Source organism: Micromonospora sp. NPDC005298 (assembly GCF_040607375.1).
Classification (GTDB): domain Bacteria; phylum Actinomycetota; class Actinomycetes; order Mycobacteriales; family Micromonosporaceae; genus Micromonospora.
On sequence record NZ_JBEXGP010000001.1, the window covers coordinates 678,650 to 791,061 of the forward strand.

Consider the following 112,412-nt stretch of genomic DNA (forward strand, 5'->3'; position numbering starts at 1 on the left):
GCCGCCCCGCGCGGGCTGCTCGCCACGGGCCGCCCGGGCCCGGTCGACCGACGCCTTCAGCGCGGCCATCAGGTCGACCGCCGCGGCCGGGGCCTCCTCGGCCTCCTCCGGCTGCACGACCTCCCGACCCTCCACCTTGGCGTCGATGACCTCCTGCAACGCCGCCCGGTAGTCGTCGGTGAAGACGTCCGGCTCGAACTCGCCGGTCATCGAGTCGATCAGCGAGCTGGCCATCGCCAGTTCCGGTGGACGCACCTTGAGGTCCTCGTCGAGGAAACCGAAGTCGGGGGTACGGATCTCGTCCGGCCAGAGCATCGTGTTGAGCAGCAGGACGCCCTCGCGTACCCGCAGCGTGGCGAGCTGCTCCCGCTGGCGCAGCGCCACCTTGACGATTGCCACCCGCTCCGAGTCGATGAGCGCGTCGCGCAGCAGCACGTACGGCTTGGTGGCCGTGCCCTCCGGCTCCAGGAAGTACGCCTTGTTGTAGAGGATCGGGTCGACCTGCTCGGCGGGGACGAACTCCAGCACGTCGATCGCGCGGGAACTGGTCAGCGGCAGGTCGGCGAAGTCCTCGTCGGTGAGGATCACCATCTCGCCGCCGCCGATGTCGTAGCCCTTGGCGATGTCGTCGTAGGTGACCTCCTCGCCGCAGACCGAGCAGGTGCGCTTGTAGCGGATCCGCCCGCCGTCCTCGCGGTGCACCTGATGGAACCGGATGTCCTTCTCCTCGGTCGCGGAGTACAACTTCACCCCGATCGAGACGAGCCCGAACGACACGGCTCCCTTCCAGATGGCACGCATCCTGCGCTCCCTTCCCCGGTATCGACCATGCTCGCATCCGAAAGAACCGGACGCGAGGTGTTCGGCCTGCTACTACAGTCGGGTCGTGCCCGGCGCGCCGCTCAAGCCGATGCTCGCGATGACCGGGTCGCTCCCGGCGGGTGACGGCTGGGTGTACGAGTTCAAATGGGACGGCATCCGCGCCCTCGCCGACATCGCCGACGGTGCTCAACGCATGTATGCCCGCTCCGGCGCGGAGATCACCGCCGCGTACCCGGAGCTGGCCACGTTGCACGAGCAGGTCGACGACGCGCTGTTCGACGGGGAGGTCGTGCTGCTCGGTGAGGGTGGGCAGCCGTCGTTCACGGCCCTCGCCGAGCGGATGCACGTCCGGGACCGGAACCGGGCGGCCCGGTTGGCGGCGGTCATGCCGGTGACGTACATGATCTTCGACCTGCTGCGGTGGAACGGCGAGGACCTGACCGGCCGGCCGTACGAGCGCCGTCGTGAGGCCCTGGACGCGCTCGCCCTCGGCGGGGCCCGGTGGGCGGTCTCCCCGGTCTTCTCCGACGGCCCGGCCACCTACGAGGCGGCCGGCGAGCACGGGCTGGAGGGGGTGATGGCGAAGCGGGTCGGCACCGTCTACCGCCCCGGGGTGCGTTCGCCGGACTGGGTGAAGGTCAAGTTGGAGGTGACCGGCGACTTCGTGGTGGGCGGCTGGCGGCCGGGGGCGCGCCGGATCGGCGGCCTGCTGGTCGGGGTGCCCGGGCCGGACGGCCGGTTGATCTACCGGGGGCGGGTCGGTGGCGGGATCGGCGCCGCGATCGAACGCGCTCTCCTCGCCGAACTGGAGCCGCTGCGCTCCGGTGCGTCGCCGTTCGCGGCGGGTGTGCCGCGCGAGGATGCCCGGGGTGCCATCTGGGTAGAACCGAGGGTGGTGGTGGAGGTGAAGTACGGCCAGCGCACCCCGGACGGCCGGCTGCGTTTCCCCCGGGTGCTGCGGTTGCGCCCGGACAAGCCGCCGGAGGAGGTCGACGATGCCGGCTGAGCGGCTACGGGTGGACGTCGAGGGCCGCGCCCTGGAGCTTTCCAACCTGGACAAGGTGCTCTATCCCGCGTCCGGGTTCACCAAGGGCGAGGTGATCGACTATTACACCCGTGTCTCGCCGGTGCTGCTGCCGCACCTGCGGGGCCGGCCGGTGACCCGGATCCGCTTCCCCAACGGGGTGGACGACAAGTCGTTCTTCGAGAAGAACACGCCGGCCGCCACCCCGGACTGGGTGCGCGTGGAGAATCTGCCAGCGCCCGGCTCGACGAAGGGCCGGGAGACGATCGACTACGTGGTCGCCGACGACCTGCCCACCCTGGTATGGCTGGCCAACCTGGCCGCGCTGGAGCTGCACACGCCACAGTGGAAGGTGGGCGAGCACCCGGACATGATGGTCGTCGACCTGGACCCGGGACCGCCGGCCGGGCTCGCCGAGTGCTGCCCGGTGGCGGTGCTGATGCGCGACCGCCTCGCCGACGACGGCATCGACTCGTACCCGAAGACGTCAGGCAAGAAGGGCATGCAGCTCTGCTGCCCGATCGCCGGCGCCCAGTCGTCCGATGTCGTCTCCGACTACGCCAAACGCATCGCCCAGGAGTTGGAGAAGGCGCATCCGAAGCTGATCGTGTCGAAGATGGCGAAGAACCTGCGCCCCGGCAAGGTCTTCATCGACTGGAGCCAGAACAACGCGGCGAAGACCACAGTGGCGCCGTACTCGCTGCGCGCCCAGTCGGTGCCGTCGGTGTCGACGCCGCTGACCTGGGACGAGGTGGAGGCCGGCGCCCGCGGTCGCAGGCCCGCCGTCCGCCAGTTCACCGCCGTCGAGGTCCTGGCCCGGGTCGAGGAGTACGGCGACCTGCTCGCCCCACTGCTCGACGGCGGCCCGGAGTTGCCTCTCTGAGGCGAGGACGGCGGAGCGGTCCCGACGGGGTGCTGCCCTGGCCTGCCGACTGAGAGATGACCGTGAGTGGCTGTGGCGCATTATCGGGTCGATGTCACTGATCGTGAGAGCGTCGATCCCCCCACCCGGACCGACCACCCCCTTTGCTCTGCATACCTATAGGCGCCACCGCGTTGAGCTGCGGGTTCGCGCCGGTCTCGATGGTGGGCGGCCGCAGCCGTGCTCGCACAGCGTGAGCGTCGCGTATAGGTATGCAGAGCAAAGGGGGCGGGGGTGGGTTGGGGGCAGCGCTCGGCGTCACCTTGCGTGATCGGCGTGGCCCGACTCCCGCGTCGCACGATGAACGCCGGGACGGCACGGGTCGGATCCTGGCGGCGCGCGGTGCCGGGTCAGGTGTCGTTGTCAGTGCTCGGGCGCGTCAACTCACTACCAGCGGGCGAAGGGCGTCGCAGCCGCCAGGCGCCGACGACGAGGGCCGCGGTGACGACGGTGACCGCGACGTCGCCGGCCAGGGCCGCCGCCGGGCTCGCCGGGGAGTACGGCGGCACGAGGTACGCGAACGCGGCGGCGCTGACCACGCTCGCCGAACCCGCGGCGAGCACGTGCCGCTGCCCCCAGGTCAGGCTCGATGACCAGTGGACAACCACGGTCCCGACGGTGGCGGCGAGGGCCAGCGCGATGACCACTCCCGCCCAGCCGGGTGTCAGATCGGTGCCGAGGTGGACGAGGACGACCAGCAGACCGACCCAGAGCGGATGCGGCACCCGGCGGACGCGACGCGGGTGGGGGCGACGCCAGCGGGGCAGCAGGGCCACCGCGACCAGGGCGAGGACCACCGCCGTGGCGAAGGCCAGTTGCAGCGGGCTGGCCAGGAAGTTCTTCCGGCCCTCGGGAGAGGTGAAGACCAGCAGGCTGCCGAGCAGGTAGAGCACGCCGACCACCGCCAGGCCGGGTCGTCCGAGCCACGGCCGCAGCCGCCGTTTCGCGCCCAGGAAGGACTCGACGAACACGATCGGCGCGCAGATCGTCAGCACGATGTGGTTGCCCACGTAGTCGAAGGCCTGCCGAAAACTGAAGCCCAGCCCCGGCACCAGCGTCGCCTCGGCCGCCGCCCTGGTGTCGGCGTACTGCGTGTCGTCCAGGTAGTGCGGGTTGAACAGCGACTGGTCGACCAGGCCAGCCTGGAGTACGCCGAACGCGGCGGCGAGCAGCACGATCGTCGGCCAACCCGCGCCGAGGTGCCGGGCGGTCTCCCGGATCAGGATCGCCGCCCCGCCGTACATGGGAGCCAGGCCGATCACCACCGGGAGGAAGCCGTCGATGGCGAAGCCACCCCACGAGCACTCCGCCGCCCAGGGCGCGAGCAGCAGCAACGCGATCACCGGCAGGAGCCGCCAGCGCAGCGGGAGCCGCTCGGTGGCGACCGGGCGGTTGGTGGCGACCGGGTGCTCAGCGGTGGCGGGGGCGGGGTCGGGTCCGGTCGGCATGGGCGCTCCTCGGCGGTGGCGTTTCGCCTGTCACCTCGTACCGTGCGTGGGCCAGCCGGTCAGCCGCTACGGGCACCGGTCGATGACGGGAGCGACCAAAGTCGTTGAGTAGGGTGGATCGACGTCGCACTCGGGGAGCGTGGAGATGCAGACAACCGTTCAAGCCGACCTGGCGACCCGACCCGGCGATGCTGAGAGCCCGCTGCTCAGCTACCGCGACGAGGCGACCGGCGAGCGTGTCGACCTGACCGCGCACCAGGTCGGCGTCTGGGCGGCGCGCAGCGCCAGCCTGCTACGGGACGGCTGCGGGCTCGGCCCCGGCAGCCGCGTAGCGGTGCTACTGCCGCCGCACTGGCGTACCGCGGCGGTGTTGTTGGGGGCCTGGGCGTGCGGCCTGGCGGTGTCGTTCCGGCCCCGCGCCACGGCGGGCCTGCCGGTGCTGGAGCCCGGCGGCGACCGGCCGTTCGACGCGGTCTTCGTGACCCCCGAACGGCAGGACGACTGGTTGGAGGACGTGCCCGACGCCCCGCACCGCTACCTCGTCGGCACCGGGCCGGGCCGCCTGGCCGACGTGCCGCTGGGCTGGCTGGACTGGTCCGCCGAGGTGCTCCGCCACTCGGACGTCACACCCGACCACACCGCCATCCGCCCGTCGGACCCGGCCAGCGCGGACGGCACGACCTACGGCCAGTGGGGTGCGCTCGCCCGGGAGGTCGCCGCGATGCTGGACCTGCACACCAGCGACCGACTGCTCGTCGACGCCGCCGAGCACGAACAGCCGTTGAAGTGGTTGCTCGCGCCGCTGTCGGCTGGTGCGTCCGTGGTCATCAGCGCCAACCTCGACCCGGCGCGACGGGACTCGGTTGTCGCCGCCGAGCAGGTCACCCGAATCCTCTGACCTAGATCCGCGTTCTCGCCTCTTCGACCTGCCGCGCGATGGCATGGGCGCCGTGCGCCTGCGCGATGGCGTTCGCCTCGTCGAGGGTCGCGAGCGCGTCCGCTTGGCGGGCCTGCGCGGCGGCGACGTAGGCCAGCCCGACCATGTTGGCGGCCACGCCCGGCAGCGCTCCGATCTCTCGGCGCAGCCGTGACGACTCCTCCAGCCGCTCGCGCGCCTCATCCAGCCGCCCTGCCATGTGCGCCGCGATGCCCAGGTGTCGCAGTGCCTCGGCCTCGGTCGACCTGTCGCCGACCTGCGCCGCCAGGTGGCGGGACCTCTCCAGGTGCGGAACTGCGGTCTCGTCGTCGCGCCGGATGATCTGATGCAGGCAGCCGATCCAGAACAGCGCCTCGGCCTGGCCGCGTGTGTCTGCGAGGGCCTGGTACAGCTCGCTCGCACGCTCGAACAACGGCAGTTCCGCCGGGTCCTCGACGGGCGACGTGCCGCCCCGGGCGCGTTCGTTGAGATACCGCGCGTGCAGGATCCGCCCGCGAGCCAGCGCGGCGTCGGCCTCCACCGCGTCCAGGTCCCGTTCGGCGTCGGCCAGTAGGTGGCCATCGCCGCTGTACACGGCCTGTTCGTAGAGTTTCCGGGCCCGTTCGATGCGATCTTCGGCGCTCATCGCCGCCCCCGTCCTGGCATCGCCACTGCGTGCCGGATCAGCAGCCTAGTGGTCCACAACCGCGCGGAGCGACCCCAATCAGCGCCGGCCGATCCGGTTCCGTTACATCGGCATATGCCCTGTTCAGAGGGTCTTTTGTGGATGTCGTCGGCGTGTTCTCATACCGGAGCGACGGCATCTTCGACATCGCACCGCTCCCTCACCGAAAGGTGCACCGATGCAGAGCAGATCGACCTTCCGACTGGCGGTCCTCACCGCCACCGCCGCCACGTTCCTGGCGTCCGGCGGCTCGTCCGGGGCGCTGGCCACAGCCGCCCCCGTGACCGCCTCCCCGGGTGTCGCAGCCTGCGCCGACGAGCAGAGCGCCGCCCGGGTCACCGCGAGCGCGACGGCTCAGGAGCCGGAGCTGTACTCCAAGAACGAAGCCAAGGCCTACGGCGTGATCAAGGATGTGCCGCGCCTACCCAACGGCAGCGTCACCATCCCGACGGTCTTCCACATGGTCTCCGACCATCCGCTCAGCGCCGCCGAGACGGCCAGGTGGAACAACCTGATCGCCGCGCAGATGACCGTGCTCAACGACTCGTTCGCGGGCCGCACGGCGGCGGACGCCTCCAACACCCCGTTCCGGTTCTCGCTCGTCGACACGACGTGGACGGTCAACAGCGCCTGGTACACGGTCGAGCCGGGCAAGAACGAGCGGGACATGAAGAAGGCGCTGTACACGGGGGACTCGGAAACCCTGAACGTGTACGCGGCGAACATCGGCGGCGGGCTGCTCGGCTGGGCGTACTTCCCGAAGGGCTACAACAACGGGCGCGACTACATCGACGGTGTGGTGATGCTCGACGAGTCGATGCCGGGCGGCACGGCCGGCAAGTACGCCCTGGGCGACACGCTGACGCACGAGGTCGGGCACTGGCTGATGCTGGAGCACACCTTCGCGCACGGCTGCTCCGCCTCCGGCGACTTCGTCGCGGACACCCCGCGCGAGGCGGCCCCGCAGTTCGACTGCCCGGTGGGTGCGGACTCGTGCACCGCGCCCGGCCTCGACCCGATCCACAACTTCATGGACTACACGCAGGACTCCTGCATGAACATGTTCACCGCCGGTCAGGCCGACCGGATGAGCGACGCCTGGGTGGCGTTCCGCGCCGGCGGCGCCGGATAGCTCACCCAGGTTCGGGGCCGGCGGGTCGCTTCTGCGGCGACCCGCCGGCCCCGTCCGTTTCACCCGTCCGGTGGAGCCCGGTCATTCCGTCGATCCTCACGTTTCGCCTGCTCCTACGCTTCGCCGGAGGCATTCGGCACGGTCACCGGCGGAGGGCACATGGCGTCGAGGCGTACACGTCGGACACTGGTCTCGGCGGTCGCCGGTGGACTGTTCGCCCTCGGCGTCGTCGCGCCCGGTCCGGCGGCGGCGCCAGTGCCCCGCGCGGCTCGGGCCGACGGCCCCACGGTCCCCGACCCGCGGGAGCCACGCCCGCCGCTGCTCCCCGCCGACTTCCAGGGCACCGGCCGGTACGTCGTGCGGGACCTCGGCGCAGCAAGGTGCCGGGATTCTTCAACCGACAGATCTTCAACGACAGGCTGAAGACGTCCCGGTTCGTCGGGCCGGAGATCCTGCAGGGGGAGAAGGACCGGCACGTCGACCACTGGCGGGTGGGCGTGGTCGGCGGATCGGCCGTGCCGGGTGAGTTCTTCCGGTTCCCGCTGGCGCTCGGCGACATCTACGTCGACCAGCGCGACCCGAGCAGATGGTGGCAGGTGTTGCAGTTCGGCCTGCAGAACCTCTTCGACCCGGAGCTCGACGAGTGGTTCACGATGGACACCTTCGACCACCGCCCCGGCGAGGTGACCCTCCCCGACCGCTGCCCACCCCCCACCCCCTGACCCCCTCCCTCCCTCCCTCGGGAGGGGCCGGCGGGGCGGGCCCGGTTACAGGGCGAAGAGCAGGGCGGCGTTCAGGAGGACCACGAGGGCCGTGGCGAAGTGGATGCCGAAGGCGACGGCCTTCGTTCCGCCGTTGCGCAGCACGATGAGGGTGTCGCCCAGCGGGACGAGCGCGACGACCAGCATGAACCACGCGACCGCGTCGGCAGTGGTGAAGGCGATCAGGGCGAGGCCGAGGAGCCCGAAGGTGAGGTCCTTGAGCCCTTTGACCGTCAGGTAGGCGGTGTCGCCGCCCGGCCGGGCCGGCACGCCGTACCCGGCGGCCGCGGCCTGCGGCACCAGCAGGAACCGCGCGCCGATGAAGGCGACGAAGATACTGAGTACGACTGCGAGCCCGTAGGCGAGGGGTGCCAGCATGATCCGCTCCAATTCCTAGCGTTGCTAGATTTAAAAGCGACGCTAGCAGAGCATCGGCAGGAACGCTAGCGGTGCTAGGATTTCTGTCATGTCGACTCAGTCGCGCCGGGAGCGCGCGCGGGCGGACCGCGAACGCGCGATCGTCGCCGCAGCACGCGACCTGGCCCTGACCGAAGGTTGGGAAGCGGTGACCACCCGGCGGCTCGCCGCCGAGATCGAGTACAGCCAGCCCGTCCTCTACAGCCACTTCAAGGGCAAGGACGCCATCATGGCGGCAGTCGCCGTCGAGGGCTTCGCCGAGCTGGCGACCGCACTGGTCTCGGCCCGGGCCTCCGCCGCCGACCCCCGCCAGGCGGTCGCCGACGTGGCGGCCGCGTACGTCGCGTTCGCCCAGGAACGGCCCGCCATCTACGACGCGATGTTCACCCTCGCCGTCGACCTGCCGTTCGCCAGCCAGGACGTGCCGACCGACCTGGCCCGTGGCTTCGCCGAACTGTCCGAGACGGTGCGCCCGGTCGCCGCCGGCGACGATCTGGAGACGGTCACCGAGACCTTCTGGGCCGGCCTGCACGGGCTCGTCACCCTGATGCGCAGCGGCCGGCTCCGCCGCGCCGACCACGACCGGCGGCTCGCGGTCCTGGTGCAGCGCTTCTCCCCGTGACCGTCAGCGGTCAGAGCTGACCGGGTCGCCGGGGGCCGAGGTCGTCGTCGCGCAGTCCGGTCCCGGTCGCGCTGCCCCGGGACAACCCAGGATCAATCGACGGTCGGGAGCTTCGGGCCGAGGACGTCGTCCGCGTCGACGATCGTGTACGCGTACCCCTGCTCGGCCAGGAAGCGCTGCCGGTGGGCCGCGTACTCGGTGTCGATCGTGTCCCGGGACACCACCGTGTAGAAGTGCGCCTGCCGCCCGTCGGCCTTCGGCCGGAGCACCCGGCCGAGGCGCTGCGCCTCCTCCTGGCGTGACCCGAACGTCCCCGACACCTGGATCGCCACCGCCGCCTCGGGCAGGTCGATGGAGAAGTTGCCGACCTTCGAGATCACCAGGGTGCGCAGCTCACCGGAGCGGAACGCGTCGAACAGCCGCTCCCGCTCCTTGTTCGTCGTCGAGCCCTGGATGATCGGCGCGTCGAGGTATTCGCCGAGCTGGTGCAACTGGTCGATGTACGCGCCGATGACCAGCACCTGATCCTTTGGATGCCTGTCGACGAGCGCCTTCACCACCGGCAGTTTGGTGCGGGCGGTCGCCGCCATCCGGTACCGCTCCTCGGCCTCCGCCGTCGCGTACGACATGCGCTCGGCGTCGGTCAGGGTCACCCGGACCTCGGTGCACTCGGCCGGGGCGATCCAGCCCTGCGACTCGATGTCCTTCCACGGCGCGTCGTACCGCTTCGGGCCGATCAGGCTGAACACGTCGCCCTCGCGGCCGTCCTCGCGTACCAGAGTCGCCGTCAGGCCCAGCCGGCGGCGGGCCTGGAGGTCCGCGGTGAACCGGAAGATCGGCGCGGGCAGCAGGTGCACCTCGTCGTAGACGACCAGGCCCCAGTCGCGGGCCCCGAACAGGTCCAGGTGGGTGAACGCGCCGCCGCGCCGCGAGGTGAGCACCTGGTACGTGGCGATGGTGACCGGGCGGATCTCCTTGCGCTCGCCCGAGTACTCGCCGATCTCCTCCTCGGTCAACGACGTACGGGCGATCAGCTCCCGCTTCCACTGCCGGCCGGCCACCGTGTTGGTCACCAGGATCAGCGTGGTCGCCTTCGCCTCGGCCATCGCCGCCGCGCCGACCAGGGTCTTGCCGGCGCCGCAGGGCAGCACCACCACACCCGACCCGCCGGCCCAGAACGCCTCCACGGCCTCCCGCTGGTACGACCGCAGCGTCCACGGCTTGCGCCCGTCCTTACCGGCCTCGGCCAGGTCGATCTGGTGCGCCTCACCGTCGACGTAACCGGCCAGGTCCTCCGCCGGCCAACCCAGCTTGAGCAGCGCCTGCTTGAGCCGGCCACGCTCGGACGGGTGCACCCGGATGGTGTCGTCGTCGATCTTGTCGCCGAGCATCCCGGCGAGCTTCTTGCTCTTGGCCACCTCGATCAGCACCAGCCGGTCCAGTGCGCGTAGCACCAGCCCGTACGCCGGGTCGTTGGCGAGCTGGAGCCGGCCGTACCGGTCCATCGTCTCGGCCACGTCCACCAGCAGGGCGTGCGGCACCGGGTAGCGGGAGTACTTGAGCAGCGAATCGACGACACCCTCGGCGTCGTGCCCCGCCGCGCGGGCGTTCCACAGACCCAGCGGGGTCAACCGGTACGTGTGCACGTGCTCCGGCGAGCGCTCCAACTCGGCGAACGGCGCGATGGCCATCCGGCAGGCCTGCGCGTCGGGGTGGTCGATCTCCAGCAGCAGGGTCTTGTCCGACTGCACGATCAGTGGTCCACCGCTCACGCCAGTGTCCTCTCCTCGGTTGGCCGACCATCCAGTGTTGCACGGTGCGGGATGACGAAAGAAAGATGCTCACCAGGTGCAACCGTGACGGCACCTACGAACGTCTAGCAAAGGGACAACTGTCAGGGGAGGTGCCATGAGGCGTGTCCAGAGCACTTTCCGGCTGGTTGCCCTGCTGGTGGTCGTGCTGGTCGGTGCCGGCGCGTGCGCGTTCGATCCGCAGTCCGGCGGGAGTGGTGGCGGGGGAGCCGCCCCGGCCGGTGCCGCGGAACAGGTAACGGGGGCGAGCGGCACGTCCGGGCCGGACCAGCGCGGCCGGCCCACGCCGACCGCACCCACCCCGAAACCCACCCGGAAGCCCACCCCGAAACCGACAGGCAGGGCCCCCACTCCGACAGCCGCCCCGAGTACGTCGACAGTCGCCGGCTGCCCACAGGGCCAACACCAGCGCGCCGTCGAGACCTACCTGGCCCGCCTCGGCGGCTTCGGGGCCGTGACCGTGGACGGCCGGCAGTCCGCCGCCGACTGCGCCGCCATCAAGAAGTTCCAGAAGAGGTACGGCATCCGCCCCGTCGAGGGTCGCGCGGGACCCACCACCTACGACGTGGCCCAGCGCCTCGCCACCACCAACCCCGCCAGCTGCAAGGCCGGCACCGGCACCACGTTCTGCGTCGACCTGACCCGGCAGACCGTCTGGGCGATGCGCGGCGGCAAGGTGATCATGGCGCCGACGGTGACCCGTACCGGAATGTCCGGCTACCGCACCCCCGCCGGCACGTACACCGTCAACTTCCGCAACCCGAAGGAGTGGTCCGACCCGTACGAGGTGTGGCTGCCCTACTGGCAGCACTTCACCCAGGGCATGGGCTTTCACGAGACCACCACCTACCTGCACGACAAGTCGATCGGCTCACACGGCTGCGTCAACCTGCTGCACGCCGACGCCGTCCGGATGTGGGAGCTGGGCAAGGTCGGCACCCGCGTCGTGCTGGTCGGCCGCCGCCCCGGCACCTGAGCGACACGCGCCGGTTCCGGGGTTTATCCCCTGTCACACCGGTCCCAGGAGTGTCACCCTGGGAGTCCAGGGCCGGACCGGGCGGGGAGGCTGGGCATGACGGTCGACCGTGAAGTGATCGCGCAGTACGAGCAGGCACCGCCCGACGAGGTGTCCCGAGCGACCGTCATCGCGTACGCCGTCGCGGCGACGCTGCTCTTCGGCTGGTTCCTCTTCGGGTGGCTGGTGCTCCAGCAGGGCTTCGTCGACTCGGTCGGGGAGGCGGCCGGCGCCGGCTTCGCGCTGCTGCTCGTCATCTCGGTCATCGGCACCGTACGCCGCAGCCGCCGCTGACCGACCAGGCCAGCGGCGGCACGCCCGGTCAGTCCGCGAGCACCGCCGCGGTGATCCGGTGCAGCGCGAACGTGTGCAGCATCTCGGTCCGCTCGTCCTCGGCACGCAGATACCCGGCGCCGATCGAGACCGGCTTGACCAGCCGGGACGCGGTCGCCCCGTGCGCGTCGACGTACCCCACCCAGACCAGCGCCTTGTCGCGGACCGCCTGCTGGAGCACCGCGAGGGCCTCGGTGTGCGTGTGCGCCGGCACCGGACCGCCGCCCAGCCCCGCCGCGCCGCCCCGCACCACCGCCGGTGCCCGCCGGGCCGCCCGCGCCGCCGCGTCGCCCCGCCGGATGTGCTCCACAACGCCGAGCAGGCGCGGCATGGGCAGCTTCGGGGCGGCGAGCGGGTCCAGCGTCCGGGTGGTCATCGGGACCCGGGCCGGTGCCCGCCGGATCCGGGGCCGGGACAGCACGGTGCCGCCGGTGGCGTCCTCCTGCACCGGCGCGTACCCGGCGTCCCGCAGGGCCCCCAACAGCCGACCCACCTGGTACGGGGTGCACAGCACCGTCGGCGCGAGCCGGCGCAGCGTCAGCGGCTCCAGCCGCCGGTCGGCCAGCACCTCGCTGAGCAGCGCCTCGTCGTCACTGCGCAGGTACGCCCCGGCCAGACCGACGCGCAGGCCGCCGTGCTTGCGGGCCACGTCGTCCACCAGGTAGGTCAGGCCCTGCGGCACCGGCGTACGGGACCGTCGCCGGAACACCTCGTGCAGGTCACCGGCCGAGTAGCCGGAATCCAACGCCCGCCGCACGCTCGCCGTGGTGACCCGGTGCACGCTGGCCCCGCCGGCCGACTCGAGCTCGGTCATCGCCTCCAACTCGGCGGCCAACGCTGGTTCGGGTGGGCCGGGCACCACAACCGTCAGGTCGGCCTGCACCAGGAAGTGGTCGACCGGCGCGGGCAGCAACGCGTCCAACGCTCGGGCGGCGTCCGACGGGTCGCCGCTCTCGACGTCCGCGTGCACGCCCAGCGGGTCGTCCGCGCCCCGCTCGTCGGCCGACGACAGGTCGCCCAGCAGCAGCCGCCCGTACGAGGTGAGCGCCCCTAGCCCGGTGACGCCGAGCTGCGCCGCCTCGGCCAGCACCTCCCGGTGCCCGGCCTCCCGACCCCGGCTGCGGCGCGGCGCCCGCCAGTCCAGCAGGTCCTGCACCTCCTCGGGGGTGGGCGCGGTCGCCGGCTCCAGGTCGGCGAGCACACCGAGGACCGCCCGCCGGGTGGCTGGCGCGCCGGCCCGTTCGGCCTCTGCGGAGAGCGCGGTGATCGGCCGGTCCCGGTCGTCACGGCGGCCGACCAGCCCCACCTGCCGGGTCATCGTGAGCCAGGCACGGGCCAGATGCTCCCAGCGCTGCGCCAGCGACGCGGCACGCCACACCTCGTACCCGCCGGTGGGCATCACCTGCTGGTCCACCCCGTACCGGCCGGTGGCCGTACCCGACATGTCCAGCTCACCGGCGAGCCCCGCCGCGTACGCGACCTCCAGCAGCAGCGCGGTCGTCGGCTCGTCCAGCCCAGCGGTACGTGCCAACCGCCGCAGGTCGCGTACCCCGATGCCGCCGGAGCGCAGCACCGGCGCGGGTTCGGCGGCGAGCTGCTCCAGCAGCCCCTCGGTGTGCCGGACCACCTCCATGGTCTGCCCGGCGCCGGCCGAGTCGACGGCCTTCGCCTCGCGGGGCGTGGCGGCCACCTGCGGTGGGCTGGTGCGCAGTGGACCGAGCGGACCGCTGTCGCGGCGCAACAGCAGGCCGACCTCGCGCGGCAGTTCGACGGTGCCGCCCGCCGTCGACGAGCCGGCCGAGATGGGCACGAGCAACCGGTTGTCGACCAGCCAGCGCACCGGGGAGCCGGCCGGGGCGCCGCCGTTCGTCGGGTCGGAGAGCATCGGGTCCTCCGCGCCGACGGGTGGCGCCTGCAACGCTCCCGGGGGCACGCTGCCCACCGGGGGGCCGGCCGCCAGCCGGTCCAGGATCGCCCGGGCCGAGGGCGGCGCGGCGAGCAGCGTCCGACGCAGTTTCGCCGCGTCCGCGCAGAGCGCCGCCGTGCGCGGGTCCAGGTCCGCGGCGGGTCGGCCGAGCCCGGCGGGGTACGGGGCCACCTCGTCGACGGCACCTGCCACGTGCAGGGCGTGCTCCGGGCCGTACAGCAGGAAGAGCGCCCGCAGCCTGCCCACGGCGGCCCGGACGGCCGTCGGTGCCGGCGGGTGTGGTCCGGTGGTCGCCAGGGCGAGCACCGCGTCGGTGGCCGTGGTGCCGTCGTCGGGGCTCCGGGTGAGGCGGGCGGCGTCGAGGATCTGGAGGGTGAACTGGTCCAGCCCGTCGAGCGCGCGGGCCACCGAGACCCGGGACTGGGCCCGGATGGCCAGTGCGGAGATGTCGGCCGGTACGGGCACGACGAGGTCGGGCCGCAGTTGCAGGAGTGCGGCCAGTGACTCGTCGGGCAGCGACCGCAGGTGGTCGGCGAGTGAGGTGCTCATCGTCTTTCCACGCTAGCCCGGCACCCGCCCGTCGCGCCCCTCGGACGTCCGCTCGAACGGGAGTCTGCGGGTACGTTTCTCGACATGTCTGCGCTGACCGTCGGATTCGATCTCGACATGACCCTGGTGGATTCCCGCCCCGGCATCGCCGCGGCCTTCCGGGCGTTGACCGCGAGGACGGGCGTTCCGGTGGACGCCGACCTGGTCGTGTCCCGGCTCGGTCCGCCGCTGCGCACCGAACTCGCGTACTGGTTCCCGCCGGAGCAGGTCGAGTCGGCGGTGCACGCGTACCGCGAGCTGTACCCGGCGTACGCGATCACCCCGACGGTTCCGATGCCGGGCGCGCGGGAGGCCATCGACGCGATCCGCGCGCGGGGCGGTCGTGTGCTGGTCGTCACGGCCAAGATGGGCCGGCTGGCCCGGCTGCACCTGGAGCATCTCGGTTTCACGGTGGACGAGCTGGCCGGTGACCTGTTCGCCGAGCAGAAGGCGACAGCCCTGCGGGAGCACGGCGCGACCCACTACGTCGGTGACCACGTGGCGGACATGGTGGCGGCCGGGGCCGCCGGGGTGCCCGGAATCGGCGTGGCGACCGGCCCGTGCTCCCCGGACGAGTTGCGCGCGGCGGGCGCGGAAGTGGTTCTGGACGATCTCACCGGATTCTCGCGGGCACTCGACGGCATGATCCAGCTAGCCTTGGAGCAGTAGCGGCTCAAGTGAAGCAGGGGTTTTCAGGTGCCTACGGGTCGAGTGAAGTGGTACGACACGGCCAAGGGATACGGCTTCGTCACCAGTGACGAGGGCGGTGACGTGTTCCTGCCGAAGGGCGCGTTGCCGGCGGGCGTCACCGACCTCAAGGGTGGTCAACGGGTCGACTTCAGCGTGGTGGACAGCCGCCGGGGCGCGCAGGCCATGGGCGTCAAGCTGTTGGACGCGCCGCCGTCGATGGCGGAGCTGCGGCGCCGCCCGGCCGAGGAGCTGCACGGTCTCGTCGAAGACATGATCAAGGTGCTGGAGGCGAAGGTCCAGCCGGACCTGCGCCGTGGACGGTATCCGGACCGGAAGGCCGCGCAGAAGATCGCTCAGCTGGTCCACGCGGTCGCGCGCGAGCTGGAGGTCTGAGGCACCAGCCCGGCGGTGGCGGCGCGGTCGAGGAGCGCCGTCACCGCGGCGAAGCCGGCTTCGCCCAGGTCGGCGGTGAACTCGTTGACGTAGAGGCCGATGTGCCGGTCCACCACGTCGAGTTCCATCTCCTGGGCGTGCGCGAGCACGTACTCCCGGCTGGCCGCCGGGTCCGCCCAGGCCTGCCGGACCGACTCGCGGATCCAGCCGGCGGCGGCCTCCGGGTCGACCGCGCCGCGCCGGGCCAGGATGGCGCCGAGGGGGATGGGGAGGCCGGTGTCGGCCTCCCACCATTCGCCGAGGTCGACAAGCGCGGTCAGCCCGTGCCGGTGGTAGGTGAACCGGGCCTCGTGGATGACCAGCCCCGCGTCGTAGCGGCCGGCGGCGACGCCCGGCATGATCTCGTGGAACGGAACCACCTCGATGCGCGCCGGCGGCTGCCCGGCAGACCAGAGCCGGAACAGCAGGTACGCGGTGGTCCGGTCGCCCGGCACCGCCACCGTGGCGCCGGTCAGGTCGGTGCGGTCGCCCCTGGTGAGCACCAGCGGCCCACAGCCGCGCCCGAGCGCGCCGCCGCAGGGCAGCAGGTGGTAGTCGTCGAGCAGCCACGGCAGGGCCGCGAAGCTCACCTTCACCAGGTCGAAGGCACCCCGCTCGGCGGCCGTGTTGGTGACGTCCACGTCGGCGTACGTCACGTCGACCGGCGGCGCACCCGGCACCCGGCCGTGCACGAGCGCGTGGAAGACGAACGTGTCATTGGGGCAGGGCGAGATCGCCAGAGAGAGCGCCACGCCCCTCACGTTAGCCCTGCCTCCGCTGACGCCTTCTTGGTGGTGCCGTGGCGGTGGTCACCGCTGCTGCCTGTAGAGCTGCCCCGTGAGTGGGGCGCGATGGCGGCGGTGACGATCAACGTGGATACGGCCGCCGGCGGGGTGGGTCGTGCCTCGTTCGTCAGGGTGACCGGCGGACCTGCGGATCTGCGGACCGCGGACCTGCGGGCCTGCGGACCGCGGACCTGCGGACCTGCGGGCCCGCCCGGTCGTCAACGTGCACCCGGCTTGCCCCATCCACGGGGCAGCTCTACAGGCACTCAGCAAGGGATGTGCACACCGACGGCGACATTATCCACAGGGTTGTCCACAGGTGGACGGGTGCTGTTGACGGCGCGGTCTGAGCGGAAAACCATCGTGGGGTGGCTGCCGACGAGGGTGCGATCGACGTGGGGGCGACGCTGCGGGATCTTCGTCGCCGTGCCGATCTGAGCCAGCGGGAGTTGGCCGCGCAGGCCGGGGTCCCGAAGAGCACTGTGGCGCGGATCGAGGCGGGGCAGGGTGCCCAGCCGGCGTTCCGGACGGTGGAGCGGCTGGTCCGTGCGGCTGGCGGCGAGCTCGCTGTCACGATGCCGGGCGACCCCTCCCGCAGCGCGGTCGGCGAGCCAGAGGATGCACGGGAGGACGAGCCACGGGACGAGGCCGGCCGTCGGTACCCGGCGCACCTCGACGTCCGGCCGGTCCGCACCCTCAAGGACTGGCCGGGCGCCTGGTGGGTGCACTCGTACACCCTTCCGCAGCGGCTGTGGCCGGTCCGCGTCCCGGAGCTGACCTACGACCGGGATCGAGCGCGGCGCGACGAGCGACGGTTGCGGAACCGGACGCGGGCCGAGGTGCGGTTTCGGCGTGCCACCGAAGGGCTGCCGCCCACCTCGTGGCGCTTTCTCGCGGAGGTGCCCGGTGCGGGGCCCGTTGGCGAGCTGAGGGCCCACGAGCGGAGCTTCGACCTGCTCCTCGGCGAGGACTGGGGCGACCGGCGTGAGCTGGTGTTGGAGGGCGTCCTCGTTGCTCCCGGTCTGCGGACCCTGGGTATCGGGCGGCAGCTGATCGGCCTGCTGGCCAGGGAGATGGCGGTGGCCGGCATCCGGACCACCCACGCGACGGCCGAGGCCGGCAACGTCCAGTTCCTGCTCGCCTGCGGATTCGAGCTTCAGCCAAGTCGGCCGTCGGCGCTCGCGCTCGAGGTCGGGCCCGTCAGCGCAGCGCCGGGGCCGCCAGGGACAGGGCGGTGAGGGCCTCGCGCAGCCGCCAGGCGTCGCGGTCGCGCGGGCCGATCGGGTTGGAGATGGTACGCAGCTCAGCGAAGGGCACACCGGCCTGCGCGGCGGCGACCGCCACCCCGTACCCCTCCATGGCCTCGGCGACCGCCTCCGGATGCCGCCCGCGCAGCTCCTCGGTGCCGGCCGCGGTGCCCGTGACCGTGCTGACCGTCAACACCGGGCCGAGGGCGGCGGTCGGCAGGGCGGCCCGCAGCGCCGCCAGCAAACTCGGGTCGGCCGGCACCACGCTGCCGCCGCCGAGCAGCGCCGGCGGCATGCCCAGCTCGTCGATCGGGATGAAACCGTCGGGCGACCCGGCGCCCAGATCGGCGGCGATGCTGGCGGTGCCCAGCACCGTGTCGCCGACCGCGACCCGCCCGACGAAGCCGCCGGCCACGCCGGCGCTGACCACCGCACGGTACGGCCGTCCGGCCGCCTCGGCCAGCGCCAGCAGCCGGGCGGTGGCGGCGCCGGCCACCGCCGGACCCACCCCGACCGGGGCGACGGTCACGGTGGTGTCGGTCAGACCGGCCCGGACCGCGTCCGCCTCGGCGGGCACCGCGGTCACCACGAGCAGGCCGCTCACGACAGCGGCCCGGGAGACTCCCGGCGGGACTCCTCGTCACTGCCGCCCCCCGGGCCGCCGACCGACGACGACGGCCGGTAGATGTGGTAGCCCGGCGGGGCGAGACCCGGCTCGTCGTACTGCGGCGAACCGGCCTGGTTGGGTGCCGGGGAGGTGGGCGTCGGGTCCGCCGGCTCGTCAACCGGCTCGTCGTCGACCAGTTCGTCGTCGCCCAGCGGCCGGCCGGCCAGCTTCTCGCCGCGCAGCCGGGCGGCGACAAGCACACCCCGGGTGGCGGCCAGTACGGCCACCCCGGCGGCGACCGCGATGCCCACCCGCCCGTCGAACGGCACCAGCCCGAGCCCGCCGCCGGCGACGAACGCCAACATCAGCACCGTCTCCGAGTGGGCGAACGAACTGGCCCGCAACCGCTCCGGAATGCGCTCCTGGATCGAGGCGTCCACGGCCAGCTTCGCCACGCCGCTCACCAGTGCGGTGACCAGGCAGAGCAAGGCCACCATCGGCAGCGAGAACTGGATCACGGCGAGCACCGCCACGCCGGCAACGATGACCATGCTGCTGGACTGGATGGTGGCCGGTCGGTGGATGCGCAGCCGGGTGCCGACGGCGGTGGCCAGGAAACTGCCGACCGCCAGCGCGCCGCCGACCAGCCCCAACGCCCACTCGGCGCCCAGATCCCGGCCGAAAACGTCGGTGGTCAGGTCGCCCTTCTTGATCGCGAAGGCGAGGAAGAGCAGCAGGAAGCCGTACGCCGCGCGCAGCGTCGCGGCACCGATCAGGGTCGCGATCACCAGCCGCCCGGCGGGTCGGCCACGGCCCAGCGGCCGGTCGCCCCCACGGCGGCCCAACGCCCGCAGCGGACGGGGCACGCGCTCGGGCGGCTCCGAGTCGGCCCTCGGCGGCAGCCGCAGGGAGATCACCATGCCGATCAGGAAGATCACCGACGCGACCCGAAGTGGCCACTGCGGCCCGAACCAGAACGCGGCCAACCCGATCGGCGCCACGAGCGCGCCCGCGACCGTGCCGTAGACGCTCGCCCGCGCGCCCACCTGCGACAGGCCCAGCCCTTCGGGCAGCAGCCGGGGCACCGCGGCGGAGCGGGCCACGCCGTACGCGCGGGACAGCGCGAGCACACCGAACGCCGCCGGGTAGAGCCCGAACCCGTGGATGTAGTCGGAGATCAGCCAGGCCAGGAACGCGCGGCCGAGCATGGTGGCGGCCAGGGCGTACCGCCGGCCGTGCCGGAAGTGGTCCAGCAGCGGGCCCACCACGGGGGCGAGCATCGCAAACGGCACCATGGTCACCAGCAGGTAGAGCGCGACCTTGCTGCGGGCCTCGCCCAGTGGGACGTTGAAGAAGATCGTCCCGGCCAGGCCGATGGCGATCAGCGTGTCACCGGCGCAGGACAGCGCGTGCAGATCGAACAGGCGGACCATGCCGACCTCGCCGCCGGCGCCCCGCGCCCGGGCCCGGCCGGCCCGGCGGGTCACCCAGCGTCCGCTGCCCAACGAACCACGCAGCAACAGGCGGACCGCCCGGATGCCGGAGCCGACGGTCCGCCCGAGGACGGAACGCCCGGAGCGGGAGTACGACGGCATGTGCACCATCCTCGCCCATCTGATCCAGGTGCGCCGCACCACTGCGGGGAAAGGTTCCCCGGGAGTCCCTGTCACCCCTGCGGGTGGCATGGGGAACAATGGTCGGGTGACCAGGCCCGCCTCCACCCGTGCCGCTCGTCTCGACCAGGTCTGCGCCGCCGCCGTCGAGGTGGCTCGTGCCGGCATCACCGAGGTCGACGCCGACGACGTCGGCGACCACCTGCAGGTCGTCGCCGAGGGCGATCGGCTGGTCACCCACTACTTCGAATGCCGGCTCGCCGGTTACCGGGGCTGGCGGTGGGCGGTCACCGTCACCCGGGTGCCGCGCAGCAAGACCGTGACGATCTGCGAGACGGTGCTGCTGCCCGGCTCGGACGCGCTGCTCGCGCCCGGCTGGCTGCCCTGGCAGGAGCGTCTCAAGCCGGGCGACCTCGGCCCGGGTGACCTCCTGCCGACTTCGCCGGACGACGACCGGCTGGTCCCCGGCTACCTGCTCTCCGACGACCCGGCGGTCGAGGAGACCGCGTGGGAGTTGGGTCTCGGGCGTGCGCGGGTGCTCTCCCGGGAGGGTCGGATCGACGTGGCGCAGCGCTGGTACGAGGGTGAGCACGGCCCGTCCGCCGCGATCTCCACGGCCGCACCAGCCGCCGCCCGCTGCGGCACGTGCGGCTTCTACCTGCCGCTGGCGGGTGCGATGCGGCAGGCCTTCGGCGCCTGTGGCAACTTCTACGCCCCCGACGACGGCCGGGTGGTCAGCGCCGACCACGGCTGCGGCGCCCACTCCGAGACGCTCATCGAGGCGGTCGAGACCGCCGTCGAGGAACTACCCACGGTGTACGACGACAGCGCCGTGGAGGCCATGTCGGTCAGCCGCGCGCCGGGATCGGTGGAGGCCGCCGAGCCGGCGGAGCCGTACGGGCATCCCTGACGGTTCGCGTCGGCGGGGTCAGCTCGCGCGGCGGCGGCGCCGGTTGGCGTCGTGCCGCAGCATCACGGCGAGGCCGGGGAAGCCCCACAGGAACCCGGCCAGGCAGGTCCAGAGCCAGTTCTCGTGACCGTTGTCGGTCAGCCAGCCCCGAAAGAAGATCAACAGGACGAGCCCGGCCACCGCCCAGGCGATCAGCCCGGCGACCGCGAACGGCACCATCGGCGGGTCGAGTGGCGCGGGCCGCGGCGGCTGCTCGTTCGGCATCGGGCAAGCGTACGCGATCCACTTCCCCTGCCCGCCGGTGATCTGGGACGATGCGCGCGACAACCGGAAGATCACCTGCGAGGACCCGATGGCAGTAGCGCCGCCCGAGAACGGCACACCCCCCGACCCCGCTCACCCGCGTAACGGTTTCGACCGGTTCTTCGAGATTTCCGCCCGCGGCTCGACGATGAGCCGCGAGGTACGCGGTGGCCTGGCGACCTTCTTCACGATGGCGTACATCGTGGTGCTCAATCCGCTGATCCTCGGCGGCGCCGTCGACGGGGACGGCAAGACCCTCCCGATTCCCGCGCTGGCCGCCGCGACGGCGCTGGTGGCCGGCCTGATGACGATCCTGATGGGGGTGGTCGGCCGGTTCCCGCTGGCCCTCGCCGCCGGTCTGGGCGTCAACGCGCTTGTGGCGTACGAGATCGCGCCGGAGATGACCTGGGCCGACGCGATGGGCCTGGTGGTGATCGAGGGTGTGATCATCGCGGTGCTGGTGCTGACCGGTCTGCGGACCGCGGTGTTCCGCTCGGTGCCCACCCAGATGAAGACCGCGATCGGGGTCGGAATCGGTCTCTTCCTGACCATCATCGGTCTGGTGGACGCCGGCTTCGTCCGACGGAACCCGGACGACGCCAACACCACCGTCCCGGTCGGCCTGGGCATCGGCGGCAAGCTGGTGAGCTGGCCGATGCTGGTCTTCGTGGTGGGTCTGTTGATCACCCTGGTGCTGGTGGTGCGCCGGGTGAAGGGCGCGATCCTGATCGGCATCCTCGCGTCCACCGTGCTGGCGGTGATCGTGGAGGCGGTCGGCAACATCGGTCCGTCGTTCGTCGACGGCAAGCCCAACCCGAAGGGTTGGTCGCTGAACGTGCCGGAGTTGCCGAAGACGGTGGTGGACCTGCCCGACCTGTCGCTGCTGGGCAAGTTCAACGTGCTCGACTCGTGGGGTCGTGCCGGCTGGCTGGTCGTGCTGATGTTCGTCTTCACCCTGTTGATCACGGACTTCTTCGACACCATGGGCACGATGGTGGCGGTCGGCCAGGAGGGTGGCCTGCTCGACGAGAAGGGCACCCCGCCGAAGGCCAAGGAGATCCTGCTCGTCGACTCGATCGCGGCGGCGGCCGGTGGTGCGGCGAGCACCTCCAGCAACACGTCGTACATCGAGAGTGCCGCCGGTGTCGCGGAGGGCGCCCGGACCGGGGTGGCCAACCTGGTCACCGGCGCGCTGTTCCTGCTGGCGATGTTCCTGGCGCCGCTTGTGGTGATCGTGCCGTTCGAGGCGGCGTCGACGGCCCTGGTGGTGGTCGGTTTCCTGATGATGACCGCGGTGCGGACGATCGACTGGTCCGACTACGAGATCGCGATCCCGGCGTTCCTCACCATCGTGCTGATGCCGTTCACCTACTCGATCTCGAACGGGATCGGCGCCGGTCTGATCACCTTCGTGGTGGTGAAGCTGGCCCGGGGCAAGGCCCGGGAGATCCACCCGCTGTTGTACGGGGTGGCCGCCCTGTTCGTGCTGTACTTCCTGCGCGGGCCGATCGAGTCCCTGGTGCTCTGACGTGCGTCCGGGCGGGGAATCGGATCGGATTCCCCGCCCGGAAGTGCACAAACATCCCCGTGAGCCTGGTCATAACGGATGTCGTTAGCCATGCTCATTAGTTAAGCTAACTAACGTGATGGAGCGGACGGTGACGGCGGAACGCGTGCCACCGGCGCAGCTGGCTCCCCAGTTGCGTGATGCGATCACCCGACTCAACCGGCGGGTCCGCCAGGCCCGACCGGTCGGCGACCTCACGGTCACCCAGGTCTCCGCGCTCACCAGCCTCCGGCTGGCGGGTGCCATGACGCCCCGGGAACTGGCCGACGTCGAGCGGGTGCAGCCACCGACGATGACCAAGATCGTCGGGAAGTTGGAGGACCGCGGCCTCGTGCGGCGGACACCCCACCCGACCGACGGCCGGCAGGTCATCCTCGCGGCTACCGAAGGAGGGCAGGCCGTGCTCGACCAGTTCGAGCGGGCCCGCGACGAGTGGCTGGCACACCGGCTGGCCGCGCTCGACGAAGACGAACGGGAGACCCTGCACAGGGCCGCCCAGATTCTCCAGCAGCTCGCTCGCGCCTGAGTCACGCCCGCACCACCCGGGCCGTGCCGTCACCTGTCGATGACGCGTACGTCCGAGGAGGCGCACCAAGAGTGCAGGCGAAGCTGAGCACGATGTTCCAGTCCCTACAGGTCCGCAACTACCGGCTCTTCGCATCCGGGCAACTGATCAAACTGATCGGTGTCTGGATGATGTTCATCGCCCAGGACTGGCTCGTCCTCGACCTCTCCGACAACTCGGCGACCGCGCTCGGTGTGGTCACCGCGTGTCAGTTCACCCCGGTGCTGCTGCTCACGCTGTTCTCCGGTCGGCTCGCCGACCGGTACGACAAGCGGGTGTTGCTGTTCGTCGCCAACGCCTTCTGGACCGTGCTGGCCCTCGGCATGTCCGTGCTGGTCCTCACCGACCTGGTGCAGCTCTGGCACGTCTTCGCGTTCGCCGCCCTGCTCGGCACGGCCAACGCCGTGGAGACCCCGGTCCGCCAGGCGTTCGTCTCCGAGCTCGTCGGTACGCCCCTGCTGCCCAACGCCTTGTCGCTCAACGCCGCCGTGTTCAACTCGGCCCGGATCGTCGGCCCGGCCGTCGCCGGCCTGGCCATCGCCGCGTTCGACGTCGGCCCGGTCTTCCTGTTCACCGCCCTCAGCTCGGTCGCGCCGCTGGTCAACGTCGTACGGATGCGGACGGCCGAACTGCACCGCGACGCCCTGCTGCCGCGCGACGAGCGGGCGTCCGCGAAGGTGGTCGACGGCCTGCGGTACGTGTGGCGTCGACCGGACCTGCTGCTGCCGATGGCGGTCATGTCGGTGATCGGCATGTCGCTGTTCAACTTCCAGCTCACCCTGGCCGCGCTGGCCAAGACGGTCTTCCACACCGGTGCGGCCTCCTTCGGCCTGTTCAGCACCGCCCTCGCCGTCGGCGCGCTCGGCGGTGCGCTCAGCGGCACCGGCCGGCGTAGCCGCCCGTCGGTCTGGCTCGTGCTCGGTGCCGCTATCGCCTGCGCCAGCTTCGGCACGCTTGTCGGCTTCGCGGGGACGTACTGGCTGGTCGTGGCACTGCTCGTACCCACCGGGTTCTTCATGGTCTTCTTCGCCCAGGCCGCCAACCAGCGGGTCCAGTTGGGCGTGGACGCGGCGTTCCGGGGACGGGTGATGGCGCTGTGGGTGCTGGTGTTCCTGGGTACCAACCCGGTCGGCGCGCCGCTGATCGGCTGGGTCGCGGAGCGCTTCGGCGCCGGTGCCAGCATCTGGATGGGCGGGCTGATCTCGCTGGCCGCCGCGTTGGTCGCGCTCACCTGGCAGCTGCGCCGCTCCGGTGCCCGGCTGCGCTTCCGGGTGCTGCCGATGCCCCGCTTCTACGTCACCTCCACCGACTGCTGAGGCACGCCGGCGAGGTCGACGAGGCGCCGCCGTCCCGATGAGCGGATGACGCGGATGCGGCCAAATCGCTGGCGAGGCGGCACGACGGGGCTTAGCGTCGATGCGTGGGAGTCGGACGCGCGCTGATGCTGGCCCTGGCGTTCCTCGCCGTGGCCAGCCTTCCGGCGGCGTTCGCGCTGCTCTTCTGCTACGACGAGATCCTCGACCGGGTGGTCTGCGGCTGGTCCGAGTGGCGTGAGCGCCGACTGGAGAAACGCACGATCGCCCGCCTCGACCGGGCCATCGAAGCCGACGCGTTGACCCGGGACATCGACCTCAGCGAGTTCGACCGGCCGGACCGGCGTCCGTTGGAACACCTCGCCGCCGACCTGCGCCGCCTCGGCGGCCAGCGGCTCGGCGGCACGGGCCGGTCCATGGTGTGGCACGGCACGGTGCTCCAGGCGTACGACGACCGGCTGCGACTGGCGTGCCGCGCCCTCGGCATCACCGAACACCTCGGCGAGCTGGAGGGCGTCGACCGGGAGATCGAGCGGGTACGGGTCGAGGGCGTGCTGCACGCCGCCGGTCTGACCCTGCCGGCGGCCCGCGCCGGCCATCGGCAACGGCACCACTAGACCGGTGCTGCGTGCGGCTCTTCGTCGCGGTCTGCCCGCCCGTCGAGGCGGTCGACCATCTCTGGGCGCGGGTGGCCCGGCTACGTGTCGCGGCGGCGACCGCCGCCGGCGTGAACGTCCGGCTCGCCGACCCCGCCCACCTGCACCTCACCGTGGCGTTCCTCGGTGCGGTCGAGGCCGCCCGACTGGTCGAGGTGGAGAGTGCGCTCGGGCTGGCCGCCGAGCGGTTCCGCGACGGTCGGGACGCCGTACCCCGGTTGAGCCTCGGCGGCGGGGGTCACTTCGGCCGCGGCCGGTCCACGGTGCTCTGGGTGGCCCTGCGGGGCGACGTGGAGGTGCTGCACACGCTGGCCCTGCACGTCCGTGACCGGCTGCGGCACGCCCGGCTGCCGTACGACGACAGGCCGTTCCGGCCGCACCTCACCATCGCGCGGCCCGGCGACCGGGTCGCTCCGGCGGACGTCGACGCCGACGTGGCCGCTCTGGACACCTACCGAGGGCCGGACTGGTCGGCGACGGAGCTGCTGCTGGTGCGCAGCCACCTCGGCCCGCGACCGCGCTACGACCGGCTCGCCGTCTGGCCGCTCTGACCGGCGTGCAGGACCTCGCGGGCCTGTTCGGCGGCGCGGACGATGCTCTCGCTGATGAAGTCGAGGAAGCGGGCGATGTTCTCCAGCCGGGCGGCGGCGGGGGTGTGCGCGCCGAGCAGGGCCACGCCCTGGCGTGCGGTTGCGACGAGCTGGTCGTTGGCTCGGGCGCTGGCGATCGTCGCCTGGTAGAAGAGCTCGTCGTCGATGAGGTAGCGGTCGCGGCGTCGTTCGTCGCGTTCCCGGCGTACCAGGCTCTGGCTCTCCAGGAAGGTGATCGCCTTGGAGATGGACGCCGGGCTGACCTGGAGCCGCTGGGCGAGCTCGGACGCGGTCAGGCTGCCCGCATCGGTGGTGAACAGGCAGGTCAACACGCGGGCCGCCATCTTGGTCAGACCCGACGCCATGAGGACCGTGGTGAAGGTCTCCTCGTACTCGGCGACGGCCGGAGCGTCGCGGCCGTGCGGCTGGGTGATCGAGTCGGCACTTCGGGAGGCGGCGGACCCCCGCCGGTGCGCGCGACGTTCGGTGGCGCGGTGGGCCAGGTCGGCGCGGTAGCCGGTGGGGCCGCCGTTGCGCATCACCTCACGGGTGATCGTCGAGGTGGGACGGTCGAGGCGACGCGCGATCTCGGCGTAGGGGAGGCTGTCGGCCAGCCCTGACGCGATCTGCTGGCGTTCCTGCTGGGTGAGTCTTCCTCCCGGCATCGCGATCTCCTCGGTGGTCCTACGGTGCGCTCCCTGAGCCGTCACCATAGCGTTCACCTTCATCCATTGCAACGTGTGGTGACAGCTTTGTTGCGTTCTCCGTGCGTCCATTGCAACGAAATGCTGCCATCTAGCTGGGGATATCGGAATGCGATGCAACAAGCTTGTTGCCTGAATCTTGAACGCAACGTAGCGTTTCCGGTATTGGAAACACGACGAACACGGGAGAGCACGATGCAGACGTTCGACACCCCCGCCCCGATCACCGCAGTCCTGACCATCCCCGCCGGACGCATCCAGTTCATCGCCGCGGACCGCGCCGACACCACAGTCGACGTGCGGCCCACCGACCCCGCCAGGAACCGCGACGTGAAGGCCGCCGAGCGGACCGCCGTCACCTGCACCGACGGCGTCCTGCGGATCACCACCACCAACCCCGGCAGCAAGCTTCTCGGCCCGTCCGGCTCCCTGGAGGTCACCGTCCAACTGCCCGCCGGCTCCCGCATCGAAGCCCACACCGCCTGTACCGAGCTACGGGGCGTCGGACGCCTCGGCGACGTCGCCTTCGACGGGGCGCACCGGAAGATCAAAATTGACGAGGCCGAGAGCCTCCGCCTCACCGCGGTCGACGGCGACGTCGAGATCGGCCGGCTCAACGGCCCGGCGGAGATCAGCACCGCACGCGGCGACATCACCATCGCCGAGGCCATGCGCGGCACCGTCGTGCTTCGTACCCACTCCGGCGACATCTCCATCGGCGTCACCGCCGGCGCCTCCGCCGCCCTGGACGCCGGCACCGGCCACGGCCGCGTCAGCAACGCCCTCAAGAACAACGGCACCACCGACCTCGACATCCACGCCACCACCACCCAGGGCGACATCACCGCCCGCAGCCTCTGAACCGGGAAGGGATCGAGATGAACACCTCCGCGCACAGCGCAACCTGGACCGGCCTGGTGCCGGTCGACGACACCGCCCTGGCCGTCACCGACACCGGCGGCCCCGGCACCCCCGTGCTCTACCTCAACGGCCAGTTCTCCACCCAGGGCTACTGGCGGCGGCTGATCGCCGACCTGGGCCCCGAATGGCGGCACATCACCTACGACGAACGGGCACGCGGCAGGACGTCGAAGCGTTCGGCGGACTACTCCTTCGAAGCCGCCGTCCGGGACGTCGACGCAGTCCTCGCGGCCAGAGGAGTGGACCGGGCCCTGCTCGTCGGCTGGTCGTACGGGGCGGTCGTCGGAGCGCACTGGGCCAACCGGAACCCGGACCGCGCCACGGGTGCCGTCCTGATCGACGGCGCATTCCCGTACGACTGGCTCGACGAGGCCATGGAGCAGCGCATCCGCAAACTGTTCCGGCGAATGAACCTGTTCATGCCGCTGCTACGCCCGACCGGCCTCACCCCACGAATGAACGCCGAGCAGATGGCGGACAGCAACATCGAACTCGGCAGGCTCTCCCGCGAACGCGAACTGGGCCCGGTGCTGGACGCCATCACCGTCCCGGTGCGGTACGTGGTCGCCTCCGGCACATCCCTCGGAAGCCGAGGCGACGAGCAGGAACGGATCCGCGCCGGCCTCGACGCCGCCACCGCCCGCAACCCACACATCCGGATCGCCGCGAAGGTGGACAGCAACCACGGAGCGATCCTCAAGAAGGACTTCCGGACGATCGCCGCCGCCGTACGCGAGGTCGCCGACCTCGGTCGACGAGACGCCGACGACACGACAAGCACCAGGTGAAGGTCGGGCAGCGGACCCGCCGCGTGCCTCGCGCCGACGGGTGGCGAACCGCCACCCGTCAACGCGAAGCGTCAGGAGGACTCACGCGCGGCGGGGCCACTGCCGAAGAGCACGTCGTCCCAGCTCGGCAGCCGCTTACGCGGCTTGCCGTTCGCATCGGTGGACTCGCCGCCGCCGGCGGAAGCCGCCGCGGCACCGGTCCGGCGCGGCCGCAGGACCGCCAGCGACGGCACGGCCGGCACCTCCTTGGGCGCGTCCGAGTCGTCGTCGAAGGCCGAACCCTGGCCGCCGCCGAGCAGCGCCGCCGCACCACCACCGACCGGCCGCTGCCGGGGAGCGTCCGAACCCGCAAGGGCAGCCGGAGTACGCGGCTCCAGCCCACGACCCGACGAGGCGCCGAGCGGACGGTCCAGTGAGGCGAGCAGCGCGTCCCGACCAGCGCGGATCGGATCCCGACCGGGGCGCGGGTGCTCCGACGCCGCCGGAAGCCCGTGACCACCACGGCTCGGCTCGCCACGCGACGGACCGGGCAGGGCATGCCCACCCCGCTCCGGCGCCGGCTCCTGACCCAGGATCGGCGTGGGCCGCTCCGCGCACAGATACTGCGCCATGTCGTCGTGCGGGGTGACCGCCTGCCGGGTCTTGTCCAGATCCCAGATCGCCTGCGCGGTCGCCTTGCCGGACGGCCAGGTCGCGATGATCCGCCAGGTGCCGTCGTCCCGCCGGTACGCGTCCCAGGAGATCTTCTCGGTGTCGATGCCGTGCTGGCTCAGCCGACCGTTGACCACCTCGGCGAGCGGGGTGGGCTTCTCCGCACCCTTGAGCCGGGTGCGGCGGGCGTGCTGCGCGAGCATCGCGCGCTCCTGGAGCACCGGACCGGCGTACCGCAGCACCCGGTCGACAGGCACCCCGGCGATCCGGGCGACGTCCTCGGCGGACTCACCGGAGCGGATGCGGGCCTGGATGTCCCGAGGGGACAGCGACGGAACCAGGTCGACGGTCGTCGGCGCGGCCGGGAGCGGCGGCGCACCCGGCTCGGCGTGCAACGCGCCGGCGATCCGTTCGTCGATCGGCAGGGCGAGCAGCCGCCCGACCTCGTCCGCGAGAACCAGGGCATGGCCGTCCTCGGAGAGGGCGACGAAGCGTACTGGGCGCATAGCGTTGCCTCCGTCCCGCTTCGTTGGCCGCACGCCACGAGTCGGCCACCCAGGCGTCTCGGACCACCGTACGCGCATCTGTCTCGGGGTGGGGGAAGCGACACCCCGCATGTCGCGACTGAGCTGCAACGATGATCACGGTCGGTGTCCGTGGAGGCCCCCACGAACACCGACCGTGACGAACCTCAGAGGCGCTCGACCACGTAGTCGATGGACGCGGTCAACGCCTCGACGTCGGACGGCTCGACGGCCGGGAAGAGCGCCACCCGCAGCTGGTTGCGGCCGAGCTTGCGGTACGGCTCGGTGTCCACGATGCCGTTGGCCCGCAGCGCCTTCGCGATCGCGGTGGCGTCCACCCCGTCGGCGAAGTCGATGGTGGCGACCACGTTGGACCGCAGCGCCGGATCGGTGACGAACGGGGTGGCCACCGTGGACCGCTCCGCCCAGCCGTACACCGTCGCGGCGCTCTCCGCGGTGCGCTTGGCCGCCCAGGCCAGGCCGCCCTGCGCGTTCATCCAGTCGGTCTGCTCGGCGGCCAGGAAGATGGTCGCCAACGCCGGGGTGTTGTACGTCTGCTCCAGCCGCGAGTTGTCGATCGCGGTGACCAGGTCGAGGAACGCCGGGATGTACCGCCCGGACGCCTTGATCTCGGCGGCCCGCTCCAGCGCGGCAGGCGACATCAGGGCCAGCCAGAGACCGCCGTCGGAGCCGAAGCACTTCTGCGGCGCGAAGTAGTAGACGTCGGTCTCGCCGACGTTCACCTCCAGGCCACCCGCGCCCGAGGTGGCGTCGACGAGCAGCAGCGACCCCTCGTCCGCCCCGGCAACCCGGCTGATCGGCACCGCCACACCGGTGGAGGTCTCGTTCTGCGGAGTCGCGTACACGTCGACACCGGACTCGGCGACCAGGGCCGGCGCGCTGCCCGCGTCCGCCTTGCGAACGGTCGGCTCGCCCAGGAACGGCGCGTCCTTGACCGACTTGGCGAACTTGGCGCCGAACTCGCCGAAGCTCGCGAACTGCGCCCGGTCACGGATCAGGCCGAAGGTGGCGACCTCCCAGAACGCGGTGGTGCCGCCGTTGCCGATCACAACCTCGTAGCCCTCGGGCAGCGAGAAGAACTGGGCGATGCCTGAGCGCAGCCGCGACACCTGGTCGCGGACCGTCTTCTGCCGGTGCGAGGTGCCCAGGTAGCTCGTCGCGACCTCGGCGAGGGCGGACACCGCCGCGGGACGGACCTTGGACGGGCCGCAGCCGAAACGTCCGTCAGTGGGCTTGATCTCATCGGGAATCCGGATGATCGGTGCGTCAGCCACGGTCTTGAAGATCCTTCCGCAAGGGCGAGGGCGGGCCCGGCGACACTGCCGGCCCTCATCCTCGCACCCGGACCCATCGGTTCAAGCCGGGCCCCCGAGGCCAGCTCTGAGGCCTTCGCCACAGTCCCCCCGCCGGCCGCCCCGAAGGAAGGGCCCCTTCTTAACAGGTGGCGTTAGAAGGGGGCCCCTCCTATACGCCAGGCGTTAAGAAGGGGCCCTTCCTTACACCTCAGACGCCGTGTGGGATGGCGGCCCAGCCCTCGACGTCGGACGGCTTGCGGGTCTCCGGGCCGACGTACCGGGCGGACGGGCGGACCAGCCGCTGAAGGCGCTTCTGCTCGAGGATGTGCGCGCTCCAGCCGCCCATCCGGGCGCAGGTGAACATCGAGGTGAACATGTGTGCGGGCACCTCGGCGAAGTCGAGCACGACGGCCGACCAGAACTCGACGTTCGTGGCCAGCACCCGGTCCGGGCGGCGGGCCTGCAACTCGGCCAGGGCCGCCTTCTCCAGTGCCTCGGCGATCTCGAAGCGGGGCGCGCCCAGCTCCTTGGCGGTGCGCCGCAGCACGCGGGCGCGCGGGTCCTCGGCGCGGTAGACGCGGTGGCCGAAGCCCATCAGGCGCTCGCCGCGGTCGAGGACGCCCTTGACGTAGCCCTCGGCGTCGCCGCTGCGCTCCACGGCCTCCAGCATGCTGAGCACCCGCGACGGGGCGCCGCCGTGCAGCGGGCCGGAGAGGGCACCGATGCCGGAGGAGATGCAGGCCGCCGCGTCCGCCCCGGTGGAGGCGACGATGCGGGCGGTGAAGGTGGAGGCGTTCAGGCCGTGCTCGGCGGCCGAGATGAAGTATGCGTCGACGGCCTTGACGTGCCGCGGGTCGGGCTCGCCCCGCCAACGCTTCATGAACCGCTCGACGATGGTCTGCGCCTTGTCGATCTCCTTCTGCGGCACCGCCGGCAGGCCGAGGCCGCGGGCGGACTGGGCGACGAAGGAGAGCGCGGTCACGGAGACCCGGGCGAGGTCCTCGCGGGCCTGCTCGTCGGAGATGTCCAGGAGCTGGCTGAGCCCCCAGTACGGCGCCAGCATGGCGACCGCCGACTGGACGTCGACCCGGATGTCGCCGGAGTGTACCGGCACCGGGAACGGCTCCGCCGGCGGCAGGCCCGGCCCGAAGCGGCCGTCGACCAGCAGAGCCCACACGTTGCCGAACGAGACCTGGCCGATCAGATCCTCGATGTCGACCCCGCGGTAGCGCAGCGCGCCACCCTCACGGTCGGGTTCGGCGATCTCGGTCTCGAAGGCGACGACGCCCTCCAGTCCGGGTTTGAAATCGGCCATGTCGCTCTCCTGGATCTGGTCGGTGCGCCCGGTCCGGCTCATCCGGCCCGATCGGCCGAGCGCCTCAGGCGACCCTCAGGGATGTGTTCGGAACATCTTGCCCGCTCAGTAACCGGATACGCGACCCACCGCCACTGTGCTGCACACGACATCCCCGGACGCGCATTCTCCACACGGCTCGGTGAGACTGGGGGCGGTGCGGGCTGGTCAGCGCGGGAGGGCGCCGGCGGGGCCGCGGAGAAGGAGTGGGGACGTGACGGGCGACACACCCGCCCCGGCCGCGATGCGTAACGAGTACGCCGCGGACCTGGGCCTGACCGAAGCTGACCTGGCCGTCGACTGGCACACCCAGTTCGACGGCTGGTTCGCCGACGCGGTGGCCTTCGGGCTACCCGAACCCAACGCGATGGTGGTGGGCACCGCCGACGCCGCCGGCCGGCCGAGCGGGCGGACGGTGCTGCTCAAGGGGTACGACCCGAGCGGGTTCGTGTTCTTCACCAACCACCTCTCCCGCAAGGGCGTCGAGGCGAGCGCCAACCCGTACGCGAGCCTGGTCTTCCCCTGGTTCGCCATGCAGCGGCAGGTGGTCGTCACCGGTCGGATCGCCCCGGTCGACCGGGCCGAGACCGACGCGTACTTCGCCAGCCGTCCGCGCGGCTCCCAGCTCGGCGCGTGGGCCAGCCCTCAGTCGCAGGTGGTGCCGGACCGGGCCGCGCTGGATGAGCGCTACCGGGAGGTCGCCGAGCGGTACGCCGACGACGCGGTCATCCCCACCCCGCCGCACTGGGGTGGGCTGCGGGTCCGCCCCGACGCGGTGGAGTTCTGGCAGGGCCGGGCCGGTCGGCTGCACGACCGGCTCCGCTTCCGCCACGTCGACGGGGGCGCCTGGACCGTCGAGCGGCTGGCGCCGTGACCGGTGTGCAGGAGGCCCGGCCGCGTGGAGCGCGCCGCTGGGCGATCGACGTCCGTCCGCTGCGTGTCCCGGCGTACCGGCGGCTGTGGCTCGGCAACACCGTGGCGATGTTCGGTTTCCAGTTCACCGCCGTCGCGGTTCCGGTGGAGATGTACGCCCTGACCCGGGACTCGTTCTGGGTGGGTCTGCTGGGCGTGGCGGCCTTCGTACCCCTGTTGATCTTCGGGTTGTGGGGAGGCGCGGTCGCCGACGCCCGTGACCGCCGTGCGGTGCTGCTCGGCGGCTCATTGTTGCTCTGGGCATCCACTCTCGGTCTGCTGCTCCAGGCGGTCCTGGACGTCGGCAGCCCGGTGCTGCTGCTGGCGCTGATGGCGGTGCAGTCGGTGGCGTTCGCGATCAGTTCGCCGGCCCGCAGCGCGATGCTGCCCCGCCTGGTGCCGGAGGACCTGGTGGCCTCGGCCACCACCCTGAACTACACGACGTTCACCGCGGCCTCGGTGGCCGGGCCGCTGGCCGCCGGCCTGATCCTCTCCGCGTCGCCGGACACCGCGGTGGTCCTGCCGATCGCGTACGGACTGGACGCGGTGCTGTTCACGGCGATGCTCTGGGCCGCGCTGCGTCTGCCCAGGCTGCCGCCCGAGCCGACCGAGGACGGTCAGGTCCGCCGTGCCGGCCTGGCCAGCGTCGTCGACGGATTCCGCTACCTGGCCAGCACCCCCGTACTGCTGCTGTCCTTCGGTGTGGACCTGATCGCCATGATCCTCGCCATGCCGCGGGCGCTCTTCCCGGAGATCGCGAACGAGCGGTTCGGCGGCGGTGGGTCGGTCGGCCTGCTCTACAGCGCCATCGCGATCGGCTCCATGATCGGTGGGCTGACCTCCGGCTGGATCGGCCGACTCCGCCGGCAGGGCGTCGGCCTGGTGCTCGCCGTCGTCGGTTGGGGCCTGGCGATCGCCGCAGCCGGTCTCGCCCACCAACTGTGGCTGATGGTGCTCCTGCTCGCCGTGGCCGGCGCCGCCGACCTGATCAGCGCGGTGCTGCGCCAGTCGATGCTGCTGGTGTACGCGCCGGACCGGATGCGCGGTCGGCTCCAGGGCGTCAACACGGTGGTGGTGGCCGGTGGCCCGCGCCTGGGCGACCTGCGGGCCGGCACCATGGCCGCCGGTTTCGGCGGTGGGGTCGCCTGGGTCGCCGGCGGTCTCGCCTCGGCGGTCCTCGTGGTGGTGCTCGCGGTCGCGTTCCCGGCGCTGCTGCGGTACCGGGCCGCGACCACGTCGAGCGGTGACCGCACCTGACCGGTTAGGGTCGCCGGCATGGAAAGCCCCGACCAGCGTCCGTTCTCCGGCGCACAGTGGACCATCTCCGCCGCCGGCCACGAGGCCGTCATCGTGGAGGTGGGCGGCGGGCTGCGGACGTACCGGCACGACGGCGTCGACCTGGTCGACGGGTACCGGACCGACGAGGCCTGCCCCGGCTGCGCCGGGCAGGTGCTGGCGCCGTGGCCGAACCGGATCCGTGACGGCCGCTACCCGTTCGGCGGGCGGACGCACCAGCTGTCACTGACCGAACCGGAGCGGCACGTCGCCATCCACGGGCTGGTCAACTGGGTGCCGTGGCAGTTGCTGGAGCAGTCGGCGGACGCGGTGACGGTCGGCTACGACCTGCCGCCGCAGCCCGGATACCCGTGGCCGTTGCGGCTGCGCAGCCGGTGGAGCGTGGACGCGGACGGACTGCGCGCCGAGCACGAGGTGACGAACATCGGTGGGGAGTTGGCGCCGTTCGGGTTCTCCGTGCACCCGTACCTGCAACTGCCGGGCGTCGCGGTGGACGACCTGGTCCTGCGCCTGCCCGCCCGTACCCGCGTGCTGGTGGACGGTCGGCTGCTGCCGGTGGGGGCGAGCCCGGTCGCCGGCACCCAGTACGACTGGACCAGCCCGCGCCGGATCGGCGGCGCCGAGCTGGACCTCTGCTTCGGCGGGGTGATCCGCGACGCGGACGGCGGCTCCTCGGTGAGCCTGGCGGCACCGGACGGCTCGAAGGGTGTGCGGATCTGGGCGGACGCCGAGTTCGGCTGGTGGCAGGTGTTCACCGGGGACGCCCTCACCGGGGAGCGGCACCGCCGCTCGGTGGCGATCGAGCCGATGACCTGCCCGCCGGACGCGTTCCGGTCGGGTAAGGACGTGCTCACGCTCAAGCCGGGCACGACCTGGCGGGGTGCCTGGGGCATCCGCCCGGGAGCCTGATGGAGTTCGCCGAGGTCGTCCGTCGACGGCGGATGGTGCGCAACTACGACCCGGACCGTCCCGTCCCGCCCGACGTGGTCGACCGGCTGCTCGACCATGCCATCCGCGCCCCGTCGGCCGGCTTCGCGCAGGGCTGGGGCTTCCTCGTGCTGGAGGAGGCCGCCGACCGGGACCGGTTCTGGGCCGCGACCACGCCGGACGGCGGTGGCCGGGAGCGGTGGCTGGCCGGGATGCGCCGGGCGCCACTGATCGTGGTGCCGCACGCCAACGAGTCGGCCTACCTGGGGCGGTACGCCGAACCGGACAAGGGTTGGACGGACCGGTCGACCGACCGCTGGCCGGTGCCGTACTGGCATGTCGACACCGGCTTCGCCGCGTTGCTGATGTTGCTCACGGCGGTGGACGAGGGGCTGGGGGCGTGTTTCTTCGGCATCCCGCCCCAGCGGCTGGCCACCTACCGGGACGCGTTCGGCGTGCCGGAGGAGTACCAACCCATCGGCGCGGTGACAGTCGGTTACCGAGCACCCGACCATCGGTCACCGTCGTTGCGCCGTGGGCGTCGCGGAGTGGACGAGGTGGTGCGGCGCGGCCGGTGGAGCTGAGCCTGATGTCCCGTTCGTCCGTTTGAAGATCGGACGACCGATGGCGAAACTGACATCAGGGAGCAGAACGCAATGTGCACGGTGCGGCTAGGCTGGCACGGTCAATCGGTGCCGCGCCGCGCGGTGCCCGCCGCGGCCCGGCTCGGCGCCGTCGGTCGGCCCGGCCACGGGGAGGGGAGCGTGCCGTCGTGATCTTCAGAGCGGTCCGGGACGGGCGTCCCTATCCGGAGCACAATCTGACGCTCAAGCAGTGGGCGGAGATTCCACCGCGTCCGCTGCGCCTGGACCAGTTGATCACCACCAAGCGCGAGTTGGCGCTCGACAAGCTTCTCGCCGAGGACTCCACCTTCTACGGTGACCTCTTCCCGCACGTGGTGCAGTGGAACGGCGGCCTCTACCTGGAGGACGGGCTGCACCGGGCGCTGCGCGCGGCCCTCCAGCAGCGCAACCAGATCCACGCCCGGGTGCTCGTGTTCTCCGAGCCGATCGAGTGACGAGCCCTTCTTCCCCGCGCTGAGGCTTCGTTAAGGTGGCGTCCATGACCGCTGCGCTGGACCTGCTCGACCTCGACCCGTCGCTCACCGACGAGGAGCGGCAGATCCGTGACGTCGTCCGCCACCTCGTCGACGACCGGGTCCGCCCGCACGTCGCCGACTGGTACGAGCAGGGCCGCGTGCCGGCCCGCGAGCTGGCCCGCGAATTCGGCGCACTCGGGCTGCTCGGCATGCACCTCACCGGCTACGGCTGCGCCGGCGCCTCCGCCGTCGCGTACGGGCTGGCCTGCCAGGAGTTGGAGGCCGGCGACTCCGGCCTCCGCTCGCTGGTCTCGGTGCAGGGCTCACTGGCCATGTACGCCATCTGGCGCTACGGCAGCGAGGAGCAGAAGCAGCGCTGGCTGCCGTCGATGGCCACCGGCGAGGCGATCGGGTGCTTCGGCCTGACCGAGCCCGACCACGGCTCCGACCCCGCCTCCATGGCCACCCGTGCCCGCCGCGACGGCGGCGACTGGCTGCTCACCGGCGGCAAGATGTGGATCACCAACGCACCCATCGCCGACGTCGCGGTGATCTGGGCGCGCACCGACGAGGGCGTGCGGGGCTTCGCCGTACCCATGGACACGCCCGGTGTCACGGCCCGCGAGATCCACCGCAAGATGTCGCTGCGCGCGTCGGTGACCGGCGAGATCGCGCTCGACGACGTCCGGCTCCCGGCCGACGCCCAACTGCCCGGGGCCAGCGGGCTCAAGGCCCCGCTGAGCTGCCTCACCGAAGCCCGCTACGGCATCGTCTGGGGCTCCCTCGGCGCCGCCCGGGACTGCCTGGAGACCACCCTGGCGTACGCCACCACCCGCACCCAGTTCGGTCGCCCGATCGCCGGTTTCCAGCTCACCCAGGCCAAGCTCGCCGACATGGCCGTCGAACTGGTCAAGGGGCAGCTCCTCGCGCTGCACCTGGGCCGCCTCGCCGACGCCGACCGGCTGCGACCCGACCAGGTCAGCGTGGGCAAGCTGAACAACGTGCGGGAGGCCCTGGCCATCGCCCGGCAGTGCCGCACCATCCTCGGCGCCAACGGCGTCTCCGGGGAGTACCCGGTGATGCGGCACGCCAACAACCTGGAGAGCGTGCTGACCTACGAGGGCACCTCGGAGATCCACCAGCTCGTCGTGGGGCAGCGACTCACCGGGCTCTCCGCCTTCGCCTGACCTGCCCGTTTGTGCTTTCCGGCCGCTCGCCGCGCGGCTGTCGTACGGGGGCCGTACCGTCATTGGTAGACGACGTGTCTGACGAGGACGGTGAGCGTGATGGCCCGCGACGCTGGCATCAACGAGCCCACGAAGGAGTTCCCCGGTTACCCGACCGGTGACGATCTCAAGGAGCGGTCGAGCGCGACACCCGAACCAACCACCGACACACCGGGCGGCCCCGGGGGCGGTGGGGCGGCCCGTGGCCTGCTGCTCCTGCTCGGCGCCGCCGCGCTTGCCGTGGTCGTGCTGCTCGGCGTGCAGGTGACCGGCTTCCTGCCGGACTTCCGCAACCCGTTCGCCAAGGAGCAGACCGACCGCAGCCAACCGCCGCTGCTGAAGTCGATCCAGGACCTCAGCCGCTACGTGGCCGCCGAGGGCAACTTCCAGGTCGTTGTCGACACGCAGAACGACCGCCGCAACGTTCCGGACTTCCTGCTCAACGAGCGCACCCTGTTCGTCGGCGCCGGCAGTGTCGAGGCGTACGTCGACTTCACCAAGATCGGTGAGGGTGCCGTCGTCCAGTCCGCGGACGGCAAGTCGGTCGAGATCAAGTTGCCCGCGCCGCAGCTCGGCGAGACCAACCTCGACCTGGAGAAGAGCTACGTCTTCGCCGAGCAGCGCGGTCTGCTCAACCGGCTCGGTGACCTGGTCGGCAACGACCCCAACCGGCAGCAGCAGGTCTACCAGCTCGCCGAGGAACGGATCACCGCCGCCGCCCGGGACAGCGGGCTCTCCGCCCGCGCCGAGGAGAACACCCGCAAGATGCTGGAGGGGCTGCTGCGGTCCCTGGGCTACCAGCAGATCACGGTCACCTACACGGCCCCCTGACCGGTACGCCGAAGCGCCCGCCCCGACCGGACGTCGGAGCGGGCGCTTCGCGCACCTACCCGCCGGCCCCACCACCGCCCCGCGTCAAGATCCGCGGTCCGCGTGGGTGGGGCCGGGGTGGTCAGTGTCCGGTGGAGGCGAGGTAGCGGTCCTCGTTCGGCATGAGGACCCAGAGGATCAGGTAGACGATCACCTGGGTGCCGGGCAGCAGCAGCGACAGCAGGAACAGCAGCCGGACCATCCCGGCGGACATGCCGAACCGCTGCCCGAGGCCGGCGCAGACGCCCGCGATCATGCGCCCCTGGCGGGGCCGAACCAGTTTGCGACTCATCGTCGTACTCCCACTCTGCGGCGGTACGCCGCGTCTGTGATCCACGGTAGAAGGGGTTGGCCAGCCCGCCCTCGGTCCCGAGGACGATCAGCGGCCCGTGGACCCGTAGGTGCTTTACCCGGGGGATCCCTGTCCGACTCATCCCGCCGGGCCTCATGGACCCGGTGGGCGGGTGAGGTGGGCGGGTAGGCTCGCAGGTCGGGCACCCGTCACCCCGGGTGGCCGAGCGGCCGACCGACCGGGCGGCCATGAGCGGGGCCACCTGACCGGTGGCCACGAACCGGGCCGGACCCGTACCACGGGGCGACGGCGAGGAAGCGCAGCCATGATCAGTGTTTTCGACCTCTTCAGCGTCGGCATCGGGCCGTCCAGCTCGCACACGGTGGGACCGATGCGGGCCGCCCACACGTTCGTGGCGGGGCTCAAGGCCGACGGGCTGCTCACCGGCACCGCGCGCGTGCAGGCCGAGCTGTTCGGTTCGCTCGGCGCCACCGGGCACGGCCACGGCAGCGGGCCGGCGGTGCTGCTGGGGTTGGCGGGGGAGTCGCCGGAGACGGTCGACACCGACACGGTCGGCCCCCGGGTCGAGCGGATTCGCGCCGAGCGGCGGATCAGCCTGCTGGACGCGCACGAGGTCGACTTCGACCCGGACCGGGATCTGACGCTGCACCGCCGGCGGTCGCTGCCGTACCACCCGAACGGGATGACCTTCGTGGCGTACGACGACGGGGGCGCCGAGCTGCGCAGCCGCACGTACTACTCGGTGGGCGGCGGGTTCGTGGTGGACGAGGCGGCGGCGGGCGCGGACAAGATCAAGCCGGACAGCACGCGGGTGCGGTATCCCTTCCTGACCGGGGCGCAACTCCTCGACGTCACCTCCGCCACCGGGCTGTCGATCAGCGAGGTGATGCTCGCCAACGAGCGTTCGTGGCGCAGCGAGGCGGAGATCCGGGCGGGCCTGCTGGAGATCTGGCGGGTGATGCGGGAGTGCGTGCGGCGCGGCTGCGAGCGGGACGGCGTACTCCCTGGGGGTTTGAAGGTCCGGCGGCGCGCGGCGGAGCTGCGGCGCGGCCTGGAGGCGGACGCCGGGACGCCCGACCCGCTGCACGCGATGGACTGGGTGACGTTGTTCGCGCTGGCGGTGAACGAGGAGAACGCGGCGGGCGGCCGGGTGGTGACCGCGCCGACGAACGGCGCGGCCGGGATCATCCCGGCGGTTCTGCACTACTACACCCGGTTCGTGCCGGGCGCCGACGAGGACGGCGTGGTGCGGTTCCTGCTGACGGCGGGCGCGATCGGCGTGCTGTTCAAGGAGAACGCCTCGATCTCCGGCGCCGAGGTGGGCTGCCAGGGTGAGGTCGGCTCGGCGTGTTCGATGGCGGCGGCGGGGTTGGCCGAGGCGCTCGGTGGCACCCCGCAGCAGGTGGAGAACGCGGCCGAGATCGGGATGGAGCACAACCTCGGGTTGACGTGTGACCCGGTGGGTGGCCTCGTGCAGATCCCCTGCATCGAGCGGAACGCCGTGGCTAGCATCAAGGCGATCACGGCAGCCCGGCTGGCGTTGCGCGGCGACGGTGTGCACGCGGTGTCGCTGGACAAGGTCATCAAGACCATGCGGGAGACCGGGGCCGACATGAAGGTCAAGTACAAGGAGACGGCGCGTGGCGGTCTGGCCGTCAACGTGATCGAGTGCTGAGTACGGCCGATTCGGGGCATTCGTTCACCGACTGCTAACCTGTCGTCCGTTTCGGGAGGCGGGAGGCGCGCGGTGACCTCTGGCGTCGCGGCGTTGTGGTCGCACCGCAACTCGCTGCGCATCCTGGTCAGGCGGGACCTCGCGGTCAAGTACCAGCAGTCGGTGCTGGGCTACTTCTGGTCGCTGATCGAGCCGCTCGGCATGGGGGCCATCTACTGGTTCGTGTTCGGGGTGCTCTACTCCCGGGACACCGGCCGGCACCTCGGCGAAGCGGCCGGGTCGTACCCGCTGTTCCTGATCACCGGGATCTTCGCCTGGATGTGGACGAGTTCGGCGTTGAGCGAGGCCACCAACGCGCTGACCGGCCAGTCCCGCCTGATCACCACGATGAACGTGCCGCGTCAGGTCTTCCCGATCGGCCGCGTCGCCGGCCGGTTCGCCGAGTACGCGGCAGGCCTGCCGATCCTGATCGCCATCGCGGTGATCTACGCGGTGCACGGCCGGATCCACCCCGGCTGGTCGCTGCTGGCGCTGCCGTTGGCGGTGGCCGTGCAGGGCGTGCTGCTGGTCGGGCTGGCCCTGCTGCTGTCCGCGTGGAACGTGCTGATGCGCGACGTGGAACGGCTCATGCGGCTGATCATCCGGGTGCTCTTCTACGCCACGCCGATCATCTATCCGCTCAGCCTGGTCCGCGAGTCCGGCCTGCCCGGCTGGCTGAAGGTGGTGTACGAGCTGAACCCGCTGGTCGGGATCTTCCAACTGCACCACGCGATCTGGTATCCGGACGAGTTCCCGGACGCCCGCCTGCTCACCACCACGATCGTCGGCAGCCTGCTGGTGCTGGCCGCCGGCTGGTGGTCGTTCCGCCGGTTGGAGCCAGCCGTGCTCAAGGAACTGTGATGGCCACGCCGATCATCGAGGCCGACGGGCTGGGCATCCGGTTCGTCCGCAACCGTCGCCGGCAGCTGCGGCTGCGGGAGCTGTTCATCCACCGGGGTGGGCGCGGTGCCCTGCCGGGCCAGTTCTGGCCGCTGCGCGACGTGTCGTTCACCGTCGAGCCGGGCGAGACGGTCGGGGTGATCGGCCGCAACGGCACCGGCAAGAGCACCCTGCTGCGGCTGATCGCCGGGGTGCTCATCCCCGACGAGGGCGACATCCGGGTGCACGGGGCGGTGGCGCCGCTGCTGGAGCTGTCCGCAGGCTTCTCCAACGACCTGACCGGCAGGGAGAACCTGCACCTGGTCGGTGGGCTGCACGGGCTGTCGGCGGGCTACCTGAAGCGGCACTTCGACGAGATCGTCGAGTTCGCCGGCGAGCAGGTGGAACGGGCCATCGACACGTCGGTGCGGCACTACTCGTCGGGGATGAAGGTGCGGCTCGGCTTCGCGATCATCTCGCACCTGCCGCATCCGATCCTGCTGATGGACGAGGTGACCGCGGTCGGCGACGCGGAGTTCCGCAAGAAGTGTTACGCGACGATTGATCGTCTGCTCGGGGAGGGGCGCACGCTGGTGCTGGTGTCACACAACGAAAAGGACCTGACCCGGTTCTGCCGTCGGGGGTTGTACCTCGACGCGGGCCGGCTGACGCTCGACGGCACCATCGCCGAGGCGCTCGACGCGTACCACGCCGCGGTCCCGCGGTGACGCTCGCGATCGTGCTCGCCGCCGGGACGCCCGCGGCGGGCCTGACCACCGCGACCGGTGAGCCGCTCGCCGACCGGCTCGCCGCCCAGTTGCGCCGGGCCGGGGCGGACGAGGTGCGCTTCGCGGCGACCCTCGACGAGGTGGCCGCGCTTGCCGACGCCGCCGACGGTCCGCTGCTGGTCACCGGCACCGACCTGGTGGCGCACACCGCCGTCCTGCGGCACCTCGCCACCAGCCCGGTCGGGCCGACAGTGGCGTTGGTGCTCACCGACCCGCCGGTGCCCGGACGGACCGCCGTGCGCGAGGAGCGCGGCCAGGTCGTCGACGCGGGCGGACTCGACACCCTCGACGGCGACGCCACGGGCGTGTTCGGCGGTGCGCTGCGGGTCGGCGTGGACGACCGGCCGACCCTGGCCGCCGCCGCCCGGGCCGCCGCCGTCGGCGGCCCCGGGTCCGCCGTGGACCGGCTCTTCGCGGGGCTCGCGGCGCTCGGCACCCTGATCTTCGCCCAGCGGGTACGCCTGCTCGTCGCGCACCGGGTCGACGACGAGGCCGCTCGGGTCGCCGCCGAGGCGGCGGTGACTGCGGTGGACGAGGACCGGGCCGAGTTGCGGCTGTCGGTGAAGGAGAAGGACGACTTCTTCTCCACGTACTTCGTCAGCACCTGGTCGCCGCAGGTGGTCCGGTTGGCGGCCCGGCTGCGACTCACCCCGACCGGGGTGACGGCGATCTCGGTGCTGTTCGCGCTGGCCGCCGCCGTGCTGTTCGGGGTCGGTGGGCGGCTGGCGCTGGTCAGCGGCGCGGTGCTGCTCTACCTCGGCTTCGTGCTGGACTGCGTGGACGGGCAGCTCGCGCGCTACACCCGGCACTTCAGCGCCTGGGGTGGCTGGCTGGACACGATGGCCGACCGGGCCAAGGAGTACCTGGTCTACGCCGGCCTCGGCTTCGGGGTGAGTCACGCCGGCCTGGGCAACGGCTGGGCCCTCGCCATCGCCGCGATGACGTTGCAGACGGTCCGGCACATGACCGACACCTGGTACGGCGCGCTGCACGACGAGGCGGCCCGCCGCCCCCGTACGACGGCGGGCGCAAGCGGCGGGATCGGCGACCGGTTGAACGCCGCGTCGACCCGGGTGCAGGCCGACACCGGCTCGCTGTCGTACTGGCTGAAGCGGACCGTGGTCTTTCCGATCGGTGAGCGGTGGGCGTTGATCGCGCTGACCGTGGCGCTGTTCAACCCGCTGGTCAGCCTCGTCGCGGTGCTGGTCTGGGGGGTGTTGGCGTTCGCGTACACCGGTGCGTTGCGGACGCTGCGGGCCCGCTGGATGTGGGTGCCGGTGCTGGACACCGTCGACGCCACCCTGCACCGCGACGACGGTCCGCTGGCCCGTCGGCTGCCGGTGGTCCGCCCGATGGGGCCGCTCACCCTCGCGGTGATCGCGGCGCTCGGCCCGGCTGCGTTGCTCGTCGCGGCGCTGTGGAGCGACACGCCGGACGGGCTGCGCTGGGCGGTGCCGGTGGCGCTGCTGGTGCTCCTGGCCGGTGGCGTCGGTGCCGGCGCCGCGCACAACGGCCCGCTGGACTGGCTGGTGCCGGCCGCGCTGCGGGCGGCCGAGTACCTCTTCGCGATCGCGGTCGGTGTGGTCGGCGGGGCGCCCGGTTGGCTGATCTTCGGGTACGTCTTCGTGCTCACCGTGCACCACTACGACCTGACCGCCCGGCTGGAGAAGCGGCAGGCGGCTCCGCCGCTGCACGTGGCCACCCTGGGCTGGGACGGCCGTTCGGTGCTGCTGACCCTCGCGGCGATTGCCGGCATCGTGAGTATCGGCATGGCTACACTCGGTGCGTACCTTCTCGTGGTTTTCGTGGCGAGTGTCGTCCTGGCCTGGTTCGTCCGGCCGGCCCGTGGCGCGCGGGCGTCGGCCGCGCCGGTGGGCGCGGGAGGTGCCGTGCCGCGCTGACGGAGGGACGGCCGGATGACCCTGATCAGTTTCGTCGTACCGGCCTTCCGGGTGCAGGGGTACCTGCGTGAGTGCCTGGACTCGATCCTCGGCCAGCCGGAGACGGACGTCGAGGTGATCGCCGTCGACGACTGCTCGCCGGACGCGAGCGGCGAGATCATCGACGAGTACGCGGCCCGTGACCGGCGGGTCCGCTCGGTCCGGCTGCCGGAGAACATCGGCCTCGGTCCGGCCCGCAACGTCGGGCTGGACCGGGCCGTCGGCGAGTACGTCTGGTTCCTCGACGGCGACGACTGGCTGGCGCCGGAGTGCCTGCCGGCGGTCGCCGAGCGGCTGCGGGCCACCAGCCCCGACGTGCTGCTCGTCGACCACGTCCGCGCCCACTGGAACGACACGGTCACCCGCAGCGCGATGGCCGAGGTGTTCCCGGAGTCGCCCGGCCCGGACACGTTCCGGCTGCGGGACCGGCCGGAGGCCATGCGCCTGCTGCACACCGCGTGGAACCGGCTGGTCCGTCGGGAGTTCCTGGTCGACCTGGGGCTGCGCTTCGCGCCGGGCTGGTACGAGGACGTGTCGTTCAGCTATCCGGTGCTGATGGCGGCGCGGAAGATCGGCGTACTCGACCAGGTGTGCGTCAACTACCGGCAGCGCCGCGCCGGCGCGATCACCAGGACCCGCGGCGACCGGCACTTCGAGGTGTTTCCGCAGTGGCACCGGGTGTTCCACCTGATGGATGGGTGGGGGCCGGCCACGGACGCCCTGCGGCCGGCGGTCTTCGAGCGGATGATCTGGCACTACCTGACGGTGCTCGGAAACGGTCAGCGCATCGCGCCGGAGCTGCGGCCGGCGTTCTTCGCGCAGATCACCGCCGACTACGCCCGCTGGCTGCCGGCCGGCGGCTACCCGGTGCCGGACGGGGTGGAGGGGATCAAGCACCGGCTGGTCGCCGCCGGCCGGTGGCGGACGTTCAGCGCGCTGCGGGCCGCCAGCCGGGCCCGGGACACCGCCCGCAGGCGGACCCGTACCGTGCGGCGGCGGGTCGGCCCGGCGGCGCGGCGCGGCGCCCGTCTCACCCGCGACGGCCTGCTGCGCGAGTACTACCGGGCGGAGCTGCGCCGGCCGGTCGACCCGACGCTCGCGGTGTACGCCGCCTACTGGTTCCGGGGGTACGCGTGCAACCCGGCGGCGATCTACGAGGCGGCCCGGCGGCTGGCCCCCGAGGTGCGGGGTGTGTGGATCGTGCGCCGCGACCGGGTGGACGCCGTGCCGACGGGTGTGGAGTACGTGGTCGCGGGCACCCCGGCCTACTACCGGGTGCTGGCCCGGGCCCGATGGCTGATCAACAACGTGAACTATCCGGACTTCGTGCGTAAGAGGCCGGAGCAGGTGCACGTGCAGACCCACCACGGCACGCCGGTGAAGGTGATGGGGCTCGACCAGCAGCGCTACCCGATCGGCGCGGGCCGGATGGACTTCGCCGGGCTGCTGCGCCGGGTGGACCGGTGGGACTACAGCGTCAGCTCGAACAGCTTCTCCACCCAGATGTGGGACCGGGCGTACCCGGCCACGTACACCACTTTGGAGGTGGGCTACCCGCGCAACGACCGGCTCGCCACCGCCGGCCCGGACGAGGTGCGCCGGCTGCGGGCCGAGTTCGGATTCACCCCCGACGAGCAGGTCGTGCTGTACGCCCCGACGCACCGCGAACACCTGCCGGGCTACCGGCCGCCGTTCGACCCGGACCGGTTCGTCGACGCGCTGGGCGGGTCGGTGCGGCTGCTGATGCGCAGCCACTACTTCCACGACCGGGACCGCCGCCCCGGCCGGTCGGTGGACCGCGACCGGGTCCGCGACGTCAGCGGCTACCAGCGCGTGGAGGATCTGTACCTGGTCGCCGACGTGCTGGTCACCGACTACTCGTCGGCGATGTTCGACTACGCGGTGCTGGACCGGCCGATCGTGCTGTACACGCCGGACTGGGAGGCGTACCGGCTGGCCCGGGGTGTCTACTTCGACGTGACGGCGGAACCGCCGGGGGCGGTGGCCTCCACGTTCACCGGCCTGCTCGACCTGTTCCGTACCGACTCGGTGCGTTCGGACGCGGCGACGAAGGCCCGCGCGGACTTCCGGGGACGATTCTGCACTCTGGACGACGGGCACGCGGCGGAGCGGGTGGTACGCCGCGTGTTCCTCGGAGAGCCGGCGGAGAATTCCTCGCCCTGCTGACCACGCGTCGTGGTGCGCTCTGTCGTGTAATGGCAGCGTCATAGGTCGAACATGAGACGTTTACCCGATGTGCTGATCCGATGATCCTGGTCACAGTCTTGTGGGGTTCGGCCGACGAGCTGGGGGAGGAGACGGTGAGCACCGTCGCGCTCAAGGATGTCACCAAGATCTTCAAGGACGGCACGGTGGCCGTCGACAGCATCAACCTGGACGTGAACGACGGCGAGTTCATGGTGCTGCTCGGCCCGTCGGGCTGTGGGAAGTCCACGGTGCTGCGGATGATCGCCGGCCTGGAGGATCCGACCCAGGGTGCGGTCCTGCTCGACGGGGAACTCGCCAACGACCTGCCGCCACGGGACCGGAAGATCGCGATGGTCTTCCAGGACTTCGCGCTCTACCCCCACATGACCGTCGGCGACAACATCGCGTTCCCGCTGCGGCTGTCCGGCGTCGAGCCGGAGCCCCGGGGTGAGCGGGTCAGCGACGTGGCGAGCGCGCTGGGCATCGGCGACGTGCTGGCCCGCAAGCCGGGGCAGCTCTCCGGCGGGCAGCGGCAGCGGGTCGCCATGGGCCGGGCGATCGTCCGCCGGCCCGGGCTGTTCCTGATGGACGAGCCGCTGTCCAACCTGGACAGCGGCCTGCGTGCCGAGCTGCGCGCGGAGATCTCCGGCCTCACCCGCGAGTTGGGCGTCACCACCGTCTACGTCACCCACGACCAGGCCGAGGCGCTCACCATGGCCGACCGGGTGGCCATCATGCGCCGCGGCGTGCTCCAGGACGTGGGCACACCGACCCAGGTGTACGGGCGCCCCGCGACGCTCTACGTGGCCGCGTTCCTGGGCAGCCCACGGATGAACCTGCTGGAGGCGTCGGTCTACGTCCACCTCGACCGGTACGTCACGCTCAACCTCGGCGAACAGTCGCTCTACCTGCCCTGGAACGACATCCGCAGCCGCGCGGTGGCGCACTACCACGGTGAGCGGATCGTCGTCGGGATGCGGGCCGAGGCGCTCACCCCGGTCAGCCCGGACAGCCCCGGAGACGTGCTGCACGGTCGGATCCGCTACCTCGAGCACCACGGGCACGAGTCGCTCGCGTTCCTCGACATCGGCGCTACAGCGATCATGGTCGACGAGATGGGCGCCCCACTGGACCCGCCGCCGGTGGGTCAGCGGGGCCTGCGCCGGTTCGGCTCGGTGATGCAGCGGCTCACCGGCAAGCCCGTCGAACCGGTCGAGGCGCCGACGGACGGCAACCGGACGAGCGTCCTGCCCGACCCGGGCCGGCACCACAGGCGTCCGGCGGAGCTGGCGGTGCGGTTGGCGCCGTACCCGGCGGTCACCGCCGGTCACCAGCTCGCGGTCTCGGTCCGGATGGACGCCCTGCACTTCTTCGACGAGCGCGGAGCACGGATCGACGTGGGTTGGCGCTGACGACTCGCCGTGCCGGGGTGGCGGCGGCACCCGCCGTTGTCCTACCGTCTGCGCACCCAGTCCACAGTGAGACCACCGAGAGGGGTGCACCCGTGTCGGGTGACCGTCCCAGTCCGCTCGTCATCGAGCGCATCCTGCGCGACCGCCAGGGCATCTGGCAGCAGATCGTCGCCGAGGGCGACCTGAACGCGTTGACCGGCCGGATGCTTGCTAGCTCCGCCATCGCGCTCGCCTGCTACGGGGCGGTGCTGGGCGCGTTCCACAGCCCGCTCATGGCGTTGACCTCCGCGCTCAAGCTGCCACTGCTGTTCCTGGTCACGCTGGCGATCTGCCTGCCGACGCTCTACCTGTTCAACCTGGTCTTCGGCGCCCGACTCTCGGTCCGTCAGTCGCTGGCACTGGTGATGGTGGCCATCACGGTCACCTCGATGCTCGCGGTGGCGTTCGCGCCGATCAGCCTGTTCTTCCTGATCACGGCACCGGACTACGGGTTCTTCAAGTTGCTCAACGTGGCGATCCTGACCCTGTCGGCGCTGGTCGGGCTGCGTTTCCTCACCGGTGGCATGCAGGTGCTCAACGACCACGGCCTGCTCGCGCCCGAGGCGGCCACCGCCAAGGCCCCGGCGCCGGCTGTCCCGCAGGCCGCGCCGGTCGCCGTACCCGCCGGGGCGGTGCCGGCCGAGGCGCCGGCCGCCGGCGGAAGTGTCGAACCGGTCGCCGTGCCGGCCGGGGCGGCAGTGGCCGGGGCGACCTCGAACGGCGCCACCACCGTCGCGCCGGCACCGGTCCCGGCCCAGTGGACCGGGCAGCCGGCGGGCGCCTCGTTCCCGCCCGGCATGGTCCCGCCGGCGCAGCGCCCGTGGGGCAGCCCGCAGGTGCGAGGCGGCGAGCCGACGCAGCGACCGGCCAGCATGACACTGCTCTACATCTGGATCCTGCTCTTCGGCTTCGTCGGCACCCAGCTGGCGTGGACGCTGCGTCCGTTCTTCGGCGACCCGGGTCAGGACTTCGCGTTCTTCCGCAGCATCGACGGCAACTTCTACGCCGAGATCCTGCGGACGATCTCCAACCTCTGAGCGGTCCCGCCGGGGCGGGCCGAATGGCTACCGGAGAGTAACGTCAGAGCATGACCATCGACTCCCGCCAGGTGGCGGCCGGCATGCTCGAGGCGGTGCCCTTCGCCCGGACCCTCGGCGTCGAATTCGTCGAGGTGGCTCCCGAGGCGGAGGGCGGGGTGCGGGCCGTCGTCCGACTCCCCGACTCGCCGGCCACCCACAACCACGTCGGCGGCCCGCACGCCGGCGCCATGTTCGCCCTCGGTGAGACGGCCTCCGGCGCGGTCGTGCTGGCCGCCTTCGGGCACCTGCTCGACCGTGCCGTGCCGCTCGCCGTCCACGCCGACATCGACTACCGCAAGCTCGCCATGGGCTCGGTGCTGGCCACCGCGCGCCTCGCCCGCCCGGCGCTCGAGGTGATCGACGAACTCGATGCCGGCCGACGACCCGAGTTCGGCGTCGAGGTGGAGATCGGCACCGAGGACGGCCGGACCACCGCGACGATGACCGTGATCTGGACGCTACGGCCGAACTGAGCCGCGACTGGGCAGCGGAAACGCGTTTGCGGGCCCGGCCTGGTGGTTAGATTCGTACCGTGCTGGGCCTACCTGCTCATGTGACCGCCTGTCTCTTCGATCTGGACGGTGTGCTGACGCAGACCGCCCTGGTGCACAACGCCGCCTGGACGCAGACGTTCGACGAGTTCCTCCGGCAGCGCGCCACCGCCACCGGTGAACCCTTCCAACCGTTCGACCCCGGCCCGGACTACAACCGGTACGTCGACGGGCGGCCCCGCGCGGACGGCGTCCGGTCGTTCCTCGCCTCCCGTGGGATCGTGCTACCCGAGGGCGGCCCCGACGACCCGCCGAGCGCGGACACCGTCAACGGCATCGGCAACCGCAAGAACGTCCTGCTGCTGGAGCGCCTGCGCAGCGCCGGAGTCGAGGTGTACCCGGGTTCGGTGCGCTACCTGAAGGCGGCGACCGAGGCGGGCCTGCGACGGGCCGTCGTGACCGCCAGCGCCAACGGCCGGGAGGTGGTCGCCGCCGCCGGCCTGGAGCCCCTGTTGGAGGCACGGGTCGACGGGCTGGTGGCCCGGGCGCAGGGGCTGCGTGGCAAGCCGGAGCCGGACAGCTTCCTCGCCGGCGCCCGACTGCTCGGCGTCGACCCCACGCGGGCCGCCGTCTTCGAGGACGCGCTGTCCGGGGTGGCGGCCGGTCGGGCCGGCGGATTCGGCTACGTGGTGGGTGTCGACCGGGTCGGCCAGGCCGACGAGCTGCTCGCCCACGGCGCCGACATCGTGGTCAAGGACCTCGCCGACCTGCTCGACGCGGCCGACCCGCCGGCGCCGCGCCGGGCCACCGACGGGTCAGCCCGGCAGGCGACCGGAGAGCGGGGCACCGCGTGATCCGGGAACGGGCCTATCCCGTCGAACCGTGGCACGTCCGGGAGACCCGGCTCGACATGGACGTGCTGGCCCAGTCCGAGTCGGTCTTCGCGCTCTCCAACGGTCACGTCGGGTTGCGCGGCAACCTCGACGAGGGCGAGCCGCACGGCCTGCCCGGCACCTACCTCAACTCGTTCTACGAGCTGCGGCCCCTGCCGTACGCGGAGGCCGGCTACGGCTTCCCCGAGTCCGGTCAGACAATCGTCAACGTCACCAACGGCAAGCTGATCAGGCTGCTCGTCGACGACGAACCACTCGACGTGCGTTACGGCGAGTTGATCTCGCACGAACGGATCCTCGACATGCGGGCCGGCACCCTGCACCGGGAACTGCACTGGCGCTCACCCGCCGGTCGCGAGGTCAAGGTCCGCAGCACCCGACTGGTGTCGTTCACCCAACGCTCGGTCGCCGCGATCAGCTACGAGGTGGAGGCCGTCGACGGCCCGCTGCGGCTCATCGTGCAGTCCGAGCTGGTGGCCAACGAGTCGCTGCCCGCGCAGAGCAAGGACCCGAGGGTCGCGGCGGTCCTGGAGTCGCCGTTGCAGGCCGAGGAGGAGCTGACCACCCCCGACGGCGGTCAGCTGATCCACCGCACCAAGGTCTCCGGCCTGCGGGTCGCCGCCGCGATGGAACACGAGGTGCACGGCCCGGAGCACACCAGCATCGAATCCGAGGGGTACGAGGACTGGGTCCGCACCACGGTCGGCTGCGTGCTCAAGCCCGGCGAGAAGCTGCGCGTGGTCAAGTACCTGACGTACGGCTGGTCGAGCCGGCGGTCCCTCCCCGCGCTGCGTGACCAGGTCGGCGCGGCGCTGGCCGCGGCCAAGCTGGACGGCTGGGAGGGACTCTGCCGGGAGCAGCGCGGCTACCTCGACGACTTCTGGGATGCCGCGGACGTGCGGGTCGAGGGGGACCCGGAGGTGCAGCAGGCCGTCCGGTTCGGTCTCTTCCACGTTCTCCAGGCCGGTGCCCGCGCCGAACGGCGACCCATCTCGGCGAAGGGACTCACCGGCCCCGGGTACGACGGGCACGCCTTCTGGGACACCGAGATGTTCGTCCTGCCGGTGCTCACGTACACCCAGCCCAGCGCCGTCCGCAACGCGTTGCACTGGCGGTACAGCACACTGGAGAGCGCCCGGGAACGCGCCGAGACCCTCAACCTCAAGGGCGCGGCGTTCCCCTGGCGGACCATCGAGGGCCCGGAGTCCTCCGGCTACTGGCCGGCCGGCACCGCCGCGTTCCACATCGCCGCCGACATCGCCGACGCGCTGCGCCGCTACGTGCTGGTCACCGGGGACGTCGCGCTGGAGCGGGAGATCGGGCTGGAACTGCTGGTGGAGACCGCCCGGTTGTGGCGCTCACTCGGCCACCACGACCGGCACGGGCAGTTCCACATCGACGGGGTGACCGGCCCGGACGAGTACACCGCGGTCAAGAACGACAACGTCTACACGAACCTGATGGCGCAGCGGAACCTGCTCGCCGCCGCCGACGCGGTGATGCGCTACCGCGACGACGCCGCCCACCTCGGGGTCACCGACGAGGAGGCGGCGGGCTGGCGGGACGCCGCGTCCTCCATGCACGTCCCGTACGACGACGAGATCGGCGTCCACCAGCAGGTCGAGGGGTTCACCCGGCTGGAGGAGTGGGACTTCGCGCACACGCCGGCGGAGAAGTACCCGCTGCTGCTGCACTACCCGTACTTCGACCTGTACCGCAAGCAGGTGGTCAAGCAGGCCGACCTGGTGCTGGCCATGCACTGGCGGGGAGACGCGTTCACCCCCGAGGAGAAGGTCCGCAACTTCCTCTACTACGAGCGGCGTACCGTGCGGGACTCGTCGCTGTCGGCCTGCACCCAGGCGGTGCTCGCCGCCGAGGTCGGTCACCCCGAGCTGGCGCACATCTACCTGCGCGAGGCCGCGCTGATGGACCTGCACGACCTCAACGAGAACACCCGCGACGGTGTGCACATGGCCTCGCTCGCCGGCGCGTGGATCGCCCTGGTCGGCGGTCTCGGCGGTTTGCGGGACCATGACGGTGAGCTGTCGTTCGCGCCCCGGCTCTCCAGCCGTCTGAGCCGACTGGAGTTCTCCCTCCAGTGGCGCGGACTGGCGCTGCGGGTCGACGTCAGGCCGCACCAGACGACGTACTCGCTGCGCCACGGTGGGAGGGACGACGTGATCGAGCTGCGGCACCACGACCAGGTACTGCGGGTGACCCGCGACGAGCCGGTGACCGTGCCGGTGCCGCCGGCCGCACCGTCCGGGCCGCCGCCGGAGCACCCGCCGGGCCGGTCACCGCTGCTCCGGCTGCCCGAACACCAGGAGTGAACGGCCGGGGCGGGAGAGTGTCCCGCCCCGGCCGCCTCACATCGGACTCAGATGGGCTCGCCGGTGGACGGACGCCCGATCGCGTCCCGGGGCGCCATCGCCTTGGGGTCGTCGGGCAGCCGGGCCGAAGCGGCCCGGTCCCCGAAGTCCTGGTCGCGTTCGGCGTCCCGTTCCCGCCGGTTCCGCTCGTCCATCTGCTGCTGTCCGGACGGCTGCTGCTTGGCCATGGCGATCCTCGCGATCCGTCGGGGCGCGGTTGCGCCGACACGGTCTGCGGTCGCTCGTCGCGTACCCGACGCCCCATCGGGCAAACGCGGCCCTCCGCGCCGGGCGTGCGGCGCGGCGGGCGGGGTACCCGGGCCGCAGGCGAGCACCCGGAGGTGGGGCGTGGACGAGGAGCGCAGCACGGTGATGATTCCGGTCGGGGACGTCGCGCTCCCCGCCGACCTGACGGTGCCCGCGCGGACGGTCGGCGTGGTGCTGTTCGCGCACGGCAGCGGCAGCTCCCGGCACAGCCCGCGCAACGTGGCGGTGGCCCGGACGCTCAACGATCGCGGGCTCGGCACCGTGCTGGCGGACCTGCTCACCCCGACCGAGGACGAGGTGGACGCGCGCACCGCCGAACTGCGGTTCGACATCGGGCTGTTGGCGAGTCGCCTCGCCGGGATCGTCGACTGGCTGGCGGTCGAGCGGCCCGCCGGTGACGTACCGATAGGCCTGTTCGGTGCCAGCACGGGCGCCGCCGCCGCCCTGGTCGCGGCATCGTCGCGGGCCGACCGGGTGGGTGCCGTGGTCAGCCGCGGCGGCCGGCCCGACCTGGCCGGCGCCGCGCTCGCCCAGGTGCGAACGCCCACGCTGCTGCTCGTCGGCGGCCTGGACGAGGAGGTGATCGCGCTTAACGAGCAGGCGTTGGCCGAACTGGACGACGTCGGTGAGCTGCGGGTCGTCCCCGGGGCCACGCACCTCTTCGAGGAACCCGGCACCCTCGACCAGGTCGCCGAGCAGGCCGGCGCCTGGTTCGTCGACCGTCTCAGGCGGTGAGCAGACCGTTCGCGGCGGACCGGCGTCGTTGCACCGTGTCGATGACGCGCCACAGCACGGCGGTGATCGGGACGCTGACGAAGGCGCCCGCGATGCCCGCGATCAACGTGCCGGCGGTGACGGCCACCAGGATGACCGCCGGATGCAGCCGGACCTGCCGCTTCATCACCAGCGGCTCCAACAGGTTGCCCTCGATCTGCTGCACGGCGATCACCGCGGCGAGGGTTAGCAGCGCCGTGGTCGGCCCGTTGGCCGCCAACGCCACGAGCACGGCCACCGCCCCCGCGACAGTCGCCCCGATGATCGGTACGAAGCCCCCGAGGAAGGTGATCAACGCCAGTGGCAGGGCGAGCGGCACCCGGAGAACCACGAGGGCCAGACCGATGCCGATCGCGTCGATCGCGGCGATCAGCATCGTTCCCCGGCTGTACGCGCCGAGCGTCTGCCAGCCCGCCCGACCGGCCTCGGCCGCCACGGGCCGGTTCGGACCGGACACCCGGGACAGCACCCAGTGCCACATCGACCGGCCGTCCTTGAGCAGGAAGAAGAGCAGCACCAGGGCGAGCAGCGCGGAACCCAGCACCTCGGTGGCCGTCCGGGCCCCCGACACCGGGTCCGGGGAACTGCCGCTCAGACCCTCCCGAGCCTGGTCGATCAGGCGGTCCAGTTGCGCGTCGGTGACCGGCAGGGTGGAGGTGACGAAGTCCCGACTGCGGTCGACGCCCTGGGTCAGCTCCTGGCTGAGCTGGTCGAACTGGCTGGCGGTCAGGTTCCACACCAGCGCACCGACCCCCACCAGGATGCCGAGGAGCAGCAGGACGGTGAGCAGCGCGGCAAGCGCCGCCGGCAGCCGCAGCCGGCGCAGCAGGAGCAGCACCGGGTCGAGCAGCGCGGTGAGGAAGACGGTGGCGGCCAACGCGATGGCCAGCGGCGCCAGCAGCACGGCGATCCGGCCCACCAGGTAGAGCCCGGCGACGACCACCACCAGGCAGGCGCTCCACAGCACCGCGGTCCGGACCAGCCACGGCAGCGCCCCCCACGCCTGGCGCGGTCCCGTGTCGCCGTGCGCGGGCGCGGCGCCGGTGCCCGTCCTCGACGCGGTGCCCTGTGTCGGCGCGGTGTCCGCCCCGGGTTCGTCTGCCGCCATGTCGGCCCTCCTCGATCTCCGCGAGGTCGGTACCCGCCCGGCTGTGCGCCGACACCCGAATCGTCCGACACGTGGACTGGTCGCCCGCGCGGATCGTACGCCGGACCGGACCGGCCGGCGGCCGTTCGCCGGTCCCAACGTTTGCGCTGTCCAGCCCAGGGAACGCCAAGAGGGAGCGACGAAGCGGAGGAGGAACAGCGTGGGCGACTTCATGGACAAGGCCAAGGACTTCGCGGACAAGCACGACAAGCAGGTCGACCAGGGTATGGAGAAGGCCGGCGACATGGCCGACAAGCGCACCGGCGGCAGGTACGACGACCAGATCGACAAGGGCGTGGACCAGGCGCAGGCGCGTACCGGTGAGGGCGATCAGGCCCGCTGACGTACCGGACGTCTCCCGGGCCGCCGACACGTCGGTTGCCCGGGAGCGTCCTGTCCGGACCGTCGCGGTCAGCGCTGCTGGTTCTCGCGTAGCTCGCCCATCGAGGTGGGCCGGCCGCTCAGCGCGTCACGCACCCGGTCGATCATGCCGGTGCCGGGGGCGAGCAGCTTGTTCGCCGGCGCGTGGTCCGGTGTGCTCGGGTGCGGCCGGGTCGGCGCGATCTTCTTGAACGCCGTCACCTTCGCCGCCAGCTCGACCAGTTCCTCCCGGGCCGTCGCGGCCCGCAGAAGCGGGAACAGGTCGTTCTCCTCGTCCCGTACGTGGTGCCGGATGGTGCCGGTCAGGTGGGCGAGCAGCTCGTCGAAGCGGGGATCGGACGGGTCGACCGACTCCAGGTCCTTCATGGTCCTCTCCGCTTCGGAGTGCTCGACGATCTCGTGGTCGGCGATCTGATCGCCGTCGGGCAGTACCGCACGTGCCGTCGGGTAGACGTACGCCTCCTCGGCCACGGTGTGGCGGACGAGTTCGGCGATCACCACGTCGGCGATCTGGCGGCGGTACTCGGGGGTGCCCTGTCGCGTCTCGAGCTCGACGAAGAGGCTCTCGACCGCACGGTGGTCGGCGACGAGGACGTCGACGACATCCTCGTCGTCGGTGCTCTGGGGATTGCTCATTCTCACGGCCCCTTACCGGTTGCGGATCGGTGGGTGTGTGGCCCCTGGTACCCCGCAGCGGCTGGGCAAACCTACGATCACCGATGGATCGGCGACGCGGATGATGGTCGTGTGGTGGCCGGTGCCGGCGGGGCGGACGGGCACGATTGCGCGGCCGGCGCCGGGGTAACCGCCGCCATGACCGACGACCGCCAGCCAGCCGACCGTGAGCGGTCGCGGCTCGACGAGGCCGCCGAGCGCAGCGGCCGGGCGGTCGAACGGGTGCGCCACCGCAGCGGGCAGGCCGGCCGGATCAGGGCCCGGCAGTGGGAGATCACCCTGGTCATCTCGGTGCAGGCCGGACTGGCCGCCACGATCGCAGCCCTGATCGCCCAGAACCTGCTCGGCCCCGGAGCGCACGTCTTCGCGCCCGCCGCCGCCGTCGGCACGATCGCCACTGCCATCGGCCAGCGCGCCAGGCGTACCTTCGAGCTGCTGTTCGGTGTCGGCCTGGGTATCACCATCGGCGACGCGTTGCGCTTCCTGCTCGGCTCCGGGCCGTGGCAGACCGGTGTGGTCGTCGCCCTCGCTATCGCGAGCGCGTTGCTGGTGGCCGGCAGGGGTGGCGCGCTCGTCGGTCAGGCCGGTGGTACCGCGGTGCTGATCGCCACCCTGGCCCCGATGGAGCGTGGTCTCGAGCTGCCCAGGATCTTCGACGCGCTCGTCGGCGGCGCGGTCGGTCTGCTGGTGGTCGCGCTGCTCCTGCCGGTGAATCCGTTGCGGGTGCTGGACCGCGCCGCCGCGCCGATCTTCGAGGTCCTCTGTGAACAGCTCGCCGAACTGGCCGACGCGCTGCGCGAACGCGACAGCGACCGGACGCGTCGCGTCCTGGACCGGCTCCGGGGCACCGAGGCCGACGTGGGTCGCCTGCACGATTCGCTCAGCGGGGCCGAGGAGGTGGTGACGATCGCACCGGCCCGCTGGCACCGCCGCCGGCAGTTCCACGGGTACGCCCGCAGCGCCTCGCTTCTGGAACGGTTGCTCCTGGACAGCCGGGTCCTGGCCCGCTGGGCGACGACAGCCCTGGAGTACGACGAGCCGATCCCGCCGGAGCTGCCGGAAGCGATCGCCCGGCTCGGTCGGGCGGTGGCGGAGATGCGTACCGAGTGCCGGATCGGCGACGACCCCCGGCGCACCCGCCGATTCGTCGAGGAGTGCGCCGAGCTGGCCGGGCGGGCCGCCGCCGCCGGGGTGAGGTCCTTCGGCGACGCGCTCGTCACCGGTCTGCGCACCGCGTCCAGCGACCTGCTGCGGGCTGCGGGCTGCGAACCGGACGACGCCAACCGGATCGTGCGCCGGGCGGCCGGCGCGGGCGAGGCCGCCGTCCGTCCGCCGGTCCGGCGACACCTGCACCGGCCCCGGACGACCCGGGCCACCCGCGCACGCCGGCAGGCGAGCCTCTCCGCCCGGCGGTGCGGCGACGACGAACGGGCCGACCTCCCCGCCGGGGGGAGATCGGCCCGCTGAGCCGTCATGCTCAGGAGGAGTAGCCGCGCTCGGCGATCCAGTTGGCGACCTTCGGCAGGCTCATCCAGTACTCGCCGAGCGCCGGGTCGGCGGGGTCGGCGACCCGGATGGTGTCCCCGCCGTCGCGGTAGCCGACGAGGGTCAGGTAGTGACCCCCCTCGTACGAGTGCGGGTTGCCGTCGGTGTCCACGGTCGTGCCCTTGATGTTGGCCACCACCGGCCGGCCGGCGTCCACCGCGGCCAGTACGTCCCGGCGCAACTGCTCGACCTGGTCGGGTCGGGCCACCGCGTCACGGATCTCGGTGGTCCGGTACCTGCCACCGGTCAGCTCGTTGAGCACCCGGGTGGTGTCCAGGGCCGACGGGGTGCCCGCCTCGGTGGTGCCGAGGAGCTTGGCCACGTCGTCCTGGGAGACCGCCTTGCCCTGCGCGGACAACGCGATCCGGGTCGCGGCCGGGCCGCAGTAGTAGAAGTTCGGCTGGGCCTGGTAGTCGATGCCGAGGATCCGCTCGGCGGACCGCTCGGGCCGGCCGCCCCGGTCGCTCGAGGAGGTCGGGACTGCCGGCGCTGGCGCGGCCTGGGCGGCAATCGCCGGACCGAGAGCGCAGCCACCGGCGACCAACAGGCCGGCAACGGACAAACCGCTCTTCTGGAGGATCGGGTTCATCGTCGAGTCTCCGTTCGGGGGTTGGTGCCTCCGGCGGCGGAGGGCAGCAGCACCGGGAATGGCGCTCGGCTCAACACGGCGACGACGGCCGTCGCGATCAGGTGCAACGGCTGCTCGGGGGCCGGGATTCCGTGCGTACGGTGCGAGCCGTCACGGCGGTTTGGCGAAACCGGTCAGACGGTCAGAGACTGCCCAGCAGGCCGGTAACGGTGATTTCGATGACCACCCGCTCCGGGTTGGGACGCGGTGTCCGGTACCGCTCGGCGTAGCGGCGCTCCGCCTCCGCCACGGCCGCCCGGTCCGAGCGCAGCACCGCCCGGCCTTCGATGGTCAGCCAGCGGCGCCCGTCGACGTGGCAGACGGCCACCGGAGTGCCGGCCGCACCGGCGGCGGCCACCTGCCGGGCCTTGCGGGAGGTGGCGGAGGTGATCACCCGGGCCAGCCCGGCCTCCGGGTCGAGGGTGACCCCGACGGGCACCACGTGCGGGGTGCCGTCGGCCCGCAGGGTGGTCAGCGTCGCGAGGTGCCGTTCCGCGCAGAAGGCCGCGACGCGCGCATCGCGTACGTCCAGCCGGTGATCGCCCGCCACAACCGTCCCCCGTCCACCGAACCGACCCCGATCATGGCACGGGGCGGCGCGCCCGGTCCGGGTCCGACGGAGACTCCGGTTGCCCGGGCAGCCGCAGAGCCGCCGCCCGGCGCTTGTGCACCAGCCGGGTGAGGTAGATCAGCGCGCCGGCCAGGACACCCATGTCGTCCAGGTAGATCGGGTCGGGGAGCAGGTCGACCGGGAAGATCGTGTAGATCAACGCCCCGTAGAAGGCGACCTTGCCACCAGCGCCGAGCCCGGTCAGCAGACGCCTGGTGCGTACCACCCGGATCGCCAGCAGCACCGCGCCGACCAGCGTGGCGGTCGCCAGGAGGCCGGCGATCACCACGAGCACCCACGCCTCACGGGACATGCCGTCACGCTAACCCACAATCGGGTAGCGGCGTCAGAGCCGCTGGCCGCGTCGGCCGACCGACGATCCCGATCAGTACGCCGGCACTGCGGCGCGGCCCCGGGCGACGACCTGGTTCTCCCGCGTCTGCTCGACCGGCCGGCCCACCTCGCTCAGCGGCAGCACCGACGCCGACTCCGCCACCCGTCGACCGCTCGCCGCGTGGGCCTCCTCGCGGAGGCTGCGAGCCGCCGCGACGGCGAGTTCCGCGGCCCGCCACGCGGCCTGCTCCCGCTCCCGTGCGGCGGCGTGCCGGGTCGCCAGGTTGTCCCTGATCGCCCGCTGCAACACCAGCTCCTGCTCGACCGGGTGCCGCCGCGGATCCCACCCGGCACGGTGCGCGAACACGTCACTGAGCTGCTCCACGGAGAGCTCCCGCCGCCAGTACGCGTCGAGCGCGGCCCGGTGCAGGTAGCGCTCCCGGTCCGCGTACTCGGCCGGGGTGCGGGCCGTGTGGGGCAGCGGCATCGCCGCCGCCGCGTCGAGACGTCGGACGGCCGCCTCGGCCGTCTCGTACGCCTGCCAGGCGGCTTCGACCTCGTCCTGCGCGGCCACCCACTCGGTTCGACGGCGCTGGGCGGTGGTGGTGGCCCGGTCGGCGGCCACCGCGACCTCCTGCGCGTAGCGGCTCTGCTCGCGCTCCTGCTGCACCTGTTCCAGGTGGCTGGGCATGGCCGCGCGCCGGATCCGGGCCGCCGGGTCGAGGCGGAGCCGGCCCGGCCGCATCAGCAGGGCGGCGACGGTGACCGCGACGACCCCGAGCAGGCTCAGCCAGATGGCGGCGGCCCGGGGCACGTCGGGCAGGACGGCGGAGAGGACGGTCTGCATGATCAGCACCTCGCGGTCGAATGGCGGGTAGCGGCGGGGCGGTGGACGGGATCTGCACAGCCGCCGCCGGCTCGAAGCCGGACGGTCGGGCGGATGGCCGGACGGGCCGGGCCGCGCGTCGGGCTGGGTCACCGTCGTCCGGGTGCCGGCGGGCTGGTCACCGTTCGGTGCCGTCCGACGGGTGTGCGGGCGGTCAGGCCCCGACGGGTGACCCGGAGCGGGCCGCCGCAGCGGGCGCGGGCCGAGGGTCGGCCGAGGTCAGCGGGTCGGTGGACCGCGTCGGGACGGGACGCCCGGGCCGGGCTCGACGGCCGGCCGGTGCGCGGGGCGCACGGTGACCGGGGCCGCCGCCGTGAGGTCGTCGACCGTGCCCGACGGCGGGGAGACGACCGGCCGGCCCGCCTGCTCGGCGGCGGCGGCGGTCGGTCGGAGAGTGTCCACCCGGCTGCTCACGGCGCTGGGCCGCGGCTGCGTCGGGGCGGGAGGTGACGTGGCGGCGAGGGCGCCGCCGAGACCGACCGCGAGCACCAGAGCGGTGACCGCCAGTCGGGTCAGCTCCCGCAGGGACCGCAGCACGGCCCACCGGGCTGGGCGGACGGAGGCTGCGGACGACACCACACCAACCTATCGCCCGCCCCGGTGTGGCGCAGCTCGACGAGGACGCTTTCCGCAGTGACCGCCGCCACCGTGGGCACTGTGGACGACGGCACGGCGACGGGAGGGACTCCCCGGGATGGGGTCAGTCGTTGGTGCCGAGCACCGGAGGCGCGGCGGCCTCGCCGTCCCGCCACACCATCTCGTCCTCGGTGAGCCAGGTGAGCCGCTCGTCGGACTCGTCCTCGTCGGGGCGCCCGCGCCCACCGAGCAGCCCGGGACGGTTCGCCCCGCCCGCCGCGCGGCCGGTGCCGTCCGCACGCCGACCATCGATGCTGCGTCCGATCCCACTTGCGGCGCGGTTGTCGGCCGGGGCCGGCGTCGAGGCCGGCCGGGCCGACGCGGTGGGCGTGCTGCCCGAGCTGGCCAGCGCGGAGGTGCGCACCACCCCACCGGCCGGGGCGCCGCCCTGGCCGCCGAAGAGCAGACCCGGACCGGTGCTGCCGGCGGGCACGGTGGCGGCGGGGCCGGACAGGCCGGCCAGACCGGCGGCGCCGCCGGTCAGCAGAGCCCCGCCGACCAGCGGGTTCGCCCCGGCGAGTGACGTGCCGCCGCCCCCGGTGTCGTCCGAGACCGTAACCACACCCGGCGTGTCACCGGTGCCGCCCTGGACGGGCGGAACGCCTTCGCCGACGACGACCGGCGGCGGGCTGGCCCCCTCCGGCGTCGCGATGCGCGCCTCACCGGTGCGCGCCGTGTGGCCGCTGATTGTGGGCGCGGCGGTCGCCGGTGCGGTGCGTGGCCCGCTGCGCGGCGTCGTCCCGTCGTCGTTGGCGGTCTTCGGCGTGTCCGGCGGAGGTGGCGGCGGGTCCACCACCCGGTCGTACGCGGACAGGTCGTAACCGGCGGCCAGCTCGGCCACCACGTTCACCATCCGCTGGTGGGCCTTCTCCTGCTCTTCCTTGTCCTGCTGGTGGCCGAGGATGCCGCCGATCACGGCGCCGGGCAGGCCGAAGGCGCTGCCCCGCAGGGCGCCGTCGACCAACCTGTCGTTGTCGTCGGTCTCCTCCGGGCTCTCCACCTGCTTGTGCGCGGTGCGCAACTGGCCGGCCATCATCGTGAGCGCCTGCTTGACGTCGGCCATCCCCTCGCCGAGCGCGTCGGAGTGCGTGACGATCAGCCCGACCCGGCGCTGGAACTCCCCGCCCGCCGAGCCCGTCCAGGTGTTGCCGAGCTTGTCGAGGTCGCCGCTCAGCTCCCGGCCGAGCCCGTCCAGGATGCCCTTGAGCGCGGCCCACTGGGCGGCCACGCCCTCGATCTGCTCCGGCTTGCCGGCCATCACGGCGTCGTACAGCTCCTGGTGGCTGCGGCCCTCGTAACGCTGGGTGTACTCAGACACGCCCGTCCCCCTTCGGCTCCAGCGCCTGCTGGACGCCGGTCAACGCGGCGGTGATGTCGGTGGCGTTGGCCGCGTTGCGCGCCTCGGCGGTGCGGTAGTTGGCCAGGATGGTGGCGGTGGCCTGCTGCGCGGCCAGCACGGCCTGCCGGAGGCGCTCGGCCTGCTCTACGTACGACTGGTGGACCGCGCTGTAGCGGCGGGCGTTGTCGGTGGCGTCGGTGAACGAGCCCAACGCCGGTGGGCTGCACTGCATCTCGGTGTTGAGCTTGCGCAGCACCGAATCGGCCTGGCTCAGCCGGGCCGCCAGGTTCTTGTGGAAGTCCTCAAGGGACAGCAGGTCGACTTCCGTGCGCCCGGTCATGGCAACATCCCCGTCGTTCTGGTTGACAACCGTCAGCGACTCCCAGGTTAGTCCACCGCCGCGATCCCGGGCGACCCGAGCGAGCTCCTCAATCTTCGGCGTCGGTCGATGCCGCCGGCAGGCCCCCGCCGGCTCCCCCGTTCGGCGGCGTGCCCCCGACGGACGGTGCCGGGGTGGTCGTCGTGGGCGGCTCGCCCTCGGGCGCGAAGAAGGACGCCGCGTCCTCGGGGTCCAGAGTGGGCCCGGTGGGGATCAGGGCGAGCAGCGCACCGGGCACGGCCAGGGGGGTGACCCCCGCGTAGCCGAGCACGGCCATCGTCTCGGTCGAGGCGAGCGGGTACCGGACGCCCTGCGGGCTGATCAGGTAGACGGTCGACCCGGCGGCGCCGGAGCCGCTGGTCCCGGCGCCGGGCGCGGCCTGCGCGAGCACACCCTTACCGCCGGGCAGCAGCACCGCCTCGGCGGTCCGTACCGCGTCCCGGGCGGTCTGGCGTACCGGCACCGGACCGGGATCCGTCGCGGTCAACTCCGCCGGTGCCCGGTCGAAGACCTCCAGCGTGGTGATCGGCGGACCGCCACCGGTGCCCGCCCGGTACGTCGCGCAGAGCGTGGTCTGCCCGGCGCGGGCCGGGTACAGGTTCGGAAGCGTCTCGGGCAGGCCGTCCTCCTCCACCCGCTGCTCGGTCAGCAACCGGCCGGCCTGGTCCGGGGTGATGTCGGTGATCTGACCGCCACCACTGATCATCAACAGCGCGGTGATCTCGGTGATCGAGACGAGCCCTTCGCGGGTCAGCACGTAGTACCGGCCGGCGGCCTGGAACACCTGGCCGATGGTGGACGGCCGGTCGCCGACGCTCAGCCCGCTGCGGTCACCCTCGCCGGGCAGCGTCGGCTTGCGCAGTGGCGGCCCGGTCGGGACCGCGTTCAGCAGTTGCTGCCCGACCCGCAGCTGCGTGGCGTTCGGCATCCGCAACGCCGCGATCGTCTGGTCGCCACCGAGCACCTGGAGCCGCGCGTCGCCGGTCAGCAGGTACCGCTGGCCGTCCACGGTGACCAGGACGGCCCGGTCGCCCAACGGCGTGCCACCGGGCAGCGCCCGGTCGATGACGACCCGCGTCCTGGAACGCTGCGGGTCGGCCGGGTCCGGCACGTCGCAGACCGACCAGGGCAGACCGGTCAGGGACTTGCGGTCCGGCAGGGCGTCCGGGGCGCCGACGATGCCGAGCGTACGACCACGCGGACGGTCCCGCAGCGACGCCTGGGACATCGTCCGCACAGTCGGGTCCGCCACGTTCAGGATCAGTCGCGCGGAGGTGTAGTTGAGGGCCGGGTACAACTGCCCGCCCGTGAACACGTACGTCGCGCCGGTCTCCCGTTCGATGACGAGTGTCTTGTCCTCCAGCGGCGCGGTGTTGCCGGTCAACTGGCCGTACGCGCCCACACCGCCGAGCACCACCGCGGCGGCGATCACGCTGCCGAAGACCGCCATGCCGAGCCGACGCATCGGGAGGTTGGTGGTCTCCGGATCGCCCGACAGCAGCGCGGAGACGATCCGGCGGGTGACGAAGCGGTACGCCTGCACCTGATCGCGGCGGGTCCGCATGACTTACCTCCGGCGGGGTGGATCCGCGACGATGTCCTCGGGGTGCCGTCGCGGGCTTCCCTACGATAAGGGGCCGACGGCGGGTCTTCGGGCCCACCGCCCGTGGTCGGCACCGGACCGACGCGGCGCAGAGCCGTACCGTGCAGGAGGGACAGTCAGCGATGACGCAGGTTCAGGCGCGACCCGTCCGAGCGGCCACGAGCCCGTCCGACGTCCCGGCGCGGGCGACGCCTCGCCCCGACCGGCCCGGTCGGGGCCGGATCGGCCCGGTGCTCGTCGGGCAGCTCGTCCTGCTGGAGTTGTGCGCGCTTGCCGTCTGGGCGTCGACCGCCGGGCCGGTCTGGCTGCTCGCGGCGGTCGGCACCGTGGCGGCACTCGTCGTCCTGGCCGTCTTCGCCCGTCGGGGCGGGCGCTGGTGGTTCGAGGACCTGCTGCTGCGTCGGCGGCTGCGGCGACGCCGCGAACGGGCGGCGGCCGCGCGGACCGGCGGTGCCGCGGCCGATCCCCGGTTGGCCGCGCTCGCCCCCGAGTTGAGCGTCATCGAGCTGACCGACCGGGGCACCCGCCTGGGCATCGGGCAGGACGACAACGGCTGGTTCGCCGCGCTCGCGTTGCAGTCGGGCAGCGGCACGGCGGTCGGCTCGGTCGAGGCGTCCACCGTGGACCGAGCCCTGCGGGTGCTCCGGGACTTCGCCGCGCCGGTGTCCCGTACCCAGGTCGTCGCACACACCCTGGTCTGGTATCCGGCGCCCGGTGCGCCCCCGGCGGCGCACCGCACCGTCTGGGTGGCGCTGCGACTCACCGTGCGGGACGCCCGGGTGGAGGCGGTGAGCCGGGGCGGCGGACTGCCCGGTGTGCACCGGACGTTGGCCGCCGGGATCGGCCGGCTCGGCAAGGCGCTGACCGCCGCCGGGCTGTCTCACCGTCCGCTGGGCCGCGACGAGCTGCGGTCGGCGGTGGTGTCGGCCGCCGGGTTGGACCTCGTTCCGGAACCACCGACGGAGACCTGGCAAGGGCTGCGCGGCGGCGGCTGGACGCACCGCTGCATGGCCCTGCGGAGCCAGCCGGACGCGCCGCTCGGCCCGCTGGTGGACGCGATCACCGCCACCTCGGCGCCGTCGCACACGGTGGCGGTGTCGGTGTCGGCGGACGGCCGGGTGGCGGCGCCCCTGCTGCGGGTCGCGGCCATGGACAACCACGTGGAGGCGTTGGTCCGGGCGGTACGGGAGGTGGCCGATCGGGCCGGAGCGTCGGCCCGGCCGGTGGACGGCCAGCACGGCCCCGGCGTCTACGCCAGCGCCCCCGTCGGGTCGGTGCTGGGGGCGTCCACCCGGCCGCAGCCGCGCTGACCGTCCGGGCGGCGCGCGGCCGGCCGGGTCAGGGCCGCAGGTTGACGATCCAGCCGTACAGCCCGCAGACCCAGAAGGCGAGCGGCACCAGCGAGATGATCAGCAGGATCTCGACGATGTCGAGCAGCCGACCCCAGACCGGCGAGATGCGCTTGCCCGCCACGCTCAGCCCGTAGACCAGGCTGATCACGGCGGCCAGCAGCAGCCCACCGAGGACCAGCCCGAGCCGGACCGGCAGCGAACCGTCGGCGAAGGTGGCCGCCGCGGCGAGACCCAGCCCCACCGTGCCGGCGAGCAGCACCGGGACGCGCTGCGCCCGGCCCAGGAGCGGCCGGGCCCGCAGCAGTGAGAGCAGGCCCAGCACGAGGCAGAGCAGCACCGCCGCCAGCCGCCCGTCCAGGGCCAGCACCAGCTCCGCGCCGAGGACCAGCACCGACACCGTCCACAGCAGACCGGTGAGGAAGTCGTCGGCGCGTTCGCTCTGCTGGAGCACCTGTCGGCCGTCGACCGACTCGCTGTCGGTCTTCAGGTCGTCCGGGCCGGTCGGGATGGACGGCACCGGCAGCCGGGCCAGCCGGTACGCCGCCATCGGCAGTGCCGGCACCACACCGAACGCGACGGTCGCCACCACCGCGGCGGCGGCCGGCGCGTCGATGCCGAAGGCCAGGCAGAGCAGGGCGCCCACGCCCGTCGCCGCCCCCACGCCGATCGAGGCGAAGAACAGCGGGTACCGGTCACCCACCGCCAGCACGGCCACCGCGCCGGCGACCACCGCGGCGGTGGCCGCGAGCAGGACGTGCGGGCTCGCCAGCCCGGTCAGCGGCCGGTCACCGGCGAGCAGCAGCAGACCGCCGGTGCCCGCGTGCACAAGGCCGATCATGGCCAGCACGGCGCCGGTCCGGCTGTCACCGGCGGCCCGGGACAGCACCGCCGCGCCGACCAGCAACGCCACCGCCACCAGGAGGGCGGCCACCGCACCCGGCAGGTGTGGTGGACCGGCGAAGAGCGCGGCCACCGCACCGGCACCCAGCGCCGCCGCCGCGAACAGCACCGCGAAGGACCTGCTCGCGCCGGCCTGCCAGGCGCCGGGCCGCTGGTTGGTCGCCGTCGCGACCGCGTCCACCACGTCGTCGAAGACGATCTCCGGGGCCGCGGCCGCGCGGGGATTGAAGTAGAGGACCTCGCCGTCGCGTACGCCGAGCTGCACCGCCGTACGCCCGCCGTCCAGCGGTGCGCCGCCCAACCTGGACAGTGCCCAGCCGCCGTGCCGGACCCCCTCGTCGGCGAGGTCCTCGCCGGCGTAGCGCAGCAGGGTGGGCAGCAGGTCGGCGAGCGGAACGTCCGAGGGCAGAGCCAGATCCATCCGGGTACGGGGAGCCACGATGGTGATCCGGCTCAGACCACCGGTCGCCGTCTTCGTCGCCACAGTGGCCTCCAGGTGTCCGTCTACGATCAGCGGGCCGCGGTGCCGCGGTGCGGGTCCACCGCGCCCACGGGAGATTACCTACGATGGCGTGCACGTACGATGCCCACCCGCAGACTCCCGTCCGCGGCGGCGCGTCGTCAGGGCCGCTTCTGGGGAGGAGACAGCCGTGAGCACGGTGGTGTTCCGCCGGCTCCCGCGTCAGCCGGGACCGGCTCTGCCGCGTGGTGAGGTGCTGCTGGAGTCCCCTCCCGAGCTACCGGAGCCGACGCCCCGCGGGATGGGGCAGCTGCTCATGATCCTGCCGATGTTCTGCGGGGTCGGCGCGATGGCCTTCCTGTACGCGGGCAAGGGCGGCGGCATGATGACGTACGTCGCCGGTGGCCTGTTCGGCGTCTCCATGCTCGGCATGGCGATCGGTTCGCTTGCCAACAGCGGCGGCAAGGACAAGGCCGAGGTGAACGCCGAACGCCGCGACTACATGCGCTACCTGGCCCAGATGCGCAAGCGCACCCGGCGCGCGGCGGAGCAGCAGCGGGCGGCGATGGCGTGGCGGCATCCGGAACCGGACGCGCTCTGGTCGATCGCCGCGTCCCGCCGGCTGTGGGAGCGGCGGATCACCGAGGACGACTTCGGCGAGACCCGGATCGCGCTCGGTCCGCAGCGGCTGGCCGTGGAGATCGTTCCGCCGGAGACCAAGCCGGTGGAGGACCTGGAGCCGATGAGCGCCATCGCGCTGCGCCGGTTCGTCCGGGCCCACTCGACGGTTCCCGACCTGCCGACCGCGCTGTCGGTGCGCGCGTTCAGCAGGGTCGTGCTGCGTGGTGACCGGGAGCCGGTGCTCGACCTGACCCGGGCGGCGCTGGGCCAGCTGGCCACCTTCCACGCCCCGGACGACCTGGTGATCGCGGTGGTCGCGGCACCGGACCGGCAGTCGGTGTGGGACTGGGTGAAGTGGCTGCCGCACGCGCACCACAGTGGACGTACCGATGCGGCCGGCGCGCGCCGGCTGGTGTTCGCGAGCCTCGCCGAGGCGGAGGAGTCCCTCGCCTCCGAGCTGGCCGGGCGACCCCGGTTCGCGCCGGAGGCCAAGCCGCTGACCACCGCGCCGCACCTGGTCGTGGTGATCGACGGTGGTGAGGTCTCGCCGACCGGCCAACTGCTGGGCCCGGGTCTGCTGGGCGCCACGATGATCGACCTGTCCGGGACGGTGCCGCGCGACGCCGGCCGCTGGCTGCTCTGCCTCGACGTGGGCGACGGCAACACGCTGGAGCTGGTCCGGGGCACCACCTCGTCGCCCCTCGGTCGTCCGGACCGGCTCACCGCCGAGGCCGCCGAGGGGCTGGCCCGACAGATCGCCCCCTACCGGCTCTCCCAGCAGCAGACCAGCAGCGAGGAGCCGCTGGCCCGCAGCATGGAGCTACCGGACCTGCTCGGCGTCGGTGACGCCGCGACGGTCGACGTCCGGCAGACGTGGCGGCCGCGCGGCCACCGGGACCGGCTGCGCATCCCGCTCGGCGTCGGCCCGGACGGCAACGTGGTCGAGCTGGACTTCAAGGAGTCCGCGCACGAGGGCATGGGCCCGCACGGCCTGGTCATCGGCGCCACCGGCTCGGGAAAGAGCGAGCTGCTGCGTACGGTGGTGGCGGCCCTGGCGGTCACCCACTCGTCGGAGGAACTGAACTTCGTCCTGGTGGACTTCAAGGGCGGTGCGACGTTCGCCTCGTTGGAGGCGCTGCCGCACACCAGCGCGGTGATCACCAACCTGGCCGACGAGTTGCCGCTCGTCGACCGCATGCGCGACGCGCTGGCGGGCGAGATGGTGCGTCGGCAGGAGCTGCTGCGGGCGGCCGGCAACTACGTCTCCCGGTTCGAGTACGAGAAGGCCCGCTCGGCGGGCGAGCCGTTGGCGCCGATGCCCAGCCTCCTGATCATCTGCGACGAGTTCAGCGAGCTGCTCGCCGCGAAGCCCGACTTCATCGACCTGTTCGTCATGATCGGCCGGTTGGGGCGTTCGCTGGGTGTGCACCTGCTGCTGGCGAGCCAGCGCCTCGAAGAGGGCAAGCTGCGCGGCCTGGACACCCACCTGTCGTACCGGATCGGTCTGCGGACCTTCTCGGCGGTGGAGAGCCGGATCGTCCTCGGTGTGCCGGACGCGTATGAGCTGCCGAACGCCCCGGGGCACGGCTACCTGAAGACGGACACCAGCACGATGCTGCGGTTCCGGGCCGCGTACGTGTCGGGGGCGTACCGCGCGCCGGGGCAGCAGGCGTCCGCCTCGCAGGCGCTGGTGCAGCGGCGGATCGTGCCGTACGGGCTCGACTTCATTCCGGCGCAGGCCCCGCAGCTGCCGGTGGACACCACGCCGGAGCCGGAGCAGCCGGCCGACGGCAAGGCCGTGGCGATGCTCGACGTGCTGATCGAGCAGCTCAAGGGCCGTGGTCGTCCGGCGCACCAGGTGTGGCTGCCGCCGCTGGCGGACCCGCCGGGCCTGGGCGAGCTGCTCGGTCAGCTGGCCGTGGACCCGACGTACGGGCTGTGCACCGCGTCCTGGCCGGGTCGGGGGCGGCTCACCGTGCCGGTCGGCGTGGTCGACCGCCCGTACGAGCAGCGCCGTGACCCGATGATGGTGGAGCTGGCCGGTGCGGGCGGCAACGTGGTCATCGTGGGCCGTTCGATGAGCGGCAAGAGCACCATGCTGCGGACGCTGCTGGCCTCGCTGGCGCTCACCCACACGCCGCGTGAGGTGCAGTTCTTCTGCCTGGACTTCGGCGGCGGCGCGTTGCGCAGCATGGAGCGGCTGCCGCACATGGCCGGGGTGGCCGGTCGGCGGGACGTGGAGGCGGTACGCCGGACGGTGGCCGAGGTGGTGGCCGTGCTCGACGACCGGGAGGCGCGCTTCGCCCAGCACGGCATCGACTCGGTGTCGAGCTACCGCCGTCGCCGTGCCGCGGGCGAGTTCGCCGACGACCCGTTCGGTGACGTGTTTTTGGTGGTGGACGGCTGGAACACGCTGCGCCAGGAGTACGAGGAGCTGGAGCAGACCATCACCACGCTCGCCAACCGTGGCCTCGGCTTCGGTGTGCACGTGGTGCTCACGGCGGTGCGGTGGGCGGAGATCCGGATCAACATGCGGGATCTGCTCGGCACCAAGCTGGAGCTGCGGCTCGGTGACGCCTCCGAGTCGGAGATCGACCGCCGTTCGGCGACGAACGTGCCGGAGAAGGCACCCGGTCGTGGCCTGACGCGCGACAAGCTGCACTTCCTCACCGCCATCTCCCGGATCGACGGCCGCCGGGACATCGACGACCTGACCGAGGCGTCGATCGCCCTGGCCGGGCACGTGGCGGCGAACTGGTCGGGCCGGCCGGCACCGAAGGTGCGGCTGCTGCCGCGCAAGCTGCCGGTGGGGGAGCTGGCCCGGATCATCGACCGTTCGGTGCCGGGGCTGCCGATCGGCGTCAACGAGTCGGCGCTCGCGCCGGTCTACCTGGATCTGGCGAACGAGCCGCACCTGACGGTCTTCGGCGACGCGGAGTGCGGCAAGACCAACCTGCTGCGGTTGATCGCCCGGGGCATCACCGAGCGGTACACGCCGGCGCAGGCCAGGCTGGTGATCGCCGACTACCGGCGCGGTCTGCTGGGGGCGGTGGAGGGTGACCACCTGCTCGACTACGCGCCGTCCAACCAGGCGTTCGCCCAGGGGCTCGGCTCGATCCGCAGCGCGTTGTCCAACCGGCTGCCCGGCCCGGACGTGACCACGGCCCAGCTGCGGGACCGTAGCTGGTGGAAGGGTCCGGACCTGTACATCCTGGTGGACGACTACGACCTGGTCGCCTCCGGTGGCAGCAATCCGCTCAGCGCCCTGCTGGAGCTGTTGCCGCAGGCTCGGGACATCGGCCTGCACCTGGTGGTCACCCGGCGGGTCGGCGGTGTGTCCCGGGCGCTCTACGAGCCGGTGCTGCAACGGCTGCGGGAACTGGACTCGCCGGGCCTGCTGATGTCCGGCAACCGGGAGGAGGGTGCGGTCTTCGGCGCGTTGCGACCGAGTCCGCAGCCGCCGGGTCGCGGCACTCTCGTGCGCCGGCGCGACGGCCAGCAGTTGATCCAGACCGCCTGGTCGGAGCCGTCCTGATCGGGTGTGGTGGGCGGTGCCGGTCGTACGGTCGCATTCCCGATTCACCACTATCCATCGAACGGCCCCGCTCAGGGCTGCGAGAGCTGGACAGCTTCGGCTACGGTCTCTACTGGAGTGTCCGTCGGTGGGGTGTTGCTGCCTTGCCGCGGGGGAGGGGTGCGGCGAAGCCGCCACCACAACAGACGGAAGGGTGTGAAGCATGGCGTTCGAGGTCGAAGCTGCGACTCTGCATACCGCCGCGAGTGACGTGCGGTCCACGCGCAGCGAGGTCGACGGCGAGCTCAAGAAGCTGTGGAACGTGGTCGACGACCTGGCCATGGCGTGGAAGGGTCAGGCGTCCACGGGCTTCCAGTCGCTGATGACGCGCTGGAACGAGGACACCGTCAAGCTGCTGACGGCGATGGACAGCATCGCCGACCTGCTCGACAAGTCGGGTACGACGCACCAGGTCAACGACGAAGAGCAGCAGCAGATGCTGGACAAGTTCCACTCTGCTCTCAACCCGTGATCCGTAGCCAGCAGAGGAGGAAATCGTGACGATCAAGGTTGACTACGCGGTCCTCGAGAGCAGCAACCAGCAGATGCAGGCGATCTCGAAGACCATCGACGAGAAGCTCGACACGCTGCGGTCGATGCTGTCCAAGCTGCACTGGGACGGCGAGGACCGGGTGGCCTACGAGCAGCACCAGGCCAAGTGGGACACGGCGGTCCGGGACATCAACCGGATCCTCAACGAGATCGGTGGCGCCGTGGGCATCGCCCGCGAGAACTACGTCTCCACCGAGATGAGCAACTCCAAGGTGTGGAGCTGAGGCAGCCCTCACGGCGGCTCCGGTCCGGGTGCGACCCGGGTCGGAGCCGCCGTGCGTTGCACGGCCCGTGCACCGGGGGCCGGCTCAGCCGGTGACGGCGGAATCCGTGCGCCGGCCGGGCCGCCAGCCGCGACGGCGGCCCCGGGCCAGTACCGGCCGGGCGATCAGCAGCAGCACGACGAGCAGGGCGCCGATGGCGGCGGCCCACAGCGCGGCGACGCGTTGCCCGCTCAGCGGGTCGTCCTCTTCGGCGGGCATCGGCAGCGCCCCGGCGGGTGGGTCGGTGCGGGTGCCGAGCACGCTCGACACCGCGCGGTACGGGCTGACGACTCCGTAGCCGACGTCGGCGTTGTGCCCGTCCGGCGGGTTGTCGGCCGTCCGTTCCAGCCGGTCGGCGACCTGCTGCGGGTCGAGGTCCGGGTACGCGGCCCGGACCAGCGCCGCCGTCCCCGAGACGTACGCGGCGGCGTAGCTGGTGCCGCCGTTGGGCTCGGCGCGGTAGCCGGCTCCACCGGGTGCCGGGCCGACGATGTTCAGCCCGGGCGCGGCGATGTCCACGTAGGAGCCGCTGACCGAGGTGCCCACGTGCCCGCCCTGCTCGTCGACGCCGCCGACGGCGATGACGCCGGGGTAGGCGGCCGGGTAGCCGGGTCGGTCCTGTTGGTTCTCCTGCCGGTTGCCGGCGGCGGCGACGAGCACGACCTGTTTGGCCAGCGCCCGCTCGACGGCCCGTTCCAGCTCGGGGCGGGGCAGTGTCGTCAGGGACATGTTGATGACGTCGGCGCCCTGGTCGACGGCCCAGTCGATGGCCGCGGCGACCTGGCCGGGCAGTGCCTCGTCGTTGGTGCCCTTGAGGTCGGGCAGGACCCGGACGGGCAGGATGCGGGCGGCGGGGGCGATGCCGCTGAAGGGTACGCCGGCGCCCTCCCGCCCGGCGATGATGCCGGCGATCATCGTGCCGTGGCCGACCAGGTCGCACTGCCCCTTGTTGGCGGGGAGGTCGTTGAAGTCGCGGCCTTCGAGCACCTGGCCCTTGAGCAGCGGGTGGATGGCGGAGACGCCGGAGTCGATGACGGCCACCGTCACCCCGTCGCCCCGGGAGAGCGGCCACGCGGCGGACGGTTCCAGCCGGCGCAGCCCCCACGGCATCTCGGTCAGGCCCGGGTCGCCCGCGGGGCCGCACGTGGGCGGTGCGGCGGCTGCCGGGGTGGGTGCCACCAGGGTCGCGCCGAGCAGGGCCGCCAGCGTTCCACTGAGGACGCCACGGGCGACACGCGCGGCGCGGTGGGGTGGCTCGGTCGCGCTCATCGGCAGGCTTTCGCGCACCCGCAGAGATTACCGCTGTGGTGGGCCGGGCAGCGGCCCGGCGGCGGCGGTCAGGACGGGCGGGTGGCGTGGGCGGGGGGTGCGTCGGCGAAGAGCGCGAGCAGATCGCCGACCTGCCGGTACGCCTCGGAGGGGTGCCGGAACCGGCCGGCCGGGTTGAGGGTGTACTCGTTGCGCCTGCCGACCCGGGTGCGGTGCAGGTAGCCGCCCGCTTCCAGGTCGGCGACGATCGCCTGCGCGGCCCGTTCGGTCACGCCGACCTCCGCCGCGACGTCGCGCAGCCGGGCCGTGGGGTCGCGGGCGATGGCCAGCAGAACATGTCCGTGGTTGGTGAGGAACGTCCAGTTCCGTCCGCCGCCGGTCGCACCCGTCGCCGTGCCCGTCATCGTGGGACCGCCTCTCCGGTTGTCCGTCCCACTCGTCACCCTGCCATCGAGAGTCGTCGGCCCTGCCTCCGGGGCGTCGGGCCGGGAGCGCCCCCGGCCCGAACGTATGAAATCTATATCACGCATACCTTGACGCATCTTGTGGTGCGTGTGACCGTGGAGCGGGCCAGCGCCCGCCACCGGCCGGTCGAACAGCCGGCTGACCAGGTCAGACGCGTGGAAACGAGGTGCGGGGATGAGCCTTCCCGGAGCATCCGGCGGGCAGCCGGGTCCGCAGCGGAACGCCGACCAGACGTCGACGCTCACCGAGCCGGCCCGGGCGTACGCCGAGCTGACCGCCGGCAACCGGCGCTTCGTCAGCGGCTCCCCGCGCCACCCCAACCAGGACGCCGGGCACCGGACCGCGGTGGCCGACGGGCAGCACCCGTTCGCGGTGATCGTCGGCTGCTCCGACTCGCGGCTCGCCGCCGAGATCATCTTCGATCGGGGGCTCGGTGACCTGTTCGTGGTCCGCACCGCCGGGCACACCACGGGCCCCGAGGTGCTGGGCAGCGTGGAGTACGCGGTGACCGTCCTCGGCACCCCGCTGGTGGTCGTGCTGGGCCACGACTCGTGCGGCGCCGTCCAGGCGGCCAGGGAGGTCTCCGCCACCGGCGTGGCACCCCAGGGGCACCTGGGCGCCGTTGTCGACGCCGTGCTGCCGAGCCTCCGTCGCGCCGCCGCCGAGGGAGTCGAGGACATCGACGACATCGTCGACATCCACATCGCGCAGACCGTCGAGACGCTGCTGGAGCAGTCGTCCGTGCTGGCCGACGCCGTGACACGGGGGCGGTGCGCGGTGGTGGGCATGTCGTACCGGCTCGCCGCCGGCGCGGTGCGCCCGGTCGCCGCCGTTCCGGCCCACGTCGCGGCGCTCGACGTACCCGACGGGCCGTCGGCGCCCGCCGCCGCCTGACGCGTCGAGGGCCGCCCCGCGACGCGGGACGGCCCTCGATCAGCTGGGTGAGCGGGTCAGAGCAGCGACATGTGGACGTGGTCGGTGTGGTTCGACGGCCCGCTGTACGACTTCCAGCCGGTCGCCGGGAACCAGATCTGCCGGTTCCAGATCACGTAGTAGATGCCGAGGCGGTCGGCGTTGCGGATGAGGAACGCGGCGACGTTGTTGCCGTACGTCCGGGTGTCGTCGTTGTGCCACGGGCTGAAGCCGCTCTTCTGCAACGACCAGTCGCAGGCGCGGCCCTTCGGGTGCTCCCACGGTCCGCCGGAGCGGTAGCAGCCCACGAACCGGTTGAAGCCGGCCCGCTTGACCTCCTTGTACGCGTGCAGCGTGCGCGGCGTGACGCAGCCGGACGTGGTCGGGTCGTCCTCGCTGCACGACTGCGGCTTCCAGTCGCCGTCGGCGGAGCGCCCCGGACCGATCCGGGCGACCGGCGACGTGGCGTCCACCAGACCGCCGGTGAAGCCCTTCCCACCGACGAGGGCGAGCGCCTTGTCCGCGTCGCGCTTCTCCTTCGCCATCAGGGCGGTCTGCTTCTGCTGCTCCCGTACCTCCGCGTCGAGAAGCAGCTTCGCCTGTTCGGCGCGGGCCTTGACCGCGTTGACCTCGGAGAGCTTCTTCTCGTTGACCATGTTCATCTCGTCGAGCGCGGCGGCCCGCCGGACGAACGAGTCGGGGGCGTCGCTCTCCAGCAGCATCGCGATGGCGCCGATCCGACCGGTCCGGTACGACTGGGCGGCGATCTGACCGACCTGCGGTGCGAGGGCGTCCAGCTCGGCCTTCGCGCGGTCCACCTCGGCCGCCAGCTCCGCCTGCCGCTTCCTGGACTTGTCCAGCTGGGACTTGGCCGCGACGTAGTCCCGGTTGGTCTTCTCGATGACGTCGTTGAGCAGCGTCGGCTCGCCGTCCTCCTCGTGCCCGGACGGCGTCGGCGTCGTCGGGGCTGCGTGCGCCGGGAGGGGGCCGGCGAGCACGGTCAGTGCGGCGATCACGGCCACCACGGGCGTCAACCAGCGGCGTAGGGGTGCCGTCACGATTTTCCCTTCCGTCGACCGCCGACCGGGTTAGCTGACGGGTTCGGGGCGGAAGTGGCCCCTACCGCTGACGCGGATTCACCCCACGTACCTGGGTTCCCGGCTCGCCGGCTGGCGATTGGGCGGTGGCACCGCAGGCGCCGATTCGCGCCTTCAGCGGTGACCGGCAGCGAGGTTACCCGAGAGTCGACCCGCTGAGCTACGTCCCGATGCCGACTAAAAGCGTCATTTCGCCATGGCGTTGAGTGACCAGTGATGCGGTTCTCAGGCCGGATGCCCGATCTGGTCACGCTGAGGAGTGTCACCATGCCGTATCCGTGCTCCTGTTCGACTCTGGCCACCGGGTGGTGGCGGCGGGCGGGGGTGTCGTCCGCGTCGGGTCCGGTCCGTCCGACGGGTCCGTACGCGGGGAGCTGAGTGCGGCCAGGGCCTCCGCGCGGTCCGGCCGTGGTCGGGGGGCGGGGACGTCGTCGGCCGGCGTGGCGGTCGACCGGCCGGCGGCCGTCACCACCGCGGCCAGCCCGGTGGTCAGCGGTACGGCGGCGATGAGGCCGAGAGTGGCCACGGCGCTGCGGACGATCTCCTGTGCCAGGAACTCGCTGGTGAGGATCTGCCCGAGGGGGCGCGTGTCGGCGGTGAGCAGGAGCAGCAGCGGCAGTGAGGCGCCCGCGTACGCCAGCACGATGGTGTTGACCGTGGAGGCGATGTGCGCCCGACCGACCCGGGTCGCCGCCCGGTAGAGCTGCAACCGGGTCAGCCCCGGGTTGGCGTTCGCGAGTTCCGTGACGGTGGCCGCCTGGGTGACGGTCACGTCGTCGAGCACCCCGAGCGAGCCGATGATGATCCCGGCGAGCAGCAGGCCGTGCAGGTCCACGTCGGCCTGGAACATCGACAGGGTGGTGGCGTCCTCGCTGCCGAAGCCGGTGAGGTGGGTGGCGGCGGTGGCGATGGTGGCCAGTACGCCGGTGAGCACCAGGCTGCCCAGGGTGCCGAGCACCGCGACCGAGGTCTGCGCGGTGACCCCGTGTGTCAGGTACAGCACCACGAACATGATCAGAGCTGCGCCGACCACGGCGACGACGAGCGGTGACCGGCCGGCGGCGATGCCCGGCAGCACGAAGGTGAGCAGGATGGCGAAGCTCGCGGCCAGTCCGGCGAGCGCGGCCAGGCCACGCCACCGGCCGAACGCGACGATCGCGGCGGCGAAGACCACCGCCAGCCACACCAGTGGGGTTCCGCGCTGGTGTTCGGCGATGTTCCAGGTGCTGGCGCCGGGGTCGGCCGGGTCGGTCAGCTCGACCAGGATCACCTCGTCGCCGACGTCCACCCGGGGCGCACCGGGGCCGTCCGGCACGGGTGTCTGGACCTGCTGCCCGGCGCGCGGCCCGTCCTGCACCCGGACGTCCACCGTGCCGCACGGCCCGTCACCGGCGTCCGGCGTGCCCTCCGGGGTCTGCGGCGCGGGCGGGCACGGTTCGGTCACCACGCGGGTCACCGTGCCGTGGTGGCGGGGGACGTCCGCGCCACCACCCGTCGGCGGTGAGGCGTCCCGGGGCCAGAGCACCACCGCCGCGAGCACGGTGGCGACGAACAGGGGTACCACGGTCGCGACGAGGATCCGCCGTACCCGCGGTGGGGCGGACGGAACGGAACGGCTGTGGTCGGAACCCAATGCGAGACTCCCAACGAATCCGGTGCGGGATACGTGCCGGCGGGCCGGTCGGTTCACCGCAACCGCGGAAACGCGGTGACGGGCGCGGCGGATCGCGGGATGCCGATTGCCTGATCACGTACGGTGAACGACCGGCCGGGCCGGCGGGAGGCGGCGCCGCGTCGGGGCGGCACCGGTGCCGGACTGCGCAGCGGGATCCGGAGGGCCATCGTCGGAATGCTAACGACCCCGGCCGTGGGTCGCAGGTCGTGCCGGGGTGTCGGGGTCCGCGAACCGCCCGCGTCGCGGCGCGCGGCCCGGGATCGTGGAGTCATGCACGCTGAGTCACCGTCTGATCCGCACGGCGCGCACCGCGGCGGGCACGACAGGCACGCGGGCCACGATCCGGCGATGTTCCGCAGCCGGTTCTGGGTCTGCCTGGTGCTCACCGTGCCGGTGGTGCTGACCAGTCACCTGGTGGCGGACCGGCTCGGTCTGCGCTGGGACGTGCCGGGGCGTTCCTGGGTGGGTCCGGTGCTCGGCTCGGTGGTGTTCTGGTGGGGCGGCTGGCCGTTCCTGGCCGGCGCGGTCCGGGAGGTACGGGACCGGGCGCCGGGGATGATGCTGCTGGTCGCGATGGCGATCACGGTCGCGTACACCGCGTCGCTGGCCACCAGCGTCGGCGCGTTCGACCTGGACTTCTGGTGGGAGTTGGCGGCGCTGGTCACCATCATGCTGCTCGGGCACTGGCAGGAGATGAAGGCCATCGGGCAGGCCCGGGGAGCGCTCGCGGCGCTTGCCGCGCTGCTGCCCGACGAGGCCGAGCGGGTGGCCGCCGACGGCCGGGTCGAGCCGGTTGCCGTCGGTGCGCTGCGGGTCGGCGACGTGGTGCTGGTCCGTCCGGGTGGGCGGGTGCCGGCGGACGGGGGCATCGTCGAGGGCGGCGCCGAGCTGGACGAGTCCATGATCACCGGTGAGTCGCGGCCGGTCGCCCGGGCGGCCGGCGACCGGGTGGTGGCGGGCACCGTCGCCACCGACTCGGCGATCCGGGTCCGCGTGGAGGCGCTCGGTGAGCGGACCGCGCTCGCCGGCATCCAGCGCATGGTCGCCGAGGCGCAGCGCTCGGGCGGTCGGGCCCAACTGCTCGCCGACCGGTTCGCCGCCGCGTTGTTCTACCTGGCCACCGGCACCGCCGTGCTGACCGTGCTGGTCTGGACGGCGCTGGGTCACCCCGACGAGGCGGTGGTCCGCGCGGTCACCGTCCTGGTGATCGCCTGCCCGCACGCCCTCGGTCTGGCCATCCCGCTCGTCGTCGCGCTCTCCACGGCGGTGGCCGCGCGGTCCGGGATCCTGGTCAAGGACCGGTTGGCGCTGGAACGGATGCGGACCGTCGGCGCGGTGCTCTTCGACAAGACCGGCACGCTGACCCGGGGCGAGCACGCCGTCACCAACCTGGTGACGGTGCCGGGCATCGGGCGGGACGAGGTGCTACGGATCGCGGCGGGTGTCGAGTCGGACGGCGAGCATCCGTTGGCCCGGGCGATCGTGGCGGCGGCCGGGCGGGCCGGCCCGGCGCCGGCCGCCGGATTCCGGTCGTTGCCGGGCCGCGGTGTGCAGGCGACGATCGACGGTACGGAGTACGCGGTGGGCGGGCCGGCGCTGCTGCGGGAGGTGGGGGTGTCGCTCCCGGCCGGCCTGGCGGCGGCGACCGGGCGCTGGTCGGCGCGGGGTGCCGCGGTGCTGCATCTGGTGCGGCTGCCGGACACCGTGCTCGGCGCGTTCGCGTTGACCGACGAGGTGCGTCCGGAGGCCCGGCGGGCCGTCGACGAGCTGCGGACCGAAGGTGTCCGGACCATCGCCATGATCACCGGGGACGCGCGGCCGGTGGCCGAGGCCGTCGCCGCCGAACTCGGGTTCCGTCCGGGCGTCGACGAGGTGTTCGCCGAGGTGCTGCCGGCGGAGAAGGACGGCCGGGTGGCCGAGCTCCAGCGGCGGGGGTTGACCGTGGCGATGGTCGGTGACGGGGTGAACGACGCGCCGGCGCTGGCCCGCGCCGACGTGGGCATCGCGATCGGCGCGGGCACCGATGTGGCGATCGAGTCGGCCGGGGTGGTGCTCGCCTCGTCCGACCCGCGTGGGGTGGGCGCGGTGGTGCGGTTGTCCCGGGCGTCGTACCGCAAGATGCGGCAGAACCTGGCCTGGGCGGCCGGCTACAACGTGGTGGCGCTGCCGCTGGCGGCCGGCGTGCTGGCCTGGGCCGGGGTGGCGCTGAGCCCGGCGCTTGCCGCTGTGCTGATGTCGGCGTCCACAGTCGTGGTGGCGCTCAACGCCCAGTTGCTGCGCCGGGTACGCCTCGACCCGGAGTCGGACTGAGCGGGGTCAGCCGCGCTTCATCAGCCGGCCGACTGCCGCCATCATCTCGGTGGCCATCTCGTCGGCCCGACCCTCGGCCGCGCCCTCGTGCATGCAGTGCCGGGCGTGGCCGTCGAGCAGCCCCAGCGCCACCTTGTCGAGGGCGGCCTGGATGGCGGAGATCTGGGTGAGCACGTCGATGCAGTAGCGGTCGTCGTCGACCATCTTCTCGATGCCCCGGACCTGCCCCTCGACGCGGCGGAGCCGCGCGAGCAGTTGGTCCTTGCTGGCGGTGTACCCGCGGATCGGGGTGGGTGCGGTCATGCCGACCAGGATAGCCTACCCCTGGGGGGTATGGTACGGTCCACGTGACGGATACCCCCACCGGGTACCGGTAGGTGAGGCGGAGGAGACGGTCTGATGGTCAACACCACGTACCAGGTGCAGGGCATGACCTGTGGGCACTGCGTCAGCGCGGTCAGCGCCGAGGTCGGCGCCCTCGACGGTGTGCGCGACGTCCAGGTCGACCTCGCCAGCGGTCAGGTCACCGTGAGCAGCGACCAGCCGCTGGACGTGGCGACCGTCCGGGCCGCCGTCGACGAGGCCGGCTACGACCTCGTCGACGGCTCGTCGGCAGGCCCTGCGTGAACACGGTGACCCGACTGGGCGGGTTCGCCCTCGGTCTCGTGGCGGTCTTCGGCGCGGCGTACGGGGTCGGCCAGGTGGTCGACCCCGGCGCCCCCGCCGCCGAGACCCGGCACGACGGCCCCGCCGCTCACCCGGCCGGGGAGCACGACGAGGTGGTCGACCGGCTCCCGGGCGGCCTGCTCGTCTCCGACCGTGGCTACACCCTCGACCCGGTGGCCGCCCCGGCCGGCGAGTTTGCCTTCACGATCGACGGCCCGGACGGCCGACCGGTCACCAGCTACGACGTCGCCCACGACAAGCGGATGCACCTCATCGTGGCCCGGCGGGACCTCTCCGGCTTCCGGCACGTCCACCCCGACCTCACCCCGGACGGCACCTGGCGGGTCGCCACCCCGCTGGCCGGACCCGGGCAGTGGCGGGCCTTCGCCGACTTCACCCCGACCGGGGGCGAGCCGTTGACCCTCGGCGTGGACGTCACAGTCCCCGGCGAGCTGACCGAACGACCGCTGCCCGCCCCGACGACCAGCACCAGCGTCGACGGCTACACGGTCACCCTGGCCGGTGAGCCGCAGCCCGGCCGCACCTCGCCGCTCACCCTGACGGTCAGCCGGGACGGGCGGCCGGTCACCGACCTGGAGCCGTACCTCGGCGCGTACGGGCACCTGGTGGCGCTGCGCCGGGGCGACCTCGCGTACCTGCACGTGCACCCGGACGGGACGCCCGGCGACGGCCGCACCCGCCCCGGCCCGACCGTCACCTTCCTCGCCGAGGTGCCGTCGGCCGGCGCCTACCGGCTCTACCTCGACTTCCGGCACGGCGGGGCGGTGCACACCGCCGAGTTCACAGTCGTCGCCGGCGCCGCCACGGCCGGGGGCGACCCCAACCCGAGCGGACCCGCGCCGACCGGGGAAGCCACGCACGGCACCCCCGGGCACGGGCACAACTGACGGGACCAGACGATGACCACCACCAGCAGACCGCTGCCCGAGGCACCGAACCGGATCGAGTTGGCGATCGGGGGGATGACCTGCGCCGCCTGCGCCGCCCGGATCGAGAAGAAGCTGAACCGGATGGACGGGGTGAGCGCCACCGTCAACTACGCCACCGAGAAGGCCACCGTCCGCTACGTCGACGGCGTCACCCCCGACGACCTCATCGACACCGTGCAGAAGACCGGCTACACGGCGGCGCTGCCGGCACCGCCCGACAGCGGCGAGGAGCCGGTGGACCCGCTGAAGGGGCCGCGTACCCGGCTCTGGGTGTCGGTGGCGCTCAGCGTGCCCGTGGTCCTGCTGGCCATGGTCCCCGCCTGGCAGTTCGACTACTGGCAGTGGCTGTCGTTGACCCTGGCCGCCCCTGTGGTGGTCTGGGGAGGCCTGCCGTTCCACCGCGCCGCCTGGACCAACCTGCGGCACGGCGCGGCGACCATGGACACGCTGGTGTCGCTCGGCACCCTTGCCGCGTTCGGCTGGTCGCTGTGGGCGCTGTTCCTCGGCGACGCGGGGATGCCCGGCATGACGCACCCGTTCCGCTTCGACATCACCCGCACCGACGGCGCCGGCAACATCTACCTGGAGGCCGCCGCCGGGGTGACGGTGTTCATCCTGGCCGGCCGCTACTTCGAGGCGCGTTCCAAGCGGACCGCCGGCGCCGCCCTGCGCGCCCTTCTCGAACTCGGCGCCAGGGACGTGGCGGTGCTGCGCGACGGCGTGGAGACCCGGATACCGGTGGACCGGCTCGTCGTGGGCGACCGGTTCGTGGTCCGGCCCGGGGAGAAGATCGCCACCGACGGGGTGGTCGACGACGGCACCTCGGCGGTCGACGCCAGCATGCTGACCGGCGAGTCGGTGCCGGTCGAGGTCGGCCCGGGCGACGCCGTGGTCGGCGCCACGATCAACGCGGGCGGACGACTGGTGGTCACCGCCACCCGGGTCGGCGGCGACACCCAGCTCGCCCGGATGGCCGACCTGGTCGAGCAGGCGCAGAGCGGCAAGGCGGCCGTGCAGCGGCTCGCCGACCGGATCTCCGGTGTGTTCGTGCCGATCGTCATCACCCTCGCGGTGGGCACCCTCGGCTGGTGGCTCGGCACCGGAGCCGGCCCGACTGCCGCGTTCACCGCCGCCGTGGCCGTGCTGATCATCGCCTGCCCGTGCGCGCTCGGCCTGGCCACCCCGACCGCGCTGCTCGTCGGGACCGGCCGGGGTGCCCAGCTCGGCGTGCTGATCAAGGGGCCGGAGGTGCTGGAGTCGACCCGGCGGGTGGACACGGTGGTCCTGGACAAGACCGGCACCGTGACGACCGGCCGGATGACCCTGGTGGACGTGGTGCCGGCAAGCGGCGAGGACCGCGCCGAGTTGCTCAGGTTCGCCGGGGCGGTGGAGGCCGCCTCCGAGCACCCGATCGCCCGCGCGGTCGCCGCCGGTGCCGCCGAGGCGGGCGCGCTGCCACCGGTCACCGGGTTCGCCAACCTCGAAGGGCTCGGCGTCACCGGCACCGTCGACGACCGGGCCGTGCTCGTCGGTCGGCCCCGACTGCTGCGCGAGCGCGGAATCGACGTACCCCCGGAGGTGGAGTGGGCCGTCAGCGAGGCGGAGGCCGCCGGTCGGACGGCGATCGTCGCCGGCTGGGACGGGCGGGCCCGGGGCGTGCTCGCGGTCGCCGACGTGGTCCGGCCGACCAGCCGCGCGGCGGTGGCCCGGCTGCGCGCGCTGGGGCTCACCCCGATCCTGCTGACCGGTGACAACACCACGGTGGCCCGCGCGGTCGCCGCCGAGGTGGGCGTGGACGAGGTGATCGCCGAGGTGCTGCCCGCCGGCAAGGTCGACGTGGTCCGGCGGCTCCAGGCCGAGGGGCGGTCGGTGGCGATGGTCGGTGACGGGGTGAACGACGCTCCGGCGCTGGCCCAGGCCGACCTCGGGTTGGCCATGGGCACCGGCACCGACGTGGCGATCGAGGCGTCCGACCTCACCCTGGTGCGGGGAGACCTGGACGCGGCGGTGGACGCGATCCGGCTGGCCCGGCGCACGCTCGGCATCATCAGGGGGAACCTGTTCTGGGCGTTCGGCTACAACGTGGCGGCCCTGCCGTTGGCCGCCGCCGGGCTGCTCAACCCGATGATCGCCGGCGCCACGATGGCGCTGTCCTCGGTCTTCGTGGTGGCGAACAGCCTGCGCCTGCGCGGGTTCCGTCCCGCTTCCGGTCAACTGTGACCGAGGTGATGGTTGGACCGGCGACGGCGGGGGTACTGCTGAGGGCGTAGCGACGCTCGCAATGGAGGTTGGCACATGGGTATCGACGACAAGATCAACAATGCCAGCGAGGACGCGGCCGGCAAGCTGAAGGAAGGCGCCGGTCGCGCCACCGACAACGAGCAGCTCGAGGCCGAGGGTCGTGCTGACCAGTCGACGGCCAAGCTCAAGCAGGCCGGCGAGAAGATCAAGGACGCCTTCAAGAGCTGACGTACGACGTAACCCCGCACGCCGGGCCGGTGATCTTCACCGGCCCGGCGTGTTGCGTGTCCGGCCTCGTCGCCGACCCTGAGGTTCCCCTGATTCCGTCCCCGGCCCCCACCGCGGCGCGCCGACACCTGCTAGCTTCTGTTGGCATGCGCAAGGGGTGGTTATGAGCAGCGCCGCGCCGCCGACCGGCGACGACCTGGTGCGGATCCTGGCCACCCTCGCCAACCCGCACCGGATGCGGGTCGTCGCCGCGCTGGCCCGTGAGCGTGCCTACGTCAGCGGGCTGGCCCGGCAACTGGGCATCAGCCGCGCACTGCTGCAGGTCCACCTACGGAAGCTGGCGGCGGCCGGGCTGGTCACCGCCAGCCTGGAGTTGTCGGAGGACGGGAAGGCCATGAACTACTACGAGGTGCAGCCGTTCGTGCTCACACTCACCCCCGAGGTCATCGCGGCGGCGGTCGGGACGCTCACCGTGCCCGACTCGGCCGCACAACCGGGAGCGGCGCGATGACCGGCATGAGCGACCACGACTGGACCGAGGTGGTCGGCGCGATCGGCATCTTCGCCCTGCTGATCACCGTGTTCGCGGTGAGCGTCGTCCAGCTCGCCAAGACCCGGCGGGCCCGTCTGGAGTCGTCCCGCTCGGACGAGTACCGCCGGATCGCCGAGACCGCCGCCCAGGCGCAGGCCGAGAACGCCCGCCTCCTCGCGGCGCTGGACGGTCGACTGGGCGGGATGGAGACCCGGATGACCGGCCTCGAACGCGTCCTGCGCGAGGTCGACTGACACCGCCGGACCAAGGCCCCGGGTCGTCGAGCGGCTACTCGACGACCCGGGTGGAAGAAGGCATCACCCCGCCCGATGGGCGGGTTCCACAGGCAACGCTCCTTCCAGGAGAGGACAGCACCTCATGCTGCGCGTACGCAAATCCGCCGTGGGCTGGGCCGTGGCCCTGGCCCTCACGGCCGCCGGCCTGACCCCGGCCAGCCCGGCCGCCGCCCACCCCGCGATCGACTGGCGACCGTGCCCGACGGACGCCACAGCCGAGTGCGGCACCCTGTCGCTGCCGGTGGACTGGGACCGGCCCCGGGGTGAGCGCTTCGACCTGGCGTTGGCCCGCCGCGTCGCCGACCCGGCCGTCCGGCAGGGTTCGCTGGTGTTCGGCCCTGGCGGGCCGGGCGACAGCGGGGTGGACCGGGTGGTGAACGGCATTTCCCGGTTCAGCGCCGACCTGCGCCGCCGGTTCGACATCGTCAGCTTCGACCCGCGCGGCACCGGCGGCAGCCATCCGGTGGTCTGCTCGCGGGACCTGCTCGCCCGGCAACCGCAACTGCTGACCGACCAGGCCCAGTTCGACGCCACACTCGCCGGGAACGCGCTGCTGCGCGCCGACTGCCGGGCCCGCACCGGCCCGCTGTACGACCACGTGGACACCACGAGCGCCGCCCGTGACCTCGACGCGGTCCGCGCGGCGCTCGGCGAGCGGCGGCTGACCTTCCACGGCAGCTCGTACGGCACCCTGCTCGGCGAGCGGTACGCGGAGCTGTTCCCGGACCGGGTGCGGGCCGTGGTGCTGGAGGCCGCGATGGACCACAGCCTCGGCACCCGCGCCTTTCTCGACACCCAGGCTGCCACCGTGCAGGACGCGTTCGACGAGTTCGTCGCCTGGTGCGACAGGTCAGAATCCTGCGCCCTGCACGGGCGGGACGTCCGGGCGCTCTGGGCCGGGCTGCGCGCCCGCGCCGAGCGCGGTGACCTGACCGACCCGAACCGGCCCGGAGTCGTCCTCACCCCGTTCGAGTTGACCCGGCTCACCCACAAGGCGTTCTACGAGACGTCGCGGTGGCCGGGGCTGGCCGAGTGGCTGGGCGGTATGGACGCCGCGCCCGCCGTGCGGGGCGTCGTCCCGTCGGCGGGTGACGCCGTGGCGCCGTACCCGTTCGCGGTGTTCTGCCAGGACTGGAGCCTGCCCGTCCGCGACTACCGGGAGTACGCCGGGCACCTGCGCCGGATGGCTCGACTCGCACCCGACCTGCGTTACCCGACTGCGGTGTTCGCCCTGGTGACCTGCCTGGGCGCGCCGACGCCGGTCGCCAATCCGCAGCACCGCCTGCGGGTCCGTACGGATGTGCCGCTGCTGATCGCCGCCACCGTGCACGACCCGGCGAGCGGGTACGTCTGGGCCACCAACGTGGCGCGGCAGTTGGGCCGGCACGGCGTGCTGCTCACGTACCACGGGTGGGGGCACGGCAGCTACTCCACCAGCCCGTGCGTGGCGCGGGCGGTCGACTCCTACCTGATCGATCAGGTGGTGCCGGCCCGGGGCGCCGACTGCCCGGCCGTCGACCCGGACGTGTGACCGGCAGTCAGGGCCGTCGCGTGGCGCGGACGACGACGTCGTGCAGCGTGTTCGTTCCCCGGCCCGCCGGGCCGGCGACCGCGCGGTGGTGCTCCCGGCCGGTGGTGACCTCCCAGCTGGCGTCGTCCAGGCCGGCGGTGATGTCGGCGAGGGTGACCGATGCCTCGGCGGGCGGGTGGTGCCCGTGCCCGGTGGCCGCCGCCGCGTGCAGGTGCCCGACGATCAGCAGGGTGCCGCCGGGCGCCACCCACCTGGAGATGCGGTCGTAGAAGGCCAGCTGCGGCATCGCCGGGTGCGCGTAGTGCGTCGTCACGAGGTCGAACGGCGTCTCCGGCTCCCAGGTCGTCAGGTCCGCCTCCACCCACCGCACCCGCTCGGACACCCCGCGGTCCGTGGCGTGCCCGGCGGCGAGGGCGAGGGCGGCGGACGCGATGTCGACAGCGGTGACCCGCCAGCCGTGCTCGGCGAGCCAGATGGCCTCCGCGCCGGTGCCGCACCCGGCGTCGAGTGCCGTGCCGGGCGTGAGGCCGGCGGTCTCGGCGGCCAGGTACGGGTGCGGGGGACCCGCCGTGGCGGCGCCGGAGTGGACGTGGTGCGCCTCCTGCCAGTGCCGATCCCAGTAGTCCCTGTCGAAATCGTGCTGCTCGGTCATCCGGCTGCTCCTTCGGGTGTCACCAGCGACTGTGACCGGCGGCGACGTCACCCGCAAACCTTCTTGCCGAATGGCAAAGTGGGGCCATGGACGAGCATTCGGACCGCACGCTCGACGCGGTCGGCCCGCGACTGAAGCACCTCCGGCTCCGCCACGGCCTCACCCTCACCGACCTCGCCGAGCGGACCGGTATCTCCGCCAGCACCCTCTCCCGGCTCGAAGCGGGCCTGCGGCGCCCCACCCTCGAACAGCTCCTGCCCCTCGCCCGCGTCCACGGCGTGACGCTCGACGACCTCGTCGACGCGCCACCCACCGGCGACCCCCGCATCAACCTGCGCCCCATCGCCTCCAGCGACGGATCGACGATCCTGCCACTGACCCGCCGGCCCGGAGGCATCCAGGCGTACAAGTTCGTGCTCCCGGCCGGTGCCGACGACCGCGCACCCGACCTGCGCACCCACGAGGGCTACGACTGGGTCTTCGTCCTCAACGGCACGCTGCGCCTGGTCCTCGGCGACCACAACCTCCTGCTCCGGCCCGGCGAGGCCGCCGAGTTCGACACCCGCACACCGCACTGGTTCGGTGCCACCAGCGCCGGCCCCGTCGAGTTCCTCAGCCTGGTCGGCAAGCAGGGCGAACGCGCACACGTACGGGCGGCACCGATCAGCGCAGGACCCGGTACGTCAGGTGCGTGACGGTTGGCCCGGCCACCACCGACACCTGCTCCAGGCGCGGCGCGATGCCGTCGAAGAGTCGCTCGCCGCCGCCGAGCACGATCGGCACGAGGTGCAGTTGCAGGGTGTCGATCAGCCCGGCGGCCAGGTACTGCCGCACCGTGCTCGCCCCGCCGGCGATCGACACCCGCCGGTCGCCGGCGGCCTCCCGCGCCTGCCGCAACGCCGACTCGATGCCGTCGGTGACGAACCGGAACTCCGTGCCACCCCGCATCACCAGCGGCGCCCGCTGGTGGTGGCTGAGCACGAACACCGGGGTACGGAACGGCGGGTCGTCGCCCCACCAGCCCTGCCACGTCTCGTCCCACGGGCCGTCGCCACCGCCGAACATGCGCCGACCCATGACGTACGCGCCGATGTCGCGGGTCATCTCCTCGACGACGTCCGCGTCGACACCCCGGTCACCGCCGCTGAGCCCGTGCTGCGCCCGCCAGGTGTCCAGGCCGAACACCCACTCGTGCAGCCCCAGACCTCCCCGGCCCAGCGGGTCCTGCCGACTCTGCTCCGGCCCCGCCACGTACCCGTCCAGCGAGATCGACAGCTGACTGCTCACCATGCCCATGTCCCCTCCACTCCGTCCCTCATCGTCGTGCCGCCAGTCGGGCGGCTCTCCGTTCCAGATAGCGCTGCTCGGGCAGGCTCGTCGTGCCGCGTGCCGCCGCCAGGTACGCCGTCCGCGCCGCGTCGGGCTCGCCGGCCAGCTCCAGCAGGTGCGCCCGGACGGCGGCGAGCCGGTGGTGCCCCGCCGTGCGCTCGTCCGCGTCCAGTGGTGCGAGCAGGGAGAGCCCGGCCCGTGGCCCGTCCACCATGGCGACCGCCACCGCCTGGTTGAGGGTGACCATCGGGTTCGGGGCGATCCGGGCCAGCAGCCGGTAGAGCGCCACGATCTGCCGCCAGTCCGTCGCCGCCGCCGTCGGCGCCTCGGCGTGCACTGCCGCGATTGCCGCCTGGAGCTGGTACGGGCCGGGCGGCGACCAGGTCAACGCCTCGGTGATCAGCGCGACGCCCTCGGCGACGGCGGTCGCGTCCCAGCGGGTGCGGTCCTGCTCGGCCAGCGGCACCAGCTCCCCGTCCGCGCCCACCCGGGCCGCCCGGTGCGCGTCGGTGAGCAGCATCAACGCCAGCAGTCCGGTCACCTCGCCGTCGTCGGGCAGCAGCCCGTGCAGGACGCGGGTCAGCCGGATCGCCTCACGGGTCAGGTCGGCCCGGCGCAGGTCGGGTCCGCTGGACGCCGTGTACCCCTCGTTGAAGATCAGATAGAGGACGCGCAGCACCGTCCGCAGCCGGTCCTCCCGTTCACCGGGCGCCGGCATGTCGAAGCGGGCGCCGGCCGCCTCGATCCGCTGCTTGGCCCGGCGGATGCGTTGGCTCATCGTCGCCTCGGGCACGAGGTGCGCCCGGGCGATCTGGGCGGTGCTCAGCCCGCCGACCGCCCGCAGCGTCAGCGCCACCTGCGCGGATCGGGCCAGCGCCGGATGACAGCAGAGGAACAGCAGGGTCAGGGTGTCGTCGGCGTCCGCCACCGCCGGCTCCGCGTCGGCCGGCGGCGCCACCTGGGCGTACGCCGGCTCGCGCAGCGCCACCGCGACCTCGCGGTCCCGGCGGGCGCTCTCGCTGCGCCACTCGTCGGTCAACCGGCGGGTGGCCACGGTGAGCAGCCAGGCGCGGGGACTGTCCGGTACGCCCTGCCCCGGCCACTGCGTCGCGGCGGCCAGCAACGCCTCCTGCACCGCGTCCTCACACCTGTCGAACTGGCCGTGCCGACGGACCAGCAGGCCGAGGACCTGCGGCGCGAACGTGCGCAGCAGCTCCTCGACCGTCCGGTCGTCGGTCACATCTCCGTCCCGGCCTCGTCCATGATCGGCCGGACCTCCATGGCGCCGCCGAAGCGCACGTCCGGCCAGCGGGCGGCGATCTCGGCGGCCCGTTCGGGGCTGTCGCAGTCGACGGACAGGTAGCCGGCGAACTGCTCCTTGCTCTCCATGAACGGCCCGTCGACGACCTCCGGGTGACCGCCGGCGAGGCGGACCGTCCGCGTCTGCGACGGGCCGGCCAGCGCCTGGCCACCGATCAGCTCGCCGGTCTCGGACAGCTCCTTCATGATCTCGTCGACCTCGCCGAACAGGGCGGTGCGGTCCTGCTCGGACAACTCCTCGGTGAAGCCGGGCCGGTTCCAGATCAGCAGCATGTACTTCACGGCGATGCTCCTCAGGTCCTGGTCGCACCCCGGTCGGGGCGCGGCTCAGCGGAGGGTCGGAGCCATCACCCCGTTCCCTACCGCCCACCGAAGAAAATCGCAGAAAACCTTCCCGGTGGCGGTCCCACGCCGGGAGGTCAGCTCCGGCCCGGCACCTGTCGGGGCTGTCGTGGGCCGCGGACGTCAAGCGACGCCCGGTCGGCGGCCGACGTGCCGGACGACCAGCCCTCGGCGTCGCGGACGCTCAGCCGGTGCCGCGTCACACCGGGAAACAGGGTCTCCAGCCGCTCCTGGACGGCCTCGCCGCGCTTGGCGAGCACCGGCAACAGCCGCTCCGATCCGGCCGTCTCGACCGCCTCCCGGTCCGCCGCCGCGGTGGCCGCCCGCAGCCGCTCACCGATGCGCAGCGCGAACGCGTTGAGGAACGACTCGTCCCACACCTTCGTCCGCCGTCCCGACCCCGGCCGCCGTTCGGCCCGTCCGCGCAGCATCGCGGCGGTGGCCTGGACCAGCAGCGACGTGTAGAGCAGCTCCACCGCCACGAGATCCGCCGGCCAGCCCAGCACGGTGGTGAACCCGAGATCGTCGGACCAGACCGCCTCGCACCGGTTCGCCGCCGCCACCTCCTGCACCAGCAGCGCCTTCGCGCCCGCGTACGGGGGGTCGGTGCTCAGGCGCACCCCGCCCGGCAGATCCCCGGTCGCCGCGCCGGCCGCCAGCAGCGCCTCGTCGATGCTGTGCCGCGCGATCAACTCCTGCGCCTTGCCGGTCAACGCCTCCGCCTCGGCCGGAAAGGTGGTCGACTCGGCCTTCGCCAGCAGCGCCCGCACCCGGTCCAACATCCGCGAACCGCTACGGGCCGTACCCGCCGCGCGGGGGACCGCCGCGCCGGTCGACCCGGGCGGCGGGCGCAGCACCGCGATCGGCGGCAGGCTCTCCACCAGGGCGAGGACGTCGACGGCGGTGCGCAGCGCGTCGACCCGGTCCAGTCCTTCGCGGGCCGCCCAGCCGGCGAGCAGGCCCCGGTCGTCGTCCCGGACCCCGGCGGTCAGCTCCCGCAACTGGTCGTCCCACCAGGCGGGGACCGGCTCGGCCTGCTCGCGCCGCTGGGCGACCATCGCGTCGCGGACCAGTCGGGCCGCCCGGGCGTCCAGCCGGCGACCGGTGATCCGGTCCACGTCGGCCGGCTGCCAACCGCGCGGCCACAGCCGCCCCAGGCTCCGGACCAGACGACGCAGCAGCGCCGCGTCCACCGCCGTGGTGCCGTCCGCCGCGCCGGTGCCGACAGTCAGCCGGTCCAGCTGCCGTTCGGCCTGCCGTACGTCGGTGCCGCGCACCGCCGCGAGCGCGTCGGCGACGAGTTCGTCCGCGTCCGGCACGGGCACCTCCTTCTCCGCCTGGCTGGTCGGTCGCACCTGCGGCTCGGGGTGGGCCGCACCGCCGGTTCCGCTGCACGCCGGGCGTCCCGGCCCGTTCCCCAGCCCCATGATCATGCCGTCACCCGCGCCGGCGGCAGGAAACGGGGATGTTCCCCGGCGACCGATCAGGGTGGCGTGGACCCCGCCGCACGGCGCGACGGCATGATTCAGCACCTCTGGGGTATTTCGGACCCCTACCGGACCTGGATGCGAGGTGTGTGTGGTGACCGATTTCCCCCTGTCGAACGCCCGTACCGCCGACACGCGTTCGTCCACGCTCGCCGGCGTCCTGATCGGCATCGCGGTCATGGCGGCCGTGGACGAGATCGTCTTCCACCAGCTGCTGGCCTGGCACCACTTCTACGACCGGTCCACCCCGTCGGTGGCACTGCTCTCCGACGGGCTGCTGCACGCCGCCGAGCTGATCATCCTGGTCGGTGGGTTCTTCTGGTTCGCCGACCTGCGCCGCAGGCGCGCCCTGTCGACCCGGCTGGCCTGGGGTGGCTTCCTGCTCGGCGCCGGCGGCTTCCAGCTCTTCGACGGGTTGGTCGACCACAAGGTGCTGCGGGTGCATCAGATCCGCTACGGCGTACACCTGGTGCCGTACGACGTGGTGTGGAACGTGGCCGGCGCGGTGCTGCTGCTGGCCGGTGCCGCCGTGGTGTGGTGGGCCCGGTCCCGCGACCCGCGTGACGGCTCCCGGTGACCGGCCCGTCGCCGCTCGCGCACGCCGGCCATCCGGCGGACGGCCCGAGCTGGTTCCCGCTGCTCCCGGTCGTGCTGCTGGCCGGTGGCTACCTGCTGGCCGCCGCCCGCGACCCCCGCGGCTGGGACCACCGGCGGACCGCCGCCTGGCTGGTCGGCTGTGCGCTGCTGGCGGTCGCCGTCGGGCCGCTGGCCCAACTCCCCGACGACCCGCGCGGACACATGGCCCAGCACCTGCTGCTCGGCATGGTCGCCCCGCTCGGGCTGGTGCTCGGCGCCCCGGTGACGCTGCTGCTGCGGGTCTCCCCGCCACCGGTACGCCGGGCGGTGGGCCGGCTCCTGCGGGCCCGGGGAGCGCACCTCATCGCCCACCCGGTCCCCGCCGCGCTGCTCAGCACCGGCGGGCTGGCCCTGGTGCTGCTCACCCCGCTGTACGCGGCGGCCGAGCGGCAGCCGGTCCTGCACCACGCCCTGCACCTGCACTACGTGGCCGCCGGGTACCTGTTCGCCTGGTCCCTGGCCGGGCCGGACCCGGCGCCCCGCCGCCCGGGCCTGGCGGTACGGGTCGGCGCGCTGCTCGGCGCCGCGGCCGGTCACGCGGTGCTCGCCAAGTACCTGTACGCGCACGCCGGAAGCCTCCCGCCCGGCCTCACCGACCGCGACCCGGAAGCGTTCCGGGCAGCCGCCCAACTCATGTACTACGGCGGTGACCTCGCCGAACTGCTCCTGGCCACAGCCCTCTTCGCCGCCTGGTACAACCGCCCGGCCCACAGGCGTACGCCGGGTGCAGGGGCCACCCCGGCGCCGGCGGACCCGGCGTCGCGACGCTCCTGATCAGCCCCGGGTGTGCAGGGCGGCGCCGAGCCGGGCCAGGAAGGCGCGGATGCTCTCCTCGGTGTGGTGCGTCTCGGCCTGGTCGTTGAGCGGCCCCGCGTGGCGCAGCGCCTGGTCGAGCGCAGCGAGCGTCTCGGCCCGGTCACCCGGATAACGCCCGTCGACCACCCCGTCCGCGACCCGGTTCACCACCGACCCGTCGAGCGTCCGGTCGAACTGGATCCCGTAGAGGATCCCGTTGACGTGGCCCTTCCAACTGCCCGTACCCGCCGCCACCCAGGGCTGCCGCCAGCCGGCGACGATCGCGTCCACCGGTACGGCCTCGCGCTCCGGGTCCGGTGCCGGGGCGGGCCGGCCGGTGGGTGTGCGGTCGAAACGGGGTGCCGGGGCCGGCTGGATCTCGCCACCCACCTCGACGAAGGTGCCTCGGGCCGCGTTGTGCGGATGCTGGTGCGCCTCGCCGGGGGCGAGCACCGGCGCGACGCAGGCGTCCAGGTCGGCGAAGACCGCCGTCCACTCGTCCCGGGTCCGTTCCGCGAACCGTTCGGTGAACCGTCGCCGCAGCTCGTCCCAGCCGCTCGGGTCGTACTGGGCGGGCAGGTCCGGGTCGTCGGCGAGGCCGAGGCCGGTGAGCAGGACGGCGTAGAAGGCCGGTTCCATCGCGCCGACGGCCATGAAGCCGCCGTCCGCCGTGGCGTACGTGTCGTAGAACGGCGCCCCGCCGTCGAACATGTTGCGCCCGCGCGGCGCGGCCCACAGGCCGGTGCCGAGCAGCCCGTGCAGGAACGACGTGAGCAGCGCCGACCCGTCCACCATGGCCGCGTCGACCACCTGCCCGACGCCTGAGCGTTCCCGCTCCAGCAGCGCGGCGAGCACGCCCACGGCGAGCAGCATCCCGCCGCCGCCGAAGTCGCCGAGCAGGTTCATCGGCGCGTACGGGCGCTCACCGGCGCGGCCCAGCGGCTCCAACGCGCCGGCGACCGCGATGTAGTCGATGTCGTGGCCGGCCCGAGCGGCCAGCGGGCCGTCCTGACCCCAGCCGGTCATCCGCGCGTACACCAGCCGGGGGTTGCGTTCCTGGCACACCTGCGGGCCGAAGCCGAGCCGCTCGGCCACCCCCGGCCGGTACGCCTCGACCAGTACGTCGGCCCGCTCGACGAGGCTCAGCAGGCCGGCCACCCCGTCCGGGGACTTCAGGTCCAGCGTGGTGACCCGCCTGCCGCGCTGCAACGGGCCGCCGGTCGGCGCGGCCAGCCGGCCCGCCCCCGGTGCGCCGGGCCGGTCCACCCGCACCACGTCCGCGCCGAGGTCGGCGAGCACCATGCAGCCGAACGGCGCCGGGGCGAGGCTCGCCAGTTCGACCACCCGCACCCCGGCCAGCGGCCCGCCCCGCGCCGCCGTCATGCGACGCCGGCCGGTTCGGCGGTACGGGCGGCGAGCCGGTCGGCCAGGTCGGCGGGGGGCGTGAACCGGTCGCCGTAGCGGTCGGCCAGCTCGGCGGCGCGTGCCGCGAAGCCGGCCGGTCCGCCCGCGTACTGCCGGACGTAGCGGATCACCCCACCGGTCCAGGCGGGGAAGCCGATGCCGAAGATCGAGCCGATGTTGGCGTCGGTCTCGGTCCGCAGTACGCCCTCGTCGAGGCAGCGCAGCGCGTCCAGCGCCTCGGCGAAGAGCATCCGCTCCTGCAGGTCGGTGAACGGCACCGCCCGGCCGGCGTCGGTGACCAGGTCGGCGAGGCCGGTCCACAGCCGTCCCCGGGTGCCGTCGTCGTACGAGTAGAAGCCGCGTCCGGCGGCCCGCCCCGGCCGGTCGTACGCGTCGACAAGCTCGTCGACGAGCCGGTGCGCGGGCAGCGGCAGGTACTCCTCGCTGGCCGCCTCGAACTGGCGGCGGATCCGCTGGATCAGCGTCAGGCTGACCTCGTCGGCCAGCGCCAACGGCCCGGTCGGGTAGCCGGCCTGCAACGCGGCCTGCTCCACCGACGCGGCCGGTACGCCGTCGGCGACCATGCCGACCGCCTCGTCGATGAACCGGCCGATGACCCGACTGGTGAAGAAGCCCCGGCCGTCGTTGACCACGATCGGGGTCTTACCGATCAGCCTGCCCAGGTCGAACGCGCGGGCCAGCGCCGCGTCGCCGGTGCGTTCGCCGACCACGATCTCCAGCAGCGGCATCCGGTCCACCGGCGAGAAGAAGTGCATGCCGATGAAGTCGGCCGGCCGGTCCACGCCCTCGGCCAGCTGGGTGATCGGCAGGGTGGAGGTGTTGGAGGCGATCAGTGCGTCCGGTGCCAGCACCGGCAGCACCTCGGCGAACACGGCCTTCTTCAGCGCCGGGTCCTCGAATACCGCCTCGATGACCGCGTCGCAGCCGGCGAGGGCGTCCACCTGGTCGGTGGTGGTGATCCGCTCCAGCACCGCGCGGGCGTCGGCCTCCGTGGCGCGGCCCTTGCGGACCTTGCGGGTCAGCAGCCGCTCGGCGTGCTCCCGCGCCCGCCCGGCCGCCTCGGCCGTGACGTCCCTGACCACCACGTCGAGACCGGCGCTGGCGCAGGCGTACGCGATGCCCGCGCCCATCATGCCGGCGCCGAGCACCGCCACCTTCCGCACCGGCGGCACGTCCACGGACGGTCGGGCGGCACCGCCGTTGACGGCCTTCAGGTCGAAGAAGAACGCCCCGATCATGTTCTTGGCGACCTGCCCGGTGAGCAGGCCGATGAGGTGCCGGGTCTCCACGGTGAACGCGGTGTCCACGTCGACCTGCGCGCCCTCGACGGCGGTGGCCAGGATCGCCTCGGGAGCGGGCAGCCGGGCGCCCTTGAGCTGCTTGCGCAGGGTGGCCGGGAAGGCGGGCAGCTGCCCGGCGAGGGAACGGCTGGCCGGGCTGCCGCCGGGCATCCGGTAGTCCGGCCGGTCCCACGGCTGCTTCGGCTGCGGGTTCGCCGCGATCCAGGCACGGGCCCGGTCCAGCATCTCCGCGTCGGTGGCGACCACCTCGTCGACCAGGCCGGCGGACAGGGCGTCGGCCGGGCGCATCCGCCGGCCGGTGAGCAGCACCGTGGTCAGCGCGCCGGCCAGGCCGAGCATCCGTACGGTCCGGGTGACCCCACCGGCCCCGGGCAGCAGACCCAGGGTCACCTCGGGCAGCCCGAGCCGGCTACCCGGCGCGTCGAGCGCGATCCGGTGGTGGCAGGCGAGCGCGATCTCCAGGCCGCCGCCGAGCGCGGACCCGTTGACCGCCGCGACGACCGGCCGGCCCAGTGTCTCCAGGCGGCGCAGGTCCCGCTTGATGGTGCCGAGCAGCTCGGCCAGCGCGGGAGCGTCCTCGCGGGTGGCCCGGATCATCTCCGGCAGGTCGCCGCCGGCGAAGAACGTCGACTTCGCGCTCGTCACGATGACCCCGGCGAGATCGGGTTCGGCCTCCAGCCGGTCGAGCACCGCGCTCATCGACGCGGCGTACGCCCGGTTCATGGTGTTTGCGGACTGGGTCGGGTCGTCAAGGGTGAGCGTGACGATGCCGTCGGCGCCGCGGTCGTACCGGATGGTGTCGGTCATTGTCGTCCTCCGGGTCAGCAGCGCTCGAGAACGGTGGCGACGCCCATGCCGCCGCCGATGCACAGGGTCACGACGGCGCGGCGCAGGTCGCGGCGTTCCAACTCGTCCAACGCCGTACCGAGCAGCATCGCCCCGGTCGCGCCGAGCGGATGGCCCAAGGCGATCGCGCCGCCGTTGACGTTCACCCGGTCCGGGTCGAGGCCCAGGTCGCGGACGTACTTGAGCACCACAGCCGCGAACGCCTCGTTGATCTCGAACAGGTCGATGTCGTCGAGCGTCAACCCGGCGGCGGCGAGTGCCTTGTGGGTGGCCGGGATCGGGCCGGTCAGCATCAGCGTCGGGTCCGCGCCGGTGACCGCCGCGCCGACGATCCGGGCGCGCGGGGTGAGACCGAGGTCCTGGCCAACCCGCTCCGAGCCGACCAGCACCAGCGCCGCGCCGTCCACGATGCCCGACGAGTTGCCGGCGTGGTGGACGTGCTCGATCGCCTCCAACCAGTGGAACTTCTGCAAGGCGACAGCGTCGAAGCCGGCCGCCGCACCCATCGTGGCGAAGGACGGCGTGAGCCGGGCCAACGCCTCCCGGGTCGTCTCCGGGCGCGGGTGCTCGTCGACGGTGAGGATGTCCAGCCCGTTGCCGTCGCGGACCGGCACCACCGAGCGGGCGAAGTACCCGCCGGCGATCGCCTTGGCCGCCCGCTCCTGCGACCGCAGCGCGTAGCCGTCCACGTCGTCCCGCGTGAAGCCCTCAAGGGTGGCGATCAGGTCGGCGCTGACGCCCTGCGGCACGAACGACGTGGCGAGCGCGGTCTGCGGGTCGGTGGCCCAGGCGGCACCGTCGGAGCCCATCGGCACCCGGGACATCGACTCCACCCCGCCGGCCAGCAGCAGGTGCTCCCAGCCGGAGCGGATCCGCGCGGCGGCCGAGTTGACCGCCTCCAGCCCGGAGGCGCAGAACCGGTTGAGCTGCACCCCGCCCACCTCGTCCGGCAGCCCGGCCAGCAGCGCCGCGGCCCGCGCCAGGTCGCCGCCCTGCTCGCCCACCGGAGTGACGATGCCGAGCAGCAGATCCTCCAACCGGCCGACGTCCAGGCCCGGGTTGCGCTCACGCAACGCGTCGATCAGACCGACCACCAGGGAGATCGGCTTGACCCCGTGCAGCGCGCCGGTGTCCCGGCCGCGTCCGCGCGGGGTGCGGACCGCGTCATAGACGTACGCCTCAGAGGGCACGGGCGATCAGCTCCTTCATGATCTCGTTGGTGCCGCCGTAGATCTTCTGGACGCGGGCGTCGGCGTACATGCGGGCGATCGGGTATTCAGTCGTGTAGCCGTACCCGCCGAACAGTTGCAGGCACCTGTCGACGACCTCGCACTGCCCGTCGGTGAGCCACGATTTCGCCATCGCGGCGGTCGCCACGTCCAGGTCGCCTCTGCTGTGCCGGACGATGCAGTCGTCCAGGAAGACCCGGCTGACCCGGGCGCGGGTTGCGCACTCGGCCAGCACCATCCGGGTGTTCTGGTGGCCCATCAGCGGCTTGCCGAAGGCGGTGCGCTCCTTGGCGTACGCGACGGTCAGCTCGACCGCGCGTTCCATGACGGCGACCGCGCCGACGCCGATCACCAGCCGTTCCTGCGGGAGCTGCTGCATCATCTGGATGAAGCCCAGCCCCTCGGCGCCGCCGAGCAGGTTGGTTGCCGGCACCCGGAAGTCGTCGAAGAACAACTCGGCGGTGTCGTTGGCGTGCAGCCCGATCTTGGACAGCAGCCGACCCCGGCGGAAGCCCTCGGGGTCGCCGCCGACCTCGCAGACCAGCAGGGAGATGCCGGCCGCCCGCTGCTCCGGGTCGGTCTTCACCGCCATGAGGATCAGGTCGGCCACGCCGCCGTTGGTGATGAACGTCTTCGCGCCGGTGACCAGGTAGTCGTCGCCGTCGCGGACGGCCCGCGTACGCATCGCCTGAAGATCGGAGCCGCCGTCCGGCTCGGTCATCGCGATCGCGCCGACCAGCTCACCACTGCACAAGCCGGGCAGCCAGCGCCGCTTCTGCTCCTCGCTGCCGTACGCCACCAGGTAGCCGGTGACGATGCCACTGTGGACGGCCAGCCCGAGGCTGCTCTCCCCGGTGTACGCCTGCTCGTGCAGCAGCACCGCCTCGTGGGTGAAGCCGCCGCCTCCGCCGCCGTACTCCTCGGGGACGGACAGGCCGAGCAGCCCCAGCTCACCGGCGCGCCGGTAGTGCTCGCGGTCCGGGTGGCCCTGCGCCAGCAGGCGGTCGGTGTGCGGCAGCACCTCCTTGGTGAAGAAGGTGCGGGCCAACTCGGCCAGGTCGTCGTGCTCGGGCTCACGCCAGGGCGAGGGGGGACCGTCGGGTGGGGGCATGTGCACCACCCTGACGCGCTGTTGGCGGCATGTCAATAAGTCTCGAGCAGGAGCCGCGCGCAGGCCTGCGGGTCGTCCGCGAAGGGCAGATGTCCGCAGCCCGGCAACGGCACGTGCCGGGCCGCGGGCAGCGCCGCGCGGGCCCGCCGGGCCTGAGTGGGGTACGGCAGAACGAGATCGCGCGTACCCCAGGCGACAGTCACCGGAATGTCGTCGAGCACGGCTGCCGTCTCCCGACGGAGCTGCCACCCGGCGAACGCGGCGCGTGCCGCCGCGAAGCCTGGCGCGTCGGCCAGCGCCGCCGCGGACTCGACGCACTCGTTCCGGCTGAGTCGTCCCGGGTTGCCGTAGAAGAGCCCGCAGAACGCCACCCGTCCCGCCCGGTTCGCCAGCAGCGGGGGCAGTGCCGGCCGCAACGCGACGGCGGCCGAGCGGGCTCCCCCGACCGTCAGTTGGCACCAGCGTCGCCCCACCGGGCCCCAGAACCCGATCGGCGAGAACGCGGTCACCGAGCTGGCCAGCCCGCGCCGCCCCAACTCCAGCGCGATGCCACCGCCGAGCGAGTTGCCGGCCACGGCGGGCCGCCGTACGCCCAGCGCGTCAAGGAACGCGGCGACCTGATCCGTCAGATGCTCCACCGAGCCGGGCGAGGGATGTGCCGGTTGCCCGGGCCACGGTGGCGAGGCGCCGAAGCCGGGCAGGTCCAGCGCGATCACGTCCCGGTGCGGGGCCACTTCGTCGAGCACCGGCGACCACACCTGCCACCGACTGCCGATCCCGTGGATGAGCACCAGCGGCGGGCCGTCACCCCGCCGCGAGTGGGTGAGCCGGCCCGGATCTCCTCGCCGCATCCGCCCACCCTCGCACGCCGCCCCCTTTGCTCTGCACCTGCGGAGGCGACGGTTACGGTCTGCTACCGGCGCCTATCGGGGTGCAGAGCAAAGGGAGTGGCCTGTGCACCCTCGTCTGGCGAGGGTGCGGCTGGTGATCAGGGTTTTTGCCTGGCTGGCCGCCGCGCTGACGCAACGGCTGCCGCTAGGGTCGGGCAGATGAGTGTCGAGACCGCTCCCCGCCGCCGCCGGTTGGAGCCGGACGCCAGGCGCGGGCAGATCCTGGCCTGCGCGGTCCGGCTGTTCGGCGAGCGCCCGTACGCGGACGTGTCGACCACCGACGTGGCCCGGGAGGCGGGCGTGGCCCGGGGCCTGGTCAACCACTACTTCGGCACCAAGAAGGACCTCTATCTGGAGGTCGTACGGGTCATGGTGACCATCCCGGAGGTCGCCGTGGAGCGGCTGCCCAAGGGGGATCTGCGGACCCGGGTCGACGCCAGTGTCTCCTGGTTCCTCGACGTGGTGTCCCGGCACAGCACCTCCTGGCTGGCCGCCGTCACGGCGCGGGGGATGGGCGGCGACGCCGACGTGGAACGCGTGCTCGCCGAGGCCGAGGAGGTAGCCGCCGACCGGATGCTCGTCGCCGTCGGCCTGGCCGAGGAGGCGCAGGACCACGAGGAGTTGCGAGGGATGGTCCGGGCGTACTGCGGGTTGGCGATGTCGACCGCCCGGGAGTGGCTCCAGCGCGGGGTGCTGACCCGCGCGCAGGTGCACCTACTGCTCACCACCACCCTGCTGACGATCGTGGAGCAGGTCGTCCCGCAGGTCATCGCGGGTGACGGTGCGGTGCGCCCGGGCAGCCCTCCCGCGTAGTCGTTGGCGCACTGCCAACAAGCTGCTACGGTCACCGGCACGGCTGAGGGAGCCCGCCATGACCGACACCGCACCAACCGGCACCGCCCGCGACGGCGGCACCCGGCGCCGGGTCCGGGTGGCGATCATCGGCTCCGGGTTCGGCGGGGTTGCGGTGGCCGCCGCGCTGACCCGTACCGGTGATGTGGACGTGGTGCTGCTGGAGCGGGCCGACCGGATCGGCGGCGTCTGGCGGGACAACACCTACCCGGGCTGCGCCTGCGACATCCCGGCGCCGCTCTACTCGTACTCCTTCGCCCTGAACCCGGACTGGTCGCGGCGCTTTCCACCGCACTCGGAGATCCTGGACTACCTGCACCGCTGCGCGGCCGAGCTGGGCCTGACCGATCGTGTGCGGCTGCGGACCGAGGTCACCGACGCGTCGTGGGACGAGGCGGCAGCGTGCTGGCGGCTGCGTACCGCCGACGGCGCCGAACAGACGGCGGACGTGCTGGTGCCGGCGGTCGGTCAGCTCTCCCGGCCGGTGGTGCCTGTGCTGCCGGGCGCGGAACGGTTCGCCGGGACGGCGATGCACACCGCCCGCTGGAATCCGACGGTACGGCTGGAGGGCGCCCGCGTCGCGGTGATCGGCACCGGGGCCAGCGCCGTGCAGCTCGTGCCCGCCGTCGCCGAGCGGGCGGCCCGGGTGACCGTGTTCCAGCGCACCCCGCCGTGGACCCTGCCCAAGCCGGATCGCCGGCACGGTCGCCTGGGTCGGGCGCTCTACCGGCGGGTGCCGGCCCTGATGCGGCTGCCCCGGGCCGCGTTCTGGTCGGCCACCGTGATCACCGGGCTGGCGGTGACCGGCAACCGGACCGCCGCCGCGCTGCTGCGCGGGCTCTCGCGGGCGCAGCGGTGGTGGCAGGTACGCGACCCGGAGCTGCGCGCCAGGGTCACGCCGGTCGAGCCGATGGGCTGCAAGCGGGTGCTGTTCACCAGCGACTGGCTGCCCACCCTGGCCCGCCCCGACGTCGACCTCGTCACCGAGAAGATCGTCGAGCTGACCGAGGACGGCGTACGGACCGCCGACGGCCAAGTCCACCCCTGCGACGTGCTGGTCTACGGCACGGGCTTCGCGGCCACCGACTTCCTGGTGCCGGTCCGGGTCACCGGTCGCGCCGGAAGGCGGCTCGACGAGGAGTGGCGCGACGGCGCGTACGCGTACCTCGGGATGGCCGTCCCCGGCTTCCCGAACCTCTTCCTCATGTACGGCCCGAACACCAACACCGGCAACACCTCGGTGATCTACTTCCTGGAGGCGCAGGCCCGGCACATCGCCCAGGCGGTCCGGTTGCTCGCCGCCGGCGGTCCACCCCTCGAGGTACGCCCCGAGGTGGCCGCCGCCCACGACGCGGAGATGCAGCGGCGACTGGCCGACAGTGTGTGGACGGCGTGCCGGAGCTGGTACCGCACGGCCAGCGGACGGGTCGTCATGAACTGGCCGGGGATGGCCGCCGAGTACCGCCGCCGCACCGCCCGACTGGACCCGGCCGACTACGGGCGTACCGGCTGACGGCTGCTCAGGCGGCTCGTCGGTCGGTACGTGCCGCCGGGGCGGCGTACCGGTCGGCCGCCTGCGCCGGATACGACTCGGGGCGTACCACCCGCAGGGGCCGGTCGACCTCGTCCGCGCCGAACCGCCAGCGCGACGGTGCCGGCTGCCGCTGTGGCGACGGCCCACCGGGGCGCAGCCCGGGCCGGGACAGCAGCACCGTGATCAGGTAACCGACCACCAGGAACCCGTGGCTGACCAGTCGTTCCCCGCCCACCGACCCGGTCGCCAGGTCGTTGACCGAGAGCAGCAGCAGCGTGCCGACGAAAGCGCTGAGCATCGGCAGCAGACCGGCTGGCGGGCTGCGGCGTACCGCGACGAAGAGGAACCCGGCACCCACCGCGACGTTCCAGGCGGCGGACTCGTGCCACAGGTGCTGGCCGGTGGGGTGCAGGTGGTCGGCGGTCGCCCCGCGGCCCACCTGGGCCAGGCCGAGCACCAGTTGCACCGCGCCGAGCAGCCCGAGCGCGGCGCGCAGGCCGGCGACCAGCGGGCCACGTCGGGGCAGGCGGGGTCGCCACCACGACCGGCGGGCCGGCGGTGCGGCGGCGGTGGCCGCCAGGATCGCCGCGGTCCGGTCGGGCACGTCGGTGACCAGTCGGGTACGAACACGGCGGGTCACCGAGGCCGCCGCGCTGAACCAGGCCCGACACTCGGCACACCCGTCGAGGTGCCCCTGCGCCGCCGTCCGCTCGGCGGCGGTCTCCTCCCCGTCCAACTGCGCGGACAGGACCTCCCGCCACTGCTCACACCCCATGTACCGGTAGTCGCTCCGGGGGCCGCTCCGGTTCCCGGCGACCGCGACGCGTTGTGGAATACTCGCCGGACCATGACGCGCTACGGCCTGCTGATCCTGCCCGCCACCAACCGGGTGTACGCCCGCTCCGCCATCGACCTCACCCGGGCCGAGCTGGAGATCTTCGGCCGGTCGGCGCTCGACGGCCGGATCGGCGACCTGGACACCGAGATCGTCGGCGGGGCCTCCTACGTCACGTTCACCGGCGACGGGTTGACCGAACGTGACCTGGCCGTCCTGGGCAACCTCTCCGCCGGGTACGCGCTGTTCGAGATCGTCGGTGAGCTGCTGCGCCCGGTCGAGTGGAGCCGGCTGGACCGGTATGACGACGACCTGCTCACCATCCAGAAGTACCCGGGCAAGACCAACGAGCAGTTCACCAAGCTGCTGCTGAACGTCACCCTGCTCGCCTCGGACTGGGCCGGCGAGCTGACCAGCCGGCGGTTCCGGGTGCTCGACCCGCTGTGCGGTCGCGGCACCACCCTCAACCAGGCGCTGATGTACGGCTTCGACGCGGCCGGGATCGAGCGCGACCAGAAGGACGTCGAGGCGTACCGGGCGTTCGTCACCACCTGGCTGAAGCAGAAGCGACTCAAGCACCGGGTGCTGGAGTCGGGGCCGGTGCGGCGCGAACGCAAGGTGGTCGGCCGGCGGGTGCGGATCGAGCTGGCGCCGACGCGCGAGGAGCACAAGGCCGGCCGGACGCAACTGCTGGACGTGGTCAACGCGGACACGACCCGCTCGGCGGAGTTCTTCCGCCCGGAGACCGTCGACCTGGTCGTCGCGGACGCCCCGTACGGCGTACAGCACGGCAGTCGTACCGCCGATCAGGGATTGTCGCGTGACCCGCTGGCGCTGCTCGCGGACGCCGCGCCGGTCTGGGCGCGGCTGCTGCGCCCCGGCGGGGCGCTCGGCATCTCCTGGAACACCCATGTCGCCAGCCGCGACGACGCGGCGGCGGCGCTGGCCGACGCGGGCCTGACCGTGGTGGACGACGAGCCCTACCGCGCGCTGCGCCACCGGGTCGACCAGTCGATCATGCGCGACGTGCTGGTGGCCCGCCGCCCGGCCTGATCGGCCTCGCACCGCCACGCATTGCGCCACCCGTCCGGGTCGCGTGCGGTCTCTCCCGTGCGTCCTTTGCTCTGCACCCGCGGGGGCGACGCTCACGGCCGGTAGCTGATGCCTCTGCGGGTGCAGAGCAAAGGGGGGCGCGCACACCCGGCCCCGCCCCGGCGCAGACCGGTCTGTGCCGCATTTCACCTGTTCAGTGAGCAGGCGTGAAAACCACGTCAAGAAAAGGTTCGCCGCCGTCATGGTCGCGTTATGACCCCTGCCGCCGGACGGATGGTGGGGCTTTGATTGCCCGGCGCGACCGGAAGGCGGTCGCGACGAACCTTTCCGGTAAGAGGAGTCAGCGTGTCTGACGTGGTGTTCGTGGTCCTGACGGTGGCGCTGTTCGCAGTGCTCGCCCTGGTGGTCCGGGCGGTGGAGAAGCTGTGAACGCGGTAAACGCCGTCGGTCTGGTGCTCGCGATCGTCCTGGGCGCGTTCCTGGTGTTCGCCCTGTTGTTCCCGGAGCGCTTCTGATGACCATGACAACAGCGGGCGTCATCTTCGTGCTGACGCTGGTGGCGGCCCTGGTGGCCGTGTACAAGCCGTTCGGCGACCACATGTTCCGGGCGGTGTCCGGCACGAGGCAGTCGCGCGTCGAGCGGGGGATCTTCCGGCTGGTCGGGGTCAACCCGGCCGCCGAGCAGACCTGGGGCGTGTACGCCCGCAGCGTGCTGGCCTTCTCCGCGATCTCGCTGCTGTTCCTGTACCTGTTCCAGCGGGTGCAGAACCACCTGTGGCTGTCGCTGGGATTCGACCCGGTGGTGCCGCACGGCGCGTGGAACACGGCCGTGTCGTTCGTGACCAACACCAACTGGCAGTCGTACTCGGGTGAGTCGACCATGGGTCACCTGGTGCAGATGGCCGGCCTGGCCGTGCAGAACTTCGTGTCGGCGGCGGTCGGCATCGCGGTGGCTGTCGCGCTTGTACGCGGCTTCGCCCGCAGCCGCACCGGGCAGCTCGGCAACTTCTGGGTCGACCTGACCCGGATCGTGCTGCGGATCCTGCTGCCCATCGCGGTGCTCGGCGCCATCGCGCTGATGATCGGCGGGGCGGTGCAGAACCTCTCCGGCGGCACCGACGTGACCACGCTGACCGGCGGCACCCAGACCATCACCGGCGGGCCGGTCGCCAGCCAGGAAGTGATCAAGGAGCTGGGGACCAACGGTGGCGGTTTCTGCAACGTCAACAGCGCCCACCCCTTCGAGAACCCGACCACCTGGACGAACTGGCTGGAGATCTTCCTGATCCTGCTGATCCCGTTCAGCCTGCCCCGGGTGTTCGGCCGGATGGTCGGGCAGAACCGGCAGGGCTACGCCATCGCCGCGGTGATGGGCATCCTCGCGTTCCTCAGCGTCGCCATCACCAACATCTTCGAGCTGGCCGGCCACGGCACCGTGCCGCAGGCGGTCGGCGCGGCCATGGAGGGCAAGGAGGTGCGGTTCGACGTGTCGAACTCGGCCACCTTCGCCGCTGCCACCACGCTCACCTCGACCGGTGCGGTCAACTCGTTCCACGACTCGTTCACCTCGCTCGGCGGCATGATGACCATGGTCAACATGATGCTCGGCGAGGTCGCGCCGGGCGGCACCGGTTCCGGCCTGTACGGCCTGCTCATCCTCGCGGTGATCACGGTCTTCGTGGCCGGGTTGATGGTGGGCCGCACCCCGGAGTACCTGGGCAAGAAGATCGGGTCGCGGGAGATCAAGTTCGCCTCGCTGTACTTCCTGATCACGCCGATCCTGGTGCTCGTCGGCACGGCTGCCGCGTTCGCCACCGGCAACAACTCCACCGCGCTCAACGTCGGCCCGCACGGCCTCTCCGAGGTGCTGTACGCGTTCACCTCGGCCAGCAACAACAACGGCTCCGCCTTCGGCGGCATCACGGTCAACACCACCTGGTGGGACACCGCGTTGGGGTTGTGCATGCTGCTGGGCCGGTTCCTGCCGCTCATCTTCGTGCTCGCGCTGGCCGGCTCGCTGGCCCGCCAGGCACCCACCCCCGCGTCCGAGGGCACCCTGCCGACCCACCGACCGCTGTTCATCGGCATGGTCGTCGGCGTCACCGTGGTCCTCGTCGCGCTGACCTTCCTGCCCGCGCTCGCGCTCGGCCCGCTGGCAGAGGGGCTCTGACCATCATGAGGAACGAGGACATGTCCGTCACGTCCGCCCCGACAGAGCAACTCCCCGGTACGCCCGCCACCCAGGGCAACCGGATCGGCGGAGGCCTGCTCGACCCCAAGCAGTTGATCCGGTCCCTGCCGGACGCGGTGCGCAAGCTCAACCCGACCACGCTGTGGCGCAACCCGGTGATGCTGATCGTGGAGGTCGGAGCGGCCTTCACCACCGTCCTGGCGGTGACCGACCCGTCGGTGTTCGCCTGGGCGATCACCGTCTGGCTCTGGCTGACCGTGGTCTTCGCCAACCTGGCCGAGGCGGTCGCCGAGGGTCGGGGCAAGGCCCAGGCCGCCGCACTGCGCCAGGCCAAGCAGGACACCATCGCCACCCGGCTTGTCGACTGGAAGCCCGGCGCCCGCGCCAACACCTACCGCGACGAGGCGGTGCCCGCGCCGCAACTGCGCCAGGGCGACATCGTGCTCGTCGAGGCGGGCGGCATCATCCCCGGCGACGGCGACATCGTGGAGGGCATCGCCAGCGTCGACGAGTCGGCCATCACCGGCGAGTCGGCCCCGGTCATCCGGGAATCCGGCGGTGACCGCAGCGCGGTCACCGGCGGTACGAAGGTGCTCTCCGACCGGATCGTCGTGAAGATCACCCAGAAGCCGGGGGAGAGCTTCATCGACCGGATGATCGCCCTGGTCGAGGGGGCCAACCGGCAGAAGACGCCGAACGAGATCGCGCTGAACATCCTGCTCGCCGCGCTCACCATCATCTTCCTGCTGGCCGTGGTCACCCTCCAGCCGCTGGCGATCTTCTCCAAGGCGTACCAGGCGGCCGCGCCGGACAGTGGGGCGATCACCGGTTCCGGAGTCACCGGCGTCGTGCTGGTCTCGCTGCTGGTCTGCCTCATCCCGACCACCATCGGCGCGCTGCTGTCCGCCATCGGCATCGCCGGAATGGACCGCCTCGTCCAGCGCAACGTCCTCGCCATGAGCGGCCGGGCCGTCGAGGCGGCCGGCGACGTCAACACCCTGCTGCTGGACAAGACCGGCACCATCACGCTGGGCAACCGGCAGGCCGCCGAGTTCGTACCCGTCGAGGGGATCGACGCCGCGACCGTGGCCGACGCCGCGCAGCTGTCGAGCCTGGCCGACGAGACGCCGGAGGGACGTTCGGTGGTGGTGCTGGCGAAGAACGAGTTCGGGCTGCGCGAACGCGAGCCCGGCGTGATGCCGCACGCCACCTTCGTGCCGTTCACCGCGCAGACCCGGATGAGCGGCGTCGACCTGACCCCGGACGCCAGCGTGGACGGCGGCGCGGTGGGCACGGCCCGCCGGGTCCGCAAGGGCGCCGCCGCCGCGGTGATGAAGTGGGTACGGGAGAACGGCGGCCACCCGACCGAGCAGGTCGGCGAGATCGTGGACGCGATCAGCGGCACCGGCGGCACCCCGCTCGTCGTCGCCGAGCACGTCGACGGTGAGCCCGCCCGGGCGCTCGGCGTCATCCACCTCAAGGACGTCGTCAAGTCCGGCATGCGCGAGCGGTTCGACGAGATGCGCCGGATGGGCATCCGCACCGTGATGATCACCGGCGACAATCCGCGTACCGCGAAGGCCATCGCCGACGAGGCCGGGGTGGACGACTTCCTGGCCGAGGCGACACCGGAGGACAAGCTCGCGCTGATCAAGCGGGAGCAGGAGGGTGGCCGGCTGGTCGCGATGACCGGTGACGGCACCAACGACGCGCCGGCGCTCGCCCAGGCCGACGTCGGGGTGGCCATGAACACCGGTACGTCGGCCGCCAAGGAGGCCGGCAACATGGTCGACCTCGACTCCGACCCGACCAAGCTGATCGAGATCGTGGAGATCGGCAAGCAGTTGCTGATCACCCGCGGTGCCCTGACGACGTTCAGCATCTCCAACGACATCGCGAAGTACTTCGCGATCATCCCGGCCATGTTCGCCGGCCTCTACCCGAGCCTGGACGCCCTGAACATCATGCGGCTCGCCAGCCCGGAGTCGGCGATCCTGTCCGCCGTCATCTTCAACGCCCTGGTGATCATCGCGCTGATCCCGCTCGCCCTGCGCGGCGTGCGGTACCGGCCGGCAGCCGCGTCGAAGCTGCTCAGCCGCAACCTGCTGGTGTACGGGCTGGGCGGCATCATCGTGCCGTTCATCGGGATCAAGATCATCGACCTGCTCATCCAGTTCATCCCGGGGATTTCGTGATGCGCCTACCCACCTGGATCGCCCAACACCTCGCCGCGCTGCGCGCCGTACTCGTCTTCACGGTCCTGCTCGGCCTGGTCTACCCGCTGGCCCTGGTAGCGCTCGGACAGCTGCCCGGCCTCAACCACAAGGCCGACGGCTCGCTGATCACCTCGGGCGGGACGACCGTCGGCAGCTCCCTGATCGGCCAATCCTTCACCGACGCGGACGGCAACCCGATCCCCCGCTACTTCCAGTCCCGCCCCTCGGCCGCCGGCGACGGCTACGACCCGACGTCCACCTCGGCCAGCAACCTGGGCCCGGAGAGCGTCGTCGACACCATCGCCACCGACCCGGAGGAGTCCAGCGAGAGCCTGCTCACCCAGGTCTGCGGGCGCAGCAGAGAGGTCGGCGAACTGAACGGCGTCGACGGTCGGCGCCCCTACTGCACGGCCGACGGGGTGGGCGCGGTGCTCGCCGTCTTCCGCGCCGACGGTCTGACCGGCCCGGTCACCCGGGTGGTCAGCGTCAACCAGGCCGCCCCGGCGACCCCGTTCGTCGCGTCGTACCAGGGGGTGCCGGTGGAGCTGGCCCGGCCGGGCGAGGACTACGTGGCCGCCGGCGGGGTGGTCACCCCGATCCGGGGCGACGCGCCCGCCGACCCGGCCGTACCCGCCGACGCGGTCACCGCCAGCGGCAGCGGTCTCGACCCGCAGATCAGCCCGGCGTACGCCGAGTTGCAGGTGAACCGGGTCGCGCGCGAGCGCGGCGCGGACCCGGCGGCGGTCCGCAAGCTGGTCGACGAGCACACCACCGGGCGTGCGCTCGGCTTCATGGGTGCGCCCGGCGTGAACGTGCTGGAGTTGAACATCGCGCTCGACAAGCAGTTCCCCGCCCGCTGACGGCGTAAGGAAGGGCACCTTCCTATCGCCCAGGCGATAGGAAGGTGCCCTTCCTTCTGATCGGAGAGGATTGACCCCGTGCCACGTGGAGAACTGCGCATCTATCTCGGGGCCGCCCCCGGCGTCGGCAAGACGTACGCCATGTTGGAGGAGGCCCAGCGGCGGGCCGCGCGCGGCACCGACGTGGTGATCGGTTTCGTGGAGACCCACGGCCGTCAGCAGACCGCCGCGATGCTCGGCGACCTGGAGCAGGTGCCCCGGCGCGCAATGGAGTACCGGGGCGTCGAGTTCACCGAGATGGACCTGGACGCGGTGCTGGCCCGCCGGCCCGAGGTCGCCGTGGTGGACGAGTTGGCGCACACGAACGTGCCCGGCTGCCGGCATGACAAGCGGTGGCAGGACGTCCAGGAACTGCTCGACGCGGGGATCGACGTCCTGTCCACGGTCAACGTGCAGCACCTGGAGTCGGTCAACGACGTCGTCGCGCAGATCACCGGGACCACCCAGCGGGAGACCGTGCCGGACGAGATCGTCCGCGCCGCCGAGCAGGTCGAGCTTGTCGACATGACGCCGGAGGCGCTGCGCCGGCGGATGGCGCACGGCAACATCTACCGACCCGACAAGATCGACGCCGCGTTGGGCAACTACTTCCGGGTCGGCAACCTCACCGCGCTGCGGGAACTGGCCCTGCTCTGGCTGGCCGACAAGGTCGACGAGCAGCTCGAGGTGTACCGCAGCCAGCAGGGCATCGCCGCCACCTGGGAGGCCCGGGAACGGGTCGTCGTGGCGCTGACCGGTGGCCCGGAGGGCGAGACGCTGATCCGCCGTGCCGCCCGGGTCGCGGCCCGCAGCAAGGGCGCCGACCTGCTCGCCGTGCACGTGGCCCGCAGCGACGGCCTGGCCGGCGCCGACCCGGCCCAGCTCGCCCGGCAGCGGGTGCTGGTGGAGAGCCTCGGTGGCACGTACCACCAGGTGCTCGGCACCGACGTGCCCGCCGCGCTGCTGGACTTCGCCCAGGGCGTGAACGCCACCCAGCTCGTGCTCGGCGCCAGCCGGCGGGGCCGCCTCGCGCAGATCTTCGCCCGGGGGGTCGGGGTGACCACCACCGCGCTGTCCGGGTCGATCGACGTGCACCTGGTCACCCACAAGCAGGCCGGCAAGGGCCGTCGGGCGGCGGCCGTGCCGGCTGCGCTGTCCCGGCGTCGGCGGCTGCTCGGCTTCGGCCTCGCGGTACTGGGCATGCCGCTGCTCACCCTGCTGCTCAGGACCCTGCCCGACCTGACGCTCACCAACGACATCCTGCTGTTCCTCGCCGGGGTCGTCGGGGTCGCGCTGGTCGGCGGGGTGTGGCCGGCCCTGGTCGCCGCGCTCGGCGGTTCGCTGCTGCTGAACTGGTTCTTCACCCCGCCGTACCGGACGCTGACCATCGCCGAGGCGGACAACCTGCTCGCCCTGGCCGTCTTCGTCGGTGTCGCACTGGCGGTGAGCTGGATCGTCGACGTGGCCGCCCGCCGTACCCGGGAGGCCGCGCGGGCCGCCGCCGACGCGCAGACCCTCGCTGCCGTCGCCGGTGGCGTCCTGCGCGGCGAACGGCCGCTGCCCGCCCTGCTGGACCAGCTCCGGGAGACGTTCGGGCTGCGCGCGGTGAGCGTGCTGGAGCTGGCCGAGGAGGCCGGCGGGCGCCCCGAACGGGCCCGCGAGGAACATGCCTGGTGCGTCGTGGCGAGCGTCGGCGACGAGCCGGCGTGCACACCCGACGGCGGCGAGACGGCGGTACCCGTCGACGACCGGATCACCGTCGTGCTCAGTGGTCGACGGTTGGAGGCCGCCGACCGGCGGATCGTCGAGGCGTTCGCCGCGCAGGCCGCCGTCGCGCTGCGCCAGGAACGGCTCGCCGAGGAGGCCGCCACCGCCCGGCCCCTCGCCGCCGCGGACCGGATGCGCACCGCGTTGCTCGCGGCGGTCAGCCACGACCTGCGTACGCCGCTGGCGTCGGCGAAGGCGGCGGTGACCAGTCTGCGCAGCCACGACATCGAGTTCGACGAGTCCGACCGCGAGGAGTTGCTGGAGACCGCCGAGGAGTCACTGGACCGGCTCGCCCGGCTGGTCGGCAACCTGCTGGACATGAGCCGGCTCCAGGCGGGCGTCCTGGGCATCTCGGCGACCGCGATCGGCCTGGAGGACGCCGTACCCCTGGCGTTGGACGAACTTGGTCCGGCGGCCGCGACGGTCGGGACGGACATCCCGGCCGACCTGCCGGCGGCCACCGCCGACCCGGGCCTGCTGGAACGGGTGCTCGTCAACATCGTGGCCAACGCGCTGCGGTACAGCCCGCCGGACCAGCCGCCCACGATCACCGCCAGCGCGCACGCCGGCCAGGTGGAGCTGCGGGTGATCGACCGGGGGCCGGGTATCCCGGAGGACCAGTGGGAGCACGTGTTCCTGCCGTTCCAGCGACTCGGTGACCGGGACAACCAGACCGGAGTCGGTCTCGGGCTCGCCCTGTCCCGGGGGTTGGCCGAGGCGATGGGTGGCAGCATCACCCCGGAGACGACGCCCGGTGGTGGGCTCACCATGGTGCTGCGGCTGCCGGCTGCCGCGCTTACCAGTTCGGAGGGGCCGCGGGAATGACGCGCATCCTGGTCGTCGACGACGAACCGCAGATCCTGCGCGCCCTGCGGATCAACCTGCGTGCCCGCCGGTACGACGTGGAGGTCGCCGCGACCGGGGCCGCCGCGTTGAAGGCCGCCGCCAGCCACCCGCCCGACCTGGTGGTGCTGGACCTGGGCCTGCCCGACATCGACGGCGTGGAGGTGATCCGGGGCCTGCGCGGCTGGACCACGGTGCCGATCATCGTGCTCTCCGGCCGGGCCGGCAGCGAGGACAAGGTGGCGGCTCTCGACGCCGGCGCGGACGACTACGTCACCAAGCCGTTCGGGGTGGAGGAGCTGCTGGCCCGCATCCGTGCCGTCACCCGCCGGCTCGGCGCGCCAAGCGAGGCGGTGCCGGCACTGCGGATCGGCCGGCACACCGTCGACCTGGCCGACCACCGGGTGCTGCGCGACGACGGCGCCGAGGTCAAGCTGACCCCCACCCAGTGGAGTGTGCTGGAGAAACTGCTGCGGCACCCCGGCAAGCTGGTCAGCCAGCGCCAGCTCCTCCAGGACGTGTGGGGGCCGGAGTACCAGAACGAGACCAACTACCTGCGGCAGTACCTGGCCCAGCTGCGGCGCAAGCTGGAGGACGACCCGGCCCGCCCTCGGCACCTCATCACCGAGCCGGGAATGGGCTACCGCTACCGCCCCTGACCGTCGACACCCGCGTACCCCGGCGGCCAATACCTACCCGTTCACGGCGGGGAACGACGGGAGCGTGCTGATCCGTACCGAGGACACCGACGGCCACGTGATCGCCGACGCGCTGCGGTTCGTCCGCGCCTGCCGGTCGACGGACTCCACCGGCGGTGCCACCAGCAGCGGGTCGACCTGGATGACGTCGATACCGAGCGGGCGCAGCATGCCCCGCAACGCGGACTCGGACAGCTCCTCCCACTGCTGGTCCGCGCCCATCGCGGTGACCAGCAGCTCCGGTCGGGTGAAGGCGATGCCCACCCGCCGGCCCTGCGGTGACCGTCCGGTGCGTACCGTCCGCACCTGCCTTCCCGGCAGGTCACGCACCGGAACGGCGTAGGTCATCGGTGCCTCGCCCATGGTCGGGTCGGTCCTCTCCACTCGCGCCGCACCTGCGGCGGTCATCGGCACCTGGCTCATGCCGCGGGCGTCGCCATCATCGGGGCGTCGCCGTGCGACGAGGTCAGGTCGAGCGCGCGGAGGATGTGGTGCGCCGTCACCACCTGCACGCCCGCGCGGCGGCGCAGATCGGCCACGGCGCGGTGCAGCACGGTCATGCTGTCGGCGGAGAGCCGCACCACGGCGTCGACGTCGGCGGCGATCCACCACGCGTCCACGGCGCACGGCTCGTGCCGCAGGTACTCGAC

At 72.6% G+C, this 112,412-nt stretch carries 108 protein-coding genes, 2 pseudogenes and 1 riboswitch (2 of these 111 running past the window's edge); of the genes and pseudogenes, 64 read left to right on the forward strand and 46 right to left on the reverse strand.

The window, feature by feature from the left end; genetic code table 11:
- On the reverse strand, positions 1-801 hold the 5' portion of the coding sequence (locus ABZS77_RS03310; RefSeq protein WP_354816334.1) for a Ku protein. The gene continues 225 nt to the left of window position 1, outside the view; only the first 801 of its 1,026 coding nucleotides appear in the window; the start codon lies at positions 799-801; its stop codon lies beyond the left edge, outside the window.
- Positions 802-886: 85 nt separating this feature from the next.
- Between ABZS77_RS03310 and ligD (ABZS77_RS03315) the strand changes: the two genes are divergently transcribed.
- Both ligD (ABZS77_RS03315) and ligD (ABZS77_RS03320) read left to right on the forward strand, forming a co-directional pair.
- Positions 887-1,828 (forward strand): non-homologous end-joining DNA ligase, encoded by a 942-nt coding sequence (ligD, locus tag ABZS77_RS03315; protein WP_354816336.1) that lies wholly within the window; start codon positions 887-889, stop codon positions 1,826-1,828.
- Positions 1,818-2,729 carry a non-homologous end-joining DNA ligase gene (gene ligD / locus ABZS77_RS03320; RefSeq protein ID WP_354816338.1) on the forward strand — a complete coding sequence of 304 codons (912 nt, stop codon included), beginning with the start codon at positions 1,818-1,820 and terminating at the stop codon, positions 2,727-2,729. Before ligD (ABZS77_RS03315) ends, ligD (ABZS77_RS03320) begins: the two co-directional genes overlap by 11 nt.
- Positions 2,730-3,118: 389 nt before the next feature.
- Here the strand turns inward: ligD (ABZS77_RS03320) and ABZS77_RS03325 are convergent, their stop codons facing one another.
- The gene (locus ABZS77_RS03325; protein WP_354816341.1) at positions 3,119-4,216 is read right to left on the reverse strand and encodes a hypothetical protein; all 1,098 of its coding nucleotides are present in this window, start codon (positions 4,214-4,216) and stop codon (positions 3,119-3,121) included.
- Positions 4,217-4,361: 145 nt separating this feature from the next.
- Here ABZS77_RS03325 and ABZS77_RS03330 point away from each other — a divergent pair, with 145 nt between their 5' ends.
- Positions 4,362-5,114, forward strand: a complete 753-nt coding sequence (locus ABZS77_RS03330; RefSeq protein WP_354816344.1) for a TIGR03089 family protein — start codon at positions 4,362-4,364, stop codon at positions 5,112-5,114.
- Between the two features lies 1 nt (position 5,115).
- Here the strand turns inward: ABZS77_RS03330 and ABZS77_RS03335 are convergent, their stop codons facing one another.
- A complete protein-coding gene (locus ABZS77_RS03335; protein ID WP_354816347.1) occupies positions 5,116-5,778 on the reverse strand; it encodes a tetratricopeptide repeat protein in 663 nt (220 codons plus the stop codon).
- A gap of 217 nt (positions 5,779-5,995) precedes the next feature.
- On the opposite strand from ABZS77_RS03335, the gene ABZS77_RS03340 reads away from it, so the two are divergent.
- A complete protein-coding gene (locus tag ABZS77_RS03340) occupies positions 5,996-6,949 on the forward strand; it encodes a zinc metalloprotease (RefSeq protein WP_354816350.1) in 954 nt (317 codons plus the stop codon).
- 380 nt (positions 6,950-7,329) lie between these two features.
- Positions 7,330-7,671, forward strand: a complete 342-nt coding sequence (locus tag ABZS77_RS03345; RefSeq protein ID WP_354816353.1) for a hypothetical protein — start codon at positions 7,330-7,332, stop codon at positions 7,669-7,671.
- Positions 7,672-7,716: 45 nt separating this feature from the next.
- Here the strand turns inward: ABZS77_RS03345 and ABZS77_RS03350 are convergent, their stop codons facing one another.
- A complete protein-coding gene (locus ABZS77_RS03350; RefSeq protein WP_354816356.1) occupies positions 7,717-8,088 on the reverse strand; it encodes a DUF4267 domain-containing protein in 372 nt (123 codons plus the stop codon).
- Between the two features lie 88 nt (positions 8,089-8,176).
- Between ABZS77_RS03350 and ABZS77_RS03355 the strand changes: the two genes are divergently transcribed.
- Entirely contained in the window at positions 8,177-8,749 is a 573-nt protein-coding gene (locus ABZS77_RS03355; RefSeq protein WP_354816359.1) for a TetR/AcrR family transcriptional regulator, read from the forward strand.
- A 92-nt stretch (positions 8,750-8,841) separates the two neighbouring features.
- Here ABZS77_RS03355 and ABZS77_RS03360 read toward each other — a convergent pair whose 3' ends face one another.
- On the reverse strand, positions 8,842-10,521 hold the full coding sequence (locus ABZS77_RS03360; RefSeq protein WP_354816362.1) for a DNA repair helicase XPB: 1,680 nt from the start codon (positions 10,519-10,521) through the stop codon (positions 8,842-8,844).
- A 136-nt stretch (positions 10,522-10,657) separates the two neighbouring features.
- On the opposite strand from ABZS77_RS03360, the gene ABZS77_RS03365 reads away from it, so the two are divergent.
- Both ABZS77_RS03365 and ABZS77_RS03370 read left to right on the forward strand, forming a co-directional pair.
- The gene (locus ABZS77_RS03365; protein WP_354816365.1) at positions 10,658-11,536 is read left to right on the forward strand and encodes a L,D-transpeptidase family protein; all 879 of its coding nucleotides are present in this window, start codon (positions 10,658-10,660) and stop codon (positions 11,534-11,536) included.
- 96 nt (positions 11,537-11,632) lie between these two features.
- The gene (locus tag ABZS77_RS03370) at positions 11,633-11,869 is read left to right on the forward strand and encodes a hypothetical protein (RefSeq protein ID WP_354816368.1); all 237 of its coding nucleotides are present in this window, start codon (positions 11,633-11,635) and stop codon (positions 11,867-11,869) included.
- A 28-nt stretch (positions 11,870-11,897) separates the two neighbouring features.
- Here ABZS77_RS03370 and ABZS77_RS03375 read toward each other — a convergent pair whose 3' ends face one another.
- Positions 11,898-14,384 carry a helicase-associated domain-containing protein gene (locus ABZS77_RS03375; protein ID WP_354816371.1) on the reverse strand — a complete coding sequence of 829 codons (2,487 nt, stop codon included), beginning with the start codon at positions 14,382-14,384 and terminating at the stop codon, positions 11,898-11,900.
- An 84-nt stretch (positions 14,385-14,468) separates the two neighbouring features.
- On the opposite strand from ABZS77_RS03375, the gene ABZS77_RS03380 reads away from it, so the two are divergent.
- Complete coding sequence (locus ABZS77_RS03380) at positions 14,469-15,092, forward strand: HAD hydrolase-like protein (protein ID WP_354816374.1); 624 nt, start codon at positions 14,469-14,471, stop codon at positions 15,090-15,092.
- A 27-nt stretch (positions 15,093-15,119) separates the two neighbouring features.
- The gene (locus ABZS77_RS03385) at positions 15,120-15,506 is read left to right on the forward strand and encodes a cold shock domain-containing protein (RefSeq protein WP_030329652.1); all 387 of its coding nucleotides are present in this window, start codon (positions 15,120-15,122) and stop codon (positions 15,504-15,506) included.
- Here ABZS77_RS03385 and ABZS77_RS03390 read toward each other — a convergent pair.
- Positions 15,467-16,297 carry a 1,4-dihydroxy-6-naphthoate synthase gene (locus tag ABZS77_RS03390; RefSeq protein ID WP_354816377.1) on the reverse strand — a complete coding sequence of 277 codons (831 nt, stop codon included), beginning with the start codon at positions 16,295-16,297 and terminating at the stop codon, positions 15,467-15,469. The two genes, ABZS77_RS03385 and ABZS77_RS03390, sit on opposite strands and share 40 nt — an antisense overlap.
- Before the next feature lie 401 nt (positions 16,298-16,698).
- Between ABZS77_RS03390 and ABZS77_RS03395 the strand changes: the two genes are divergently transcribed.
- A complete protein-coding gene (locus ABZS77_RS03395; RefSeq protein ID WP_354816380.1) occupies positions 16,699-17,568 on the forward strand; it encodes a GNAT family N-acetyltransferase in 870 nt (289 codons plus the stop codon).
- Here the strand turns inward: ABZS77_RS03395 and ABZS77_RS03400 are convergent.
- Both ABZS77_RS03400 and ABZS77_RS03405 read right to left on the reverse strand, forming a co-directional pair.
- The gene (locus tag ABZS77_RS03400) at positions 17,531-18,181 is read right to left on the reverse strand and encodes a futalosine hydrolase (RefSeq protein ID WP_354816383.1); all 651 of its coding nucleotides are present in this window, start codon (positions 18,179-18,181) and stop codon (positions 17,531-17,533) included. The two genes, ABZS77_RS03395 and ABZS77_RS03400, sit on opposite strands and share 38 nt — an antisense overlap.
- Positions 18,178-19,779, reverse strand: coding sequence for an MFS transporter (locus ABZS77_RS03405; RefSeq protein WP_354816386.1), 1,602 nt, complete (start codon positions 19,777-19,779; stop codon positions 18,178-18,180). Before ABZS77_RS03405 ends, ABZS77_RS03400 begins: the two co-directional genes overlap by 4 nt.
- Between ABZS77_RS03405 and ABZS77_RS03410 the strand changes: the two genes are divergently transcribed.
- Positions 19,778-20,707 (forward strand): DUF3027 domain-containing protein, encoded by a 930-nt coding sequence (locus ABZS77_RS03410; protein WP_354816389.1) that lies wholly within the window; start codon positions 19,778-19,780, stop codon positions 20,705-20,707. The genes ABZS77_RS03405 and ABZS77_RS03410 overlap by 2 nt on opposite strands.
- A gap of 18 nt (positions 20,708-20,725) precedes the next feature.
- On the opposite strand, the gene ABZS77_RS03415 is transcribed toward ABZS77_RS03410, so the two are convergent.
- Positions 20,726-20,971: a DUF2530 domain-containing protein gene (locus ABZS77_RS03415; RefSeq protein ID WP_139584040.1), complete on the reverse strand. Its 246-nt coding sequence runs from the start codon at positions 20,969-20,971 to the stop codon at positions 20,726-20,728.
- 88 nt (positions 20,972-21,059) lie between these two features.
- On the opposite strand from ABZS77_RS03415, the gene ABZS77_RS03420 reads away from it, so the two are divergent.
- From ABZS77_RS03420 to thpR, 5 genes are all read left to right on the forward strand, one after another.
- The gene (locus ABZS77_RS03420) at positions 21,060-22,538 is read left to right on the forward strand and encodes an NCS2 family permease (protein ID WP_354817166.1); all 1,479 of its coding nucleotides are present in this window, start codon (positions 21,060-21,062) and stop codon (positions 22,536-22,538) included.
- A gap of 115 nt (positions 22,539-22,653) precedes the next feature.
- Positions 22,654-23,103, forward strand: a complete 450-nt coding sequence (locus ABZS77_RS03425) for a MarR family transcriptional regulator (protein WP_208760915.1) — start codon at positions 22,654-22,656, stop codon at positions 23,101-23,103.
- Between the two features lie 71 nt (positions 23,104-23,174).
- The gene (locus ABZS77_RS03430) at positions 23,175-24,458 is read left to right on the forward strand and encodes an MFS transporter (RefSeq protein WP_354816392.1); all 1,284 of its coding nucleotides are present in this window, start codon (positions 23,175-23,177) and stop codon (positions 24,456-24,458) included.
- Between the two features lie 104 nt (positions 24,459-24,562).
- Positions 24,563-25,072 (forward strand): hypothetical protein, encoded by a 510-nt coding sequence (locus ABZS77_RS03435; RefSeq protein WP_354816395.1) that lies wholly within the window; start codon positions 24,563-24,565, stop codon positions 25,070-25,072.
- An 11-nt stretch (positions 25,073-25,083) separates the two neighbouring features.
- Positions 25,084-25,662 carry an RNA 2',3'-cyclic phosphodiesterase gene (gene thpR, locus ABZS77_RS03440; protein WP_354816398.1) on the forward strand — a complete coding sequence of 193 codons (579 nt, stop codon included), beginning with the start codon at positions 25,084-25,086 and terminating at the stop codon, positions 25,660-25,662.
- Here thpR and ABZS77_RS03445 read toward each other — a convergent pair.
- Together ABZS77_RS03445 and ABZS77_RS03450 are read right to left on the reverse strand one after the other, a co-directional pair.
- Positions 25,632-26,066 carry a MarR family transcriptional regulator gene (locus ABZS77_RS03445; RefSeq protein WP_354817169.1) on the reverse strand — a complete coding sequence of 145 codons (435 nt, stop codon included), beginning with the start codon at positions 26,064-26,066 and terminating at the stop codon, positions 25,632-25,634. The genes thpR and ABZS77_RS03445 overlap by 31 nt on opposite strands.
- 102 nt (positions 26,067-26,168) lie before the next feature.
- A pseudogene (locus ABZS77_RS03450) lies at positions 26,169-26,477 on the reverse strand (helix-turn-helix domain-containing protein); the annotation flags it as partial.
- A gap of 123 nt (positions 26,478-26,600) precedes the next feature.
- Between ABZS77_RS03450 and ABZS77_RS03455 the strand changes: the two are divergent.
- Both ABZS77_RS03455 and ABZS77_RS03460 read left to right on the forward strand, forming a co-directional pair.
- Positions 26,601-27,266, forward strand: a complete 666-nt coding sequence (locus ABZS77_RS03455; RefSeq protein WP_354816401.1) for a DUF4097 family beta strand repeat-containing protein — start codon at positions 26,601-26,603, stop codon at positions 27,264-27,266.
- A 17-nt stretch (positions 27,267-27,283) separates the two neighbouring features.
- A complete protein-coding gene (locus tag ABZS77_RS03460; RefSeq protein ID WP_354816404.1) occupies positions 27,284-28,114 on the forward strand; it encodes an alpha/beta fold hydrolase in 831 nt (276 codons plus the stop codon).
- A gap of 71 nt (positions 28,115-28,185) precedes the next feature.
- On the opposite strand, the gene sepH is transcribed toward ABZS77_RS03460, so the two are convergent.
- The 3 genes from sepH to ABZS77_RS03475 form a co-directional block, all read right to left on the reverse strand.
- Positions 28,186-29,271 (reverse strand): septation protein SepH, encoded by a 1,086-nt coding sequence (gene sepH / locus ABZS77_RS03465; RefSeq protein WP_354816407.1) that lies wholly within the window; start codon positions 29,269-29,271, stop codon positions 28,186-28,188.
- A 185-nt stretch (positions 29,272-29,456) separates the two neighbouring features.
- Positions 29,457-30,584 (reverse strand): phosphoserine transaminase, encoded by a 1,128-nt coding sequence (gene serC / locus ABZS77_RS03470; protein ID WP_354816410.1) that lies wholly within the window; start codon positions 30,582-30,584, stop codon positions 29,457-29,459.
- A 229-nt stretch (positions 30,585-30,813) separates the two neighbouring features.
- Complete coding sequence (locus ABZS77_RS03475) at positions 30,814-31,920, reverse strand: citrate synthase 2 (RefSeq protein ID WP_354816413.1); 1,107 nt, start codon at positions 31,918-31,920, stop codon at positions 30,814-30,816.
- 283 nt (positions 31,921-32,203) lie between these two features.
- Here ABZS77_RS03475 and pdxH point away from each other — a divergent pair, with 283 nt between their 5' ends.
- The 7 genes from pdxH (at position 32,204) to ABZS77_RS03510 (ending at position 38,250) form a co-directional block, all read left to right on the forward strand.
- Positions 32,204-32,833: a pyridoxamine 5'-phosphate oxidase gene (pdxH, locus tag ABZS77_RS03480; protein WP_354817172.1), complete on the forward strand. Its 630-nt coding sequence runs from the start codon at positions 32,204-32,206 to the stop codon at positions 32,831-32,833.
- Positions 32,830-34,128 (forward strand): MFS transporter, encoded by a 1,299-nt coding sequence (locus tag ABZS77_RS03485; protein ID WP_354816416.1) that lies wholly within the window; start codon positions 32,830-32,832, stop codon positions 34,126-34,128. The genes pdxH and ABZS77_RS03485 overlap by 4 nt, the downstream gene beginning before the upstream one ends.
- Before the next feature lie 18 nt (positions 34,129-34,146).
- The gene (locus ABZS77_RS03490) at positions 34,147-35,076 is read left to right on the forward strand and encodes an aldose 1-epimerase family protein (protein ID WP_354816419.1); all 930 of its coding nucleotides are present in this window, start codon (positions 34,147-34,149) and stop codon (positions 35,074-35,076) included.
- Positions 35,076-35,678: a nitroreductase family protein gene (locus ABZS77_RS03495; RefSeq protein WP_354816422.1), complete on the forward strand. Its 603-nt coding sequence runs from the start codon at positions 35,076-35,078 to the stop codon at positions 35,676-35,678. The genes ABZS77_RS03490 and ABZS77_RS03495 overlap by 1 nt, the downstream gene beginning before the upstream one ends.
- Before the next feature lie 188 nt (positions 35,679-35,866).
- Positions 35,867-36,172, forward strand: a complete 306-nt coding sequence (locus ABZS77_RS03500) for a type II toxin-antitoxin system VapB family antitoxin (protein WP_354816425.1) — start codon at positions 35,867-35,869, stop codon at positions 36,170-36,172.
- Between the two features lie 44 nt (positions 36,173-36,216).
- On the forward strand, positions 36,217-37,380 hold the full coding sequence (locus ABZS77_RS03505; RefSeq protein WP_354816428.1) for an acyl-CoA dehydrogenase family protein: 1,164 nt from the start codon (positions 36,217-36,219) through the stop codon (positions 37,378-37,380).
- Positions 37,381-37,479: 99 nt separating this feature from the next.
- Positions 37,480-38,250, forward strand: a complete 771-nt coding sequence (locus ABZS77_RS03510) for a DUF4230 domain-containing protein (protein ID WP_354816431.1) — start codon at positions 37,480-37,482, stop codon at positions 38,248-38,250.
- A gap of 121 nt (positions 38,251-38,371) precedes the next feature.
- On the opposite strand, the gene ABZS77_RS03515 is transcribed toward ABZS77_RS03510, so the two are convergent.
- Complete coding sequence (locus ABZS77_RS03515) at positions 38,372-38,581, reverse strand: PspC domain-containing protein (protein ID WP_354816434.1); 210 nt, start codon at positions 38,579-38,581, stop codon at positions 38,372-38,374.
- A gap of 325 nt (positions 38,582-38,906) precedes the next feature.
- Here ABZS77_RS03515 and ABZS77_RS03520 point away from each other — a divergent pair, with 325 nt between their 5' ends.
- The 10 genes from ABZS77_RS03520 to ABZS77_RS03565 all read left to right on the forward strand — a co-directional run bounded on the left by ABZS77_RS03520 (position 38,907) and on the right by ABZS77_RS03565 (position 52,375).
- Entirely contained in the window at positions 38,907-40,277 is a 1,371-nt protein-coding gene (locus ABZS77_RS03520) for an L-serine ammonia-lyase (RefSeq protein ID WP_354816437.1), read from the forward strand.
- A 72-nt stretch (positions 40,278-40,349) separates the two neighbouring features.
- On the forward strand, positions 40,350-41,177 hold the full coding sequence (locus ABZS77_RS03525; RefSeq protein WP_354816440.1) for an ABC transporter permease: 828 nt from the start codon (positions 40,350-40,352) through the stop codon (positions 41,175-41,177).
- Positions 41,177-41,923 carry an ABC transporter ATP-binding protein gene (locus ABZS77_RS03530; protein ID WP_354816443.1) on the forward strand — a complete coding sequence of 249 codons (747 nt, stop codon included), beginning with the start codon at positions 41,177-41,179 and terminating at the stop codon, positions 41,921-41,923. The genes ABZS77_RS03525 and ABZS77_RS03530 overlap by 1 nt, the downstream gene beginning before the upstream one ends.
- A gap of 41 nt (positions 41,924-41,964) precedes the next feature.
- Positions 41,965-43,884, forward strand: a complete 1,920-nt coding sequence (locus ABZS77_RS03535) for a DUF5941 domain-containing protein (RefSeq protein ID WP_354817175.1) — start codon at positions 41,965-41,967, stop codon at positions 43,882-43,884.
- Positions 43,885-43,899: 15 nt separating this feature from the next.
- Positions 43,900-46,110 carry a bifunctional glycosyltransferase family 2 protein/CDP-glycerol:glycerophosphate glycerophosphotransferase gene (locus tag ABZS77_RS03540; RefSeq protein WP_354816446.1) on the forward strand — a complete coding sequence of 737 codons (2,211 nt, stop codon included), beginning with the start codon at positions 43,900-43,902 and terminating at the stop codon, positions 46,108-46,110.
- A 134-nt stretch (positions 46,111-46,244) separates the two neighbouring features.
- Positions 46,245-47,543, forward strand: a complete 1,299-nt coding sequence (locus ABZS77_RS03545; RefSeq protein WP_354817178.1) for an ABC transporter ATP-binding protein — start codon at positions 46,245-46,247, stop codon at positions 47,541-47,543.
- A gap of 92 nt (positions 47,544-47,635) precedes the next feature.
- On the forward strand, positions 47,636-48,619 hold the full coding sequence (locus tag ABZS77_RS03550; RefSeq protein ID WP_354816449.1) for a hypothetical protein: 984 nt from the start codon (positions 47,636-47,638) through the stop codon (positions 48,617-48,619).
- A 50-nt stretch (positions 48,620-48,669) separates the two neighbouring features.
- Entirely contained in the window at positions 48,670-49,134 is a 465-nt protein-coding gene (locus ABZS77_RS03555) for a DUF4442 domain-containing protein (protein ID WP_354816452.1), read from the forward strand.
- Between the two features lie 59 nt (positions 49,135-49,193).
- On the forward strand, positions 49,194-50,006 hold the full coding sequence (locus tag ABZS77_RS03560) for a beta-phosphoglucomutase family hydrolase (protein ID WP_354816455.1): 813 nt from the start codon (positions 49,194-49,196) through the stop codon (positions 50,004-50,006).
- Entirely contained in the window at positions 50,003-52,375 is a 2,373-nt protein-coding gene (locus ABZS77_RS03565; RefSeq protein WP_354816458.1) for a glycoside hydrolase family 65 protein, read from the forward strand. The genes ABZS77_RS03560 and ABZS77_RS03565 overlap by 4 nt, the downstream gene beginning before the upstream one ends.
- 47 nt (positions 52,376-52,422) lie before the next feature.
- On the opposite strand, the gene ABZS77_RS03570 is transcribed toward ABZS77_RS03565, so the two are convergent.
- Positions 52,423-52,602, reverse strand: coding sequence for a hypothetical protein (locus ABZS77_RS03570; protein WP_354816461.1), 180 nt, complete (start codon positions 52,600-52,602; stop codon positions 52,423-52,425).
- A gap of 184 nt (positions 52,603-52,786) precedes the next feature.
- Between ABZS77_RS03570 and ABZS77_RS03575 the strand changes: the two genes are divergently transcribed.
- Positions 52,787-53,416 (forward strand): alpha/beta fold hydrolase, encoded by a 630-nt coding sequence (locus ABZS77_RS03575; protein WP_354817181.1) that lies wholly within the window; start codon positions 52,787-52,789, stop codon positions 53,414-53,416.
- Here ABZS77_RS03575 and ABZS77_RS03580 read toward each other — a convergent pair.
- On the reverse strand, positions 53,406-54,563 hold the full coding sequence (locus tag ABZS77_RS03580) for an AI-2E family transporter (protein ID WP_354816464.1): 1,158 nt from the start codon (positions 54,561-54,563) through the stop codon (positions 53,406-53,408). The genes ABZS77_RS03575 and ABZS77_RS03580 overlap by 11 nt on opposite strands.
- A 199-nt stretch (positions 54,564-54,762) precedes the next feature.
- On the opposite strand from ABZS77_RS03580, the gene ABZS77_RS03585 reads away from it, so the two are divergent.
- Entirely contained in the window at positions 54,763-54,945 is a 183-nt protein-coding gene (locus tag ABZS77_RS03585) for an antitoxin (RefSeq protein ID WP_354816467.1), read from the forward strand.
- Between the two features lie 68 nt (positions 54,946-55,013).
- Here ABZS77_RS03585 and ABZS77_RS03590 read toward each other — a convergent pair whose 3' ends face one another.
- Positions 55,014-55,619 (reverse strand): hemerythrin domain-containing protein, encoded by a 606-nt coding sequence (locus ABZS77_RS03590; RefSeq protein WP_354816470.1) that lies wholly within the window; start codon positions 55,617-55,619, stop codon positions 55,014-55,016.
- A 177-nt stretch (positions 55,620-55,796) separates the two neighbouring features.
- Here ABZS77_RS03590 and ABZS77_RS03595 point away from each other — a divergent pair, with 177 nt between their 5' ends.
- Positions 55,797-57,125, forward strand: a complete 1,329-nt coding sequence (locus ABZS77_RS03595; protein WP_354816473.1) for an FUSC family protein — start codon at positions 55,797-55,799, stop codon at positions 57,123-57,125.
- Between the two features lie 10 nt (positions 57,126-57,135).
- Here ABZS77_RS03595 and ABZS77_RS03600 read toward each other — a convergent pair whose 3' ends face one another.
- The 8 genes from ABZS77_RS03600 to eccB form a co-directional block, all read right to left on the reverse strand.
- Positions 57,136-57,792 (reverse strand): C39 family peptidase, encoded by a 657-nt coding sequence (locus ABZS77_RS03600; RefSeq protein WP_354816476.1) that lies wholly within the window; start codon positions 57,790-57,792, stop codon positions 57,136-57,138.
- A gap of 181 nt (positions 57,793-57,973) precedes the next feature.
- Positions 57,974-58,381 carry a TIGR03618 family F420-dependent PPOX class oxidoreductase gene (locus ABZS77_RS03605; RefSeq protein WP_354816479.1) on the reverse strand — a complete coding sequence of 136 codons (408 nt, stop codon included), beginning with the start codon at positions 58,379-58,381 and terminating at the stop codon, positions 57,974-57,976.
- A gap of 31 nt (positions 58,382-58,412) precedes the next feature.
- A complete protein-coding gene (locus tag ABZS77_RS03610) occupies positions 58,413-58,754 on the reverse strand; it encodes a YkvA family protein (RefSeq protein WP_354816482.1) in 342 nt (113 codons plus the stop codon).
- 72 nt (positions 58,755-58,826) lie between these two features.
- A complete protein-coding gene (locus ABZS77_RS03615) occupies positions 58,827-59,621 on the reverse strand; it encodes a hypothetical protein (RefSeq protein ID WP_354816485.1) in 795 nt (264 codons plus the stop codon).
- Positions 59,622-59,879: 258 nt separating this feature from the next.
- Positions 59,880-60,236, reverse strand: a complete 357-nt coding sequence (locus ABZS77_RS03620; RefSeq protein ID WP_354816488.1) for a hypothetical protein — start codon at positions 60,234-60,236, stop codon at positions 59,880-59,882.
- Positions 60,237-60,360: 124 nt separating this feature from the next.
- Positions 60,361-61,614: a WXG100 family type VII secretion target gene (locus ABZS77_RS03625; RefSeq protein ID WP_354816491.1), complete on the reverse strand. Its 1,254-nt coding sequence runs from the start codon at positions 61,612-61,614 to the stop codon at positions 60,361-60,363.
- The gene (locus ABZS77_RS03630) at positions 61,607-61,975 is read right to left on the reverse strand and encodes a hypothetical protein (protein WP_354816494.1); all 369 of its coding nucleotides are present in this window, start codon (positions 61,973-61,975) and stop codon (positions 61,607-61,609) included. The genes ABZS77_RS03625 and ABZS77_RS03630 overlap by 8 nt, the downstream gene beginning before the upstream one ends.
- An 88-nt stretch (positions 61,976-62,063) precedes the next feature.
- A complete protein-coding gene (gene eccB, locus ABZS77_RS03635) occupies positions 62,064-63,578 on the reverse strand; it encodes a type VII secretion protein EccB (protein WP_354816497.1) in 1,515 nt (504 codons plus the stop codon).
- A 161-nt stretch (positions 63,579-63,739) separates the two neighbouring features.
- Here eccB and ABZS77_RS03640 point away from each other — a divergent pair, with 161 nt between their 5' ends.
- Positions 63,740-64,927 carry a type VII secretion protein EccE gene (locus ABZS77_RS03640; protein WP_354816500.1) on the forward strand — a complete coding sequence of 396 codons (1,188 nt, stop codon included), beginning with the start codon at positions 63,740-63,742 and terminating at the stop codon, positions 64,925-64,927.
- A gap of 28 nt (positions 64,928-64,955) precedes the next feature.
- On the opposite strand, the gene eccD is transcribed toward ABZS77_RS03640, so the two are convergent.
- Entirely contained in the window at positions 64,956-66,353 is a 1,398-nt protein-coding gene (eccD, locus tag ABZS77_RS03645; RefSeq protein ID WP_354816503.1) for a type VII secretion integral membrane protein EccD, read from the reverse strand.
- Between the two features lie 166 nt (positions 66,354-66,519).
- On the opposite strand from eccD, the gene eccCa reads away from it, so the two are divergent.
- The 3 genes from eccCa (at position 66,520) to ABZS77_RS03660 (ending at position 71,300) form a co-directional block, all read left to right on the forward strand.
- Positions 66,520-70,485 (forward strand): type VII secretion protein EccCa, encoded by a 3,966-nt coding sequence (gene eccCa, locus ABZS77_RS03650; protein ID WP_354816506.1) that lies wholly within the window; start codon positions 66,520-66,522, stop codon positions 70,483-70,485.
- A gap of 202 nt (positions 70,486-70,687) precedes the next feature.
- The gene (locus ABZS77_RS03655) at positions 70,688-70,996 is read left to right on the forward strand and encodes a WXG100 family type VII secretion target (RefSeq protein WP_139583998.1); all 309 of its coding nucleotides are present in this window, start codon (positions 70,688-70,690) and stop codon (positions 70,994-70,996) included.
- Positions 70,997-71,021: 25 nt separating this feature from the next.
- Complete coding sequence (locus tag ABZS77_RS03660; RefSeq protein WP_139583997.1) at positions 71,022-71,300, forward strand: WXG100 family type VII secretion target; 279 nt, start codon at positions 71,022-71,024, stop codon at positions 71,298-71,300.
- Positions 71,301-71,384: 84 nt separating this feature from the next.
- Here ABZS77_RS03660 and mycP read toward each other — a convergent pair whose 3' ends face one another.
- Together mycP and ABZS77_RS03670 are read right to left on the reverse strand one after the other, a co-directional pair.
- Entirely contained in the window at positions 71,385-72,626 is a 1,242-nt protein-coding gene (gene mycP, locus ABZS77_RS03665; protein WP_354816509.1) for a type VII secretion-associated serine protease mycosin, read from the reverse strand.
- Positions 72,627-72,676: 50 nt separating this feature from the next.
- Positions 72,677-73,012, reverse strand: coding sequence for a helix-turn-helix domain-containing protein (locus ABZS77_RS03670; RefSeq protein ID WP_354816512.1), 336 nt, complete (start codon positions 73,010-73,012; stop codon positions 72,677-72,679).
- 235 nt (positions 73,013-73,247) lie between these two features.
- On the opposite strand from ABZS77_RS03670, the gene ABZS77_RS03675 reads away from it, so the two are divergent.
- On the forward strand, positions 73,248-73,967 hold the full coding sequence (locus tag ABZS77_RS03675; protein ID WP_354816515.1) for a carbonic anhydrase: 720 nt from the start codon (positions 73,248-73,250) through the stop codon (positions 73,965-73,967).
- Between the two features lie 56 nt (positions 73,968-74,023).
- On the opposite strand, the gene ABZS77_RS03680 is transcribed toward ABZS77_RS03675, so the two are convergent.
- Complete coding sequence (locus tag ABZS77_RS03680) at positions 74,024-75,043, reverse strand: hypothetical protein (protein ID WP_354816518.1); 1,020 nt, start codon at positions 75,041-75,043, stop codon at positions 74,024-74,026.
- A gap of 3 nt (positions 75,044-75,046) precedes the next feature.
- Positions 75,047-75,178: riboswitch (cyclic di-AMP (ydaO/yuaA leader) on the reverse strand.
- A 166-nt stretch (positions 75,179-75,344) separates the two neighbouring features.
- A complete protein-coding gene (locus ABZS77_RS03685) occupies positions 75,345-76,715 on the reverse strand; it encodes a YibE/F family protein (protein ID WP_354816521.1) in 1,371 nt (456 codons plus the stop codon).
- 390 nt (positions 76,716-77,105) lie between these two features.
- On the opposite strand from ABZS77_RS03685, the gene ABZS77_RS03690 reads away from it, so the two are divergent.
- Entirely contained in the window at positions 77,106-79,067 is a 1,962-nt protein-coding gene (locus ABZS77_RS03690; protein ID WP_354816524.1) for a copper-translocating P-type ATPase, read from the forward strand.
- A 6-nt stretch (positions 79,068-79,073) separates the two neighbouring features.
- On the opposite strand, the gene ABZS77_RS03695 is transcribed toward ABZS77_RS03690, so the two are convergent.
- Entirely contained in the window at positions 79,074-79,370 is a 297-nt protein-coding gene (locus ABZS77_RS03695) for a metal-sensitive transcriptional regulator (RefSeq protein WP_030329541.1), read from the reverse strand.
- 96 nt (positions 79,371-79,466) lie between these two features.
- On the opposite strand from ABZS77_RS03695, the gene ABZS77_RS03700 reads away from it, so the two are divergent.
- From ABZS77_RS03700 to ABZS77_RS03730, 7 genes are all read left to right on the forward strand, one after another.
- Positions 79,467-79,694, forward strand: a complete 228-nt coding sequence (locus ABZS77_RS03700; RefSeq protein ID WP_354816527.1) for a copper ion binding protein — start codon at positions 79,467-79,469, stop codon at positions 79,692-79,694.
- Positions 79,691-80,641, forward strand: a complete 951-nt coding sequence (locus ABZS77_RS03705) for a hypothetical protein (RefSeq protein ID WP_354816530.1) — start codon at positions 79,691-79,693, stop codon at positions 80,639-80,641. Before ABZS77_RS03700 ends, ABZS77_RS03705 begins: the two co-directional genes overlap by 4 nt.
- Before the next feature lie 12 nt (positions 80,642-80,653).
- Entirely contained in the window at positions 80,654-82,903 is a 2,250-nt protein-coding gene (locus ABZS77_RS03710) for a heavy metal translocating P-type ATPase (RefSeq protein WP_354816533.1), read from the forward strand.
- Positions 82,904-82,978: 75 nt separating this feature from the next.
- Positions 82,979-83,152, forward strand: coding sequence for a CsbD family protein (locus tag ABZS77_RS03715; RefSeq protein ID WP_139583988.1), 174 nt, complete (start codon positions 82,979-82,981; stop codon positions 83,150-83,152).
- 163 nt (positions 83,153-83,315) lie between these two features.
- Positions 83,316-83,663 (forward strand): helix-turn-helix domain-containing protein, encoded by a 348-nt coding sequence (locus tag ABZS77_RS03720; RefSeq protein WP_354816536.1) that lies wholly within the window; start codon positions 83,316-83,318, stop codon positions 83,661-83,663.
- Positions 83,660-83,938, forward strand: a complete 279-nt coding sequence (locus tag ABZS77_RS03725) for a hypothetical protein (RefSeq protein WP_354816539.1) — start codon at positions 83,660-83,662, stop codon at positions 83,936-83,938. Before ABZS77_RS03720 ends, ABZS77_RS03725 begins: the two co-directional genes overlap by 4 nt.
- Before the next feature lie 124 nt (positions 83,939-84,062).
- Positions 84,063-85,511 carry an alpha/beta hydrolase gene (locus ABZS77_RS03730; RefSeq protein WP_354816542.1) on the forward strand — a complete coding sequence of 483 codons (1,449 nt, stop codon included), beginning with the start codon at positions 84,063-84,065 and terminating at the stop codon, positions 85,509-85,511.
- Between the two features lie 7 nt (positions 85,512-85,518).
- Here ABZS77_RS03730 and ABZS77_RS03735 read toward each other — a convergent pair whose 3' ends face one another.
- Positions 85,519-86,163 (reverse strand): class I SAM-dependent methyltransferase, encoded by a 645-nt coding sequence (locus ABZS77_RS03735; protein ID WP_354816545.1) that lies wholly within the window; start codon positions 86,161-86,163, stop codon positions 85,519-85,521.
- A gap of 86 nt (positions 86,164-86,249) precedes the next feature.
- Here ABZS77_RS03735 and ABZS77_RS03740 point away from each other — a divergent pair, with 86 nt between their 5' ends.
- Positions 86,250-86,858, forward strand: a complete 609-nt coding sequence (locus ABZS77_RS03740; protein WP_354816548.1) for an XRE family transcriptional regulator — start codon at positions 86,250-86,252, stop codon at positions 86,856-86,858.
- On the opposite strand, the gene ABZS77_RS03745 is transcribed toward ABZS77_RS03740, so the two are convergent.
- The 4 genes from ABZS77_RS03745 to ABZS77_RS03760 form a co-directional block, all read right to left on the reverse strand.
- Positions 86,827-87,459 (reverse strand): dihydrofolate reductase family protein, encoded by a 633-nt coding sequence (locus ABZS77_RS03745; RefSeq protein WP_354816551.1) that lies wholly within the window; start codon positions 87,457-87,459, stop codon positions 86,827-86,829. The genes ABZS77_RS03740 and ABZS77_RS03745 overlap by 32 nt on opposite strands.
- 19 nt (positions 87,460-87,478) lie before the next feature.
- Positions 87,479-88,732, reverse strand: coding sequence for a DUF6596 domain-containing protein (locus ABZS77_RS03750; RefSeq protein WP_354816554.1), 1,254 nt, complete (start codon positions 88,730-88,732; stop codon positions 87,479-87,481).
- Positions 88,729-89,085, reverse strand: coding sequence for a YciI family protein (locus ABZS77_RS03755; protein ID WP_354817184.1), 357 nt, complete (start codon positions 89,083-89,085; stop codon positions 88,729-88,731). Before ABZS77_RS03755 ends, ABZS77_RS03750 begins: the two co-directional genes overlap by 4 nt.
- A 146-nt stretch (positions 89,086-89,231) precedes the next feature.
- Positions 89,232-90,587, reverse strand: a complete 1,356-nt coding sequence (locus ABZS77_RS03760; protein ID WP_354816557.1) for a DUF2786 domain-containing protein — start codon at positions 90,585-90,587, stop codon at positions 89,232-89,234.
- Positions 90,588-90,735: 148 nt separating this feature from the next.
- Between ABZS77_RS03760 and ABZS77_RS03765 the strand changes: the two genes are divergently transcribed.
- Entirely contained in the window at positions 90,736-91,218 is a 483-nt protein-coding gene (locus ABZS77_RS03765) for a DUF2243 domain-containing protein (protein ID WP_354816560.1), read from the forward strand.
- A complete protein-coding gene (locus tag ABZS77_RS03770) occupies positions 91,215-92,051 on the forward strand; it encodes a cytochrome c oxidase assembly protein (RefSeq protein WP_354816563.1) in 837 nt (278 codons plus the stop codon). Before ABZS77_RS03765 ends, ABZS77_RS03770 begins: the two co-directional genes overlap by 4 nt.
- Positions 92,052-92,387: 336 nt before the next feature.
- On the opposite strand, the pseudogene ABZS77_RS03775 reads toward ABZS77_RS03770, so the two are convergent.
- From ABZS77_RS03775 to ABZS77_RS03795, 5 genes and pseudogenes are all read right to left on the reverse strand, one after another.
- A pseudogene (locus ABZS77_RS03775) lies at positions 92,388-93,455 on the reverse strand (CaiB/BaiF CoA-transferase family protein); the annotation flags it as partial.
- A complete protein-coding gene (locus ABZS77_RS03780) occupies positions 93,452-95,605 on the reverse strand; it encodes a 3-hydroxyacyl-CoA dehydrogenase NAD-binding domain-containing protein (protein ID WP_354816566.1) in 2,154 nt (717 codons plus the stop codon). The pseudogene ABZS77_RS03775 and the gene ABZS77_RS03780, both read right to left, overlap by 4 nt.
- Before the next feature lie 14 nt (positions 95,606-95,619).
- On the reverse strand, positions 95,620-96,834 hold the full coding sequence (locus ABZS77_RS03785; RefSeq protein ID WP_354816569.1) for an acetyl-CoA C-acetyltransferase: 1,215 nt from the start codon (positions 96,832-96,834) through the stop codon (positions 95,620-95,622).
- Complete coding sequence (locus ABZS77_RS03790) at positions 96,824-97,984, reverse strand: acyl-CoA dehydrogenase family protein (RefSeq protein WP_354816572.1); 1,161 nt, start codon at positions 97,982-97,984, stop codon at positions 96,824-96,826. Before ABZS77_RS03790 ends, ABZS77_RS03785 begins: the two co-directional genes overlap by 11 nt.
- Positions 97,985-98,016: 32 nt before the next feature.
- Positions 98,017-98,835 (reverse strand): alpha/beta fold hydrolase, encoded by an 819-nt coding sequence (locus ABZS77_RS03795; RefSeq protein WP_354816575.1) that lies wholly within the window; start codon positions 98,833-98,835, stop codon positions 98,017-98,019.
- A gap of 198 nt (positions 98,836-99,033) precedes the next feature.
- Here ABZS77_RS03795 and ABZS77_RS03800 point away from each other — a divergent pair, with 198 nt between their 5' ends.
- Complete coding sequence (locus ABZS77_RS03800) at positions 99,034-99,687, forward strand: TetR/AcrR family transcriptional regulator (protein WP_354816578.1); 654 nt, start codon at positions 99,034-99,036, stop codon at positions 99,685-99,687.
- 58 nt (positions 99,688-99,745) lie between these two features.
- Entirely contained in the window at positions 99,746-101,239 is a 1,494-nt protein-coding gene (locus ABZS77_RS03805; RefSeq protein ID WP_354816581.1) for an NAD(P)/FAD-dependent oxidoreductase, read from the forward strand.
- Positions 101,240-101,246: 7 nt separating this feature from the next.
- Here the strand turns inward: ABZS77_RS03805 and ABZS77_RS03810 are convergent, their stop codons facing one another.
- A complete protein-coding gene (locus ABZS77_RS03810) occupies positions 101,247-102,035 on the reverse strand; it encodes a zf-HC2 domain-containing protein (protein WP_354816584.1) in 789 nt (262 codons plus the stop codon).
- Positions 102,036-102,107: 72 nt separating this feature from the next.
- On the opposite strand from ABZS77_RS03810, the gene ABZS77_RS03815 reads away from it, so the two are divergent.
- From ABZS77_RS03815 to ABZS77_RS03845, 7 genes are all read left to right on the forward strand, one after another.
- Positions 102,108-103,148 (forward strand): SAM-dependent methyltransferase, encoded by a 1,041-nt coding sequence (locus ABZS77_RS03815; protein WP_354816587.1) that lies wholly within the window; start codon positions 102,108-102,110, stop codon positions 103,146-103,148.
- Positions 103,149-103,573: 425 nt separating this feature from the next.
- Entirely contained in the window at positions 103,574-103,663 is a 90-nt protein-coding gene (kdpF, locus tag ABZS77_RS03820) for a K(+)-transporting ATPase subunit F (protein ID WP_036390805.1), read from the forward strand.
- Positions 103,663-105,318, forward strand: coding sequence for a potassium-transporting ATPase subunit KdpA (gene kdpA, locus ABZS77_RS03825; RefSeq protein WP_354816590.1), 1,656 nt, complete (start codon positions 103,663-103,665; stop codon positions 105,316-105,318). Before kdpF ends, kdpA begins: the two co-directional genes overlap by 1 nt.
- A gap of 20 nt (positions 105,319-105,338) precedes the next feature.
- Positions 105,339-107,534, forward strand: a complete 2,196-nt coding sequence (gene kdpB, locus ABZS77_RS03830) for a potassium-transporting ATPase subunit KdpB (RefSeq protein WP_354816593.1) — start codon at positions 105,339-105,341, stop codon at positions 107,532-107,534.
- Complete coding sequence (locus ABZS77_RS03835) at positions 107,534-108,415, forward strand: potassium-transporting ATPase subunit C (RefSeq protein WP_354816596.1); 882 nt, start codon at positions 107,534-107,536, stop codon at positions 108,413-108,415. Before kdpB ends, ABZS77_RS03835 begins: the two co-directional genes overlap by 1 nt.
- Positions 108,416-108,493: 78 nt before the next feature.
- Positions 108,494-111,046, forward strand: a complete 2,553-nt coding sequence (locus ABZS77_RS03840) for a DUF4118 domain-containing protein (protein ID WP_354816598.1) — start codon at positions 108,494-108,496, stop codon at positions 111,044-111,046.
- Entirely contained in the window at positions 111,043-111,723 is a 681-nt protein-coding gene (locus ABZS77_RS03845; protein ID WP_354816600.1) for a response regulator, read from the forward strand. Before ABZS77_RS03840 ends, ABZS77_RS03845 begins: the two co-directional genes overlap by 4 nt.
- Positions 111,724-111,756: 33 nt before the next feature.
- Here the strand turns inward: ABZS77_RS03845 and ABZS77_RS03850 are convergent, their stop codons facing one another.
- Together ABZS77_RS03850 and ABZS77_RS03855 are read right to left on the reverse strand one after the other, a co-directional pair.
- Positions 111,757-112,146 (reverse strand): SAV_915 family protein, encoded by a 390-nt coding sequence (locus ABZS77_RS03850; RefSeq protein WP_354816603.1) that lies wholly within the window; start codon positions 112,144-112,146, stop codon positions 111,757-111,759.
- Positions 112,147-112,181: 35 nt separating this feature from the next.
- On the reverse strand, positions 112,182-112,412 hold the 3' portion of the coding sequence (locus tag ABZS77_RS03855; protein WP_354816606.1) for a hypothetical protein. 165 nt of this gene lie beyond the right edge of the window; only the last 231 of its 396 coding nucleotides appear in the window; the start codon falls outside the window, past its right edge; the stop codon is at positions 112,182-112,184.

Coding starts and splice junctions, on each gene's coding strand:
- ligD (WP_354816338.1), top strand. CDS start 1,818: ATGCCGGCTGAGCGGCTACGGGTGGACGTCGAGGGCCGCGCCCTGGAG.
- ABZS77_RS03325 (WP_354816341.1), bottom strand. CDS start 4,216: ATGCCGACCGGACCCGACCCCGCCCCCGCCACCGCTGAGCACCCGGTC.
- ABZS77_RS03330 (WP_354816344.1), top strand. CDS start 4,362: ATGCAGACAACCGTTCAAGCCGACCTGGCGACCCGACCCGGCGATGCT.
- ABZS77_RS03335 (WP_354816347.1), bottom strand. CDS start 5,778: ATGAGCGCCGAAGATCGCATCGAACGGGCCCGGAAACTCTACGAACAG.
- ABZS77_RS03340 (WP_354816350.1), top strand. CDS start 5,996: ATGCAGAGCAGATCGACCTTCCGACTGGCGGTCCTCACCGCCACCGCC.
- ABZS77_RS03350 (WP_354816356.1), bottom strand. CDS start 8,088: ATGCTGGCACCCCTCGCCTACGGGCTCGCAGTCGTACTCAGTATCTTC.
- ABZS77_RS03355 (WP_354816359.1), top strand. CDS start 8,177: ATGTCGACTCAGTCGCGCCGGGAGCGCGCGCGGGCGGACCGCGAACGC.
- ABZS77_RS03365 (WP_354816365.1), top strand. CDS start 10,658: ATGAGGCGTGTCCAGAGCACTTTCCGGCTGGTTGCCCTGCTGGTGGTC.
- ABZS77_RS03370 (WP_354816368.1), top strand. CDS start 11,633: ATGACGGTCGACCGTGAAGTGATCGCGCAGTACGAGCAGGCACCGCCC.
- ABZS77_RS03375 (WP_354816371.1), bottom strand. CDS start 14,384: ATGAGCACCTCACTCGCCGACCACCTGCGGTCGCTGCCCGACGAGTCA.
- ABZS77_RS03380 (WP_354816374.1), top strand. CDS start 14,469: ATGTCTGCGCTGACCGTCGGATTCGATCTCGACATGACCCTGGTGGAT.
- ABZS77_RS03410 (WP_354816389.1), top strand. CDS start 19,778: ATGTGCACCATCCTCGCCCATCTGATCCAGGTGCGCCGCACCACTGCG.
- ABZS77_RS03405 (WP_354816386.1), bottom strand. CDS start 19,779: ATGCCGTCGTACTCCCGCTCCGGGCGTTCCGTCCTCGGGCGGACCGTC.
- ABZS77_RS03415 (WP_139584040.1), bottom strand. CDS start 20,971: ATGCCGAACGAGCAGCCGCCGCGGCCCGCGCCACTCGACCCGCCGATG.
- ABZS77_RS03420 (WP_354817166.1), top strand. CDS start 21,060: ATGGCAGTAGCGCCGCCCGAGAACGGCACACCCCCCGACCCCGCTCAC.
- ABZS77_RS03445 (WP_354817169.1), bottom strand. CDS start 26,066: ATGGCGTCGGGTCTGACCAAGATGGCGGCCCGCGTGTTGACCTGCCTG.
- ABZS77_RS03455 (WP_354816401.1), top strand. CDS start 26,601: ATGCAGACGTTCGACACCCCCGCCCCGATCACCGCAGTCCTGACCATC.
- ABZS77_RS03460 (WP_354816404.1), top strand. CDS start 27,284: ATGAACACCTCCGCGCACAGCGCAACCTGGACCGGCCTGGTGCCGGTC.
- sepH (WP_354816407.1), bottom strand. CDS start 29,271: ATGCGCCCAGTACGCTTCGTCGCCCTCTCCGAGGACGGCCATGCCCTG.
- ABZS77_RS03475 (WP_354816413.1), bottom strand. CDS start 31,920: ATGGCCGATTTCAAACCCGGACTGGAGGGCGTCGTCGCCTTCGAGACC.
- pdxH (WP_354817172.1), top strand. CDS start 32,204: ATGCGTAACGAGTACGCCGCGGACCTGGGCCTGACCGAAGCTGACCTG.
- ABZS77_RS03490 (WP_354816419.1), top strand. CDS start 34,147: ATGGAAAGCCCCGACCAGCGTCCGTTCTCCGGCGCACAGTGGACCATC.
- ABZS77_RS03495 (WP_354816422.1), top strand. CDS start 35,076: ATGGAGTTCGCCGAGGTCGTCCGTCGACGGCGGATGGTGCGCAACTAC.
- ABZS77_RS03505 (WP_354816428.1), top strand. CDS start 36,217: ATGACCGCTGCGCTGGACCTGCTCGACCTCGACCCGTCGCTCACCGAC.
- ABZS77_RS03510 (WP_354816431.1), top strand. CDS start 37,480: ATGGCCCGCGACGCTGGCATCAACGAGCCCACGAAGGAGTTCCCCGGT.
- ABZS77_RS03515 (WP_354816434.1), bottom strand. CDS start 38,581: ATGAGTCGCAAACTGGTTCGGCCCCGCCAGGGGCGCATGATCGCGGGC.
- ABZS77_RS03520 (WP_354816437.1), top strand. CDS start 38,907: ATGATCAGTGTTTTCGACCTCTTCAGCGTCGGCATCGGGCCGTCCAGC.
- ABZS77_RS03530 (WP_354816443.1), top strand. CDS start 41,177: ATGGCCACGCCGATCATCGAGGCCGACGGGCTGGGCATCCGGTTCGTC.
- ABZS77_RS03540 (WP_354816446.1), top strand. CDS start 43,900: ATGACCCTGATCAGTTTCGTCGTACCGGCCTTCCGGGTGCAGGGGTAC.
- ABZS77_RS03555 (WP_354816452.1), top strand. CDS start 48,670: ATGACCATCGACTCCCGCCAGGTGGCGGCCGGCATGCTCGAGGCGGTG.
- ABZS77_RS03570 (WP_354816461.1), bottom strand. CDS start 52,602: ATGGCCAAGCAGCAGCCGTCCGGACAGCAGCAGATGGACGAGCGGAAC.
- ABZS77_RS03575 (WP_354817181.1), top strand. CDS start 52,787: ATGATTCCGGTCGGGGACGTCGCGCTCCCCGCCGACCTGACGGTGCCC.
- ABZS77_RS03580 (WP_354816464.1), bottom strand. CDS start 54,563: ATGGCGGCAGACGAACCCGGGGCGGACACCGCGCCGACACAGGGCACC.
- ABZS77_RS03590 (WP_354816470.1), bottom strand. CDS start 55,619: ATGAGCAATCCCCAGAGCACCGACGACGAGGATGTCGTCGACGTCCTC.
- ABZS77_RS03595 (WP_354816473.1), top strand. CDS start 55,797: ATGACCGACGACCGCCAGCCAGCCGACCGTGAGCGGTCGCGGCTCGAC.
- ABZS77_RS03600 (WP_354816476.1), bottom strand. CDS start 57,792: ATGAACCCGATCCTCCAGAAGAGCGGTTTGTCCGTTGCCGGCCTGTTG.
- ABZS77_RS03610 (WP_354816482.1), bottom strand. CDS start 58,754: ATGTCCCGTGAGGCGTGGGTGCTCGTGGTGATCGCCGGCCTCCTGGCG.
- ABZS77_RS03615 (WP_354816485.1), bottom strand. CDS start 59,621: ATGCAGACCGTCCTCTCCGCCGTCCTGCCCGACGTGCCCCGGGCCGCC.
- ABZS77_RS03630 (WP_354816494.1), bottom strand. CDS start 61,975: ATGACCGGGCGCACGGAAGTCGACCTGCTGTCCCTTGAGGACTTCCAC.
- eccB (WP_354816497.1), bottom strand. CDS start 63,578: ATGCGGACCCGCCGCGATCAGGTGCAGGCGTACCGCTTCGTCACCCGC.
- ABZS77_RS03640 (WP_354816500.1), top strand. CDS start 63,740: ATGACGCAGGTTCAGGCGCGACCCGTCCGAGCGGCCACGAGCCCGTCC.
- ABZS77_RS03655 (WP_139583998.1), top strand. CDS start 70,688: ATGGCGTTCGAGGTCGAAGCTGCGACTCTGCATACCGCCGCGAGTGAC.
- ABZS77_RS03670 (WP_354816512.1), bottom strand. CDS start 73,012: ATGACGGGCACGGCGACGGGTGCGACCGGCGGCGGACGGAACTGGACG.
- ABZS77_RS03675 (WP_354816515.1), top strand. CDS start 73,248: ATGAGCCTTCCCGGAGCATCCGGCGGGCAGCCGGGTCCGCAGCGGAAC.
- ABZS77_RS03690 (WP_354816524.1), top strand. CDS start 77,106: ATGTTCCGCAGCCGGTTCTGGGTCTGCCTGGTGCTCACCGTGCCGGTG.
- ABZS77_RS03695 (WP_030329541.1), bottom strand. CDS start 79,370: ATGACCGCACCCACCCCGATCCGCGGGTACACCGCCAGCAAGGACCAA.
- ABZS77_RS03700 (WP_354816527.1), top strand. CDS start 79,467: ATGGTCAACACCACGTACCAGGTGCAGGGCATGACCTGTGGGCACTGC.
- ABZS77_RS03710 (WP_354816533.1), top strand. CDS start 80,654: ATGACCACCACCAGCAGACCGCTGCCCGAGGCACCGAACCGGATCGAG.
- ABZS77_RS03715 (WP_139583988.1), top strand. CDS start 82,979: ATGGGTATCGACGACAAGATCAACAATGCCAGCGAGGACGCGGCCGGC.
- ABZS77_RS03720 (WP_354816536.1), top strand. CDS start 83,316: ATGAGCAGCGCCGCGCCGCCGACCGGCGACGACCTGGTGCGGATCCTG.
- ABZS77_RS03725 (WP_354816539.1), top strand. CDS start 83,660: ATGACCGGCATGAGCGACCACGACTGGACCGAGGTGGTCGGCGCGATC.
- ABZS77_RS03730 (WP_354816542.1), top strand. CDS start 84,063: ATGCTGCGCGTACGCAAATCCGCCGTGGGCTGGGCCGTGGCCCTGGCC.
- ABZS77_RS03735 (WP_354816545.1), bottom strand. CDS start 86,163: ATGACCGAGCAGCACGATTTCGACAGGGACTACTGGGATCGGCACTGG.
- ABZS77_RS03740 (WP_354816548.1), top strand. CDS start 86,250: ATGGACGAGCATTCGGACCGCACGCTCGACGCGGTCGGCCCGCGACTG.
- ABZS77_RS03745 (WP_354816551.1), bottom strand. CDS start 87,459: ATGGGCATGGTGAGCAGTCAGCTGTCGATCTCGCTGGACGGGTACGTG.
- ABZS77_RS03755 (WP_354817184.1), bottom strand. CDS start 89,085: ATGCTGCTGATCTGGAACCGGCCCGGCTTCACCGAGGAGTTGTCCGAG.
- ABZS77_RS03760 (WP_354816557.1), bottom strand. CDS start 90,587: ATGATCATGGGGCTGGGGAACGGGCCGGGACGCCCGGCGTGCAGCGGA.
- ABZS77_RS03780 (WP_354816566.1), bottom strand. CDS start 95,605: ATGACCGACACCATCCGGTACGACCGCGGCGCCGACGGCATCGTCACG.
- ABZS77_RS03790 (WP_354816572.1), bottom strand. CDS start 97,984: ATGCCCCCACCCGACGGTCCCCCCTCGCCCTGGCGTGAGCCCGAGCAC.
- ABZS77_RS03795 (WP_354816575.1), bottom strand. CDS start 98,835: ATGCGGCGAGGAGATCCGGGCCGGCTCACCCACTCGCGGCGGGGTGAC.
- ABZS77_RS03800 (WP_354816578.1), top strand. CDS start 99,034: ATGAGTGTCGAGACCGCTCCCCGCCGCCGCCGGTTGGAGCCGGACGCC.
- ABZS77_RS03805 (WP_354816581.1), top strand. CDS start 99,746: ATGACCGACACCGCACCAACCGGCACCGCCCGCGACGGCGGCACCCGG.
- ABZS77_RS03810 (WP_354816584.1), bottom strand. CDS start 102,035: ATGGGGTGTGAGCAGTGGCGGGAGGTCCTGTCCGCGCAGTTGGACGGG.
- ABZS77_RS03815 (WP_354816587.1), top strand. CDS start 102,108: ATGACGCGCTACGGCCTGCTGATCCTGCCCGCCACCAACCGGGTGTAC.
- kdpA (WP_354816590.1), top strand. CDS start 103,663: ATGACCATGACAACAGCGGGCGTCATCTTCGTGCTGACGCTGGTGGCG.
- kdpB (WP_354816593.1), top strand. CDS start 105,339: ATGTCCGTCACGTCCGCCCCGACAGAGCAACTCCCCGGTACGCCCGCC.
- ABZS77_RS03835 (WP_354816596.1), top strand. CDS start 107,534: ATGCGCCTACCCACCTGGATCGCCCAACACCTCGCCGCGCTGCGCGCC.
- ABZS77_RS03845 (WP_354816600.1), top strand. CDS start 111,043: ATGACGCGCATCCTGGTCGTCGACGACGAACCGCAGATCCTGCGCGCC.